This window comes from Gemmatimonas aurantiaca T-27 (genome assembly GCF_000010305.1).
Classification (GTDB): Bacteria; Gemmatimonadota; Gemmatimonadetes; order Gemmatimonadales; family Gemmatimonadaceae; genus Gemmatimonas; species Gemmatimonas aurantiaca.
Window position 1 is genome coordinate 1 of record NC_012489.1, and the last position, 115,343, is coordinate 115,343.

Sequence of the window (115,343 nt, forward strand, 5' to 3'; positions counted from 1 at the left end):
TTATCCACACCGCCCCCGGTACCTTCGCCCCCCCTCCGTCCGCGCGGCACACCGCCGCCGACCGGACTGGTCGCCTCCACCGCGCACTCTCCTCGCTGCCATGTCGCTTTCGCCTGCGGAAATCTGGGATCGCCTGCGCCAACGCGCGCGCCAGGTGCTCCCTGAGCAGGCCTATCGCGCCTGGCTCGAGCCCACGGAAGCCATCGGCCTCGACGACAATACGCTGCTCGTGGGCGCGTCCGATCAGTTTACCGCCGACTGGAACGAGTCCAAACACGCGGACCTGCTCGCCACATTCGCCCCGGTCGCACTCGGCCATCCCATCAAGATCCGCTTCAAGGTGCACCAGGAGCGCCTTGGACGGGTGCAGATGGACATGTTCGTCGCGCCGCCTCCAGTGGCTGTTAGCACGGCACCAATTGTACAGCAGCCGCGCATTTCAACGCCACTGAACCCCCGGTACACGTTCGACCAATTTGTCATCGGCAAATCGAACGACGTTGCCGCCGCCGCCGCCCAAGCGGCCGCGCAAGCCCCGGGTAAGGTCTACAATCCGCTCTTCATCTACGGCGAAACCGGACTCGGCAAAACGCACCTCATGCAAGGCATCGCCCATGAGCTGCTCCGCCGTACCCCCACGCTGCGCCTCGCCTACGTCGGCACCGAGCAGTTCACCAACGAATTCATCGGCGCCATCCAGGCCGGCGCCATGGGCGATTTCCGACGCCGGTTCCGCGAAATCGACCTGCTCCTGGTCGACGATGTGCAGTTCCTGAAGGGAAAGGAATCCACACAGGAAGAATTCTTCCATACCTTCAACGCCATCTATGAGGCCGGTCGACAGATCGTCCTCACCTCCGATCGGCCGCCCAAGGAGATCCCGGGACTCGAATCCCGCCTCGTCTCCCGCTTCGAATGGGGGATGGTCGCCAACATCGATTCCCCGGACCTCGAACACCGCATCGCCATCCTCAAGAAGAAGGCGAGCCTCGACCACCTCGAGCTCACCATTCCCGATGAGGTCATCGAGTTCATTGCCCAGCACGTGAAGTCCTCCGTGCGCGAACTCGAAGGGTCGATCATCAAGCTGCTGGCCTACGCCTCGCTCAAACACCGCGACATTTCCGTCGACCTGGCGCGCGAAGCCCTGCGCGACAAGCTACGCGCGGGCAGCTCCTCGGACTTCCCGGACGTCCCACCGACCACGATCACGGTGGCCACCATCCAGCAGGTCGTGGCCCGTGAATGGGGCGTGACCCCCGACGGCCTGCGCTCGAAGACCCGCACCAAGCAGCTCACCGTGCCGCGGCAGATTGCGATGTATCTCTGCCGAGAGTTGCTGGCGCTGCAGTTGGTGGAAATCGGCAACGCGTTTGGGGGTCGCGACCACTCCACCGTGATCCATTCGCTCGACAGAGTGGCCGACGAAATGAACGGCGACCCGGCATTTACCGAGCGGGTGCTCAAGATTCGGGGCATGTTGGAAAGCCTGAGGACAACTGGACAATTGGGGTCCTGAATCCCCACCCGTCCACACTTCCCCACACCAGCGACCCCGCTCGATGTGCGCAGCGGTGGAGAGAACCGCACTCCCCACAGCCAACCCACATCACCAGACATGGCGCAAATGCCCTACAGAACGTAGCTTGCGGCGTTTGTACACAAGTCCACATCCTCTGCTGCTACTACGGTTTTTATATCTAAAGACTGAATAACAGCAGCCAATCCACACGAACGGAAACCCGAACGGGCATGAAGTTCACGATCTCGCGTGAGAAGCTGCAGGAAGGCCTTCAGGCCGTAACTGCTGCCGTGCCGGCCAAGACCACCTTGCCCGTCCTGGCCAACCTGCTGGTCGAAACGACCGACCGTGGCATTCGCTTCTCTGCGACCGACCTCGATATCGCGGTCAGCACCGAAGTCAGCGCGGATGTCGAGACGCCCGGTGCCATCACCATTCCGGCCAAGAAGCTCGGCGAGATTGCGCGCGAGTTGCCGCCGTCGCCCGTGAAGATCTCGGCCAGTGGTGAGCAGCGCGTCACGCTCGAATGCGGTCGCTCCAAGTTCAAGCTGCTCGGATTGCCGCGCGACGAATTCCCGACCTTCCCCAGCGTCCGGTTCAACGACTCCTGGCGCGTGAAGTCCGGCGAGTTGCAGAAGCTCATCTCGCACACCGCCTTCGCGGTGAGCAACGAGGAGTCCCGTCCGATTCTCAACGGCGTGCTGTGGGAGCTGCGGGAAGAGCGGATGCGCATGGTGGCCACCAATGGTCACCGGCTGGCCAAGATGGAACTGCCTGTAGAGGCCAGCAGTGCCCCGCCAGGCGATTTGATCGTGCCCCCCAAGGCCCTGGAGCAGATCCGCCGTCTTTTCCCGGCAGAAGAGGAGCTGGAGATCGCACGCGGCGATAACCACCTGGGCTTCCGTTCGCCGTTCACTTCCGTCTTCACCCGCCTCGTCGAAGGGCCGTATCCCAACTACGAGCAAGTGATCCCGAAGGACAACGATCGGTACGCGTTGGCCGACAAGGCGGCACTCACCAGCGCGCTCAAGCGCATGAGTGTCATTGCGTCCGATCAGACGCACCGGATCAAGATGTCGTTCAATTCGGGCATGCTGAAATTCAGCGTGACCACACCGGATCTGGGCGAAGCCAGCGATGAACTGCCGATCAATTACACGGGTGATCAGCTCGATATCGGCTTCAACGCCACCTATCTGCTCGAGATCCTGCGTTTCATGCCCACCGAGCAGGTGCGCCTGACGTTCAAGGCACCGGAACGTGCGGCCACCATCGAGCCCGAAGGCTGGGATGACCCGGCCAAGTATCTCTGCCTGGTGATGCCGCTGCGCCTGATGGATTGAGATCGACTGCGCTGGACGCAGGGCAGAACACACAGCGAATACACGACGGGTCGTCCTAGCGGGCGACCCGTTCGGCTTTGAGCTCGATGCGTTGCACCACCTGCTGTACCCGTGGCACCCCTGCAGGAGAGCGTTCGCTCACCTGCAGCGTGAGCGTGCTGGTGCCTTCGAGTTTTTCGAGCACGCCGGTGGCGCGTCGCACATCAGCTCGCTGTGTGCCGGTCGATGTGCCACTGAGTTCGAGTGCACGAAACGCCGATCCGCCCTTCCCCTCGAGCGTCGCCGCCGATGTCCGAACGACGATGGCACGATTGTCGTCGAGGCGTTCAAGCTGATATTGGGTGGACGTGTGTACCGTGATCGGTACACCTGTACGGCAGACCAGCGACACCGTGCTGTCGCGCCAGCGATCACCGACGGCCACGCCATCGGGTATGCGAATGAGCAGATCCTTCGCCAAAGCCACCGCACCAAGTTCCGGCCGATCACACTCGTTGGCCAGCAGCGGTCGAGTCACCACCCGCGCGCTGACGCTGTCGAGCATCGCATCCAGCAGCAACAAGGCAAAGGCCGGCCGAGTCGGGGATTCTGGATTGTCGAGCGTCGAACGCACGGTGAAGGAGTCCACCTGACCCGTGGCCCGCAACGCGCCGATGGGTGTCCGGTCCATGCTCCACGAGACAAGTGCTCGCGACTCGATGCGCTGCTCGGCACGAAGATCCCCGCGGGATTCTCCTCGGGGATCCGTGCGCACCGTGACCGACGGTCGGCTGTCTGCCGGACGGGTTTCGGTCGCGGTGATACGTGCCACCGTATTCACCTGCCAGGTGCCGGCGATGCGCGAGGGAAGTGACACTCGCGCCACCACCCGCACCGGTGGTGCCGGCGCATCCGGGAGTGGCGTCGGTGTTGGCGCTGGCGACGGCGTCAGCGCAGGCCCTCCACAAGCTGCCGCCATCGCGAGCCCGATCAGACCGGTACACGCCGTCCAGCGATGGGTGACCACCGCGTGCACCACACGGGAAACACGAGCGCGTGTGGTCACGGAGTTCTGTGCAAGCGCATCAGCGCACAGGAAGGGAAACAGGAAACGCACGGAAAAAGCACGGATGTCACCGGCCTGTAAGCCGGGTTCTGTCGGTACACCGAGGTGCACCGGATGGTCATTCCTCTCGGCGTGTCGTCACCAACACGCTCCAGCAGCCTACCCGCGGCTCGATGCCCGAAAGCATCCTGTCGAGACGGGCCGTCTCTCACCGCCTATTTGGCCTTGCTCCGACCGGGGTTTACCGAGCCACGCCCGTTGCCGGACGCGCGGTGGGCTCTTACCCCACCCTTTCACCCTTACCGCCTTCTCGCGAAGACGGCGGTTTGCTTTCTGTTGCACTGTCCGTCGCATGCAGCTCACGCCGTATGCGCCCAGGCGTTACCTGGCGATCTGCCCTATGGAGCCCGGACTTTCCTCGGAACACGGGCGTGGCCATGAAGGCTCGTTCCCCTGTTTCGCGACCATCCGGCCGGTGACATCCGTACCCCGCAATATATCGCACGCCACCAACACAACGCCTAGCACCACACCAACGCAAAAGAATGACGACAGGCTGACGAAAGACCCTAGCATCGCCTCAGTGCCTCGCCAGCACAGTGCTCACACGAGGTGAGCACTTCGCGTCAGACATCGAGGGAGCCATGAGCAGCCTCGGCGGTCCATCATCCAAAGCGGTTCTCACCTTTCTCACACCCGCCGAACGATCACGCGTCGATGCGGCCGGGCAGGGTTGCTACACCACCATGCACCGCGAAGATCTCGAACAGGTGCTGGTCGATCTGCGCTCTCGACCCGTGTCAGCCATCATCGTCTCCGTGGCCCGCTATCAGCAACAACATGCGCCCCACATGGCTCGGCTCGTTCGCGAATTTCCCCGAGTGCCCGCCGTGGCACTGCTCACCGCCAACGAAGCGCGCACCACACAAGCACTGCTCTCCCTTGGCCATCAAGGGGTGCGTACCCTGGTCGATGCCCGTGACCCCGCAGGGTGGCGGGACCTTCGCCAATTTGTGGCCCGCGAGATTCCCGGCAGCATCGAAGCGGTCGCCATGCAACGCATGCGACAGGAACTCACCGCCGCGCGCCCCTCATGTCTCGCGTTTTTCGATGCGTTGTTCACGGTGCCCACCACACTCACGACAGTGCGCCAGCTCGCGCGCATGCTCGGGGTGATGCCCACAACATTCATGAGTCGCTTCTTCCGCAACGGCCTACCAGCACCCAAGAAGTACCTGGCACTCGCCCGGCTCGTACGCGCGGCCGCTTTGCTCGAAAATCCCGGCTACTCCATCACACAGGTCGCGCTGTTGCTCGAGTACTCCTCGCCGCAGAGTTTCTCCCGCCATGTGCAAGGCATGCTCGACTGCGGCGCCGCCACATTCCGGCGCCGCTATACCGGCGAATCCATGCTGCAGGACATGTGCGACCGCGTGATCATCCCTCATCGCCACGCGCTGCAGACGTTCGATCCGATCGATTCCCCACCGCCATGGCTCACTCGGCAGGACACACCGGTCTCCCTCGCCCTGCCGCACGCCGGCTGATACTGCCGCGTGCGGACAAGTCGCCGAATCGGCTACGGATCACTGTGCATCACCTGTGTTGCACGCACGTTGCCCAGATGTCACCACGTGGGTAGCTGTGTGCCAACTCACTCCACAATGCGCGACCGCTGCATGTGCTCCACATCGGCACGCATGAACGCATTGATGCGTCCGTCGGCGTCGAGGTATGCCTGCCGAACGTCCCGCAGGTGCTCGATCCCCAACTCACGCAACTGCGTCTGCAGTTCAGCACGCGACAACATCACCCGACGCAGATTCTGACGCAGCAGCCTGCCATCACGGACCAACATCAATGGTCCGCCATTCAGGAGCTGCCTCAGACGCGGTGACTGGTAGGACAACGCATCGAGACTGTACTCCCAGAGATACACCACCCCGACCATCACGGCGCCGCCGGTGAGCGCACCAAAATCCGATGCCAGCGCACCTTTCACGGCATCGGCAATCAGCACGACCGCCAGAAAGTCCGCACCAGTCAGCGTGCCTTTGGGACGGCGCAACAGACGCAGTACCACCACCACCGTCAGGTACATGAGCGTCGCATGGAGGAATAACTCCAACCAACTCACGCTCGGCGTGAACATCGCACGCCAGTCCGTGGCTGTGGCAGCTTGCATGGCCGTGGTGATCATGAGCACTCTCGCGGTGTGAGTGGAAACACTTCCGAGAGATCACTGCAACGGTTGCACCATACCAGACCCATCATGCCAAGCACGACACAGCGTGATTGACATCACATGAATCACACGATGTGATGCGCATTGACGCGCGCTACTGATGCGCGCTGTCATGCAGCGCGTGCAGCACGCGCTCAGGCCGCGTGTCGCCGCGCTACGGCACGCAGACGTGCGGTGGCATCGGCCAGATGCTGCGCGCTGCGAGAAAGGGCGTCATTGCCGACACGCTGCGCGGCCGATGCATCCACCGCCGAGCGTGCACTCGTGGCCGCACGTTGTGCGGACCCGTCGAGCGATTCGAACGCGGAAGCGGCGCCGGCGCTGAGACGGGCCTGCGTGTGGGCGAGCGTCGAGACTTCATCGCTCTGTCGGGCAATACGGGTGATGCCGTCCACCATGGAGGCCAGGGCCCGCGTGGCATCGCGCGCGATGGTACCAGCGCCTTCCACTTCCTGTGCGGTCGTATCCATCGCCGTCACCGCCACCGCGATGTCACCACGAACTCGCTGCACCGTACTGGCGATGCGCTTGGCCGCTTGAGCGCTTTCCACGGCCAACGCACGGATCTCATCCGCGACCACGGCAAACCCCAACCCGTCCTCGCCCGCCCGCGACGCCTCGATGGCCGCGTTCAGGGCGAGCAGATTGGTCTGCCGCGCGATGCGAGACACGGTCTCGACAAAATTGCCGACCTGCTCCGAGGCCGGGGCCAGCGCACGCACCTGCCTCGCGGCGTCGCCCACTTCGCGACCCACGTTCAGGAGCGCCTGCGCCGCCCGTTCGATCGCCTCCCGACTGGTGATCGCCGCGTCGTCGAGGGCGTGGGCATCGCTCGCCGTGGCCTCGGCTGTCCGTCGTGTGGTTTCTGCCGTCTGCCGGGCATCCTGACCCGTGCGGACACCGGTGGCGGCGCGTTCCCGCTGCTGACGCAACTCGTCGTTCAGCGCCTCTGACCCAGCGGCCACCTCCTGCGAACGGCGCTGCAGCGCATCGGATGCACTGGAGACCTCGGTCACGATGGTCGCCAGCTCTTCCGCTTCCCGTTGCACGGTTTCGATCAGCAGCGCGAGTTCATCGAGCATGCGATTGAATGAATGCTCGAGAAAACCCAGTTCGTCCGCATGACGGGCATCAGCCCGCGCCGTCAGATCACCGCGCTCCACCTGCGCCATACGCTCTCGCGTGCGCCGAATACGCCGGATGATGCGTGAGGGCATCGGGATCACCTGCTGCGCCACCACCAGCAACAGCACGGCCGCCAGCAGAACCTGGGGCCAGGGCGCCGCATCCTCAGGCCGCGCATGCGCGAATCCCGCGCTGGCCGCCAGAAATCCGGCCACGGAAGCCCCCGTGGCCACATAGCCCACCGTGGGGCCCCGATCGAACGAGTAGGGCACGATGGCCAGCACATACGCCAGTACGAACACCGGCTGGCCAAACATGTAGATCACCGAACTAATCAGCAGTGTATCGAACACTGCAAAAACATATTTGAGCCACCAACGATACAATTGATGCGATTTGCCGACATATGACAGAAGCCAGTTGAATCCGATCGCACCACAGAACATGGTCAGCACGACGGTCAGCGACTCGTGGGCGAGTCCCAGCCGCAGGCCGGTGAGCAGCACCCCGGCCACCACGATGATGCTCCAGAATCGACGGCGTGCGGCGACTGCGAACGTGGCCATGTCTTTGGCCCGTTCTTCGTCGAACAGCAAACGGCTATGCGGAGCGCCGCGGTCGAGGTCGTCCCGCCCGTCGCGGTCCGGTCCATGGCTGGACGGACCGGACGAGGCCGACGAGAGCATCAGCAGCGAAAGTGGGTCGTTGGGGACATGCGAGAGCATATCTCCACAGACGCACGAGTGGGGCCGGGGTCTCGCCGCGAAGGGCTGGTCGGGTTCCGGCCTTGTTCCGGCTCAGGCCGGCAATGGGGGGAGCAGGGGCAGCAACTGGGAGGCTGTGGCCAGTGCGCGCACCGTGAGGCCCGCGTTCTGGAGCGCCTCGCGTCCACCTTCTTCGCGGTCGACCAGCGCCAGAATCCCCAGGACTTCGCCGCCAGCCGCGCGGATGGCATCCACGGCTTTGAGCGCTGAGCCGCCGGTGGTGATCACGTCTTCCACCACCACGACGCGGTCGCCGGAGCGGAAGGGACCTTCGATGAGCTTCCCGGTGCCGTGTTGCTTGGCCTCTTTGCGAACCGTAAACGCCCGAACGAGTGCCCCGTCTCCACGCTCATGCGAGAGCGCGCTGGCGTGGGCGATGGCATAGGCGATCGGATCGGCACCCAGCGTCAGGCCGCCAACCGAATCCACGGACCAGCCGGATTCACGAAGATTGGCCAGACCGGCCCGCCCGATCAGCAGTTGCCCTTCCGGGCTCATCGCCGTCAGGCGGCAATCGATATAGAGCGAAGAGCGGCGGCCGGAGGCCAGCACAAAATCGCCCCGCTTGGCCGATCGATCGGCGAGCAGGGCGACGAGTTGCGACAGCGTAGAGTCAGTCACGGGACACAGAGCGGGTTCGGGAGCATCGATCGCACCCACGGGAGTGGGCGCGACGGCGGTGCCAGGCGATTACCCGCGGCGGAACAGCCCTCGCACCTTGCCGAGCAGTCCGGACTTGTCCTCGCTGGGCTCGGCGGCTGGGGCAGAGGCCGGTGACACCGCAGGGGTTGCCGCCTGGCGTGTTGATTGCGCGACCGGGGCCGACGGGTTGAGTGCGGCCTGCGTGAAGGCATCGGCAAAAGCTTTCACCGATGGATAGCGGTCGGCAGGCTGCTTGGACAACGCCTTCATCACCACCGACTCGATCGCTGCCGGAAAAGTGAGGTTGGGGCGTGCCTTGTTCAACGCCACGGGCGGCTGCGTGAGTAGCTGGGAGAACAGCTCACGCGGGGACTTTCCGGTATAGGGCAGTGTACCGGAGAGCAGGTAGTAGGCGATGGTGGCCAGCGAGTACTGGTCGGCGGCAGGTCCGACGAGTTCGCCGGACAGCGCTTCGGGGGCCACGTACATGAGCGTGCCCACGAAGAACCCGGCGCGGGTCAGTCGCTGGTCGGGAGCGGCATCGGTATCGGCAGCGATGCCAAAATCGAGCAGCTTCACCTGCTTGGTGGCCGGGTCGTACATCACATTCTCGGGCTTGAGATCGCGATGGACGATGTTGACATCGTGCGCGGCTTGCACGGCGCTGCAGATCTGGGACAGGACGCCGGCGACTTCGGGGGCCGGCAGTGGGCCCGCCTTCTCGGCGTACTTGTCGAGGATCTCGCCCGCAGCCCACTCGATCGCCAGGTAGTAGCGATCGGCGTCGGACTGCCCGTAGTCTAGGGTCCGCACGATGTTGGGGTGTTCCACTCGTGCGCCGAACTGCGCTTCACGCAGGAAACGCGCAACCGCCGTCTTGTCATGCTGCAGTTTTTCACGCAGCACCTTCAGGGCCACGGTGCCATGCTGCGCATGTTCCGCGCGGAAAACGGTGGAGGTTCCACCCTCACCCACTTTCCCGCGCACCGTATAACCGGCCAATGTCGTCCCGACTAGCGTCTCGATAGCCACGGGGCGAACGTAACGCCGACCTCCGATAGCAGCAAGTTGAATTTCTGATGATGATACCGGTCCGCAACATGTGCTCAGTGCTTGCTCACTCCACTTCACGTCGATCGGTGCGCCGATCGGTAACAGCACGCGTGACGACATCGGCGATGGCGTTGGCACTGCTGGTGGTGAATGCCTGCGCCAAACCACGTCCGACCGGTGATCCCGGCGGGGCCGCGCCAGTGGGTGCTGCTGCACCGGGTGGAGCGCCAGGCCTTCCGGGAGCAGCCGGCGCGCCTGCCACCACCGGTGACATGCAGCGGCTGTACCGCAACATGGGGCTTGTGGCCGGTGCGGCCACGCTGCCGTTTGTGGCCTCCGTGTCATTCCTGCCCTCGCCGACGCCGGACAGCACACTGGTGCTGTTGTCGCTGTCTCTGCCCTCGCGCGCACTCGGTTTCGGTCGGGAAGGAGAGCGCTACGTCGCCGGATACGTCGCCCGGGTGGAATTGCGCCGCGGCCCCACCGTGGTGCGCACCATCGAGGCCAATGAAACGGTGCGGGTGCCCACGTTCCGCGAAACGGCCCGCACCGACGAGAGCATCATCTGGCAGCAGTTCATCCGGGTGGCGCCGGGGCGGTATTCCATGAGCGTGGCCATCCGGGACGAAGGAGGCCTGCGCAACGCCGCGGAAGACGTCACGCTCGACGTGCCCCCCATGCGGATCGGGGCGTTGGCGTCCCCGGTTGCCGTGTACGAGGCCATTCCACGGCAAAGCGCGGACTCTCTGCCACGGCTGCTTGCCCGTCCCCGATCGACGGTGATCTTCGGCCAGGACTCGGTCCTGCCGATCTACATCGACGCCGTTGGCGCCAACGCGCCCGCTCGTGTCGATGTCCGGGTCGTGGGAGAGGGTGACCTGGTCAGTTGGACCAACAGCATCGAGCTGCAGCCGCGTGGCAATGCCCGCAGCACCACCATCACCATCCCGGTCACCCGGATGAGTGTGGGCCTGAACACGGTGCAGATGGCCATTCCGGGTACGCCAGACACCGTCCGCACCCGCGTACTCGTGACGCTGGGCGACGATCTGCCCATCGCCAATTTCGAAGAGATGCTGTCGTACCTGCGGTATTTCACCACGGCGGATCGCCTCAAGCCGCTTCGTGACGCCGCGCCCCTCCAGCGGGCCGAAGTGTGGGCCACGTTCCTCCGCGAAACCGATCCCGTGCCCGCCACGGCTGAACACGAGGGGCTCCGGGATTACTTTGGACGGATTCGCACCGCCAACACGCGCTTCAGGGATGATGCGCAAGTCGGCTGGCAGTCGGATCGTGGCATCGCCTTCGTGGCGCTCGGCGATCCCGACAACATCGTGGACACCGGCCTCATCGATCCAAATGCGCGCGTCCGCCAGCAGATCTGGGAATATCGTGAGCTGCGCGTGCAGCTCCTCTTCGTCGACCAGACCGGCTTCGGCCGCTGGCGTCTCGGCGCGCAGAGTCGCGCAGATCTCGACAACGCGATTCGTCGCAAGATGGCACAGCGCGAGCAGTAATCGCCTGATGCTGGTGGGTGACGTCGATGGCTGATGTCACCCGCCCCACGGCGCCGCGACTCTTTCTGATCGACGGCTATGCGCTGATTTACCGCGCATTTTTTGCCCTGCTGCAACGGCCGCTCTCCACGAGCCGCGGTGAGAACACCTCCATCGCCTGGGGCATCGCGAGTTTTCTCAAGCGTCTGCTGAACACACACCAGCCCGAATTGCTGGCGTGGGTGCATGACTCGGGCGCCACGTTTCGCGATGAACTGTATCCCGACTACAAGGCGACACGTGAGAAGCTGACCGACGACCTGCAGGCCGATTTTGATCAAGGGCTGCAGCGTGTGCTGCAACTGCTCGCTGCCTACGACATTCCGGTGCTGAGCGCGCCGGGCTTCGAAGCCGATGACGTGATCGGTACGATGGCGGCACGAGGTGTGGAGGCCGGTTACAACGTGGTGGTGGTGTCCGGCGACAAGGACTTCCAGCAGCTCGTGCGCCCCGGTGTGTGGCTGCTCAATCCTGGTCGTGGTGGCCCCGCCAGCGTGGACGAAAGCTGGGTGGGCGTGGAGAACGGCAGCGACCGCCTCGGCGTGCCCCCCGAACGCGTGATCGACTATCTCGCGATCGTGGGCGATACCTCCGACAACGTGCCGGGTGTGAAGGGCATCGGTGAGAAGGGGGCGATCGAGCTGATCACGCAGTATGGGCCACTCGAAAACATCCTGGCCAACGTCGAGAACATCACCAAGAAGCGTCCGCGTGAGGCCCTGCAGCAATACGCCGATTCGGCGCGTCTGTCGAAGCAGTTGGTGACCATTCACTGCGACGTACCGGTACCGTTCGAATCGGAGAAGCTGACGGTTGGCCAGCCCAATACCGACGCGCTGCGTGCGCTGTATCTCGAGCTCGAGTTCACGTCACTGCTCAAGGATGTCGGTGGTGCGGTCCCAGTAGCCACCTCTTCCGGCACCGGCGCCACGTCGACCGCCGCTGATGTGGCGCCCGCATTGCCCGTGCCCGGACGTCCGGCCGCACCAGCGGTGACGCTGGGTGAAAGTGGTGTTCCCGTGCTGGCCGATGCGCGCTATGTCACGGTCGACACGGTGGAGGCCCTCGCCACGTTGCTCACGCGGGTGCGCGAAGTGCCTTACATCGCGATCGACACCGAAACGGTGATCGAACCCGGCGCGCCGTTCGACGTGGATGCCTTGCGTTCCCGTCTGGTCGGTCTCTCCATTGCCGTGGCGCCCGGTGAAGCCTACTACCTGCCGTTTGCCCATCGCCGCGACGACGGCAGTGGCAATCTGGCGCTGCTGGCTGGCGATACGGGCACGGGTATCGTGGGCCGTCGCATCAATGCGGGTGCGCCCGAACCGGTGAACCTGCCCCCGTTCGACAGTGATGCGTGCGCCCCGTTACGCGCGATGCTGGAAGATCCGAGCGTCACGAAGATCGCGCAGAACGCGAAGTACGATCTGCTCGTCCTGCGCAGTTCCGGCGTGCGGGTGGCGGGTGTCGGCTTCGATACCATGCTCGCCAGCTACGTCCTCGATCCGGGACGTCGCTCTCATGGCCTCGACTTGCTGGCACTCGAGCAGCTCGGTCACACCATGACGGCGTACGACACGTTGGTGGGCAAAGGCAAGACGCAGCTACCGTTCGATGTGGCGCCGGTGGACACGGCTCGTGATTACTCGTGCGAAGACGTCGATATCACGATGCGTCTGCGCGCGAAGCTCGAGCCGATGCTGGCCGAGCATGCGCTGTTGTCGCTGTTTCAGGAGATCGAGGTGCCGCTGGTCTCGGTACTGGCCGAGATGGAGTGGGAAGGCATTGCCATCGACCTCGATTGGTTCGCGTCGCTCAAGGCGCGTTTTGCCGCGGAACGTGGACGCGTGGAGCAGGCGATCTACGCCGAGGCGGGCGAGGAGTTCAACATCAACTCCAACCCGAAGTTGCGCGCGATCCTGTTCGAGAAGTTGGGATTGCCGGTGAAGAAGAAGACGGCCACGGGTCCGAGTACCGATGCCAGCGTGCTGCAGGAGTTGGCCGAAGAAGGCCATGTGCTGCCGACGCTGCTCATGGAGTATCGCGAGATCTTCAAGCTCGAAGGCACGTACATCGATGCATTGCCGCGTCTCGTGCATCCGCGTGACCGTCGCCTGCATACGTCGTACAGTCAGACCGTGTCGGCCACCGGGCGGTTGTCGAGTCACGATCCGAACCTGCAGAACATCCCCATTCGCCGTGAGCTGGGGCGCGATATCCGCCGGGGTTTTGTGCCGCGCGAAGGATGGCGTTTGCTCAGCGCCGACTATTCGCAAATCGAGTTGCGTGTGCTCGCCCACCTCTCGGCCGACCCGGCCTTCGTGAGCGCGTTCAAGGCGGGTGGCGATATTCACCGGCAAACCGCGGCGATCATCTTCGGCGTACCACTCGAAGATGTCACGAGCGAGATGCGCGCACGGGCCAAGACGATCAACTTCGCGACCATCTATGGACAGGGCGCGCACGCGTTGTCACGGCAACTGCGCATCACGAACGCCGAAGCCAAGGCCTTCATCGAGACGTATTTCGAGCGCTTCGCGGGCGTGCGGGGCTTCCTCGATCAGTGTGTGGTGGATGCACGCGCCAGGGGATATGTGGAGACGTTGTTCAAGCGTCGTCGCTATATCCCCGAACTCAAGGAGCGCAACTTCAACATCCGCGCCTTCGGTGAGCGAGTGGCGCAGAACGCGCCCATTCAGGGTTCGGCGGCCGATCTGATCAAGATCGCCATGATCAACGTGCGCAACGCCATCGACGCCGAAGGCCTGGCGTCACGCATGCTGCTCCAGGTGCACGACGAACTGGTGTTCGAGCTGCCGGTGGAAGAAGCCGACACGCTGTCGGCTTTGGTGAAGCGCGAGATGGAGGGGGCGGCCGTACTGAACGTCCCCTTGCTGGTGGAAATGGGATTGGGCACCGACTGGGTATCGGCGAAGGCCTGATTTCCGGGCCGCCCAGACACCCGGAGACCGGAACCCCGGTCTTGCACTTTGCAGAATTCTGCGAGGCCTGCAAGACCGGGAACGGACCCTTCAACGGGGGCGATTTTTGTAAATCCTTGCCTTGAAACAGCTTATGTGTGCGCAAGTGCTCGGCACCATCGTTGCCCTAGGACGGGCCGCGGGAGCAACCGCTCCTGATCCATTCACCGCCTCCGGTGGGTGGATGAACCACGGTCGAGGACAACATCCATGGCATCCCGTCGCGCGTCCAAGGGCTTCACGCTCATCGAATTGCTGATCGTCGTCGTGATCATCGGCATCCTGGCCGCGATCGCGATCCCGAAGTTTCAGGACACGAAGTCGAAGGCGTATGCCACGTCGATCAAGAGTGATCTGAAGAACCTGACGTCGATGCAGGAGTCGTACTTTTATCACAACGAGACCTATGCCAACACCGCGGTCTCGACGGGCTTCGAGAGTTCGAAGGGTGTGAATATCGTGATTGCGGAATCGAACGGCAGCGGATGGTCTGCCTCTGCAACCCATCCGTCGTCGATCCCACTCACCTGCGCGGTATATTACGGAGCGGCCGCGCCCCTCGCGCCGGCCACGCGGGAAGGGGTGATCGAGTGCCAGTAATTGGGCCGGTTGTCACCTTCGTGACGACCACCCTGTGAGCAGGTCTGCATCCTGACGCCCATCGAACTGCCGGACATTGTGCATGACCCAGACTCCCGTCGACGCGCTGAGCGTTTGCGGGAGCTTGTCTATCGGTATCAATGCCGAGAGTTCGTTCGACGCCGCGACGGCATGATACACGCGATGGATGGTGGACTCTGGCTGCATCGCCATGTCTGGCTGGGCCGACAGTTGGTGCATCTCGTGAGCGTCGATCGAACGTTGCTCGAAGCGTTTGGACGCGATTGTGGTTTGCTGCTGGAGCGACTGCAGTACAAGCCGCTCAAAGATCCGCGTACCACCATTCGTCGCGAAGCTTGGCATTGGGACCTGGGTGGCCCCGTGTATCCGCCCCACGATCCCCGCATCATCGTGGGCGAGTCGGCGTCGTCCGACTGATTCCGCGGAAATCTGAGTGGAATTGCCGCTGCGGTGGTTCAGGCGCCGCTGACGGCCTGTTCGAGCAGGCCGGCGTCGTGGCGAATGGCATCACCTTCTGCGCGCAGCGTCTGCTGCAGCGCCGGATCGCGGCGGAACAGGCGATAGGCCCGGGCACGCCACCGCGCCCGTCGCAAACGATCCCCGTATCGCAGGTCGCTGCTCGCGGAAGGCACCAGTGTGAGCAGGAAGAGCAGGGCCCACCAGCCGCCAAACACCATCGCCACGATGGCGGTTTGTACGGCATAGGCCAGCAGCACCAGCACAAGCCCCATCACCAGCGTGCGCATGGCCGGTTCGTCCAGCGACTGTCCGGCACGCAGCGCCAGGCGCCTGGCAAGTTGCACCGGTACGACGTGTGTGAGGCGACCCCAGACCCCAACCGGAACGAGCAGCGCGGCCAGCATCATTTCCCGCACCGCAAACCGCACACCGGCCTTGGCACCGGCGTTGATCGCCAGATCCTGCACGTCGATCTGCAGCGTATCGAGGCGAGCCCGGAATGCGCGCACGCGGGCCTCGAACGCCGAGGCGCGAGCTTCCAGCACCGGATCCTGTCGGTCACGCAGCGCATCCGCCGCGCGATCGAGTCGACGCACCACCGCGAGCGTCTGACGCAGTGGCACCGCACTGTCGCCCAGTGGTGAAAGCGGCTCGAGCAAGGCGGCCACGGTCTTGCCTACCATCTGCAGACGTTCTGCGTCTTCGGGAGAATCGAAGTTGAGCGTGACGGATTCGAGTCGCTGGGTCACGATCTCGGTGAGCGTACTGACGCCCACCTGCGACGCACGCAGTGCATCGACATCGAGCGGTTCACCCACCTGCAGCAACACGCGCGAACGCGGGGCTTCCTTGCGCTCGAACAACAGCCCCACCGGCACGATACGGATGCCACGCACCCCATGGACCTCGGCCGCGTGCAGCGCCATGCGCGCCAGTCCGGTGCGCAGCGGTGCCAGATGGGGATCGTCGTGACTCTTGCCCTCGGGAAAGACCACGATGGCAGCCTGCTCCGAGAGCGCGGCGGCCACCGCATCAAACGCGGCCGCGTTGCGGGTGGGATCGACGGGCGCATCGGCGCCGTGACCGGTCTTTTCATCTGAGGCGCGGCGGAGCGGCACCACACCGACCGCAGTGAAAAAACGCGCGGCCAGCGGATTGGCGAAAATGGTGGCCTTGGCCGTGAAGCGCACACGACGCGGCATGGACCATCCTACGACCAGAGCATCCACCAGCGCATTGGGGTGATTCACCGCGAGAAACACGGGCCCTTCGCGTGGCACGCGCTCGATGCCCATCACCGTGATGCTGCGGTAGTACCAACGCAGTGCCACACCGGCGACGGGCTTGAGCACCGTGTACAGCAGCGAGGGTGACTCGCGTGGCTCGTTCATCGGGTCACGTGCACGAGATGATGCACGTCAGGTCACGCCGAGTGGGTGCGGGCGTTGGCTTCACGGGCCATCGCTTCGCCCTCCTTCGTATTCACCAGCATCAGCAGCGCGCCGCCCACCACGAAGAAGCCGATCACCCACAGAATGGCCCCTCGGCTGCTGCCCGTCTGACCGATGGCAATGCTGAACATGAGCGGCCCCAGAATGCCACCGAACTTTTCGAAGACGGAGTAGAAACCAAAGAACTCGCCGCTCTTGTGCTTCGGTACCATGCTCGCGAACAGGGAGCGGCTGAGGGCCTGTGTGCCGCCCTGCACCATGCCCACCAGAATGGCCAGGATGTAGAACTCCCGTGCCGTGCTGATGCCGTACGCAAAGATGCAGATGCCCGTGTACACCAGCAGGCCCAGCATGATGGACAGCTTGGCGCCCAACTTGCCGGCCAGCGTGCCAAAGGCAAACGCAAATGGGATCCCCACGAACTGCACGATCAGAATGGCGGTGATCAGATCGGACCGTTCAATGCCGATCTCCGTGCCGTACGCCGTGGCCATCTTGATGATGGTCTGAATGCCATCGTTGTAGATGGTGAAAGCCAACATGGTGAGAAACGCCTGCCGATAGTGCCGCAATTCACGCAGTGTTTCGCCGAGTCGCGTGAACGCCACGACAAAGGGATTGGCGGTACTGCCTTCGTCTGCTTCGAGTGCCCGTCGGGGTTCCGGGACACGCCGGAACACGGGAATGCTGAACAGCAGCCACCAGATGCCCACCGACACAAAAGCCAGACGGACCGGCAGCGTGGCCTGCGCCCGCGTGAGCCCTTCACCGCTGGGCAATCCGATGAGACCCGGATTGGTGATCCACGCCAGATTGATCGCGAGCAGCACACCCCCGCCCACGTAGCCCATCGCGTACGCCGCCGTCGACACCCGATCGATTTCCCGTTCGTCGGCGATGTGCGGCAGCAACGACTCGTAGAACGTCATGCTGCCCGTGGCGCCCGCCATCGCCAGAATGAACAGAGTGGACGCGAGCAGCAGATCGCCGTGCATGATGAAGTACATGCCCAGTGTGCTGAACACGCCGATCAGCATGAACACGGCGAGAAAGGGCTTCTTGGCCGCCTTGTAGTCGGCGATGGCCCCGAGAATCGGGCCCAGCACTGCGATCAGGATCGCGGCGATCGTATTGGCGTTGGCCAGCGCCTGCGTGGCTTCTTCGGGCGGGCGGCCATCGCCGGCCACCGAGATGAAATAGATCGGGAAGACGGCGGTCATGATCACCGTCTGCATGGCCGACACGGCCCAGTCGTACATCGCCCAGGCTCGCAGCTCCGGGCGATGGAGCCCGAGCGCGTTCAACACGCCGCGGGGCGACGATGGAGCGGGAGAAGCTGCTGCAGCCATGACACGATCCGGAGGTGGGGCGTTCGGCACGTTCGCCGCTGCCATTTCGCGCCCGTTGCGGCAGATTGAGATGACGGTCCGGAATTGTCAGGATCCGTATCGCGGCTGTCCAGTGCGGTCACCGCGTTCACTCCACCAGTTCGGTACCAGTCTACCAGGTTCGTGATGCGCACATGGCGTGCAACGCTCCCCGCGGCGTTGCTCCTGACACTGAGTTCGGCGGCGTTCGTGGCTTGCGACCGCTCCCGATCGGCATCCCCCGACGATTCGACGTCCACGTCATCGTCGGGCAGCGCAGGGTCGGATCGCACCGAGGCCATCGTCAACAGTGGATGGGACACGGCGGCGGGTGCGCTGCTGGTGCTGCCCACCGTAGACGGAGGCATGGTGGCCGGATCGCTGCTGCGTCCGGAAGCCACCGAACTCACCGTCGCCGACACGGTGGGAGTGGGCGCTGCCATGGGCGATCGCCGCGTCGAGCTCTTTGCCCGTAGTGGAAAAATCGGTTCGGCGTTGCTCAGTGTGGAAGCCGCACCGAAGACCGAAGCCGGTTGCACCGCCTGGCCCGTGGCCCGTCTGGCAATCGATGGCGGTTCGGTGGCCACACCCTGGACGGCCGCCTTCATGGCTGGCCGGGTCACGCCCGTACCGCTCGATTCCATTGAAGGGCTCGCTGTGCGCGATTCGGCCCGTCTGGCGGCCGATCTCACCCGGCTCGCGTCCGGTCTGCCCGACGACACCAGCCAGACGTTTCGCACGCTGCCGCTGGTGGTGCTGCGCGCGTGGCGTACGGCCAGCCTCGACAGCGGCTTCGTGGTGGCCACCCTCGTGCGGCGCGTGAACCAGGAAGACGCACCCAAAGAAGAACGGCTGGTGGTTGTGGTGAACACCGGTTCGGCAGATGCAAAGACCTGGAACGTCGCCTGGCATGAACGTGCGTCGGGTCACGAAGAGGAGCTGGTCGTGGCCGAGCCGTTGTTGGCGTTCCGCACGGCGCGTTCATCGGACCTGCATCTGCTGTTCGGTCGGGATGACGGAATCGCGCTCGGTGCGGCCGTTCTCACGCGTGTCGCGGGGACGTGGCGTGTGTTGTGGGAAAGTGCCGTCGCAGGGTGTGACTGACGGATTTTCAAGTCCTCCATTTCGTGTCGGTGCGGCTCTAGTTTGACCCCATGACAGTCCCCGCCGCATCGACCACCGACGCCACGCTTGTCGCGCGCGTCGCCACAGAACTCTCGCTGAATCCGCAACAGGTTCAGCGCACCCTCACGCTCTTTGCCGAGGGCGCCACACTCCCCTTCATCGCCCGATACCGCAAGGAAATCACGGGCGGTCTCGACGAAGTGCAGCTCCGCGATGTGCGTGAGCGCGCCGAGTATCTCACCGAGCTCGAGGACCGCCGCGCGGCCATCCTCAAGAGCATCGACGAACAGGGGAAGCTGGACGACGTGCTCAAGGCCGGCATTCTGGCCGCCGACACCAAGCAGGCGCTCGAAGATCTGTATCTCCCCTACAAGCCCAAGCGGCGCACGCGGGCCATGATCGCGCGCGAGCGTGGTCTGGCGCCCTTGGCCGAATCGTTGTGGGATGGTTCGCTCACCGACGCGACCGCTGCTGCCAAGGCTGCAGAGTTCGTGCTCCCCGAAGTGGATGGCAAGCCGTCGGAAGTGCCCACCGCCGATGCCGCGTTGCAAGGCGCGCGCGACATCATTTCCGAGCAGGTGGCGGAAGACGCGGTGGTGCGTGGCTGGGTGCGTGAAGTCACGCGCGCCAAGGGTGTGGTGAAGAGCACGGTGCTGGCGGAGAAGAAGAGCGACGAATCCAAGTTCAAGGACTACTTCGAGTTTTCCGAGTCGCTGGGCACCATTCCCAGTCATCGCATGCTGGCCATTCGCCGCGGTGAAACCGAAGGCGAGTTGTTGTGGCGTGTGGAAGCGCCGGTGGACGAGATCAATGCGCGTCTGGCCGGCGAGGTGATCGGCAGCCGCAAGGCCACGCAGCAGCTCACTCTCGTGGCTGCCGATGCGTACAAGCGCCTGCTCGCGCCGGCCATCGAAGTGGAATTGCGTGTGGAGCTCAAGACCCGCGCCGATGACGAAGCGATCACCATTTTCGGTCGCAATCTGGAGCAGTTGTTGTTGGCATCACCGGCCGGCGAGAAGCGGGTGATTGGTCTCGATCCGGGCTTCCGCACGGGTGTGAAGGTGGCGGTCGTGAGTGCCACCGGTGCGCTGGTGCACACCGACACGCTGTACCTGCACCAGGAAGATCGGTTTGCCGGCGCGGTGCGGGCGATGATCGAACGCTTCAAGCCCGAGCTCATTGCCATTGGCAATGGCACGGCGAGCCGCGAAACGGAGACGCTCACCAAGGCGGCGCTGCGCGAGATGGATGCACCACGTCCGCAGGTGGTGGTGGTGAATGAAGCCGGCGCCTCGGTGTATTCAGCCAGCGATCTGGCTCGTGCTGAATTCCCGGAGCTCGACGTGTCGTTGCGTGGTGCGGTGAGCATTGCGCGCCGCCTGCAGGATCCGCTGGCCGAGTTGGTGAAGATCGACCCCAAGAGCATCGGGGTGGGGCAGTACCAGCACGACGTGAATCAGTCGCGTCTCAAGCAGCGTCTCGATGACACGGTGGAAAGCGCCGTGAATCGTGTCGGGGTGGAAGTGAACACGGCGTCGGCGGCGTTGTTGGGTTATGTGGCCGGTATCGGGCCGTCGCTGGCGCAGGCCATCGTCACGCTGCGCGACAGCAAGGGCGGCTTCAAGTCACGCGGCGATCTCAAGGACGTTCCGCGCCTGGGCGCCAAGGCCTTTGAACAGTCGGCCGGCTTTCTTCGTGTGCGCGGTGGGGCCCATCCGCTCGACAGCAGCGCGGTGCACCCCGAGCGCTACGCCCTGGTGGAACGCATGGCGAAGGATCTCAGTGTGAACGTGACCGAATTCCTCGGCACCGATACGCTGGTCGATCGCATCGAACTGACGAAGTATGTGAGTGACGATGTGGGTATGCCCACCCTGCGCGATATCGTGGCCGAACTCAAGAAGCCCGGTCGTGACCCACGTGCCGCGTTTGAACCGCCCGCGTTCCGCGAAGACATCCAGAAGCCCAGCGATCTGCTGCCGGGCATGGTGCTGGAAGGCGTGGTCACCAACATCGTGGCGTTCGGGGCGTTCGTGGATATCGGCGTGCACCAGGACGGGCTCGTGCATGTGAGCCAGTTGTCCGATCGCTACATCAAGGACGCCAACGATGTCGTGAAGGTGGGCCAGAAGGTGAAGGTCACCGTGCAGAACGTCGACCTGCCGCGCAATCGCATTGCCCTCAGCATGCGCAGCGATGGCGGCACCAGCGGCGCACGAGCTGGCGCAGCAGGTGAAGGGGGCACGCGACGTGACGTGCAGGACAACAACCGCAACACGCGTGACGGCGGGCGCGATGGCGGACGTCCGGCCAATCGTGGCTCGACGCGTCCGGCGGCCCCGGCCGCCAAGCCGTTTGTGCCCACCAAGGGTTCGGTGGCGCCCAACGGGATTCGTTTCAAGTAGCCGTCAAGTCGCCATGACACCGCCGCGACGTCATGGGATCGCGGCGCGTGAAGTGGTCGTGTGAGACGATCGTGAGATACGCTCGCGCAAATCTCCGCAGCCATCCATTTTTTCGCTCCTATGGATACGCTGCGGAGATTCCTGTATGTGCTGGCCGCGATGGTCGCGGCCCTGGCGGGTGATGTCGTACGCGCGCAGTCGACGGCTCCGCCGCGCGCGCTGCTGCCCATCGAGTTCCCCAACTCCGCCGAATACGGCTGGATGGCCAAGCCGGTGCACGCGAGTCGTGTGCTGGATGACCTCACGCAGCCAGCCAACTGGAAGTTCTCGGGCGCCGGCACCATTTCGTTCCCTGAAACGCCACGCCTTGGCGACATGCGGGCGCTGCGGGTGGAGATGCAGTTGCACCGGCCGCCCAATCTGCCCGAGCGTATGCGTCTGCCCGCCGTGAACCTGCGGCGCGCGGTGGCCAATGAAGATTGGAGCGGATACAACCGCATCGTCATTTGGATCAAGCCGGACTTTGCCGGTGTGCCGGTGTTGCCGTTGCAGTTGGTCATGCACAATGCGGGCGCGGTGAAGGTGCCCGATCGGTATGGTCGCGAAGGCACACACTTTGTCACGTTGGCGCAGCAGGGGTGGCAGCAGATCATTTGGGAGATCGAGCCCCTCGCGCGCGATCGGGTCACCCTGTTCGAGATCGGCTATTTCGTGAATCGCATGATCGCGAACCCCGACGATCACGTGGCTTTTGAAGTGGGCCGCATCGAATTGCAGAAGGTGGACACCGATGTGCACACCGGCTGGAGCGTGGGAGCGGGCAAGTTTGCGTTCAGCCACAGTGGCTATCAGGTGGAGAGCCGCAAATCGGCCATCGCGAACGGTCTGGCTGGCACGCACTTCGATGTGGTGCGTGTGGGCGACATTGCGTTTGGCGAGACGATGCTGCGCAAGCCGATACAGCAGATCACCACAGCCACCGGCACCCATCAGCAGCTCGACTTCTCCGAACTCACCGCGGCAGGGCGCTATGTGCTGCGCGCCGGCGCCCACATCAGCAAGCCGTTCGTGGTGAGCGATACCGCGTGGCTGCCGTCCATCTACAAGTCGCTCAACTTCTACTATGGCAACCGCTGTGGTTTCGACGTGCCCGGTGTGCACGGTATCGATCATCTCGACTGGTTTGCCACACTGGGTGACAAGCGTCTCACCATGAGTGGGGGCTGGCATGACGCGGGCGATCTGTCGCAGGGGGTGATCAACACCGGCGAGGGATCGTATGCGATGTTCGCACTGGCCGAGCGTTTGGCGGCGCAGGGGCAACATCCGGTGCTGGTGGATCGCCTGATCGAAGAAGCGTCGTGGGGGCTCGACTGGGTGCTGCGCGTGCGCTTCGGCGGTGGATATCGTGTCGGCTTTGGCGCGCACAACTTCTGGTCGAACAACATCGCCGGTGACGGTGATGATCGTTTTGTCGAAGCGAAGAACAATCCCAATGCCAACTACATCGCGGCCGCTGCTGGTGCGATCGCGGCGCGGGTACTGCGCACGCGTGATCCGGCGCGCGCCACCGAGGCTCTACGCATTGCACGGGATGATTGGGCACATGCCATCGTCGGCATTGAAGGTCCGTCTACCTGGCACACGCCGGCGTTTGCGGCGTCGCGCATGGAACTGGCCGGCATTGGTATCACAGCGTCGATCGAGCTGTGGCATGCCACCCATGAAGCCCAGTATCGCGACAAGGCCGTGGAGCTCGCGCGCATCGTGATGGCGTCGCAGCAGGTGGCCCGTGTGGGCAGCACGATGCCGCTGTCCGGGTTCTTTTACACCGGCCCCGATCGTGACACGATCTTTCATCAGTTCCACCGTGCCGCCGATCAGGCGCCGGTGGTGGCGCTCACCCAACTCATCGACGCACTGCCCCATCACGTCGACTGGATGTCGTGGTATGCGACCGTGGTGCGTTACGCCGAGTACCAGAAGCAGTCGTCGCGCGTGACAGCGCCATACGAAGTGCTGCCCGCGTACGTGTATCGTTTGGCCGACAGCGTGCAGGTGCCCGATTCGGGCGGTCGCTATCTCGAGTCGCGCAAGGAATACGCCGAACAGGTACGGGCGGGCACTGCCATGGGCGATGGCTGGTATCTGCGCACCTTCCCGGTGTGGTTCCAGCGTCGTGGCAACTACGGCGTGTTGCTTTCGCAGGCGAAAGGTTTGTCGGCCGCGTCACGCATGCGCGGTGATCGCGAGGGGCTCGAACTCGCCACGCGCCAGGCCGAGTGGGTGGTGGGGCGCAATCCGTTCAGCCAGAGCACCATGTACGGCGAAGGGTATGACTGGGCGCAACAGTACAGCGTGTCATCGGGCGACATGGTGGGCACGTTGCCCGTGGGCATGCAGAGCCGCGGCACCAGCGACCTGCCGTACTACCCGTCGCAGAACATGTACGTGTACAAGGAAGTGTGGGTGCACTCCAACAACCGCTGGCTGTGGTTGATGGAAGACCTGTTGCCGCGCTACACGCTGGCGGCGGCGGCCAATACGTTTGCGTTCACGAGCAACACGGCGCCCAATGGTGATGTCACGCTGCGACTGACGCTGAGTGGCTCTGGGGTGCGTCGCATTTCCTTGCGCGTCGACAATCTCAAGTTGCGCGTCCCCAATCAGGCCACGCAGTCCATCACGTTGCGGACGAACGAGCCAATCACGCTCACCTGGACGGCGCGTCGTGAACGACCGGACGCACCATGGGTGGCTGTTGTGGCTGAGGAGGGGGGAGTTCGGCGGGCGGATCAGTACGGGCACTGATGGCGGGCTCCCGATCCGTACCCGGTTCGTCGAACTGCCGCGTCAGCCAGAACGCCAGCGCCGCCCAGAACCCCAGGGCGGCGGCGCTGAAGATCCAGTATCGAATCCCGGGGTGAAATGTCAGCGCCACCACGACGACCACGGCTGAAGCCGAGGCCAGGAATCCCGTGAGCGCCCGTCCAACCGCAGACCTCGTTCCGCGCTTGAATGCGGCCGCGCAGAACGCGGTGGTGATGGCGTGTGCTGCGGTGGTCCAAATGAGGGGCTGAAAGGCGCCCCCCGACCCGTCAAACACCACCAATGACGCCGCGCCGGCCGCTGCCATGGCGGACATCGCACCGAACGCGCGTGAAAGCGGAGCCTTCCATCGGTCGAGGACCATGCTTTCCCTACGCCGGGCCCGACCGCCGGATTCATGGTCCCCGCCGATAGCACCGACTGACGCGCAATTCTGCGAAGCCCGCTATCGGACGGGACGAACCGCTGAGGCCTCGCCTCGCCCCAGCGGTCTATCGAAACGGCGTCTTCGACCCTACCGTAGGATCCCTTGCTGTTTGCGCCGCCCATCCTTCCTCTGGCGGCGCCGTTCGATCCTGCCACCCCTCCCCAATGACTTCCCGACGCGATTTCCTCCGGCAGGGCGGCACCGCCCTCGGCGCGTCCATGGGTGCCTCGCTGTTGGCCGGCAGTGCGCTGGCTGGCATCCCGCGACTGCTCGCGGCCGCACCCGCGCCTGATCCCGCCGCGCTCGAGGCGTTCACCGACATCGCCAACGTCCGTGAACTCATGAACGCCGCGCTCAATGCCGCCAAGATGGCCGGCGCCACCTACGCCGATGTGCGTTGCAGCCGGCAGCGGCAAAACTTCGTCTTCACGCGCGAACAACAGATCCAGCAGGTGGTCGACACCGACACCGTGGGCATCGGTGTTCGCGCGCTGGTCGATGGCACCTGGGGCTTTGCCGCCACACGCCTGCTCACCACCGACGGTGCGGCTGCGGCCGCGCGCGAAGCCGTGGCCATCGCCAAGGCGTCACGTGTGGCGCGCGCGAATCCCATCGAGTGGTTGCCCGCGCCCGTGGTGGCCAACGGGGTGTGGAAGGGCGCCTACACGCAGGACCCGTTCGACATTCCGGTGGAGCAGAAAGCCGAACTGCTGCTCAAGGCCAATGCCAACGCGCTCAAGGCGAAGAACGTGAAGTACATCTTCTCGGGCTTCTTCTTCGTGAAGGACGAGCGCAACTACGCCAACACCGACGGCACGGTCACCAAGCAGGATGTGGTGCGCACCTGGCCCACCATGCAGATCACGGCCGTGAGTGCCGACTTCACCGACTTCCAGAACCGCAGCAACATGGTGGCTCCCATGGCGCGTGGCTGGGAATACGTGTTGCAGAATGATCTCGTGGGCAACGCGCAGAAGTGGGGCGAAGAAGCGGCCGCCAAACTCACCGGCAAGCCCGTGGAAGTGGGTCGCTACGACCTCGTGCTCGATCCGATGAATCTCTGGCTCACCATTCACGAGAGCATCGGGCATCCCACCGAACTCGATCGTGCGATGGGCTACGAAGCCAACTTTGCGGGCACCAGCTTCATTGCGCCGCCCGACAAGATGCTGGGCACGCTCAAGTACGGTCCGTCGATCATGAATGTGCAGGGTGATCGTTCGCAGGAAGGGGGCCTCTCCACCATCGGGTGGGACGACGATGGTGTGAAGCCCGACGAATTCCTGATCGTGAAGAACGGCATGTTCAACGACTACCAGACCACGCGCGAACAGGCCCCGTGGCTGCGGTGGTGGTACGAGAAGAACAAGCGCCCCGTGCGCTCACATGGCTGCGCCTATGCGCAGGGGTGGGACAACGTCCAGTTCCAGCGCATGCCCAATGTGTCGCTCATGCCGGGCGAGAAAGATCTCATGATGGACGATCTCATCGCCGCCACCGATCGTGGCATTCTCATTCAGGGCGATGGCTCGTTCTCCATCGATCAGCAGCGGTACAACGCGCAGTTCGGTGGCCAGCTCTATCACGAGATCAAGGGCGGCAAAGTGGTCGGTGTGCTGAAGGATGTGGCCTACCAGATCCGCACACCGGACTTCTGGAACAGCATGGACATGATCGGCGGCAAGCGCAGCTATCAGTTGGGTGGTTCGTTCTTCGACGGCAAGGGACAGCCTTCGCAGGTGAACGCCGTGAGTCACGGTTCACCGCCGGCTCGGTTCCGCAACGTCAACGTCATCAACACGGGGAGGAAAGGCTGATGCCGGTTCGTGCAGACAACGGCGCCATCCTCACGCGTGAGCAGGCGCAAGCCATCGTCGAGAAGGCGGTGAAGCTGTCCAAAGCCGATGCCGTCGACGTGCAGGTGAATACGTACACGCGCGGCAACATCCGCTTTGCCGACAACCAGGTGAGCACCGCAGGCTCCACCACCGATGCGCAGTTGGGTATTCAGAGCGCGTTCGGACCCAAGCACGCCGTGGTCACCACCAACGATCTCTCCGACGCGGCCATCGAACGGGCGGTGCGCGAGAGCGAGCGTCTCGCGAAGCTTGCCCCCGATGATCCGGAATCGATGCCGCAGCTTGGCACGCAGCAGTACACACCGGTCAACGCGTGGTTCGACAGCACGGCCAATCTCAGCGCGGATGATCGCGCCAAAGCCGCACTCACGGCGCTCGAACTCGCGCGCAAGGCGGGGGATCTCAAGGCGGCCGGATATCTCGTGACCACCGCCGGTGCGCTCGCCATCGGCAACAGCACGGGCATGTTCGCCTATCATCGCGGCACCAACGCGAACTACACGCTCACGGTGCGCACGGCCGATGGCACCGGCTCCGGCTGGGCCGCCGCTGATCACGCCGACTGGGCACAGCTCGACGCCGTGCGGGTGGCCAACACCGCCGTCGAAAAGGCACGCCTCTCCCGCAATCCCGTGGCCATCGAGCCGGGTCGCTACACGGTCATTCTCGAACCACAGGCGGTGGGTGATCTGGTGCAGCTCATCGGCAACTACGCCGACGCGCGCAGTGCCGACGAAGGCCGCAGCCCCTTCGTGAAGCAGGGTGGTGGCAACAAGGTGGGCGAGAAGATCGCCGACGAGCGGGTCACCATCTTCTCCGATCCGGCCGACTCTCAACTGCTCGGTCGTCCGTGGGACTTCGAAGGCATGCCACTCGGCCGGCAGACCTGGATCGAGAAAGGGGTGCTCAAACAACTCACCTATTCGCGCTTCTGGGCGAAGAAGCAGGGCAAACCCGCCACCGGTGGCTTCAGCACGTTCAAGATGGCCGGCGGCACCAAATCGGTGGACGATCTGATCAAGGAAACCACCCGCGGGGTGTTGGTCACACGCCTGTGGTATCTGCGTGAAGTGGACCCACGCACCATTCTCTACACGGGACTCACGCGCGACGGCACATTCCTCGTGGAAAACGGAAAGATCACCAAGGCCCTGCGCAATTTCCGCTTCAACGAGTCGCCGCTGTTCATGCTCAACAACCTCGAGGAGCTGGGACGCGCTGAACGCCTGGCGGGCACCGAACAGGGTGGGGATGTGGTGATGCCATCCATTCGCGCGCGTGACTTCAACTTCACGTCATTGAGCGAAGCGGTCTGAGTCTCGAGGAGAGAAAACAGAAAGCCCCCCAATCCAGCAGCAGAGGATTGGGGGGCTCGCGTTATTGATGTCTTCTGCGCTCAGCTCGCGCGTCGCCGCACGGCCACGCCCATCACACCGAGTCCGATGGCCAGCAGCACCACAGTGGCCGGTTCGGGCACCACATTCGTCGCGTACGTTACGCCAGGCGAATACTGATGGTGCTCTGGTGCACCAAAAATGGGCAGCCGAGAACCGATCGTATTGCTCGACACGTTGCTGCCATTCAACGTGTAGTGCAGCTCCATGCGATCCCAGGAAAATCCAGCGGGCAGATTCACCGTGTTTGTGCCCACATGAATGTACTCCGTGACCACGTTCGACTGTGTTTCGGTGAAGACCGTGCTGCCATTGAGAAACAGGTTCAACGTGTAGTCGCCAGTTCGTGTACCGTACTCGCTCACGTAGAAAGCCATGAACGTGTACTGTGAGACCGCTGCGGTGGTCGACCACTGTCCACCAATGGCCGAGATGCGCCAGAAGAAGCTGTCGCCTACCTGCAGATTGGTGCCGATCATGGGATCACTTCCCGGCGCCAGCACGGGGGTGTTTCCGCCCGTGTAGTCGACGAGGAAGTTGTACGGCTGCGCGTCGGCGACACGCGCGGTCAGGATGGCCACGCCCACGGCGGCGGACCGCATCCAGCGATTCATGAAAGCTCCGAAAGAAAAAGCCGTTGCGTGACCGGTGCGATCACGACAGAGGAACGAATAGTGCAAAGACCAGGCGACATACGGCGAATGGCTCTTGGTCCCATGTGACAGGCAACCTACGCCTGTTCGTCGCAGAAAAAACGAAGCCCCCAACCCGGTGCGTGGTGCACAGGGTTGGGGGCTCGGTCATGTCGCTGTTACACCGCGGGCATCACTTGCCGCCGTTCTTCGCCACCTTTTCCACCTGCTCCATCACACGCAGCAGATTGCCGCCCCAGATCTTGTCGATCTCGGCCTGCGTATAACCACGACGGACGAGCTCGGCGGTCACGTTCATCGTCTCGCTCGCGTTGCGCCAGCCATCCACGCCGCCACCGCCATCGAAGTCGGAGCTGATGCCCACGTGGTTGATGCCGATGCGCTTCACCACGTAGTCGATGTGATCGACGAAGTCCTTCACCGTGGCCGGCGGATCGCTCGGATAGCGGCGCGCGGTGATGTCTTCCTGCTTGGCCAGATAGTCGTTGCGCTTGTCGTTCGGCAGCGCCTGGATCTGCGCCTGCTGTTCCTGACGGCCCGTGGCGGTGATGCCGAATTCCTTGCGCAACTGCTCGGTGGCCGCTGCACGCGCCTGTTCACGCGGCACGTCACGCTTCGGGTCGCACTTCACGTAGCTGTTGAACGCCACGAGCTGGATCACGCCATTGTTCTTCTTCATGGCGTCGATCTGCTCGTCATCCATGTTGCGGCTGTGGTTGCAGATCGCGCGCACGCCCGAGTGTGACCCCATGATCGGCGCCTTGCTCAGCGCCACCGTCTGCATCATCGACGCCTTCGACGGGTGCGACACATCGACCATGATGCCCACACGGTTCATCTCGGCGATGACCTGCCGGCCCAACGGCGAGAGGCCGTTGTGCAGCCACACACCATCACGCTCACCGGTGTTGGAATCGGAGAGCTGGCTGTGACCATTGTGCGCCAGTGACATGTAGCGGCCACCGAGGTCGTAGAACTTCTTGACGTTGGCAATGTCACTGCCGATGGGGAACGCGTTCTCCACACCGATGAAGATCACGCGCTTGCCGGTCGCATGAATGCGACGGGCGTCAGCGGCCGTATATGCGATCTCGGCGCGTGTCGGCGCAATCTTCTCGGTGAGGCGATGGATGGCCTCGAACTTCTCGATCGCCTGCGCATTCGCCTTCGCGAAGCTGGCCGCGTCGAGCGTCGGCGCCTGGCCCACGTAGACCACGAGGAACGCGCCGGCCAGGCCGCCCTCTTCCATCTTCACGAGGTCCACCTGCGTACGCGGCAGCTTGGTCGCGTAGTTGGGACCCGATTCGGCGAAGTTGGTGGGCGAAATGTCCACGTGCGTGTCGATGGACAGCACCTTGGCCTGGATCGCCTTCGCCGTGGCCTGTACCACCGCTTCGTCGGTGACCGGCTTGCCAGACTGGGCGCCCAGCGTGGCCGCTGAGAGCAGGGTGAGCGGCGTCAACGCAAACGCGGGCCGGAACGCACGGAATGCCGTACGGGATGTCGTCATATTTCGGTGTTGGTGAGGGGTCACGCCTTCTGAAACGATACGCCCGATTGTCGTGCGCCGCTGACATCACCAGCCCCGAGATATTGGCATGGTGGCGCGGCGCGGCTTTTGTGATTTGTCCAACGACCCGCTGAGCTGCGTCAGCGTTGTCAGTCCCGCTTGCCGAGTGCGGCCGGTGCTGCGGTGCGGCCACTCGCGCCCGCCAGCACCAGCAGGGTCAGCACATAGGGCAGGGCCAGAAACAGTTGGTACGGTACACCGGCCCAGCCCATGGCCTGAAACAGCGTCTGCAGGGAGTTGGCTGCCCCGAACAACAGGGCCGCGGCGGCCACACCCAGCGGTTGCCAGCGCCCGAGCACCACGATGGCGATGGCGATGAACCCGCGCCCGGCGGACATCCCTTCCACAAATGTCCCGGCCTGGGCGAGCACCAATGTCGCGCCTGCGAGCCCGGCCATGGCGCCCGCGAACAACACGGCCAGGGCCTGCACACGCCGAGGCGCGATACCAGCCGCGACGGCGGCGTCGGGATATTCACCGGTGGCCCGCAACGCGAGTCCAGCGTGGGTGTGGCGCATCCACCAGCCCAGAACCACCGCGATGAGCATCGCGATATAGGTCATCGCGGGCTGCGAAAAGAACGCCTGACCGATCAGCGGAATCTGCGAGAGACCGGGCACGGCGAGTTCACCAGCCGTTGGCGTGGAGAGTGCCACCCCGGCGTCACCAAACACCGAACGGTATAGCGTGCCGGTGAGGCCGAGTGCAAAAAGCGTGATCGCGGTGCCAGTGATGATCTGGTCGGCGCGCATCCCCACGGCAAACCACGCGAACAGTGCGGCGATCGCCATACCGGCCAGGGCCCCCGCTACAAAGCCACCACCGACTCCCACCACACCTGCTGCCACGGTGCCGCCGAGGGCGCCGGCAATGATCGAGCCCTCGAGTCCGATGTTGATCACACCGGCGCGTTCGCTCACACACTCACCCAGTGCCGCGAGGGCGAGTGGGGTGGCGGTGCGCACCGTCGATTCCAGAAACGCGCCGCCGATGTCCATGACCTCTGTGGTGCTCATAGGCCGCTCCTGCCACTTGCCGTACGCGCACGCCAACGATCGAGGGCCACCACCAGCAGGATCAGCACGGCCTCGACCACCGAGACCACCACACTGGGCACTCCGGCGTCACGCTGCATGGCATTGGCGCCGGCCTCGAGCGCGCCAAACAACAAGGCCGTGCCCAACACCCCAACTGGATGCAATCGCGCCAGCAAGGCCACGGCGATGGCGGTGTAGCCGTAGCCCGGCGAAAAGTTCTCGTACAGCGCGTAGGTGATGCCCAGGTACTCCACGGCGCCGCCCATGCCAGCCAGCAGTCCGCTCAGCGCAAATGCGAGCAGTAAGGTGCGTCCCACCGGAATCTCTCCAGCGCTGTGGGCTGCCCGGGGATTGGCACCAACGGCGCGCACCCGAAACCCACTGGCGGTGTTGAACAACCACCACGCCAGCACCGCCGCCGTGACGAGCAACAGGGGCACACCGGCATGCAGACGCGTGCCGTCCAGCAACACCGGCAGTTGCAGCGACACCGGCAACGACGACGACTGCGGATTGATGTGCTGCGGTTCCTGCAGCGGGCCGCGCACCAGCCATCCGGTGAGATTGAGCGCCACGAAGTTGAGCATGATGGTGCTGATCACTTCCAGCACACCGAAACGCAGGCGCAGTACACCCGCGACCGAAGCCCATACACCACCGGCCAACGCCCCACCCACAATCATCCCGGGGATCGCCAGCCACGGTGACGTGTGTTGCAGCGGCAGCGCCAACGCCGTGGCGGCGGCGGCGCCCATCAACAGTTGCCCCTCGGCGCCCACGTTCAACACGCCGGCGCGAAACGCCAACGCCACGGCAAGGCCGGCAAATCCCAGCGGCACCATGCGCACCACGGTGGCTGATGTGATCGCATACCACGATCCGAACGCGCCGCGCACCAACGCCGTCAGTGCCGGTCCTACCGCATGTCCGGTAGCCGCGAGCAGGGCGGCCAGCAGCAGGAGCGCCACGACCAGCAACACGGCCACCTGTCCTGCCGCCAGGACGGCCGACCGCAACGGTGGCGTGCGATCCCGCATCGCGGGCGCAGCGACCGGTGACGGTGTGTCGCTACTTCCACCGGTCAGGTTTCCATTCGGATGTGCATTCATGCCGACGATCCGGCCGGCGTGCGGTCGGTATCACCCAGCGATTCCGGTGCGTCGTCGGCGAGAGTACCCAGCATGGCACGTCCCACGGCATCGCGGTCCGGGATCACTTCGTTCACCAATCCGGCATGCATGGCATACACCCGATCCGCCAGCATCAGCACCTCATCGAGGTCGCTGCTGTACATCACCACGGCGGTGCCACGATCGCGCGCCGCGCGCAATGCCTGTTGCACGGCCAGCGTGGCTTTGAAGTCGAGACCGCGCGAAGGATTCTCCACGACCAGTGCTGGCGGCTCACCGCTCAGTTCTCGCCCCAGCACGAACTTCTGCTGATTTCCACCGGAGAGCGCGCGCGCGGGCGCGGCAGCGCCGGTCGCACGGACATCGAAACGGGAAATCAACTCGTCCGCCGCCCGACGGAAGTACGCCCAGTCGAGCCGCCCGCCACGCAAGCCGGCGCCGCGCAAGGCGACGTTTTCGAACAGCGGGGCATCCAGCAACAGCGCATCACGATGACGGTCTTCCGGCACAAAGCCCACGTCGGCCGGACGCACCACGGTGCCCTGTTCCGGTGTCAGGCGCCCCGACAACAGTCGCAGCAGCTCGTGCTGGCCCGCACCTTCCACAGCCGCCACGCCGACGATCTCGCCCCGATACACCGACATGTTTGCGCGCTGCACACGCACCACGCCGCGGGCATCGCGCCACGTCACCTCGCGCAACGAGAGCACCGTCTCCGGAGCCTGCGTTGGTGCCACCGCGGTGTCGTCGAGTGCTGGTGCGGCATGCTCCGCCGCGACGACGGTCTCTGCATCCACGTCGCCAGGCGCAGCGATGGTTCTCTCACCCAACATGGCATTGGCCAGATGCGCTTCCGTGGTGTCCGCCGCACGCATCGTGAGCACCGAACGTCCGCGATGCAGTACGGTCACATCATCGGCTACTGCCAGGGCGTCGCGCAGTTTGTGCGTGATGAGCACCACCGCATTGCCCGCGTCGGCAAATCGACGCACCCACGCCAGCAGTTCGCGCGCCTCCGACGGCGCCAGCACGGCGGTGGGTTCGTCGAGAATGAGCAATTGTACATCACGCGCCAGCGCCTTCACGATTTCGCAGCGCTGCTGCGCGCCCACCGGCAAGGAGTCCACACGGGCCGATGGGTCGAGCGACAATCCGGCACGGGCGCCCACCTCACGCACCCGTGCCGCGGCGGCTTCCCGATCGAATCGCCCATGCCCACCCAGCGCCACGTTTTCAGCCACGGTCATGGCCGGTACCAACGTGAAGTGTTGGTGCACCATGCCAATGCCCATCGACAACGCGTGGGCCGGTGAACGCACACGAAGTGATGCACCACGCCAAAGCATCGTGCCACCATCGGGGGTCAGCAGACCGAAGACGAGGCGCATGAGGGTGGTCTTGCCTGCGCCATTCTCGCCCAGCAGCGCGTGCACGGTTCCGGCGCGGACCCGCAGGGAGGCGTCATCGAGTGCCTGCACATCGCCAAAGCGGCGTGAGAGCCTCTCGAGAGACAGCAGCGTTGTTTCACTCTGCGCGGTCTCGCCCCGCCCCATCATCACGAACCAGTGGGCAGATGCAGGAAAGACCAGGGGAGATTGAAACGGTCCATCAACCACGCACCAACGGCCTGCACACCCAGTGTCTCGGTGGCGTAGTGGCCGGCATACACCACACACAGGTCGTGCTCGATGGCTTCGACCGTCGTGTGGTGCGGACCTTCTCCCACGATCAGTGTGTCGATGCCCTTGGCACGCGCTTCCTGCAGGGTTTCCGATGATGCGCCGCCACCGGTGCAGATGGCCCAGCGCTTTGTCGTGCGTCCATCCACCGGCACGGATGTGCGGACGGTGCCGCCATAACCGGCCGCGTAGTGGCTGACTCGCGCCACGAGATCGGCCGTCGATTCATTGGCCGTCCCGGCGACACCGATGTCGATGGTCTTGTATCGCGCAAAGCCCGCATCGGGTGTGAGGGCGAGGGCGTGCGCGAGCCGCGCATTGTTGCCCAGCGTGGCGTGCAGGTCGAGTGGCAGATGCGATGCGTACACCGCGATGTCGCGTTCGAAGAGGGTGCGATACTTCGCATAGCGCACACCCACGAGGGGCTGCGCGCCGCTCCAGAACAATCCATGGTGCACGATCAACAGATCAGCACCCGTGGCGGCGGCCATATCGATGCTGGCTTTCGATGCATCCACCGCCGTCGCGATTCGATGCACACGTCCACGATTGGCCACCTGCAAACCGTTCACGGCGCCGCCGTAGTCGGGCACGTCGAACGTGCGCAGCTCACTGTCGAGGGCTGCGACAACTTCGTACAGCGATGCACCGGCGGTTTCCATGCTCACGGCTTGGACGGTGCTGCAGGCGCTGTGGCGGGCGTGGTGGCGCTGTCTCGGCCGATCATGTCGGCCAGCGCGCGGAAGGTGCCCGCCTTGAGTTCCGCACCCACCGAATCCACGGCCGCTCTGGTGGCAGCGGAGATACGGTCGGCGAGCGCGTCGTTCAATTCGAGACGCACCACATCGTCCTTGATACCGAGGTGGATCACGCGGCCCTGAAATGCACCGCTCTGCACTTCCCGTCCAATCAACATGAACGCCTTCGGCAAGTCGATCACCACGCTGCCGAGGATCACGTCAGGGGCGATGGCGTTCTGATTGGCGTTGGTGCCGAATGCCAAAGCCTTCTTTTCTTTCACCGCCTGAAAGACACCTAACCCGGCGGCGTCGGCGTTCTGGAAGATCACATCCACACCGCGGGCGAGCTGGGCGAGCGCCTGCTCCTTGCCGGCGCTGACGTCATCCCAGTTGCCGACGTAGCTCGTGATCACTTCGACTTTGGGGTTCACCGACTTTGCACCCCGCGTGAACGCCTCGAAGCTGGCCTTCACGGGCGGCAGCTCGGTGCCGGCGATGAGTCCGAGCTTGTTGGTGCGGGTCGCGGAGCCGGCGATCATGCCGGCCTGATACGACGCCTCTTCGAACAGGAAGGCCACCCCGGCGAGGTTCTGGCCGGTGACCCGCCCCGAGGTCACCACATAGATGGTGTTGGGATAGCTGGGCGCGACTCGGCTCGCCGCATCCTGAAATTCAAAGCCGTGGCCAAAAACCAGGCGATAGTTCTGTGCCCCGTACTGCCGGAAGTTCTCCTCGAACTCGGCAGGGGTCTTGGTCTGAATATGAGAGACTTCTGCGCCAAGGCTGTCGCGCAAACGGAGCAGCCCCTCGTAGGCACTGCCATTCCATGACTTGTCTGAGATCGGTCCCGGGGTGAGCAGTGCCACCCGCAGCTTCGGCGCAGCACCGTCGGCCGGGCGGTCCTTGTCACCACCACCACAGGCCACCAGCAGAGCGGTGGCGGCAACCACACCCGCCCGCGCGAATTGACGCGCGCTCCTATCGATCGACAAAAACATACTGTATGCCTCTATGATGGCTTGATGATGCTATTCGAGTGATACGCCCAACAGCCCGAGCACGCGCTCGAGATCATCATTGGAGAAAAACGCGATGCGCACTTCTCCCTTGTCCTTGGCCGTCAGATTCAGTGAGACGGTCGTTTGCAGTTTCCGGCGCAGCTTCTCTTCGATCTGACGGACGACGGCAGCCGAGGCCCCGGCTGGAACGGTTTTCCCGGCATCGGCGGCCGGCTTGCGCCCGGCGGCTGGCGGGGCGGGACGGCCAGCCTGGACGCGTCGCTCCACCTCGCGCACCGAGAGCTGGTTCGCTACCACATCACGCGCGAGATCGACGATGGCCCGCTCACTGGCCAGTGGAAGCAGGGCGCGGGCATGGCCTGCGGTGAGCTGCTTTTCCTGCAGCATGCGGCGGACGGATGCCGGCAGTTGGCGGAGGCGCAGGGCGTTGGCCACCGTCGAGCGGTCCTTGGCGACGATGTCGGCGACTTCCTGGTTGGTGAGCCCGAAGTCGTCGATGAGGCGCTGGTACCCGTCGGCCTCTTCGATGGGATCGAGATCGGCGCGCTGCAGGTTCTCGATCATGGCCAGGGTGAGCAGCGTCTTGTCGTCGACGTTGCGCACGAGGGCCGGGATCTCGGTCCAGCCCAGGCGTGTGGCGGCGCGGAAGCGGCGCTCGCCAGCGATGAGTTCGAAGCCCTGCCCGTTGGGAGCCGGCCGAACGGTGATGGGTTGGAGGAGGCCGTTCACCCGGAGACTGCCTTCCAGGTCGGCCAGTTCTTCGGGGCGAAATTCCTGACGTGGCTGGAACGGGTTGGCGCGAATCTGGGAGAGCGAGAGCTGCCGCAGTGTCCCGGCTTCGCCGACCGCCTCGGGCTCCGCATGCCCACCCGCTGTGCCACTGGCCACCGCGCTGCCGCCGGCGTTGTCCGGCGCGTCAGCAGCGCGAGCCGTCGCGGCGGCGTCTGCAGCGGCGGGCTTGGGATCACGACGAGCGAGTAGCGCGTCGAGACCGCGGCCGAGTCGGCGGGGAGGTTCGGGGGTCATGAATGCGTGTCAGTGACGGCAGCGGTGCCGTGTTCGTGGGAAGATGGAGCGTACGACTTTGGTCTTACAGTGCTGGTGTGCTTTTGCGGTCGATCATTTCGCGGGCGACGGCCATGTAGGCCTGAGCGCCAACGGAGGCGATGTCGTACACCACGATGGGTTTGCCGAAGCTGGGTGCTTCAGCGAGGCGGATATTTCGTGGGATGACGGTCTGGAAGACCTTGTCGCCGAAGTGTGCGCGGGCATCGGCGGCCACCTGTCTCGAAAGATTGAGGCGGGCGTCGTACATGGTGAGCAGGACCGCTTCGACATCGAGTGTGCTGTTTGCCGAGTCCTGCACGCGTTGCACGGTGCTCAGGAGCTGGCTGAGCCCTTCGAGGGCGTAGTACTCACACTGCAGGGGAATGAGCAGAGCGTCTGCCGCTACGAGCATGTTCAGTGTGATCAGCCCGAGCGATGGTGGGCAATCGATCAGGATGAAGTCGTAGCGATCGCGGATAGGGGCCAGCGCGTCGTGCATCCTCGAGATGCGGTCGTCGGCATCGACCAGTTCCACTTCCACGGCGGCCAGATCGGGCGTCGTGGGGAGTACATCGAGGTGTCGGAACTGGACGCCACGCACCAAGGCCTGATCGACGGAGGCCTCTCCGAGCAGGACGTCGTACGTATTGAGCGTGAAGTCTTCTCGACTGATGCCACAACCCGACGTGGCATTGCCTTGGGGATCGGCATCAATGAGCAGCGTGCGCTGCTCCGCGACGGCGAGGGAGGCGGCGAGATTGACGGCTGTCGTGGTTTTACCGACGCCGCCCTTCTGATTGGCAATAGCGAGGATGCGTCCCACAGAGGCTGGCTAGAGGGGGTTCGCGCGGACGCGAAGTATAGGAAGAACCCCTGCCAGTAACCATGGCGGCGGTCGATTTCCGGCTGAATCCGCTTCTATGGCAGCCATTCCAGGCGGAAAACTGCCTGTGTTTCACGTGAAACCAGGCCAATGTGGGAGAGCGTGGAGTCTTTTGCTCTTTCAACAAAGGGGCGTGAATAGCTGGAACACAGATAGCACAGATCGACCAACAGCATTGCACAGATACTGCTTCATGGAAGCTGAGGATCTTTGAAAGCGACCATTTCAATCATTTTGATCTGATCTAGAATGTGGCTGTTCGCTGTATCTGTGTGATCGCAGTTCCCATCTGCGCCATCTGTGTTCCAGCCGTTCACGATCTCTGTTGAACGCCCATGATTGTGAATCGCGCGCCCAAAGCACGGTCGATATCGGCCGATCTCCCATTCGAAGCCATCACGGCGTTTCACGTGAAACCGAATCCCACATCACGAGAGCGCCGAAAGCAAAAAGGGCCCGATCCAATGGACCGGGCCCCCTTCCCTGCCTGGTGACGACTAGCGCTTCTCGAAGCGCCAGCGCGTCATCACACTCACCGATACGGTGGTCGTGCCTTCCGCGACCGGCGTTGGCATCGAGGCGTCAAAGCCTTCGGCCTTCGCCATCGCCATCATGGGACGCGGCTCCGGGCGCTCGTACTCGTTGATCGACAGCTCGAGCAGTTCGGCCACACGGCCGCCAGCCGCCTGGGCGGCCACCTCCGCCTGCTTCTTGGCCGTCGCCACTGCCTGCGCCAGTGCGGTCTCCTGCGCCTTGGTACGGTCCTTCACCAGGAAATCGAGGCCGGCCACACGGTTCGCTCCATTCGTGAGACCCGCGTCGATGATCTGACCAGCCTGTTCGAGCTTGTCCGTCTCCACCTGCACGATGTTGCTCACCCGATAGCCATCAATCACCACTCGGCGTTCCTTCTCGTCGTACCGCTGCACCGGCGAGACACTGTAGTTCAGCGTCTGGATCTGGGCCGCCGGAATACCAAGCGCGCGGATGGCGCTCAGAATGGCCGACTGCTTCTTGTTGTTTTCCTGGGCCGCCGCAGCGGCGGTCTTCGACTGGGTCTCCACGCCCACCTGCACGCGCGCCCGGTCGGGCGTCACCTGCACCTCGCCACGCGCCGACACCATGATGGCCGGAGGCGGCTGCACGGGCTGGGCCTGTGCCACCACCAGGCGCGGAGAGACCATCGCAAAACCCGCGGCAGTCATGGACACCATCGAACGCTTCGACCAGATACGGCGCATATAGAAACCCTGTGATGAGGGATGAGAACTCGTTGGAACCTGAAAGAACCTGCCGCACATCCTACCCAACGACCACCAAGAATGTGTCACCAGCGTTCCGATGTCCCTTCGCTGTGGATGTAAGACGCCACACCGGCAAAATCTTGCACACTGTCGCGATGTGCGGCTTTATCAAGCCAGTAGAAGGACACTGATTGTGTGTCTCTGAATTCGCTCCACGGCCATCGCGCGCCGTTCGTGAGCGAAACATGCGAGAAGTACTCGATGGCATGCCCATTCCCGCCTCGAGGCCATAAAGAAACTCACGAGCGCCTTTTCGGCCGATTTTCGACGCAGAAGAATCAGGGACCAAACGGAAACGCGTATCACAAATATGTGTCATTTCTAAAACAGTATTCGGTCATAATAGCATCATTTAATGTCATTCTCAACAAAGAACAACAATTCTGTGATCATATGAACGTCAGAAAAAGAAGAACGGCAACGCCCCAGAGCGCTGCCGTTCGTTGCCATACTATATAGATGGAGCTGAGAGCTCTGCCTGTCACCTATCACTGAACCTCCCGCGACATCAGTGCTTCCGCAGCTCCAGCATCAGGTTCTGCAGGTCGGCAGGGCTGATTCCGGGAATCGCGCTCGCCTGCGCCAATGTCCCGGGTTTGAGTCGCTCAAACTTCTGTCGTGCCTCGATCGACAAAGTCCGCATCGCGGCATAGTCCAGGGTTGGCGGTAGCACGACGGCGCCCTGTGCCACCAGTCGATTCGCCTGGAGACGTTCCCGCTCGAAGTACCCGGCGTATTTGATCTCCAACTCAGCCCCCACAATGGCATCACGGGGCAGTTCGGCACCAACACCGGCTGCGTCAAACAGCACCTGCAGCGTGATCTCGCTGCGGCGCGCCAGCTCCACCGCGCGCACCGCGTGCGCCAGCGGTCGTGTTCCGGCGGCTTCGAGAATCGGGTCGGCAATGGCCGGCGACATGCTGGTGGCCTCCGCCAGGCGCAGCGCTTCACGCACGGCGCCAAGTCGCGCATGCAACACCTCGAGCTCTGCGTCCTGCCACAGTCCCGCAGCTTCAGACACCGGAGCCAGGCGTGACAGCGCATTGTCCTGGCGTACGGTCAAACGGAATTCGCTGCGTGACGTGAACAACCGATAGGGCTCATCCACCCCACGGGTGGTGAGGTCGTTGATCAGCACACCGATGTAGCTGGACTCGCGCCCCAGCACGATCGGCTCACGCTCCTGAGTGAATCGCGCGGCATTGAGTCCTGCCATCACACCCTGCCCGCCAGCCTCTTCATAGCCGGTGGTGCCGTTCACCTGTCCCGCGAAAAACAACCCATCGATCGCACGGGAGCCCAGCGATGGCCACAACTGCGTGGGCGGATAGTAGTCGTACTCGATGGCGTAACCGGCGCGTGTCATGCGCACGTCTTCGAGGCCATGCACACTGCGCAACACCGCCAGTTGTACTGGTGCCGGCAGCGATGTCGACAGGCCGTTCACATACAGCTCGCTCGTGTCGTGTCCTTCCGGCTCGAGAAAGAGCTGATGCCGCACCTTGTCGGGAAACTTCACAACTTTGTCTTCGACACTCGGACAGTAGCGTGGTCCACGTGATGCAATGGCCCCACCATACATCGCCGACTCATTGATGTGCTTCGCGATCAGCTCCGTGCCCGCTTCTTCCAACCAACCGACCCAGCATGGCATCTGCTCCGGACTGCGCATCGCGCCATCCGCCGTACGCCGCGGTGTCGTCCAGAAGTGTGACCACGAGTAGTCGAAGAGATCGATCTCGCTCTCCTGCCGATCGAAGCGTGTGTAGTCGACGCTGCGTCCATCGATACGGGGTGGTGTGCCGGTCTTGAATCGTTCCGTCGTGAGTCCCTCGGCATCGAGTTGTTGGCCGAGGTGCACGGAAGGCGCTTCACCGGCCCGTCCACCACTGATGCGGGTGTCGGTGCCGATGTGCATGGTGCCGCGTCCAAAGGTGCCCGTGGTGAGCACCACCGCGCGCGCGCCGAAGCGACGTCCTTCCATGGTTTCTACGCCGGCTACTCTGCGCGTCGCGCCACTCGCCAGACTTCCGGCATCGTCGAACAACAACCGGGCCACCATGCCTTGCATCGTCACCAGGTTTGGTTGTGCCTCCAGCAACTGCCGAACCGCGCGGCGATACAGCCCGCGATCGCATTGCGCACGTGGCGCCCACACCGCCGGTCCCTTGCCGCGATTGAGCATGCGGAATTGCACGGTGGCCATATCGGTCGCGCGGGCCATGATGCCACCCAGTGCGTCCACCTCCCGCACCACAGTGCCCTTCGCGATACCTCCAATCGCCGGATTGCAGGAGAGCTGGCCAAGCTGTTCGAGCGCGCCGGTGATGAGAGCCACCCGTGCGCCGGAACGCGCGGCGGCGACGGCGGCCTCTGTGCCCGCGTGGCCACCGCCGATCACGATCACATCGAACACGCTCTCGAACGAAGCCTGCGGCGAGGCCCCGATCGTATCCCGAGCACTCAAAACTCACCTCTCCCGACAGTAGTTTTCTGCATGCCACTGAATCTCTCGCACACCGGTCCGACGCTCATCCTTCGCAAGAGCGCCTTCGAACGTGTCGGTCTGACCCGCACCCAGATCGACGAAGCACTCAACCTCACCGCCGACGAGTTCCGGGTGGAAGGGGAGCTCATCGCGATCGGCCCGCTCGTTGGCGAAGACACCGCCACCGACCTCATTGCGCAGCTCGAAGACGCGGGACTCGCGTACTACGATGATTTCTTCGAGCTGAGCGGCAATTGGCCTGAATGGCTGCGGCTTTTTGCCATGGACTCCCGAGCCACCGGCTCAACGACCTGAGCGCGTCTGGTTTGATGACGGTGTTTGCAGGCGGGCACGCGCAGCGTCGGTGCGTGCGGTGTTCGCCTGTCGCCACGCGCGTCGGCGTTCCCGCTCCCGCGCGACCCAGGCATCGCTCCGTCGCAGCAGTCCTTCCCAGCCGCACGCCACACACCAGCTCCGGCGATTGCGTTCACCAAAACTGATCACGCGCCACCAGCCATTGCGCTCCACCGCATGGGTGTCGCCGTCACACACGGGACAGCGGTCACCTTCAGTGATCATCCCGAGAAACACGGTGGTCAACAACCAGAACATCGCGAGCTGAAGCGATGCGATGACCACGATGAAAATGATCGCGTCCGACCACGTCCAGCCCGGTGCTCCGGCCTGCAACATCAGAGGCGCCGTTCCACGGCGTCCCACGGTTCGGCATAGGCCACCCCCTCTTCCACCCGATCGATCACCACGTCGGTGCCGAGCGCCAGCGCGCTGTCGTCCATCGACTGCGCCGGCAGCAGATACTCGCGACCATCCAGTGCATACCGCAGTTGTCCGCGTCCGCCGCCGGCGACCGCCTGGGTGATATGCGCCAGGGTGCCCTGCAGCAGATAGCGTTCATCGACATGATCCGCGCGCGCACCGGGAATGGCCCACCGTGCGATCAGCAGCGACTGCAGCGCATACGTTGCACCGCCGGCACCCAGCGCCACCAGCAATTGCCAGTACCACGCCCATTCGTTGGCGCGGGTGAGCAGATAGCCGGTGAGGCCGAAGCCCACGGCAAATGCCGCGAGACTGGCCAGGTTCAGCGTGGGCGAAGGCTCGGCGGCAGGGTTGTGCTCACTGCGACGCTCGTGCGGGGCGACCGCGGGCTGCACCGAACGCTCGGTGCCGTACAACATCGCGTATACCCCGAGCACGAGCCCGGTCAGCAGAAATCCAAGGGCGACAACGGTCACGACAGGTTCCAGAGTGTTGCTGATCTAGCGGACGACGGGTGGTATGCCCTCAAAAGAAACACTGATTCGCCGTTTCATGGCACCCACGGACATTCAGAGGTCCACTTTACCGCACCCACCCCTCGAGCCCGGGCCGTAGAAACTCCGCTGCTCGCCACTCGGCATAGTACCATGGCGCCCATGGCCGGCCTCCCGCAGTGAAGCCCACATGCCCGCCACGCACCGGAAACTCCGCCTCCACGCAGGGCGTGGCGGCCACCGCCTCGCGCACCTCATCCAGCACATCTGCCGGCAGGAAGGGATCGTCGACCGCCGACAGCAGCAAGGTCGGCCGTGCGATGTGCGAGAGGTACGGCAGCGAACTGGATCGCGCGTAGTAGTCGGCCGCGTCGGCAAACCCATGCACCGGGGCCGTAAATGCGTCGTCGAAGTCCCAGAGCGTGCGAATGCGGGACACCGGCTGGAGATGCCGCAGCTCAGGGTGCCGGCGGACTTTTGCCTGAGCCTTGGGAATCAGGGATCGCAGAAATGCGTGCTCGTAGAGCACACCGAACCCCTGCCCGATTCGCCGCGACGCCCGGGCCAGATCAAACGGCACCGAGATCGCCACCGCGCCGGTCACCTGAGGGGACAAGCGACCTCGTTCCTCTCCCAGCAGCTTGCACAACACGTTGCCGCCAAGCGATACCCCCACCAGCCCGATGGGCGCCGAGGGATATCGACTGGTCAGTTGGTCCAGCACCCAACGCGCGTCACCGGTTTCCCCGGAATGGTAAGAGCGGGGGAGACGGTTCGGTTCGGAACCACAGCTACGGAACAGCAGCAGGTCGGCCGCCCAGCCGCGGCTCCGTGCCTCCCGGAATAGCGCCCGCACATAGTGCGAGTGCACTCCGCCCTCGAGTCCATGCAACAGCAGCAAACGGGGACTCTGGGCCCCACGCGCGCCGGCCAATCGCACCAGATCGACAAAATCGCCGTCTGGCGTGTCCCAGCGCTCTATGTGCGTGGGAGCTGGCGGTTCGCGGCGTCCCACGCGACCCCAGATGGTGGCCGAGTGTGGGTCGGGCAGCCACCAGGCCGCACGGTATGGCCGGGTTGGCGGGGGCGCCGCTCCCGGTACCGCGGACGTGGTGGATGCCGTGAGTGGAGTGGATGCAGGCATGGGCAACGCACAATATGTAGTCATGCCCGCGCTGCTTCAGAGTTCATCCGCCGTCGGTGCCGCCAGTGTCGTTGGCGCCACCACCATCATCAGCGCCAGCTTTGCCGCCGCGTTGGCGGGCGCGGTGATGGCGGCAGCGCTCAGCGCGATGGTCGGTCATGGCATCCTGCGTCCATTGCTCGAGGCCCGTGGCATTGTCCCGTGGACGGTGCGCGATTCACTGGGATCACTCCCCCTGGTGATCTTCGGGAGCGCACTGGCCGCCGGCAGCACGATCTACGGTGCGGCACGGTTCTTCAGCGCCGAGCCACTGGTTCGCGTGTTATGCTTGGCGCTGCTTTGCGCGGGGCTGCTCGCTGTGCGTCTCGGATTGCTTGCCCTGCGCAAGTTGACGTGATTGCCGGCTGACGCCCGAATCGTCTCGCCGAACCCCCCACCCTCCTCGTGTGCTCTCGCGTCTCGCCAGAAATCTGACGTTCCAGGTCCTCGTCGCCGTGACCATCGGCGTGTTGATCGGCGTAGTGGCACCCGATACCGGCAAGGCGCTCAAGCCTATCGGTGACACCTTCATCAATCTCGTGAAGATGGTGATCACGCCGATCATCTTCCTCACGATCGTGCATGGCATTGCCAGCATGGCGGACCTGCGGAAGTTGGGGCGTGTGGGTGGCAAGGCGTTGCTCTACTTCGAGATCGTCTCCACCCTGGCCCTCGCGATCGGCCTGGTCATTGTGAACGTGACCAAGCCCGGCGCCGGCCTCGATATCTCCGCGATGGCCACGGGGGATGTGAGCAAGTACACCACGGCCGGCCAAGAGCAGAGCATGTTGGAGTTTCTGCTGCATATCGTGCCCAGCAATGTGGTGGCGGCCTTTGCCAGTGGTGAGCTGCTGCCGGTGGTGTTCTTCTCGGTGCTGTTTGGCGTGGCGCTCACCGCCGTGGGCGACGCCGGGCGTGATCTCATCGACCTCCTCGTGCGCCTGCAGGCGGTGTTCTTCCGCATCGTGCACATCGTCATGAAGGTTGCGCCGCTTGGCGCATTGGGCGCGATGGCGTACACGGTTGGCGCGTTTGGTCTGAAGACGCTGCTGCCACTCGGCCGTCTGATGCTCGATGTGTACGCCACGATGGCGGTGTTCATTTTTGTGGTGCTCGCACTGATCTGTCGTGCGTTCGGATTTCGTCTGTGGCCCTTCCTGCGCTACATCCGCGAAGAGATTCTGCTGGTGCTCGGCACCTCCAGCAGTGAAGCCGCCCTGCCGCGCATGCTGGAAAAGCTCGAGCGGTATGGGTGCGCGCGACCGGTGGTGGGACTGGTCATTCCCACTGGGTATTCGTTCAATCTCGATGGCACGAGCATCTATCTGTCGATGGCGGCGATCTTCATCGCCCAGGTATACGGCATCGACCTGAGTGTTGGTGAGCAGCTCACCTTGCTGGGCATTCTCATGCTCACCAGCAAGGGCGCGGCGGGAGTGACTGGCTCGGGGTTCATCGTGCTGGCCAGCACATTGGCTGCCACACGCACGGTGCCCGTGGAAGGTGTGGCGCTGCTGCTCGGTGTGGATCGCTTCATGTCGGAAGCGCGCGCCATCACCAATCTGATCGGCAATGGTGTGGCCACGCTGGTGGTATCACGCAGCGAAGGCGCATTCGACGATACCAAGCGCGTGATCGCCGAGGAGGAAATGCGGCGCGGAGCCTCGGTGTGACCTCGGGATATTCGGGAACACCCCTCGCACAGAAGCTGGGCATCAAGCCCGGTCATCACATCGCGGCTCTTGGCGCGCCGGCGCACTATCTCGAGCTGCTCGATCCCATGCCCACCGGCGTGCGCATCGATGATGCGGTGTCGGCGGATGTGCGTCTCGTGCACCTGTTTGTCACCGAGCAGTTGGCACTGGAAGCGCAGTTGGCGAAGCTGCGTGCCACGGTGGCATCGGATGTGGTGGTGTGGGTCTCATGGCCCAAACGCACATCGAAAGTGCCCACCGATATCACGGAAGACACCATCCGCGACATCGCACTGCCCATGGGCTGGGTGGACGTGAAAGTGTGCGCGGTGGATCTGGTGTGGTCGGGACTCAAGCTGGTCGTGCGCACGGCGCTGCGCTGACGGCCTGCCATACCGTACGATGTCACCGTTACGTTTGACGCATGCCTCCCGCTGACCTGCAGGTTCAGATCTTCGGCACCAAGAAAAATGCCGATACACGCAAGGCGCTGCGCTTTTTCGCTGAGCGGCGTGTGAAGACACATTTTGTCGACCTGGCCGAACGTGCCGCCGCACTCGGGGAGCTCAAGCGGTTTGCACAGAAGTTCGGCGTGGACGCGATTCTGGATCGGGACTCGAAACGTTTTGCGGAGCTGGGGCTGCGCACTGCCATGTACGGCGAGGAGCGTTGGCTGAGCATCCTCGCCGATGAGCCGTATCTGTTGCGTCAGCCGCTCGTGCGCCTGCAGAACAAATTGTGCGTGGGCGTCGACGAGAAGCTGTTCAAGGAGTGGTTGGCGTAGCTCCGGTCCCCTACGGCGTGGTCACGTTTGGCGTGTACACCACACCGTCGGGTGTCTCGCCGGCCTTGATCTCGCCGAGCACTTTCCGCGCGGCCACATCGATGATGGCCACCGTCGCGTCCTGGCTGTACGACAGGAACACGTACTTGCCATCGGGCGAGAAGATGATGCCCTGCGGCGCCTTGCCGGTGAGTGTGAGGCGGCCGAGTTCCTTGCGCGACGCGCGATCGATGAAACGCAGTTCTTCCTTGCGCAGATCGGGCATGACCACGAGCCGGTTGTCGGGCGAATAGAGCACCCGATACGGCCAGCCAAAGCCTTCGGCCGCTGTGCTGACCGCACCGGTGCGGGTATCCACCACGCTCACGAATCCGGTGGCGTTGCTGCCCACCCAGACTTCACGGCCATCGGGTGTGACATTGATGGCTTCGGGCTGCGCCGGCACGGCGATGGTACGCAGCGACTTGCCGGCGACCAGGTCGAGTTCCGACACCGTGTGGCTGCCCATGTTGCCAGTCCAGCCACGTGTGCCGTCGGCCGTGATGCCCACCATATGCGAACCGTTCTGTTCGGTGGGGATGACCTTGGCGATTTCACCGGTGGCCACGCGCACCAGCAGCAGCGCGCGATTGGCTTCGGAGGTCACGGCCACGAGCGAATCGCCCGGTAGTAACACGAGGCCATGTGGACGACGGTATTCCCCCAGTGGTGCGGTGCGCGTGACCCGCTTGGATGGCACGTCGATGAAGGTCAGCGTGCTGCCGGGCTGCGGACCGGTGCCGTAGTCGGTGACAATGGCGGTGCGCCCATCGTGCGTGAGGACGATTTCATGCGGACCGTGGCCCGTTGGCAGCGTGGCCAGCGTGCGTCCCGAAGCCACGTCGATGATGGTAGCCGTACCCGGCGTCTTGTTGGTGACGACGAGCGTACCGCGCATGCCAGCCGGAGCCTGCGCCATGAGGGCCTGTGGCAGCAGCGCGCACAGGGATGCCGTCAGCGCGGCCATGGCCATGGTGACCGTAGCGCGGCGCGGGAGAGACTGGGACGGAGGCATGGGCGGTCTGGTGAGGTACATCACTTGAAATACAGGGGACCTCCTTCAGAATCGTAGGACAACCGAGTCCCCGCCACCCTGCATTTTTCCTCGGAGCCATCCGACGTGCCCATTAAGCATCGTGAAGTCTACGAGGCGGTGTATCTCTGTCTGCGCGACCACCTGTCATCAGTCGGCACGCGCGCCGTACAGGGGGCACCGCGGGTGTACCGCAGCGGAGATGCGGCGGATCAGGGACGGTTGGGGGCGGACAAGTACCGCACCGTCTTTCGCAGCAGCACCAATGACCACTATCGCTGGACCGGGCCCAGGCCCACACCGTGTGCCATTCCGGTGCCGCCGGGAAAACCTGCCGCCGGCGGGGTGTACACGTCGCTGGGCATGAACGATGCGCTGCTGGGTGAGCTGACGTTCTATGCCTTCAAGACCACACTCGATCTCGATGTGGAACGTCAGCTCAATGGGCAGGCCACCACACTGACGAGTGCCACATTCCCGGCCATGGTGGCCACCAAGCGCATCTTCGAATACACGTTCCCGGTGGCCACGCAGATCGCTGACCTGTCATTGAGCAGCAATGCTGGTCGTGCCTTGCTGCGCATTCTGGGCAACGATGCCAAGGTGAAGAAGGCGCTCAATGGGGCGCGCTTCACCACGGCCCGCGAAGCCTACCTGGCCAGTGATGACAACAGCCTGCCACGGGCGATGGGGCAGGTGGTGCGCGATTTTTTGCCGGGCTACCAGGCCATCTGGGTGTCGAGTGTGCGCGCCGGCGCGGCGGTGAGCATGCGCGAGGAAGATGGCGACAATCTCGTTTTCTTCGGTCCGGACGGTGCGCAGCTCAACCTGCTCACCCCGGTGCGCGAGATCGGCTTCACGCTGCAACCCAATGGCACGTATCGGCACAGCGCGCATGCCATTCCCTGAGTAGGGCAACACGAGACGGAGTGAGATAGTGGAGCTACGATCCGCTCACGTCAGGAAGCGTTGCGCAACTATGCGTTCTTCGTGCTCGAACGCGTCCGCAAAACTCTCGATTTCATGGGTTTCGAACCCGAGTAGCACAGCTTCCTCGCGCCAAAGAGCGACGGCGTGCTCCACCTCGCCAAGGATCTCGATCGCCCGAGTTGGCGCGAGATTGAAATACGGTGCCGTGCCCATGAGCGCCGCGATAGAAGCCTCGGGCCCCGCGTCTTCACTGATCCACGTCTTGAGTTCGCGGGCACGGTCGGGGAAAGGGTTTACGTCAAACGCCGGAGACAGGCGCCATAGAGCACCTTCCACATGCAGAAAGCCGTGGTTATGCAGATGGTCGTCTACATTCGTTATAAGGATGGAAAACGCCATGCGGCGCCACAACTCCTCGAGATCAGCCTTGGCATCAGCGCTGTGCTGGCGAATGACGTCCGCGACCTCTGTATATGCATGCTCGTCGGCGTCTCCCGGCGCTAGACTCATCAGAGTGGCTGCAGAGACATAGAGGAGGCGGCGCTCCTTCGCTATCGTGGCATCCCATACGCGGTCGAAACGCCGCACAAGCGCAACCGGTACTCCGTCGCTGTCGACGAGCCGTGCATCTGCAGCGTAGATGCCCGCCTGTCGCGCAAGCCGAAGGGCAAGCACTTCCCCCTTCGTATACGGTCGCTCGTCGGCGATGCTTGGGAATTTGCCGAGGCACAGCCCCCAGGTATCGTCGCGCACGCTGCATTTCGGCCGCATGCCGCCAAGTGACGTGCCGCGACCGCGGAGGTATTCGAGATCCGCGAGAGTCTCGGTCTGCTGCTCGACCGCTCGCGAGGCGCTGAGCAGGTCAGGGAGCTCAAGCAACGCCGGGGTGGTGCGATGGCTGGGGTCCAACATGCGCTGACACACGCCCTGTTCGTCACGAAAGCGCAATGCACCAATGCGGGCGTGATCATCCACGGCAAGGAGGAAGTCCAACCCAGTGACGATTGGGGGCAGAATCTCGCCGTCTGCCCTCGCCGCCTGGCGCCGCTTCGCGTGGTCTCGCAGGATCACGCGCCGTGCCCAGCCATCTGGTTCTGTATCGGCGATGACGCCGTGAAAACGCGAGGCACCGGGGACTCTGGTATGCGGCGGGAACTGGGGGCCGGAGACCAACGGGAGCGTCGGATCGATCTCATAGCGGTTTGCATCGGCAAGCCACGTGACCGCGTACTCAAAGGCGGCATGCTCGCGCCGGCCTTCGAGTGTGAAACGGAGGTGACCGACGAGCATTTCGCCGATGAGGACATCGAGCTGGCGTTGCACCGTTGGGGTGGTCACGGGCTTCACTATTTCGGCCGAGGTGTCCGCTTCGGACGTACAGTCTTGGGCAGGTCCGCCAAGTCGAGCGCTGTGCCCGTCTCGTCGGCCTGCGGATCGGCGCTGCGCTCAAGACCCCCCCATTCTAGGCCGAGCACAAAAAGCGCCATAAGGTATGTCCCCATCGCCACGTTGGGGTCCCCTTGCTCGACACGCTGGTAGGTTTGGCGGCCGACCCCAATGCGTTCAGCCATCATCGCTGCCGTGAGCTTGCGCCTCCGACGCGCGATACTGATCCCGCGGCCGAGCTGACGCATGGATTCACGGAGGCGAACGGGAAGGATCTCAGATGTCGCCATATGGATGATAAAACGTACATATGCGCTTGTAATGGATGATATATCATACTTATAGAGTGTCAATATATCCGTGTCTCTCTCTCCAAAGAAGATATTGAGAGGTCTACTATCACGTTTTCGAGCCAGGCGGTTCAGACCACTTTTGTTGTTCCTCAAACCGAGCTGGGCGACTTGCGAATAACACCGCTTTCTATAAGCAAGGCGGACCTGCTGGTATGTATACCAGCAGGTCCACCCCACTTCTAGAAATTCTTCTTTCATGAACGTGATGCTGGTATATATACCAGCATCACGCCGAAAAATTAAAGAGGTGACATGAGAGAGCGTGTCACATGGCATCGAGAAGCAATCCATGCTATCGCCGAGACGCGTCGCCGAGTCTTCACAGCCAACGATCTCGAACAAGTTCTTCGAACCCTTCAAGCCATTTCAGTAGTTCCGGACACAACCACGCCGAAGTACTTCATAAGTACTCTCGAGGCCCAAGCTGGACTTAGCGAGGAGCGAATATCGGCCGCCCAAACGATGGGTGAAAGCGGTCCTCGATACCGCTCGTTCCGTCGCTATCTCTTGAGTGCAGCCTCGCCGAGTGAAGTGGCTCTCTCACTTCGGCCGCGCAGCTACCTCTCGCACGCTTCCGCGCTACGCGCGCACGGCATGGTGGGAGCCGAGAAACTCCCAGTGTATGTCAACCAAGAGCAACGTCCGAAGCTGCCTTCGCGCGGAAGTCTGACACAGCAGTCCATCGATCGCGCATTCCAAAACCGCGCCCGGGAATCACGCTATGCCTTCAGTTACCAAGGCGCGCACTTGGTGTTGCTGGCCGGTAAGCATAGCGGCAACTATCGGGTCGAGGAGATGGAGCTAGCCGGAAGCGATATCAAGCTCCCAGTAACCGATCTCGTGCGAACGCTTGTCGATGTCACCGTTCGTCCATCATATGCCGCCGGCCCGATGGGAGTGCTGGAGGCATACCGTCACGCTCTACACAAAATCGACCCACAAACGCTCATCGCAGGTTTGGTCGAAGTGCTGGGAGCATTGGGGCACGTCTATCCCTATCACCAAGCCATCGGCTACTACCTCACCAAGGCAGGGCTACCGCCTGTGATGCTCAATGCGCTACTAGACATTGGTTCCACGTATGATTTCTACATCTGCCACCGTATCGAAGATCCCGTGTACGACAGCACGTGGCGACTACATGTCCCGCGAGCGCTCGCTGACAGCGAATAGCGACCCCACGGAGCGGCGCTGGGGAAAGCTATTGCGCAATGCCGATCACGCGCGCGATGGAGTCGGCGCGCAGCAACACCCGTTCGGCGCCCAACGAATCACCGCGCGCCAACTTGCTGTAGCCAATGAGCTGACCGATGACCGAATACGCATAGGGGATGCCCACCGACGGGGTATCGATCCACTGCCCCTGTGCGAGCACTGCGCCGGGGCCTTGGTACTGCGCCCACAATGAATCACTGACCGGCGTATCGACATAGGCACCGCCGATGGACAGGTAGGCTGGATACTCGGACGCTGGTCGCTCGAGCAGACGCTGCGTGAGTCCGTGATTCACCACGTAGTCCTGCAATCCGATACCACGCGGGTACCCGCCCACGGAAAAGTGTATGGGGCGCCGCGGGAAGTCGTTTTTGATGAGTTGCAGCACCACGAGCTGATCGCGCAGGTGCAGTCCGGGAGGAATCGTCGCGCGGATCTGCCCGTGTTCGAAGAGCGCCGGTTGTTGCAGTTCGACGTAGGGCGGAATCCGGTCCACATCGGACACCAGATGACGTGCGAACCAGTCGGCGTTGAGATAGGGTGTGATGGCAATGGTCACATCGGGACGCACACCTTCCACCAACTGTGCGTACCACACCGGAAACGAGTCGTTGTCCCCATTGGTGACGAGGATGCCGTTGGGGGAGACCGACTCGAGCAAATCACGCGCCCACGCGCTTGTGAAGTTCTGTCCATGTCGTGGAGCCGCACCGGCATTGCCGACCAGCGGAATCAGTGCCGCGAGCATGACGACCGACGTGACGAGCCAGCTTCGTTGCGGCGCGCGTGCATTGGCAAAACGCTCAGCCAGTGTCTGCCACAGCGCGCCGAGTCCGAGCGCCATCCACACGCTCCAGGTTGCGAAGCTCCACAGGAAGAAGTAGTCGCGGTCACGCACTTCCCGCTCGACGCTCTCTCCGAGGTCGGGTGCCTGGGTCGCACCATACCGGAAGTTGAGATAGACGATCAGCGCGGGGGTGAGCGTGAACACCAGCGGGCCGAAGAACGCGAACGACTCGCGATCACGTCGAAAGTGTGTCCAGCCACCGAATAGCCCGAGCGCGAGCGCCACGATAGCCAACGCGCGCTGCAGACCGGGCATCTGTTGCGCCGCGTCACGCAACATCTGCCATTCGAAGTACTGCCACCACATACCAAACTGCGCGGCGAGTGGCGCCTGGCGCTGTGCCACCTTGTGACCGCCGTACTGTTCCCGCTGCACGTTGGCCATCACCAGACGGTACGTCTCCTTGCTGAACGTGCAGGAGAATTCCGGTGCACTGACGCAAGCCGTGGGTTCACCCACATTGATGGCCGGATGATGGGCCGCGCGGATGGGCTGATACAGGAACAGCGTGAGACCGGCGCACAACATGCCACCGGCGGCGAGTAGCGTACGCCATTGCAGCAGCGTGGAAACACGACGCCAGAGCACATACACACCAAACGCCGGCAATGGCAGGAAACCCGCCGGGTGATTGGTGTAGCCGACGGCGCAGATATACACGAACAACAGCAACCAGCTTGTCGAGCGTCGACCATGTGCGGGGGTGTCATGCCACTGCAGGGCGCACCATGCCGATGCGGCAAGACCGAGCATGGCCACCGTGTACACCTTCTCGTTCACCACACTTTGGTTCCACACGGTGAAGCAGGTGGCGCCGAGTGTGGAGGCCGCGGCCGCGATGACGAGACGCGGGACTTTGGGCAACTGCCAGCCCCGCAACGTGCGGTGCGCGACGAGGAACCAGATCGCGGCACTGATGGCACTGGTGGTGGCGGCAAGCAGATTCACGCGCCCCGCGTATGTCAGCGGGAACGGGATCAGTGCGAAGGCATGGGCCACCAGCACGAACAGCGGATTGCCTGGCGGATGGGGAATGCCCAACACCTTGGCGGCGGCGATGTATTCGCTGGCATCCCACATGGCGGTGGTGGGTGCGAGCGTCACGACGTACAGCAACAGCACCACGGCACCAACCGAGGCGGCCACGGCATAGGGTGGAGCATCCTGGGTGCTCGCCGCTACGGGATCACTGTTTCCAAACCACCACAGCGCTGCTGGGACTGCGCCGATGTAGCCCACCGTCAGCAGGACAGAGGCGAGGTCGGTGCCGCCAGACCACAGGTTCGCGAAACCCGCGAGAATCAGTGTCAGGGCACACGCCGCTCCACCCAGCGGCGAGAGCACGGAACGCCGCAGGAAGGTCGTGCTTGAATTGTCGGTCATGTTCAGGGCAGAGGGGGCGTCACCGGGGTCGGTGCGAGGGCGACATTGTTGACGACCAGCGTCACGTCCACCGCATCACGCGGTACCAGCGTACGCGCGCGCCATTCCGTGGAAGAAATCCGGGCGAGGGCAACGGTACGGACATTGCCATGCGCATCGCCGGCCCGGCGCCAGACGACGTCCTGCAGTCCCACGCCACGCACCACCAGCTCCACCACCCGCAGCGTGTCGAGCAGACGGTCACCGATTCGGCTGTTGCCACGATCCGGTTTCGTCCGCGCGGATGCGTCATGGGTGTCATGGGAGACCGGCACGGCAGAATCGCCGAGCACGAGCGCGGCCGTGTGCACACGTGCGGCGAGGGAGAACCGTTCTCCTTCACGGACGGTGAGCATGAGCGCCAAGGCGGCCGTGAGCACCACACCACCCAAACCAGACAGGGTTCCCCGCCGACGCCAGCGGGCCATTGGCATGGGGGCCACGAGCCGGTGCGGCACAGGCAACGCCTGCACCCGCGCCATGATGCGTGTCCGCGCATCGATGCGTTCAGCGGCCGGAGCACGCAGCGCTTCTGTCATCCAGGCCGGAGGCGCCGGTTCACCCGCACGGGCATCACCGGAATCGGCAAACGGAAAACGGCTCATGACAGATGCTCCGACAACAGGGTCCTGAGACGGGCGCAGGCGCGTTGCACACGCATCTTGAGCGCTGAAACGCCGGCGCCGGTGACGGTGGCCATCTCGTCATACGAAAGTTCTTCCCCGAAGCGCAACACGATGGCTTCGCGCTGGTCGGGGGCGAGCTGGGCGAGGGCAACCGCCAATTCTTCGCGACGATCGGCGTGTGTGGCATCCGCGTCGTCGACCAGCAGCCCTTCATGCAAATGCGGCTCCAGTGCCGTGTAGCGTGCTTCACGCGTGGCTCGGCTCCGGCACTGGTTCACCACGATGCGCAGCAACCAGGCGACAAACCGATCACGTTCACTGTAGCGGCCGAGATGACGGTACGCCCGCACGAAGGCTTCCTGGACCACGTCATCGGCATCGTCGGCGTTCCCCAACAGGTGCGTCGCCACACGCAGGCAGTGCGCATGATGACGATCCACGAGGGTGGCAAACGCCTCCACATGGCCGCCCAGCACGTGCTGCACCAATACCGCATCCGGCAGCGCGGTTCCGGTGGACGCGTTGCCGTGCTCGGATGGCGTGGGGGAGGGATGCGGAGGCACGACCTATAACTCGACCAAATATCCGATCGTCACAAGCGTCATCACGAGATCCAAGGCTCTGAGGCGCACCAAAAGCCCGCGTCCGGCGATAAAATGGATCGGCGACCCCTCCCTACCAGAACCCCGGTCTCATGTTCCGCTCTCCGGCGACCCGCTCCCGTCCCCTGCGTGCGCTGCTTTCGGCGGCCGCGCCCTTCGTTTTTGCGTCCAGCCCGGCGCTCCTCACGGCTCAGGCAGCCACACCGGCCACGGCACCAACCCCGGTGCCCTCGTCCGAAGACCCGCGGATCCACGAGATGGTCTCGTCGGCCTCCGTGGCCCGCATTGAAAGTGATATCCGCACGCTGGTGGCGTTTGGCACGCGGCACACGTTGTCCGACACCATGTCCACCACCCGCGGTATCGGCGCCGCGCGGCGCTGGATCTACGCCGAGTTCCAGAAGATTGCCAAGGACTGCAATGGCTGTCTCGAGGTCCGGTACGTGGCGGAGATCTGGAAGGGCGATCCAAATGGCCGCATCAAGCAGGACGTGAACGTGGTCAACGTGGTGGCCATTCTGCGCGGGCGCACGGAGCCCAATCGCTACGTGGTGCACACGGGTGATATCGATTCCCGGGTGTCGGACGTCATGAATGCGACATCGGAATCGCCGGGTGCCAACGACAATGCGAGCGGCATCGCGGCCATTCTCGAAGCGGCGCGTCTGCTGTCGAAGCATCGTCCCAATGCCTCCGTGGCGTTTGTGGCGCTGTCGGCGGAAGAACAGGGGTTGTTTGGTGGCGAGATCGTGGCCAAGGTGGCCAAAGCCGAAGGCTGGCGCATCGACGCCGTGATCAACAACGACATGGTGGGCAACACGCGCGGTATCGATGGTGTACATGAAAACACCAAGGCGCGTGTGTTTGCGCCGGGATTGCCGGCCAACACGCCAGCCGCCGAACTGCGTCGCATTCTCACCAACGGTGGTGAACTCGATACCCCGTCGCGTCAGCTCGCACGTTACATCGACACGGTGGCCGATCGCTATTTCCCGAACCTCGATGTCGAGATCATCTACCGTCTCGACCGCTACGGACGTGGCGGGCATCACACGCCGTTCTTCAACATGGGTGCAGCGGCCGTGCGTCTGATGGAAGCACACGAAGACTACACCAGACAGCACCAGGACCTGCGCACCGACAAGGGCATCAAGTACGGTGATGTGCTGGAAGGTGTGGACTTCGACTACGCGGCGAAGATGACCGCGCTCGATGCGGCCACGCTGCTGTCACTGGCCTGGGCGCCTGCCGCGCCCGATTCGGCCACCATCACCGGCGCCGTACAGCCGTCAGCGCGCTTGCGCTGGAAGCCGTCGCCGTCGCCCGACGTGATCGGCTATCGTGTGTACTGGCGCAAGCCGAGCGAAGTGAACTGGACGCGTTCCCGCTTCGTTGGCAACGTGACGGACTTCACGGTGCAGAATGTCATCATCGACAACTACTTCTTCGGTGTGGCAGCGGTGGGTCGCAACGGACAGGAGAGTCTGGTGGCGTTTCCGCGCTGAGCGGGGAAAAGCGCACAGCGGGGGGAACACTGATCACCCAGAAACGAAGCAGATCGGCACAGATACAACAAAGAAAAATATCTGTGATTTCTGTTTTGTTTTTGTGTGATCAGTGTTCCCCCCGCTGTGCATACGAACGCTGCTATCGACCCAGAGCCTTGCGAATACCGGCCTCCACCAGCGGGGCCATCACGCGATAGCCGGCTTCATTGGGGTGCACGCCGTCACTGCCATACTCGGCACGCAATCCCTGTCGGGCATCGGCCATGGGGGTGTGATAATCCACGTAGGTGTGGCGGTGTGAAGCAGCGTACTGTTTGATCCAACGATTGAGTGCGACAATCTTCGGTGCCGGTTCGAGACCGGGCTTCCAGCGGTAGTCGAACACGGGTAGTACGGAGCACAACACCACGCGAATGCCGTTCGCGGATGCCAGTTCGGCCATGGACGCGATCTTGTCCTCGATCATCTCGAGCGTCGACGGGCCCGTATTGCCCGCGATGTCATTGGTGCCGGCCAGAATCACCACGGCCACCGGCTTGAGGGCGATCACATCCTGCCGGAAGCGCAGGAGCATTTGTGGTGTGGTCTGGCCGCTGATGCCGCGTCCGATGTAGGGCTTGCCGGGAAACATGGCCGGGAAGAACGGCACCCAGCCTTCGGTGATCGAATTGCCCATGAACACCACACGCCGTTCGCCGCGTGCCGGCGCACCGATGCGCGCATTGTCTGCCTGGTAGCGGGCAAGATTCGCAAAATCGATCGATGACACCGACTGGGCCTCGGTGTTCATGGGTAACAGGCCGAAGGCGAGGGTGAGCAGGGTGGTGCGCAGTCGCAGGAGTCGTCGCATCAGCGGAGGCATTCGTGTGAGCATTGGTACGGGCACTGGCATGTCGTGATTCTGCGATCGCGTTGTCAGCGCCGCTACCCGACGTTTTCTTACGCCGCCATGAGCGAGTTCCGGCCGCCGCGCGCGCCTGCGCCCACATCCCCTCTGGGTGCTCCGTCGGAAGGCCACCCCGCCATTCGCTGGCTGGTGCGCGCCCTGGCCCGTCGTTGCCTGCACTGGTCGTTCCGCGAGGTGCACCTGTTTGGTGCCGATCAGGTGCCCGCCGAGGGCCCGCTGCTGCTCATTGGTAACCACCCGAACGACCTGCCCGATGTGCTGCAGGGGTTCTTCGTGACCCGAAGACCGCTACGCTACATCGCGACCTTGTCCGCGGCCTCCAGTTGGCCGGCCCGGAAGGTATACGAAGGGCTCGGGGTGATTCCGGTCGTACGGGTGCGAGACGCTCGCGCTGAGCGGCGAAAAGGCACCGACATGAAGGCCGTGAATGCCGCCGCTGGAAATCTGGTGGGAGAGGCCCTGCTGGCCGGTCATGCGGTTGGCGTGTTCCCGGAAGGTGGTGTGCACAACGTGCCATACGTCGGCAAACCACGAGCCGGTGTTGTGAAAATGCTTTTTGAGTATTCCGATAGTGGCGCGAAAGATCTGACTATCGTGCCATTTGGCGTGCAGTACGAGGCGCCAAGCCGACCTGGGAGTGACTGCTGTGCCGTGATCGGACCTGGCTTTTCGCTGCGCGCCTGGCGTGAGGCGAAGTGCGTGGATGGCGATGGGTCACCGCGGCCGCCAAGTCTTTCGGCTGAGCTCGCCACTGCCTTGCATGACGCCTTACGCGCGGTCACCCGCAATGCACCCACCTGGCCGGCGGCAGAAGCACGTGATCGTGTGGTGGCCGCCGTCGCCGCTGGACTCGATACCAACGATCCGCTCCGCGCCGCCATCGGACTGGTCCGCCATGCCGAAACGCTGGCCGAGTGGTCCACGGAAAACGAACCGTCGGCCATGCTGGTTCGCATGCAAACGATAGCCGATGAGCTCGCTGCAGCGGTGGAGCGCGCCCGTGGTATCGGGACCTCGGCGCGCGATCATGCCGATCTGCGCGCGGCGCTCACCGGCGCTACCACTCCCGCCGGAACGGTCAGCGCGCTCGCCATCGGGGCACCGTTCGCCGCCGTGGGATGGTTGATCCACGGACCGGCGTTTGTCGCCGTCTGGAAGCTGGCCAGGCGACTGGCCAAGGCGCCGGTGGACCTGATCGCGCTCACGTATGTACCTGGGCTCTACCTGGTGCTGGTCTGGTACCTGATCTTCACCGCGTTCCTTGCGGCAGGACTGCACGTTGCCGGCATCGGTGCGTGGTGGGCGTTGCTGTTGCTCCCGGTTGCGCCGCGGCTCGGTGATGTGGCGGTCGCCTGGCGACATCGGTGGCGCCGATGGCGATTCATGGCACGGGTGCGTGGCTGGTCTGAGCCCGAGCGGCAGCGGCTCGCCACGGCTTATGTGTCGCTGGTGGCACAATGGGCGGAATCCGACCCGGATCCACATCCGGATTCGATTAAACTGCCTCATTCGCCGCGCAGTGCTCATTGTCGCAATTCCACAGCAGGTTCGCAGCAGGCATGACCCTCATTTCGATCGGGAACGCGGGCGTCGACTTTGGCGCCAGCGAGATCTTCCGGGACATCTCCTTCACCGTGGCTGCCGGCGACCGCTGGGCCGTGGTGGGACGCAACGGTACCGGAAAGTCCTCGCTCATTCGCCTGATCACGGGCGATCTGACGCCGACACGAGGGTCACTGGCCCGCATGCCGGGATTGCGGGTGGCGTTGATGGACCAGCACCGCCGCTTTCCCGAAGACCAGTCTTTGTGGGATATCGTCGCCGATGCGTTTGGCGACCTGCGTGCGCTGGAGCGGTCATTGGCCGAGCAGGCGGCGAATCTGGAGCACGACCACAGCGAATCCTCCATGGAACGCTATGGTCGCGATCTCGAACGATTCGAGCGCGACGGCGGCTATCAGATGGCGGCCAAGGTGGACAGCGTGTTGATGGGCGTGGGTTTTGATCCGGATGCCGCGCGACAGACGCGCATCGGCACACTGAGCGGTGGTGAACGTGGCCGTGTGGCGCTCGCCCGCCAGCTTGCCACACCCTCCGATCTGCTGCTGCTGGACGAACCCACAAATCACCTCGATCTCGAGACGACGGCGTGGCTGGAGCAACACCTCGCCGCCAGCGATCGCACGGTGATCTGCATCAGCCACGATCGCGCGTTTCTGGCTGCGATTGCCGATCATGTGCTGCATTTCGAGGGCGGCTCGGCGTTTCCCTATACAGGCAGCTATCAGTCGTTTGTGCAGCAACGCGAAGAACGCCGGCTCACGCAACTACGGCAGTTCGACAAGCAGCAGAAAGTGATTGCTGCCGAGAGTGACTACATCGCGCGCAACATTGCCGGACAGAACACGGCGCAGGCCAAGGGACGTCGCAAACGTCTCGAGCGCATGCCACGTCTGTCAGCCCCCATTGGCGCCGATGGTGTGATGGCACTGCGGCTCAGCGCGGGCAACCGCAGTGGAGACCGCGTGATCGAAGCGCAGCATGTCACGGTGGGCGTACCCACGCCCGACGGGCCGCGCACGCTGGTGAAGGACGTGAGCGTGGTCATGGAGCGCAATGAAGTGGTCGCGCTGGTGGGTCCCAACGGGGCCGGCAAGAGCACGCTCATCAAGACACTGTTGGGTGAGCACGAGCCATTGGATGGAGAAGTGAAGACGGGGCCCAGCACCACCGTGGCCTACTATCGCCAGGATCTCGCGCATCTGCCGCTTGATCTGACCATCTACGAAGCCATCGCCACGCAGCGCCCGCTCTGGGAGCGTCGCATGGTGCAGGGGCATCTCGGTCGGTTCGGCTACAGTGGCGACGAAGTGCAGCGCACCATCGGCACGCTATCAGGTGGTGAGCGCGCACGGGTGGCCATGGCGCTGCTGACGTTGTCCACGAACAACCTGCTCATTCTCGACGAGCCCACCAACCACCTCGACGTTGAAAGCATCGAAGTGCTCGAGGACGCGGTGGAGGAGTACGAGGGCAGTGTACTCATCGTGAGCCACGACCGTGCGGTGCTCCGTGGTCTGGCCACGCAGGTGTGGGAACTGCGCGATCAGGAACTCAAGGTATTCCCGGGCACCTTCGTGGAATGGGAGGAGCTGCGGGCCGAACGTCGCATGCGCGAGGACAAGGAAGCGCGCGCCGAGTCGCAAAGGGAATCGGAGCGTGCGGCGAAGCAGCGTGATCGCGAACGCGACGAACAGAAGGCGCGCGAAAAGAGTGGCAACGGATCGTCGGCATCGAACGGAGCGTCGACTACGCTGTCGCCGAGTGATCTGCGTCGGGAGCAACGCGCTGCCCAGAAGGCGTTGCACGATACGGAGCTGCTGGTGTCGGTGCTGGAGACCAAGATCGAAGACCTGAGCGGACAGTTGGACAACGCCACGCTGTACGACACGCCGGCCGGGATCCAGAAGGCCGCACAGTTGGGGAAGGAACTCGACGAAGCGCGCGAATCACTCGAGCAGGCCATGCATGACTGGGGCGTAGCCGCCGAACGCGTACAAAAATCGGGCGCGGTCTGATGATGTGGCGCGGCGTCGTGTTGGCGATGGTGATGTTGTTGATGCCGGCCACGCTCGCGGCGCAATCTGCCACGGTGCCATTGCGTCAACTGCTCGACGATGCCAGCCAGCGCAACCGGCTGCCGGACAGCCTGATTTCGTATCGTGCGCGGGTGGAGACGGAAATCTCCACGCTGCTGCGGCGTGAGGAAGGCACCGAAATGGTGGCGGCCATCGAACAGGTGGCCAGCTCCATGAAATGGAATCGTGCCGGTGGGTACGAACAGCGTATCGGCGGCTATCGCACGCAGCAGCTCAGTGTGAACATGTCGATGCTGTCGCTGTTGCAGTCGGGGTGGCTCAACCCGGTGCTGTATGGCAACCGCCTGCGCATCCGCCCGCAAGCCGCCAATGCGCGCCCGAGCCCGCGTGGGCGCACGCGCGTAGGACGTGGTGATGGCTCCGACACACTGCCGGCCATTCACCCACTCGCGACGGACCGCGAGCGGTACTACCGCTTTACGGGTGGGGATACGGTGGTCACCATGCGCGCCGGTGACCGGGTGATTCCCATTGTGCAGGTACGGGTGCAGCCGCGCACGGATCTCACGCAGGACGTCGTGCTGTTCGATGGCGATATTGCGCTCGACGCGTCGCGGGGAACGCTGGTGCGCATGCGCGGACACTTCGTGCGGCGCAATGGACCGCGTCGTTCGGTGGGGGCGACATTCGGTGATGCGGTGGCGTTTGTGGAGTACGAAAACGCCGAACGCATGGGCACGTACTGGTTACCAGCGCGTCAACGCATCGAATTGCAGGCCATGTTGCCACTCATTGGTGACGGACGCGCGGTCATTCGTATCGTGTCGCGTTTCTACGATCTCGAAGTGAATGACACGGCACTCAGTGCGGCCACACTGGCGGCGCAGGACTCGCTGCGTCTCGCATCGCGTCGTCGACTGTCCTACGCCCCCGACGATTCGCTCGCCAGCTACTCGGCTTGGCGTGCCTCCATCGGTCTGTTGTCCACCGGCATGCACGCCGACGACTTCGATGACATCGGCCCGGATCGTTGGCGCACCACCGGTCCGCCGCGTTTCGATTTCTCAGCCCCGCGGGCGTCGGACGTGATTCACTTCAATCGGGTGGAAGGACTATTCACTGGCGGTGGTGTGAAGTGGACGCTGCGTGATCGTGCTCCCGGTGTGGTGGTGCGCGCCAACGCTGGCTATGCATGGGCCGAGCAGACCGTGCGTGGCCGGGTGCAGGTGACGCGCAAGCGTGGTCCGTGGACATTGGAAGCCCGTGGGGGCCGGTCGCTGGACAACACCAATGACTTCCGCGTGCCACTCGATTCGGGGAACAGCTTCGGTGCGTTCTTCGCCTCGCTCGACCCATACGACTATGTGTCGCGCACCAGTGCCACGGCGGCTGTGGTGCGCACGTTGGGCGTGCGTCGTGCGATCATGCGGGCCGAAGTGGGGGTGGCCGACGATCGGTACAGCGCGTCCAACTATGTGCGGAGCCCGATCGGTGGTGATGCCTATCGTCCCAATCGGGGTGTGGATGCTGGCGGCTATGTGCGCAGCGCGATGCTGATCGAGTGGCATCCCGACGCGGCCGCGGAATTCGTGGCGCCCGGCATTGGTGCGCGCCTGAGTTATGAGCGTGGCGATGGCACGTTGTCATGGCAACGCATGGAAGCCCGGGTGAGTGGCCGCCGGCCGGTGGGGCCGTTCACGGCGGTGGCCCGTGCGGATGTGGGCCAGGTGATCGGTAACCGGATCCCGTCGCAGCAGCTCTTCGAGTTGGGTCGTTATCAGAGCCTGCCGGGGTACGAAGACAAGGAGTTTGCCGGATCGCGCGCGGCGGCGGTGCGGGCCGGCTTGTTGTACATCTCGCCGTTTTTGCGCTCGCCGATTCGTGTCACTCCGCGATTCTGGTTGCCGGCGTTGTCGCCGGGCCTGAGCGTGGGCGTGCAGAGTGGATGGACCGATGCTCCCACTCCTGCGGCGCGCGCGTCCATCGATCGACTGGCGGTCACCGACCCCACGTTGCTGGCGTCGTGGGCCCCGGTGGCGCGTCCCACCGAGCGGATCCGGGCCAGTGTGACTGCCGGCGTGCGCTTCTTTGGCGGTGGCGTCTTTGTGGGCGGCACACGGCCGGTGGATCATGCGGCGCCGTGGAAGATGCTGGTGAGTTTCGGGCAGGCCTGGTGACACTGCGGTGAAGCGGGCATGATCGCGGCGGGCGGGCGCACTATGTTTCAGTCATGCTCCCACATCTTCTGCCTTCACGTCGCGATTTCTCCGGCGACGACCTGATTTTCACGCTCAACGCCGCCGCTCAGCGACGTGCGGCCGGCGGTGCGAGTGTCATCAACGCGACGGTTGGTGCGCTGCTCGACGATGCCGGCAAGCTGGTGGTGCTGGAGAGTGTGATGCAGCAGTGGCGTCAGCTCACGCCCATGGAAGTGGCGCCGTACGCGCCCATTGCCGGCGATCCGGCATTTTTGCTGGCGCTCACTCAGCGCCACTGGCCGTCGCTCACGAGCTACGGGATCGGAGTGGCCACGCCGGGTGGTTCGGGCGCGCTGGCGCTCACGCTGCGCAATCTGCTGGAGCGTGGCAATACACTGGTGACGGCGGCCCCCTATTGGGGCCCCTACGCCACCATCGCTGCGGAAGGTGGTGTGCGCATCGCCACGGTGCCATACCCGGCGCCCGGTGAAGCGCTCGATGTGGGCGCCTGGGAGCAAGCCATGCGCGATGTGCTCGACGAACAGGGGCGTTTGCTGTTGTGGCTCAACGATCCATGCCACAATCCGACGGGCCGCAGTTTCACGCGCGCCGATCGTGAAACACTGCTGTCGGTGTTGCGCGATATCGCGTCGCAGGGGCCGGTGACGTTGCTGCTCGACCTGGCGTATCTCGACTATGCACGCGATCCGCAGGCGGTGACCGAGGCGCTCGAAGACTATGCGGCGTTTGGTGCCGAAGGCAGCGTCCTGGTGGGCGCGAGCCTGAGCCTCAGCAAGGCGTTCACATTGTACGGGTCACGCGCCGGCGCGTTGGTGTTCCCGTGGGCTGCCGACAAGGCGCTGCAATCGGCACTGGTCACGAGCTGCCGCGGCACCTGGAGCAATTGTGCGCGGGCGCCGATGAGTGTGTTGTCCCGCTTCTCCAAGGACGCCGATGCGCAGGCCGCACTTGCCGCCGAGCATGCGCAGTGGCGCACCGTGCTCACCGCACGTGCCGAAGCGCTCGATGCGGCATTGCGTGCCGAAGGATTGCCGGGCGCGGCGTGGGATGGTGGCTTTTTCGTGACACTCGCCGCCGCCGATCCGCAGGTGGTCACCGAGCGTTTGCAGGAACGCGATGTGTTCGTCGTCCCCATGCCGGAAGGCTTGCGTGTCGGCATTTGTGGCATGCGTGCGGCCGACGCTCCACGCTTTGCAGCGGCGTACAAGGCCTCGCTGTAACAACAGCGGGGGGAACACAGAGAGCACAAAAAAAGAGCAGAGGGCACAGATACGACAACCACTTTTTTTTGGCTGTATCTGTGTCCTCTGCCTTTTTTCTTGTGTGGTCTGTGTTCCCCCCCGCTGTGCGCTGTTGCGGTTAGAAACTCCCGCCAAGCAACACCGCGTTGGCAAACAAGGCTAGCGTTCCGCGCAATTGATCTCGGTACACCGGGTCATGCGCAAACAGGATCACACGACCTCGGCCCGCACGTTCAGTCCACAGATACGGTGAGCCGGCAATGCGCGCCGGCATTTCGGGCCAGTAGAAACCGGAGATGCGCACGCGGGGTGCGGCAGCGAACCGCACGATGGCTTCGCCCGCGCGCAGATCACGGGGCACTGTGAACACACGGTCGCTGTTGGCGAAGACCGGGATTTCCTTGTTGGTGATGCCGGCCATCAGCGGTGACAGCGTGTCGATCGATGCACGGGCCATCACACCCGGAAGGCTCGACGGTAGCGGCGCACCACCGGCGCTGTCGGCGCGGGCTGAGTCACGACGCACGCGCGTGCGCACCAGGCCCACACGCTCCTGAGCCAGCCATGCACTGGCGGCGTCGAGCGCGATCAGCGTACCGCCGTTGCGCACCCAGTTCACCAGGCGATCACGGCCACCGTCGCCCAGGGCGCGGTCGAGCGCGGCCGCTTGTACCGACGGCACCACGATCGTGGTGAACTGCGCCAGATCGCCACTGCCCACGAAGTTGGCGTCGATGATCGTGGAGGGATACTTGAGGCGCTGATCCATCGCGTACCAACTGAATCCGAACGATGTGCCGTTCACCGGTGCACCACCCAGCAGCGCTACCTTCGGACGCTGCACAGGAATGACCGAGTTGCTACCCAAATCTGTGCCTTCATCCACACCCGCCGACGGAATGGGCACGATGGTCGCCCGCGCTTCCGCCACACGACGCACGATGATGTCGTGCACCTCCGGGCGATTGAACGCCACACGAATGACAAACGCTCCGTTCGGGAACTTCTGTCCCTTCGATGTGAAGCTGTTCGGGGCATACCACACACGCACGGAATCCGACAGCAGCGACGCCAGCAGGCGGATGCTCGACTCACTGCCCGGTGCGAACGCGTAGCCATAGTTCGAACGTGGCACGCCCATGATGTTCATGCTCGGCACTTCTGCGGCCACCAGACCGGCCGGCATCGCGGGCACCGTCCAGGCTTCCACACGCCACGCCAACGGCAGCGACCACGCCGTCATGTCGTAGAAGCGGTTGCGCTGACCCGTGCGACGCAGCTCGAGCTCGAACTTGAGGAACGCCGAGTCGAGTGCCGCATCGGGCTCGAGCAGCGCCTTCGCCAGGTGACCCATCGGCTGCGCGAAATCCACCACATAGCCGCCGTCCTTGAGCGTGACCGCACTCGTGGTACCCTGGAAATACGACGTGGCCGACGGCAGCGTCGTGCTGCCACGCACCATCTGCACTTCCAGGCCATTCTCCAGCAGCTTCACCGCCAGCGAATCGGCACGGCCTTCGGCGTCGCGCGCGAACACCATGCCGCGCATCGGACCCTTGGCGTGCGTGGTGATCGCACCGGCACGCACCGCCGCGTAGTCACGCAACAACTCCGTGCGCCGGCTGGCCGACGTGCGCACCGTGGCCCATTCGGCCGTGAAGTGTTCCCATGCGGCCTGCTTGAGCGTGCGCAGCGTGCCGTCATTGCGCATCACCGAACCGCCGGCGCTGGATGCACTTTCGAACAACATGCCCACGGAGCCGGTGAGCATCGGCCAGCCTTCACCGTAGCCCGGATAAAACGAGTCGTAGCCTTCACGACGGAAATACGACCAGCCGTGCACATCGAATGCCGCGCCATGAGCCGCGGCAAAGATGTCGAACCACTTCGGCAGGTGCTTGGGATTGTTCTGGTTGTCCGGCTCACGTGGCGGGGCAAAGTAGAACGACGAACTCGAACCCTGCTCGTGCAGATCCACCGCCACATGTGGCATCCACTTCAGGAACTCACGTACACGGCCACGTGATTCCGGGTGCGACTGGGCGTACCAGTCGCGATTGAGATCGAAGTAGTAGTGCGAGGTGCGTGGACCAGGCCACGAACCGGCGTTGTTCATCGCACTGGCATCGCTGGCCAAACCCATCGGGCTCCACATGCGCTCGATATCGTGCGTATGGCGCTCGCGGCCGTCAGGATTCTGATTGGGATCGATCAGCACCACCGTGCTGTCGAGTGACATGCGTGTGTTGGCATCGGTGCCAGCGGCCAACTGATACAGCAGACCGAGACCCGCTTCCACGCCGGATGCTTCACCGCCGTGTACCGAGTGGGCGAGCCACACGATGCTCGGCAGGCGCTTGATGGCCGCGTCGATGTCACCTGCGCCGGCACCACGCGGATCGGCGATGCGCTGAGCGTCGCGCTTGATTTCGGCAACACGCGCGAGATTGGCTTCGCTGGAGATGGTGAGCAGCAGCATCTCGCGCCCCTCGAAGGAGCGACCGATGGTGTCCACCTTCACCCGCTTGCTGGTGGCCGCGATGCGCTCGATGTAGCGCATCATCTGCCGGTGCGTGGTGAAGCGGCTGCCGAGCTCATATCCCAGAATGGCCTGGGGGGTGGGCACTGCCGGGTCGAAGGTGGCGCCCGGGTCGGCGAAGGTGTGTTGCGCCTCAGCCGCTGGGGCGAGCGCGAGGGAAGCGCCGAGGCCCAGCAGGGCGGCGACGCGTGCGGTGAGCGTGGAAGCGAACGTGGAGCGAATCATCGAGAGCTGGAGAAGGATCGACGGCGCCAGGGCATCGGACGACAGAACGGTGCACCTCGGGATGCTGACACGCGTAAAGTCGCGTCTCCCGGGCCACTTGTCACGCTGTGCTTGCCGCTGGCGGGCCAGAGCGGATCATTGTGGGACGAGCACCGCCCTCTCGGTGCCCACCCCTCCGCACGCCACTACTCTCCCGCCCATGGCATCTCGACGCGCACTTCCGGTCGCCGCGGCCTTCTTTACGGCAACGCTCACTGCCACCTCGGCCCTGTCCGCCCAACCACGCGGTACCATCGTCGCCTCCAACATGGACGCGCACTCGGTGACCATCGTGGACGTGGCCAGCGCCAAGAACCTCGCCACGATTCCCGTGCGGGAAGGCCCGCACGAGGTGGCCATTTCTCCTGATGGCAAGCAGGCGGTGGTCGCCATCTACGGCAATCGCAATTCGGTGGGCAGCTCGCTGGCCGTGTTTGATCTGACCAAACCCACGGCGGAACCGCGCTACATCGAGCTGGGTGCGGGCAACCAGCGGCCGCATGGCCTGGCGTATTTGCCCGACGGCAAAAACCTGCTCATCACCGGCGAACGTGCGCAGCGTGTGTTGCTGATGAATCTCGACACACAGGCGATCGACTCGTCGATGAGCACCGGGCAGGCCACCACGCACATGGTGAGTCTCACCGCGAATGGCGGACATGCTTACACCACGAACATCGCCGCGATGAGTGTGAGTGCCATCGACGTGAAGACGCGCAAGGTGACCGGCACGTGGCCGGTGGGGGCGCGTATCGAAGGCGTGGCCGTCATGCCGGACGGCAAGGAAGTCTGGGTAGGGGGCAACGAATCGCACCTGGTGTATGCGCTCGATGCCGCCACCGGTGCCGTGACGCATCGCATCGAGGGCTTCGGCATGGCCTATCGTATCGGCATCACGCCCAACAACCGCACCGCGATCATCTCTGATCCGGGCAGCGAGAAGATTCACATTGCCGATGTGGCCACGCACACCATCCGGAAGACCATCGACATTCCAGCGCAGGCACCGGCCGGCGGTGCCGATGCGACCGCACGTCCTGCGTCCCCCCAGGGCGTGACGATCTCACGCGACGGCAACTATGCGTTTGTCACGCTGAAAGCCGTGGCCAAGGTGGCCGTGGTGGACATCGCGCGTGGTGAAGTCGTGAAGACGCTCACCGTCGGGGCTGGCTCAGACGGTGTGGGCTACTCGCCGTTCATTCCGTCGACGAAGTAGGCACGAACTCGGCTTCGTAGCGCACGCTGGTACGTGGAGATGCCATCATTGGCGCGACGGTATCGCGCCAGCGTGCGTAATGTGCGGTTTCCTTGTGGGCCACCGGCGCCTGCGCGTCCCGGTAAATCTCCATCAAGGAGAACCGGGTCGGATCATCGGCCTGGCGCAGCACGTCGAATCGGATGACTCCGGGCTCCTGCACGCTGTTGCGGGCATTGTCGAGTGTGGCGACCAGAAAGGCGTCGACATGCTCGGGGAGTACGTGAATGTGCACCTGGGTAATGATCATCCCTTTGTCTTCCATGCCTTGTAAGCCTCGGGCATGCAGACCGCGCAGGGGCGGTAGCCGGCCGCAATCGCGGCGGCCTCATCGGCAAAAAAGACCCGCTGTTGCTCATAGCCGCGGCCGGTGGCCAGCGCTCGGCGGGCAGCCTTGCAGTCGAGCCGGCCATATCGGCGTTCCTTGCGGTAGCCGCCGAGGGTACCCTTGTCAGGGCTGCTGTAGCGGGTGCCGTCGGGGCCGACCAGTTGGTACAGCTTTGGGGTGGGGTCTGGGCTCGTCATGCCCTCAGCATAGCCCGTCCCGCCCGGCATCGGGAGCCTGATCAACCTTCCGGGGCTGCCCGGGGTAATAAAAGAAGAGCCGTCCGCGGGCAGCGGGCGTGACCATGGCGGATATCACCGTGCGGTTCGAGCAGGCTCTTGAGAGCCTCAGGGAAACTCCCGCACCATGCCGCAATTCCCCGACAGACCGGGGTGGACGGCTCCTCGACATTCCGGCAGGTGCTGCGAAGCCGCGAGCCGCGAAGCGGCAACCGCCGGTGTTTCTGTACAGACTCTCAGGCGAGGACCTGACGATGACCAATACGATTCGGCTGGCCGTTGGGCTGGCAACGCTGACGCTGGGTGCCGCCAATATCGGCGCGCAGACCACTACTCCGCAGCCTCCGACGCGTTTGCCTGCCGCACGCGTGGTGGGTGAAGTGAAGAACATGCTGACCGTGCAGAACGACCGGAACGCGGCTGTGACGGTGTTCATGCAGACGGGTGGTGTCGACCGGAAGCTGGGGGTGGTGCCGGCGGGTGCGGTGACGTCGCTGGCTATTCCGGCTGCGGCCGCGCGCGGTCAGAACGCGCTGCATTTCTACGCTCGTACGCAGGGCAACGGCCCGGACCTTGTGGCCAGCGCCTTGCCGGCGGCCAGCACGCGTCAGCTTGGTCTGCTCATTCCACCGGCCGGTGGTGTGACGTGGACCGATAGCATCGCGGTGCCGTTGACGAGCGAAGAGCGCGCCGCGGCCACGGTGACCATCGACAATCGTCGCAACAAGGCGATGGCGGTGTACGCCGAGCAGGGCACGTACTCGGTGAAGATCGGTGAAGCGAGCGCCAGCGGCATGACCACGCTGCGCCTGCCGGTATCGATGCTGCGCAGCGGCGAAGGTGTGCGCGTGTTGATGCGCCCGGCCGGTGACGTGGGGCTGAGTACGCAGGTATTGAAGCTCAAGACCGGTGACCACGTCGCGGTCGAAGTGATGTAAGTCCGCTGATCCAACGCCAGATCCGTTGGACAGTACCAACGACGCCCTCGGCAGAGTATTGCCGGGGGCGTTGTGTATTAGGTCGAGGTGGTTGTGCGCAATTGAGGTTGTCGTTCTTGAGCTCGAGATCGAGCAACCAGCCTACACCGCTCCAGAGCACTCTTTCGCTGCCATCTAGACCCATCTCCCCATGTATGTGCAGGGTTCGTCCATCCCCTTTGAATTACAAAGTCAACAAATCCCAAGCAGAACTTCCGGGTGCTCTTGAGATCACTGGAGGTCAGGGTGTCGTTCAGGAACCATTTCAGATGGAGGTCACACTCCGACGCGATGATCGGTTTCCATGTCGTTACCAAGCGCCCCCTCGACCCTTTCTTAGAGCGCAACCAAGAAGTACCAGAACTTTCGTGGCATCTATCACGAATCGTTTCGATGAAATTCATGGTTACCAATGCATACGTATCGTAAATGGGAGCTTCTTTGGCTAGCTCTGGGTCTGACCAGGCATTTTTTTCGTCGCACTCTCCATTCTCTCGCTTGGCAAGCCAGTCGACGTACTTCGCAATTCTTGTGGGATCTCGAAGGTATGGCCGGTCGAGGGCTTGAAGAAGAATATCGGTGTAGTTGCGATCCAACTCTGAATAGTGAGCAGACCTATTGGTTCGCTCAAGATTCCTCACTTCTCGCCACAGGAGCACCAGAGTCCACAAACCTGATGATAGTGCGGCAACAACAAAGAATACGTCTCCCCATCCCAAATCTGCCTTGAAATTGCCCAATGCAAGAGTATCAAGTGCGGGTAGTGCGCTCATGTCAGATTCTCAGATTTTAGAGACGCTCAAGACCATAGTCGCGATTCGCCCATCATCGCGACTGCAGCCATAGACATCGACGTAGATGTGTTCAAGCCATTGCCGCACGAGTCCAGGAGACAGCACTTCCTCGTGTTCTTTCCAATACAGCAACAGATCCATTGTCGGAGGTTCCGCACTTCCGACCATCGGCATCCGATAGTCGAGATGCGGTATCTGCCGGCAACCATGCCTGAAGTAGAACTCCTTCCTGCGCACGCGGAGTGCTCGGTCGGGTGTGTCCTCCCGTTCCGAATCCACTTCGACCAGCATGGGCAATTCCCCTGCGAGCTCGGCGGCCTTCCGGAACAACTTCGAACCCAATCCCCCGTTGCGGGCCGAACTCGTCGTGGCCATGTACTCGAGCAGTCCGAGGGAATGGGCCGTCGACAGGAAGAGTATGAAAAACGCGACAATGTCGTTGTTCATCTCGAGCCCAACGATCCGGTAGTCCGCGCGCGTCACGAGCGCGGCGATGGCTTCACGAGACTTACGTTCGTATTCCGGTATCGACGCTTCGTATATCGCGAAAAACTGCGCGAAGGCGTCGCTTCCGGGATCAGTGATCAGCGTGAACGATGCTTCCGGATCGCCAGCAGACATTTGCGGCCTGACCATCGAGGGGTGCAGACGCGAACGATGTGACTCCCGCTCGGTTCTGCAGGGGCAGATAGCAACTTCGATGGCCCATACGTTGCGGCGCCCGGTGAAACGTGTCAACCAGCCGTGCTGGGCGTAACGACCGTGCGATCAGGTGGCGGTGGTGTTCTGTTTCGAAGCCTGCGCAAAGAGCACGGCGGCAAAGGCCAGTTCAATGCCGGCCCCGGTGAATGCCGCCCAGGATGGTCGCACAAGCAGCACGGCGAGCAACAGACCGGCGACACCGAGGGAGGCACCAAGCACCCAGTAGACGCGGAGCCCGTAGAGTGTGCGGAATGTGAGGTAGCGTCCGCCAATCAGGAGTAGCATGGTGGGAAAGAACCACTGCAGACGCACCACATGCATGCCCCATGCAATGGCAATGCCGGCCAACAGCCAGAACGTGCCTTCCATGGCCAATGTGCCGAGCGGATTGCCTTTGGTGTGAGCGCCCGGGCGTCTCAGCGTTTTGGTCAGCAACACGCTGAGTGGATGTATCAGCATACCGCCGACCAGCAGCGCATACACCGCCGCCGTGTCCGATCTGACCACGCCGATCAACGCCGCAGTGAGCCACACCAGACCGGACACCAGAACACCGGGAGCGCCGTGCAGGTAACCGTGGCGCATATCGGCTTGGGCAACGGCAAACGATGTATCGGACATGAGCGAGTGAGCTTGGGCGAATAGGCTGAGACTACCGAAGTGTATCGGCGATTCCGCTGCTCGTCAGGTGCAACCATGGGGCAGGTCAACCCGTGCCAACGGGCTCGCCGATCCGGCCGTCGAACAGTGAAATGGTGCGATGTGCACGACTCGCATAGCGGGCATCGTGAGTGACCATCACCAGCGTAGCGCCATCGGCGTGCAACTCCGATAGCAATGTCATGACGGCATCCCCACTGGCGCTGTCGAGATTGCCCGTGGGTTCGTCGGCCAATAGCAGCACCGGGTCACCCGCTACAGCCCGTGCCACCGCGGCACGTTGTTGCTGGCCGCCTGACAGTTGCGAGGGATAGTGATTCGCCCGGTGCGCCAGTCCGACGCGCTCCAGCGCATCGGCAACCCGCGCCTCCCGTTCTGCCGGGGCGATCCCACGATAGGTGAGTGGCAACGCTACGTTTTCACCCACCGTGAGATCGGTGATGAGGTTGAACTGCTGGAAAATGAAGCCGATCTGCTGGAGTCGTACGTCGGCGCGGGCGTCCACGCCCAGTGCACTCACTGGTGTGCCGGCCAGCAGGTAGTGGCCGCTGCTCGGCGTGTCGAGCAAGCCGAGTATGCTGAGCAAGGTGCTCTTGCCGCTGCCACTGGGTCCCTCGATACTCACCCAGTCTCCACGTTGTACCTCGAGAGATACATCCTGCAGTGCGTGAGTATCGATCTCGTCGGTAGCGAACACCTTGCCGATACCTTCGAGCTGCACGATGCACGGCAAAGACGTTGCCCCAAGGGTTTGAGATGTGGTCATCGTCATCAGCCCTCCCGTAGCGCACGCGCTGGTGGAATGTGGGCTGCGCGCATGGCCGGCACCCAGGCGGCAACAGCCGCGGCAACCAGCAAGGTGATGGCGGCGATGAGAATGGCTCGTACATCGCGGGCCGGTGTCTCGAACAGTTGTGACTGCAGGTATGGTGCAAGCAGAATGGTCAGTGCCACGCCAATGCCCACGCCCAGTACGCTGATGCGCATGGTGTCCATGAACACCAGTCGCACGATAGCCTGATTGCGCGCGCCCAATGCCAGACGCACCGCCAGCTCGTGCGCGCGGCGGGTCACGTCGTACGCGATGATTGCCGACAACCCGCCACAAGCCAATACCAGCGCCAGCACTCCCAGTGTGGTAAAGAGCAGCGCACTCACCCGCCAGGAGCGCAACAACGGGTCCACCACCTGCGCGAGCGGCAGTGGTGTGACATAGCTGTCAGCCGGCAACAGGGGCTGCAGCGCGCGGCGCACCTGCTCGGCGTTTGCCGCGGCATCTCCCGAGACACGTACCACGATGCCACCATCACCACGACGTGCCTGCGTGGCCGGGATGTAGTACTGATTGCCCGCATCTTCGAGCAGGCCATCACGACGGATGGCGGCGGCCACACCCACCACGCGGGCGCACGGCGCATCTGCGGAGCCGGCACGCAGACATTCGCCAATGGCATCACGTCCAGGCCACATGCGTGCTGCCAGAGAATCACTCACGACCACCACGGGCTCACTGCCCGTCTGATCACTCTCCAGGATGCCACGACCACGCAACAACGGGGTGCCCATGGCAGCGAAATACCCGGGGCTCGCGGCCTGTTGCACCACACGCCAGTCGCGTGGGAGCGAATCTCCACTACTGCGAAATACCCGCGGTGAGCGCGCATTCCAGAACGGCACGCTCGACATCCGCGACACCTGCATGACGCCGGGAATGGTGCGCGCGGCATCCATCAGGCGCGTGAGCAGCGCCTCCCGTTCATCGACAGAGAGCGATACCGCACGTTCCTGTGGGCGCAGATACAGCAAATGCGCGACATCGTAGCCCAGCGGCAAGGCCTGCACCCGTCGCATGCTGTGCACGAAGAGCAAGGCACCCACCAGCAGCATCACCGACAACGCAGCCTGCAGGCCCAGCAACACGCGTCGTGTGAACAACGACTCACGACTGCCTGCTCGGGCGCCGGCCTTGAGGCCCACCGCCACAGGACGCGTGAGCGCCGTCCATGCGGGATAACACCCCGCCAGCACTCCTGCTGCCAGCGCAAGTCCGCCGGCCGCCATCATCACACGCCAGTCGACCAACGGACCCGTGCCATCACGGGGCACACCAAGTACGAGACGACGCAGCAGGTTGCCGGACCACGCGGCCATCACGCTGCCCACCACACCACCGGCGAGCGACAATACGAGGCTCTCGGTGAGCAATTGCTGGGCGAGTCGCCAACGTGACACTCCCAGCGCACTGCGCACGGCAAATTCGTGCACTCGTCGATCGGCATGTACCACCAGCAGGTGCGCCACATTCGCGCAGGCAATGAGCAGGATGACCACACCGACGCCGGCCAACCACACCACGATGTTGCCATTGCGCGAGCGTTGTGGACCGCGCTCGGGCAGCATGTGCGCCGCGATGGCACGCGCTGGTACTTCATTGACAGCCGGCGTGCGCGACAGCTCCTGCATCGATTGTGCGCGGCTCTTGAAGTACGCCTGTGTCAAGTCGGAGGTAGCCTGCTCCGTGCTCACCGACGGCTTGCGACGCGCCACGATGGTCAACCATCCACCGCCATAGCTGCGGGCCCAGCGCCCCGGATCGTCAGGGCCCATCACGGTGGCGCCCACCGTACTGAGTGGCACAAACACCGCGGGCGCGGCGCCGCGAGACAGCGCGCGGAAAGAGGGCGGTGCCACGCCGATGATCTGATAGCTCGTGGTACCGACTTGCAGCATGGTGCCCAGCACATCGGAGCGGCCGCCATAATGTGTCTGCCAGAACGCATGAGACAGCACCACCACACGTTCGCCAGCGGGCGGTTGGTCTTCGTCGACGCGGAAGAAGCGGCCCAGCACCGGTCGCATGGTGAACATCGACCAGAATGCCGCACTGAACGCCGCGACGGGCTGCTCCTCGGCGTCAGCTCCGGTGCCGAGCACCGTGCCGCTGCTCGACCAGTACGTCGCCATCTGCGCAAAGCTGGAGGTGCCGTGCTCGAGATCGAGAAAGGTGCGGTAGTCGGTGCCCGGGTAGGGTTGCCCGTAGTCACCACCGGTAAACACCACGCGATGCATCTGATCGGCGTGCGCCAGCAGTGCTGGTGGCCGCAGCATGGTGCGATCCAGCAGATCGAAGATGGCGGTGGAGACACCGATCCCAATGGCAAATGTGCCGATCACGCCCGCAACGAGCATGGGAGCACGACGCAATTGTCGCAGGGTGAATTGCACGTCCTGCACGACCTGGCTCAGCGCATGCAGTGGCGCGAGCTGGCGTTGCGCGGCGGCATGTGTGCTGTGATTGCCGAATCGCCGGCGCGCTGCAGCACGAGCCTCGGGTGGTGCATGACCATCGGCCCGCTGATGCATCTCCTCGAGGGAGAGGTGGAATGCTCGTTCGCGGGCGAGCTCTTCATCGTAGGCCGAGCGGTTGAGCAGCACATGCAGTCGATGACGCCATCCGTCGAAAATGGACATGGTCAGGCCTGCAACAGCCGCTCGATGGCGAGCGATACCTGTTCATAGTCAGCCATCCGCGCCGCGAGCTGTTTGCGTCCGCTGGCGGTGATGGTGTAGATGCGGGCCTGTCGACCGGTGGAGGTCTGTGCCCACTTCGCCGTGGCATGTCCCTTGTTGAGCAGACGTTCGAGGGCCGGATAGAGCGAGCCCTGCTCCGCCGACAACACACCATCGGTGACCCGCTGGATGTGCTGGGCGATCCCATACCCGTGCATGGTGCCGACCGAGATGGTCTTGAGGATCAGCATCTCCAGCGTCCCGTTGGGCAACTCCCGCCGGGGCAGATCCTGCTTTGGCGTTTTCGGGGTGGGCATAGGTTGAATGACTATAGGTAGGAGGTCTACATATGAAGACGGACTTCCCTTCTGACAGCCCCACCTGCCGGAGGGTTTACATGTGGGCGTTGGCCGTTGTGCGATCCGCGCCGGAGGCCGGGTATTGTTGAGCATGTTGCCCCATGACCCTCAGGTGATCGAGACCGCCGCTGGCCCGGTCGAGTCTTTCGTGATCGAAGCGACGAGCGACGCCGGTGCCCTGCCGGTGCTGGCGCTGCACGGCGGTATGGGCGGTCACGATCAAGCCTTTCTGCTGGCCCAAGCCGCACTGCCCGACTGGCGACGGCATCGTGTCATCGCGCCCTCTCGCGCCGGATACTTCGGCACGCCGCTGGCCGGTGGCGCCACGCCAGAGGCGCAGGCCGAGCGTCATGTGGCTCTGTTGGACGTGTTGGGGGTGAAGCGTGCGCTGGTGATCGCGGTGTCGGCGGGCGGTCCCAGTGCATTGCATTTTGTGCTGCGCCATCCCGAGCGCTGTGCGGGGCTGGTGCTGGTGTCGGCGTGCACGGGCACACTGGAACCACCGGCGCGCATGCGGACGCGCTTGCCGCAGATGCAGCGCATGGCGCGATACCCGTGGCTCATGGCCCCGATGCGATGGCGCGCCACGATGAGCCCCGAGTCGGTGGCCAAACGATCCATTTCCGATGCGGCATTGCGTCGGGCGACGTTGGCCGATCCGATCGCAGGGTCACTGCTGCGGCAACTGCAGGTGGATACACTGACGCGCGTGGATCAGCGCATGGCTGGCACGATCAATGACATGGAGCAATGTGCGCGGCTTGGCGCCATTCCGGTGGATGGTCTCACCGTGCCCGTATTGGTGGTGCACGGTGTGGACGACCCGGTGGTGCCTTTTGCGCATGGCGAGCGCGTTGCACAGGACGCGCCGAGTGCGGATCTGGTGGCCCTGCATGGCGGGGGACATGTGTGTCTGTTCACTCATGTCCGAGTGGTGCGTGTTGCGGTGGCGGGATTGCTGGAGCGCGTGGGCAGTTGATATCCCGCACGCGCTCCGCATGGGCAACGTTGTTCAGCCCAATCGTTCGACGAGCATTCCCATGAGCGATTCCTGAGAACTGATCTCTCCAGCCGCCACTTTGTTGAGATTGTAGATCAGGACGGATTTACTGATGTGCGCAAAATCGATCATGATGATGTTCGGCATGTAGCGCTTGATCTGCACCGCGCCCATCACGGCTGCGCCCCCGAAACCCAGGGGAGAATGCGCACTGACCCCGACACCCATACCCGCATCCCACGCCTCGAGGAAGCCACGCAGATTGGGCGGCAGCCACATTTCCTTGTCGCGGTTCTGGATGCTTTCCCGCAGTCCGGTTGTGGTCCAGTACATCATGCGAATCACGTCAGGTGGTATGAGGGACGCGTCTGACATGTTCTGCACCTGCTTCTTGGTGTTCGTGGTCAACTTCTTGCTGCGCGTGGTTTTCATCGCCGTCGCACCAAAATTGCCGTAGTACTGCAATCCTCCATAAACCTGCTGGTAGCCAGCATTGGGCGAGCTGCTGTCACCCTTGGCGAGGTTGGCGAATGTCAGAATGCCGGGATGCGGAACGCCATGCATCGCCTGATGTTCCGCTTTACCCTTCGGCGAGAAGAGGACCACGACCTTGCCGGCCAGGTCATTGAGCGTCTTGCGATTGACGTTGCCGCCGTCCGTATACATGTGCGCGCCCAGAATGTGAATGCAGGCGTCGGCGATCAGCGTCCAGTTCGTGCACTTGTCGAACTTGAGAATCAGAAATTCGGAGTTCGTGGCGGGTGCAGATACAAAATCCCGTGCCTGTGTCAGCACATCCTGCAGTGTCTCGCCCCAATCACCTGCCCGCAGGTGGGTATGGGTGACCTTCTGCGACAGGCCAGTTCCGCCGACGGCCTGATCGACCACCCTATGTTTGGACGAGTTCTTCACGAACGCACCGTCGGCATGAAACGTGCGCATCTGGAGTTCCTTCACGCCATTGTTCGTGACCGTTTTGGCAGCCACACGAATGTCGAAGAAACGCACACCGACGGCGGCCTGGCCGGCAATGTCCAGATTTTGCGTCTGCACATTCTTGTCACCGGACGTGATGCCCGCGTCGTGAGTGCCGACCATGACGATGTCATTGAGTCGCTTCCCGCCGCCGAGGTCCATATACCGAATGGTCATGCCACATCTCCTGTCTGCACTTTATGTAAGCCACTCACCGACCTTCACCGCCTACGGATGATTGGCACTGAATTCCCATCTGGAAGTCCCCCAGCTTAGCACTCGGGAAAACTCCTCGCCATGCGCGAGATGGCCGTGTTACGGTGCGGGGCGGCGGAACAGGCCACTGTACACAGCCTTGCCCAGCACATGTCCCTGCATGGCCTGAAACACTTTCGTGCGCGACTCGAAGGCGTCGGCGCCGGGCGTCACGTCGAGCTTCACATCGAGCGCATAGATCTCGAAGATGTAGTGATGCTTGGGGCCCGTGGCCGCCGCACCCGGTCCACGATACACGAGCCCCGTGGCGCTGTGCTGATAACTGCCGTCAGGCAACTGCGCGCCCTTCGGCTGGCCCTCGGTCATGCCCTTCGAAGACGCGGGAATATTCCAGACCACCCAGTGCGCCTGGTCTTCGGTGGTGCGATTTCGGGCGACGTCGAGGTCACGCATGTTCAGCACAAATGACTGCGTGCCGGCCGGGACATTGGTCCAGTTGATCGCGGGGGACATGCCTTCACCGGGCGCCACGCCTGGAGCCGCCTGGCTGAATTTCACGGGAATGTCGGCGCCATCGGCAAAGCCCTGCACCGTGAGCACCATGGCCGGCGCTGGTGAAGCGGCCGCCGGTTGCTGCGCGGCCAATGGGGCGGCGGCAAACGGCATGGTCACCAGAAGTCCGCTGACGACGATCGATGCAATGGTTCTCACGTGAAATCTCCCCAAGTTTGATTGTGTCTACGCACCGGTCATATCGTGCGCGAGATCGTAGAGCATGACATCCACCAATGCGATGAACACCTGCAGGAACAGGGCGGCCGCAAACGCCACACCACCTGCAACCGCCACCAGCAGTGTACGTGCTCCCCCGCTGATACCGCTGACGTGGGCCGCTCCAAGCGCGGTGAACACTGCCAATGCGGGCAGAAGGATCAGTGCGGCGAACTGCGCCATCACCATGGTGGCAAAGGCGCGGCCTGGCATGGCGGTGGCCATCTGACGGAGACGTTCGGCGCTGCTGCGTGTACCACCGTGCCGATAGCGATCGACAAAGTGCAGCATGGTCTTGACGCCACCACCGCCCGATTCTCGGCTCGCGCGCATGTATGCACCCACGGCCGTGCGGAGCCAGCCACCGTACAGGGCCATGGCACTGCCACCCGAGCCGGCGCCCGATACACGCCGCGCCGCCTCACGCCAGGTGATGGTGTGAAATGGACGTTCGCGGATGTCGCTGAATACCGTGGCGATACTGGCCATCGCCAGCGGAGTACTCATCAGCAGTGCCACGTTGAACAACACGATCCATGGCATGATGTTGAGCGGGAATGGCAGCCAGGCGAGCGATAGTCCCATCAGCGCTGCGGCAACACCGGGGAGCGCAAAACACAGCCCCAGCGCGCTCAGCTCCGGCATGCGTTCGGCAAAGATGGCGAGCGCACGGCGCATGCTGTCACCGAATCCCATCGCATGCGCGCGCAGGGCGGCGGCGAACGACGCGGCCGACTGAAATCGCGCATCAGGATCTTTGTTGAGCGCGCGACGGAGCACCGCTTCCACCGACGCGGGCACCTGCGCAGACGACGGCAGCGCGGGTACTTCGGCGACGAAGTGTTGATGCAGCAGCGCCATCGTATCGCCGCGAAAGGGCAGCGTACCAGAGACCATCTGGTAGACGAGTACGCCAAGACTGTAGAGATCACTGCGCGCATCGACGGCATCACCCACACACTGTTCCGGAGACATGTAGGCCGGCGTGCCGATCGATTCGCCGACCTGGGTGGCCAGAGGATTCGATGCCGACGCCCCGTGATCCCCTACCGTGTCACCGGACGGGAGGCTGTGCCGGGCAAAGGTGTCGTCACGCAGCTTCGCGATGCCGAAGTCGAGCAGCGTGACGTGAAATCCGCCGCGTGCATCGGGTGTGAGAAAGATGTTGGCTGGCTTGAGATCGCGGTGCACCACACCACGCGCGTGTGCGGCCGTCAGCGCCGAAGCCACCTGGGTCACGATATCCACCACCTGCGGCAGTCGCAGCGAGCCCTGGCTGGCCAACACATCTTCGAGCGTCTCGCCGTGCAACGCTTCCATGACGAGGTACGCCACATCGTGACCGGCGATGGTGTCGACACCGAAGTCGGTCACGTTCACCACGTGGCGGTGTTGCAGTCCACCGGCCGCTCGTGCCTCGCGGGTGAAACGTTCCGCAGCGGTGGGGTCGGCCAGCAGCGCGGGGTGCACCACCTTCACCGCAACGCGTCGCCCGATGCCGATATGTTCGGCCAGGTACACGGCGCCCATGCCTCCCTCGCCCAGCGACCGCCCAATGCGGTACTTCCCGTGAATCACAGCGTCGGTGAGCCAATCCATGCCACACAGTCGCACCCAGCCGTGGCCACGCCAAGGTCGAAACTGAGTTCTTGACAGATCGTTCAATAATTGCCATGTTCATCCCATGGCTCGCCCGCGACAGTTCGACGAGGATCAGGTGATCGACCAGGTGACCCGCACCTTCTGGGAGCGTGGGTACGCCAACACGTCCATCGCCGACCTCGAGACGGCCACGGGCCTCGGCCGACAGAGCCTGTACTGCGCATTCGGCGACAAACACGCGCTGTTCGTCCGAGCGCTGGAACGCTACGCCACACTCGGTGAGCGGCACATGCCGGTCACCGCGTTCAGCAGTGCCGCTCCCCTGGAGCAGCTCCGCTGCATGCTGCGCGCGACCATCGACACCGCCACAGCGCCCGATGCGCCCGGCGCCTGTCTGATGGTGCAGGCCATGACGGAATTCGGCACCACTGATGCCGAGGTTCTCGCCCGTTGCCGTGCGAACAGTACGCGGATCGAGACGTGGGTTGGCCGGCTCATCGAACAGGCCGCCGCGGTAGGTGCACTCGCGCCCGGACTGACCCCGGCCACCGTGACCACGTTGGTCATGGCACAGCACTTCGGAATTCCCATTCTGGCACGTTCCGGTGTGCCGGCCGCACAACTGCAGTCGAGTGTAGACCTGCTGTTGCAACAAATCACGAGCTGATCACGCGGGGACCGTCCCCGCGTTTCTTTGGCTCTGTTTTTGACCGTTCGTTCAATAAGGAGCATATCATGTCGCAGTCCATCGCGGGTAGCGTTGCCTTTGTCACTGGTGCCAACCGGGGTCTCGGCGCCGCTCTGGTCCAGAGTCTTCTCTCACGCGGGGCCCAGAAGGTGTATGCCGCGGCCCGTTCGCTCGATTCACTCGAAACGCTGGTGGCCACGGGTGAGGGCAAGGTCGTCCCGGTTCAGCTCGACGTCACCGATACGGAAGCCATTCGCGCGGCTGCGGCGCTGGCCACGGATACCACATTGCTGATCAACAACGCCGGTATCGTGGCGGCCGCGTTCCGTCCGATCACCGAAGCGGCCACGGTAGACGATCTGCGTCGTGAGTTGGATGTGAATGCGATCGCGCCCCATGCGATCACGCAGGCCTTTGCCTCGACGCTCATTGCGTCGACGCAGACATCCCCTGTCAGCACACCGCGCCGGGCTGCCGTGGTGAACATCGCCTCGGTGGTGAGCTTCGTGAGCTTCCCGGCGGCGCCCACCTACAGTGCCAGCAAGGCCACCACACATTCATTGACCCAGGGCTGGCGTCATACGCTTGCGCCGCATGGCGTCGATGTACTCGGTGCATACCCGGGCCCGGTCGACACCGATATGGGACGTGATCTGCCGATCGACAAAACCCCCGCGCTCGATGTGGCGAATGCGATTCTCGACGGTATCGAGGCCGGCACGCAGGAAATTCTTCCCGATGTGGTCGCGCTGGCGCAGGGCGCGCAGTATCTCGCCAACCCGAAGGCCCTGGAGCAGCAGGTGTCACAGCAGATGTCGCAGGAAATGGCGACGGTGTAATCACACCGCCGCGCCACGTACTCCTACGCCATCATCAAGCCCTACTCGTACCAGATCTTCTCGACGGTCTTGTTGACCTTCTTCGCGACCGCACCGTCCACCGTGAAGCCTTCGTCTCCCAGGAATGTGACGACGGCTTCCGGCACGGCGTGAAACAGCGTCATGACCGCCTTGGCGTAATCCCGAAGATGTGCGAGTGCGAGCTCCGACGCTTCCGCATCGTTGAGTGCCTCGGCCGTGGTGTGCAACATGAGATAACCCACCGTCGCCAGTGACACGGCGGTATAGTCGTCGCGAAGGTTCTTCGGCAGCTTCTCGCTGCGCACAAAATCGATCGCCGCTGCACCCAAGCCCAGCACGGATGACGCCGCGCCCTTGATGGCTTCGGCAATGCCCTGGCCACCCTGCTTGCGTCGTTCTGCCAGATCGCGCAGGGCGACGAGATGTCGTTCGCTGATGCCGTTCAGGTCGCGAATGAGGGACGCGAATCGTTCGCCCTTCGCATCGGCCGCCTGTCCGGCAAATGCCTTCTGCATATGCTCTTCGAGTGCCAGCATGTCCGTGACGTAGCTGGCAATGGCTTCTTGTGCGTTCTGAGACACAGTGAGATCCCGGATTCGTGAATACGCGCGAGTCACGTGCCCCAGGCACGCTGCAACCGGAACGCGCGTCAGTGCATGTAGCATCATGCGTCCGGGAACCCGACTCAATGCGCTGAACGGGCGATCTTCCTGTTACCCTTTCGAGCGGTCGCTGACGTGGGTGGAGGGATCGTTCGTGCCCGCCGGGATCCGGAGGTCGAGACGGCGCCCTGGGGCAGGGGGAACAGGCGTTCCGCGATCCACGCTGTACATTCTTGGCCTTCCTCTCACTCCCTGACATGTCCACCGGCAACACGCCGCCATTCGGCACTGCGGACGCCGATCTCCCGTTCGACAAGGACGCGCTGGATGCCGCGCTGCCGTTCGTCTATGACGAGCTGCGCGCGCTGGCGCAGCAGTACCTGCACGCGGAGCGCCCCGACCACACGCTGCAGCCCACCGCGCTGGTCAATGAGGCCTACATCCGGTTGACCTCTCAACGACAGGTCAACTGGGGCAACCGCGCGCAGTTTCTGGGCATTGCCGCGCAGATGATGCGGCGCATCCTGGTCAATCACGCCGTGGCACGCAACGCGGAGAGACGCGGCGGCCAGCTCACCCATGTCACCCTCGATGAGGCGGTGTCCTGGTCCGGCGAGCGTGATCTTGATCTGCTCGAACTCGACGAAGCACTCGCCCGTCTCGCCCAACTCGATCCACGTCAGGCGCGCATGGTGGAACTGCGTTTCTTTGCCGGACTGTCCATCGAAGACACGGCCACGGTGCTGTCGCTGTCTCCGGCCACGATCAAGCGTGAGTGGACGGTGGCCAAGGCCTGGCTGCGTCGTGAGCTCACACGGCGCTGAGTCGCTGCACAAATGACTTCGACCTCATGGGACCGCGAGAAAGCACTCTTTCTCGAAGCGCTGGCGTATCCGACGGATGCACGACAGCAGTGGGTGGAGCGTCAGACCGTCGGCAACGCGGTGCTGCGCGATGCCGTGCTGTCGCTGCTCGCGGCGCATGATGATGCTGACGAATTTCTCGAAACACCGGCGGCCTCACTCCTGGGCGATGATCGCTTGGATGGTGCGCCTGATGCCTTGGCCATGCAACGTGTTGGCCCCTATCGGCTGCGGCGTGAAATCGGACGCGGCGGCATGGGCACGGTGTATCTCGCCACGCGGGATGATGGAGAGTTTCAGCATGAGGTAGCGGTCAAACTCGTCAAGCGTGGCATGGACACCGATGCCATTCTCGCGCGTTTCCGGCACGAGCGACAAATCCTTGCGGGACTCGATCATCCGAACATCGCCCGCCTGCTCGACGGCGGTACCACCGACGCCGGCTTGCCCTACTTCGTCATGGAGTATGTGGCCGGGCGTCCGGTGCGGGAGTTTGCTGAAGCACACGCACTCACCATCGACCAGCGACTGACGCTGTTCCGCACCATCTGCAGCGCCGTGGAGCACGCACATCGCAATCTGATCGTGCACCGGGATCTCAAGTCGGGGAACATCCTCGTCACGGCGGAGGGCGTTCCGAAGCTGCTCGACTTCGGCATTGCGAAGTTGCTCCTGCCCAGTGCCGCAGATGGTACACACGAGGGCTCTACCGTGGTCCCGACACTGGTGGCGCTCACACCAGAGTATGCGAGTCCGGAGCAGTTGCGCGGCGAGCGCGTGACGACGGCCACCGATGTGTATTCGCTGGGTGTACTGCTGTATGAGTTGCTCGCCGGACAGCGTCCGTTCCCGACGGTCGGTGGCCGTGTGGAGGATCTGTCGCAGCTCGTGCGCGACACCGATCCGCCAACGCCCAGTGAGGTGGTGCGCGCGAGAGATTGGCGTGACGCGCAGCGTTTGCGGGGCGATCTCGATACGATCGTGATGATGGCCATGCACATGGACATCGTGCGTCGGTACGAATCGGTGGCGCAGTTGTCGGAGGACATTCAACGGCATCAGCAGGGGCTCGCGGTGCGGGCCCATCGCGATTCGTTCGGCTATCGCGCCACCAAGTTCGTCCGCCGAAACCGGGGCAGCCTCACAGCGGCGGCGTTGTTGATGATCGCATTGGTCGGCGGGTTGGCCGCGAGTCTCTGGCAGGCACATCGCGCCGATACGGAACGCGCGCGCGCCGAACGCCAGTTCGCCGAAGTGCGCTCGTTGGCCACGGGATTTCTCTTCGATGTGCATGACGCTATCCGGTCACTACCGGGTGCCACGCCGGCACGCGCCATGCTCATTCAGCGTGGACTATTGGCATTGGATGGACTCGCGCGCGAGGCACAGGGCGATACGACGCTGCAGCGCGATCTGGCCATTGCCTATCAGCGCATCGGTGATGTGCAGGGCAACTCCTATGGTGCCAACCTCGGCGACACCGACGCGGCGCTGGCGAGCTACCGCAAGGCGGTGGATCTGCTGGAATCTCTTGGTGCGGTGCGTGCAGCCGATCCCGCCACACGTCTCGCTCTTGTGGAGAGCTATCGCGGGCTCGCGGCCATGCTGAACATCACGGGCGATCTCCCGGCGGCGGTGCAGTATCTCGAACGTGCCCTGGCATTGCATCGGCCGCTGGTGTCCGCAGATCCGTCAGCCGCCAGACGACCGCTGTTGGCGAATCTCCTGCAGGAGCTGGGTGACGTGCGGGGCGGCGCCGGTATTGCGAACATCGGTGATACCAAGGGCGCTATGGCGGCCTATCGTGAAGCACTCGTCATTCGCGAGGCACTGTTGCGCGAACGGCCCACAGATCTCGACGCCCGTGCCGGGTTGGCCACCCTGCAACTCAATGTGGGTTCACTGGCCCTGACGCTCAACGACACCACTGGCGCGAGCATGGTGCGCCGCGGCGTGGCGATGTTGGAGGCCATTGTGGCCGAACACCCCGATGATGCGGTGCGCCGCAACGAGCTGTTGTCTGGATATGGGCGGATGCGGGTGCCGATGGTGAACGCTGGCGACTATGCCGCCGCCATCGCAATCGACCACAAGGTGCTCGCGGCGCTGGAAGACATGGTGACCGCCGATCCCAGGAACACGTTGTTGCAGCGCAACCTGAGCGTGTCGTACAACAATCTCGCTCGTGATCTGCGGGCGAATGGACAGCCGATGCTCGCCCTCCCGCCGCATCGCACCGCGTTGGCCATCGCTGAACGGCTGTGGCGCGCTGATACGGCCAGCATGGAGCATCTGCAGGATGTGGCGTTTTCTGAAGACGTGTATGCCGAAGCGCTGGCGGATGCGCGCGCGTGGCCGGAAGCACTGGCCATGTATGCACGAGCCATCACGAGCAAGCAGCGGCTGCAACAGGCCGAACCCTCGAACCCGTGGCACGCCGATGATCTGGCGTTTCTGTATGCCGGACGAGGGGCGGCACTGGTCGCCACCAACGCGCTCGCCCCAGCGGACAGTGCGTACCGGCGTGCCGTACCGCTGGCCGAAGCCGCCGTGACCCGTCAGGAGGGCAATCCCAAAGCACGGGCGGTGTTGGCCATGGTGTATGCCGGCGCGGCCCGCATGCACCTGGCGCGATCGTCTTGTGGCGAGGCCACGGCCTGGCATGCCAAGGCGGAGCGGCACTGGTCGGAGCTTGCCACGCTGGGGGCTCTGACGGCAGCCGATGCGGCAAAACGGAAGGACGCGACCCGGGAAATGAATCGGTGCGCCGCCGAATGAGCTGATTTGGCCCGATTTCCTGCGAGAAGAGTGAGCGCTGCCACCAGCACCCTCCACACGGCGGCGACACGAACCCAGGAGAAGGGCATGAATCGTCGAAAGAAGCTGCTCCACTTTGCACGGATGCTCATCCTGGCCGGGTTGTCGGCCTGCGATGCGTGCCCCTCGGCCAACAACACCGAACCGGTCGAGCCTACGCTGGTCATGTCCGCGTCGCCGAAGGATCAGCGCGTTGCGCAGGGCGCCAGCACACTGTTCACGGTGACGGTGGGACGCAAAAACTTCGCCGGTCCGGTGACCCTCTCGGCACCACCGGGCGGACTTCCCTTGGGCGTGACGGTCGACTTCGATCCGCAAACCCTGCCTGAGGGCGTGTTGCAGTCGACGATGCGCGTGAGTGTGAGTGCCACGGCGCCCGTGCAGTACGTGGCCGAGCCACCACTACTCCCCGTTCCCATCTATGCCAAAGGCCCCAACGACCTCGCGGCCACTGCCACGCCGAACGTGCAGATCGTGCCCTCGTCGCTGGCTGGCATCACACTGAATGCCACACCGTCTGCGCTCACCGTGTCCGTCGGACAGAATGGTGAATCGCTTGTCACCATTGCGCGGCAGGGCAACTACAGCGCGCCCGTGACACTGGCATTGACCACATCGTTCGTGGGCATGAACGCCTCGCTGACGCCGGTGAATGGTGTGCCGGACACGTGGCGTCTGCAGTTTGTCGTCACCGATGCTGATGCGCTGCGCAAGGCGGCGGCTTCGGCAACTGCAGGGCTGGAACTGGCCTATGTCTTGCGCGCCTCGGGACAGGGGCTTCCGGACATCACGACCAATCTGAAGGTGTTGGTCGTCTTTGGATCCTTCCTCCCCACACCGGAGCGCGATGCGCGAGTGGTGGCGGGCGCACAGGACGTGGTTCGCGTGACGCTCGGACGATCGGCTGGTCTGACGGCGGCGATCGCGATGGCCATGGATGAGGCACCAGCGGGTATCACTGGCACCTTTGCGCCCAATCCGGCCACGGGCGACGCCACGTCATTGACCGTGCGCGCCGCTGCTTCCGTCGCGCCCGGTGAATACGAGATCAAGTTCAAGTCCACGCCGCCCACCGGTATGGGGTTGGTCGAGATGCTCACGCGCATGAAGGTCGTGGTGGTGGCACCGCCCCCCATCCAGCCGTCCTGTGTGCTGGCCGCACCGGCTTCGCTCAGCGTGGTGGCCGGCAACACCACCAGCGGCACGCTGGGTGTCACGCGTGCCTCCGATTTCAGCGGCGTGGTGAACGTGAGCGTGGGCGCGGCGTCAGGCAGCTCGATTCCCACGGGTATGAGCTTCGCGTTCGATCCGCCGCTCGAGCTGCGCGCGAGTACCACGTTGCGTGTGACCACGACCGCGGCCACACCGGCCGGTACGTACTCATTGGTGGTCAGTGGCAGCTCGGCCAATGGCGCATGCACCTCATCGCCCCTCAGCGTGGTCGTGACCCCGGTGGTGACACCTCCGCCTCCGCCGCCGCCAACCAGCGCCGTCACACGCATCGTGATCGAACCGACCAACGCCGAGATTACGGCACCGGCCACGCAGCAGTACTCGGCGCGGCTGTACAACGCGAGTGGTGCCGTGATCGCGGTGGAAACAGGTGGTTCGATCGAATACAGCGCATCGAACGGTACCCCCAGCAACAACGTCGCGACGATCAACCCCACCACTGGTCTCGCCACCGGCGTTTCGGCCGGTACCATCACCATCACCGCGCGCTACGTGCGCAACGGCGTGCAGGTGGTGCAGGTGTCCACACCGCTGCTTGTGTATGCGGCGGGTTCTTCGGGACACTACGGTTCGGCCACGATGTCCACCAACGGCAATGTGCGTACCATTGCCCGCGAGGATTCGGTGCTGTTCCAGATCATCGTGCGCAACACCGCCGGCACAGCGGTCACGAGCGGTGTGAATCCGGCACCGACGGTATCGTCGTCCAATCCTGGCGCGATCAGTGTCCGGTCCACGACGGGGCCTGTGCCGGGCTACTTCTTCTGGATGAAGGCCGCACCGGGAGCGACGCTGAACACGGAAGTGGGCATTCGGTACGACGTGAATGGCGCGGGTGGTGAACTGCTCATTCGTGTGGTGCCGTAGAAATTGTCACTGGCAGCAGGTACAGCTCGTGCGGCGGTGGAGATATCGCCGCACGAGCGCTGCCGCAGGCCGAATAGATCCTAGAGTGCCTTCAGTAACTGCGTGATCTGACGGCTCAACGCAGGGACATTGTCTTGAATGACGTCCCAAACCAAATCGAGGTCCACGCCGAAATAGTCATGGATCAAGCGATCCCGCATGCCAGCCATCTTGCGCCATGCCACGTCGGGATGGGCTGCGCGAAATTCCGTTGGCAATTTCTTGGTTGCCTCACCAATGATCTCGAAACTGCGCACGCAAGCACGCTGGAGCGTCGGGTTTCCAAGAAACTGCTCGCGACTTACATCGATCGTCGCCTGTTCCAGATAGGCGATTTCGTCCGCAATGTGCTGAAGGTATTCACGCGGCGCGAAGGACATCCTGAGCTTCGGCGAGGATATAAGGGCGCAGGTACGGAGAAAGCGACTCCGTCGTGACCAACTCTACTCGGCGTCCCAAAGTCTCTTCCAGGATCTCGCCCAACGCGATCAGATGATCGAACGTCTTCTTTCCTGGCACAAATTCCACGAGCACATCGACGTCGCTATCGCTCCGAGCCTCGTTCCTCTGCACAGAACCAAATAGTGCCAGCCTCTGTACGCCCAACCGGAATATCTCGCGTTGGGTCTCAGCGAGCCGGAGCAGTACATCGTTGCGGGTGAGGGGCGTGGCGTTCATGTGCACAAATCTACATCCGAACTGGTGATTTGGCAGCGTGGTGGGGGTTGAGTGTCCCGGGATCCCTTCGCTCGTTCTAGCAGGAAAACAGCCACTCAGCGGCTACCGTCGATCGTTGGCGATGAGATCCATCATCTCAGGGTAGTGATACGTCGCACTGCTCGCCGGGTGTTTCCTGGCCGTCGCGATCATGGCCTTTGCGATCTGGTCCACATGAATGGACTTGTACTTCGCCGGTGTGAGAAATCCAAACAATGGCAGTGTTATCCCCAGAATCCACGGCGTGTGCTGCGAACCCATGATCATCGCCGGACGGAACACGCTCACCACTGCCGGGCCACTCGCACGCACCGCCTGTTCGGATTCTCCCTTCACGCGATTGTAGCGCGCCATACCGGCGGCGCCGCTTCCACTGGTGGAAGCCGTTGCGTCTGCGGCCACGGCACTCATGAACGCCAGGTGCTGCACCTTGCCGGAATCCCGCAGGCCTCGCGCGAAGGCTTCGTTCAACGCCACATCCACCGCGCGGTGTTCATCGATGGTGAGCTTTGCGGTGCCAGCGCCGATGCCGAGCACGCTGAAGCCTTCCAGCTCACCCGGTGTTTCTCGCGCGGCTTCCAAGGTGGCTGCCGTGAGAGACTCCGGCTGCATATCGGGAACGAGCTTCTCCACCAGCGTACGGCCCGCCGCCCGGGCCATGGTGACCACTTCGGGCAGCGAGCGGCGTGACAGGGTGATGACGGTGCCAAAACCCTCGTCGTGCAACAACGCGCGTATCAATGCGGTTCCGACCGATCCGGAAGCCCCGAGGACAATCGCGGTGCGTGTGCTGGTCATCGCAGGTTCTCGAAGCGTATTGGTGGAGTCGCGCCATGCCCCACCCAAGCTTCGTCTTACATCGGCTTCCCCGCAACCTCGGCCAGGTTGTCATCCCGCTCCCGCTCGATCAGCCGGCGATACGGATCGATACCAGCACGGGTTGGCAGCTTGGGTACGGTGAGCACGATGGTCTGTTTGCCCGAGCGAATGCGATGTTGCTTGAGGTACAGCGCTTCGCCTGGCGCGTCATACTGCCCTGGGCCTGTGAATACACCCACCTCGATGAGGTCATCCATCGCCACCGGCGTTTGCACACCAATGCTGTCGGCCCGCGCCTTCGACGCTTCGACAAACAGCGACACCCGATAGCCACCGTCCATTGGTTCAGCCTTCACCGAATCGGCGGTCACGTTCCACAGCGTGATGTGTTCGAACAAGTCGGACAGCAGCGGCCTGAGCGAGTCGGGTGTCGCCGCCTGCAATTCTGCGTAGAGCGCGTGGGAGGTGGGTGGTGGCGCATCGGTGCCCGCAAACTTCTCGCGAAACCTCCGCAGGGCGCCGTTCACCGCGTCCGCACCAAGGCGTTCACGCAAGGTGTACATCGCCACCGCGCCTTTGAAGTAGAACACGTAACGCTGACTCACCACGTCCAGCAGCGGCGCCTCGCGGTTGGTATACACCCGCCGGCCGCGCAGGTACTCGGTCATGTTGTAGTCGTAGAACCGTCGCGCCATCTCTGTGCCGTATGTGTGCTCCAGCACCATCATGGAGCTGTACTGGGCGAGCGTCTCCGACACCATGGCCGCGCCTGCGGCCTGTGCGGGAATCACCTGACCGCCCCACCACTGGTGTGCGGTTTCGTGAGCGACGACAAAAAACGGCCGATCCACATCACCAGAATCCACGCGCGTGAGGAATGCGCTGCCCTCCGAGAACGTGATGGTGTGCGGATGCGCGCGGGCAAATGATGCATACCGTGGAAACTCCACCACGCGCAGTTCGCGGTACTGATACGGCCCAAACTGTTCGGTGTAGTACGCCAGTGATGCCTGCATGCTGCGCAGCATCCGGTCCACATTCACATCGTGCGTAGGATGGTGATACACTCGCAGCGGGATGCCCTGCCACTGCGCTTCGCGTACCGCGTATTCGGCAGACAGCACGCCGCCGCCGTAACGAAGGGGTTCTGCTGTGCGATAGTGAAAATAACGACGGCCTTTCTCCTCCCACTCACGCACCAGCACTCCCGGGGTGACGGCTGTCTGGCGCGCATCCGTACCAATGATCGTCTCCACGTTCACCAACTGCACGGTATTGGCCCCGCCGCGTGTTTCCACATCGCCCGCGCTGGGTGGCAGCGTGCGCGGGGGCAGGCCAAGTTCGCGGCGCAGTTGGTCATCGGTCACTTCGCGTCCGACCTTGTAACCCAGCGTCGGCAACCAGCCCCCTTCGATGTACGCCCCATTGGGTGCCACGTCGGTGGGAGCGCCGTCATTGCGAAACCCGCGCGGACGATGCGACAGCTCGAACGTCATGGCGATGGAATCGCCCGGCGCCAGTGACTGCTCCAGCGCATAAATGCGATAGAGCCGCACGGAATCATCCGTGACCATCCGCGTGGCGCGATCAAACGTCATGGCGCGTGTCTCCACATCGGCACTCGACAGCACATGCAACGAGTCGATGGTCCGGTCGGTGCGATTCACAAACCGGAACGTGCCGCGGATCTCGGCCGCGCGCGCCGAGGGGTAGAGTTCGACGCGCATCTGCACGTCTGACAAACTCGGTTCCGGTGCGTCCTGGAATCGTTTGTATCGGCGCTCGTACTCGGCGCGTTGCGCGGCCATCTCGCCCGGTGTGCGATACTTGTTCAGCACGTTCGTGTTGTAGAACACGAAGCCACCCAGTGCGACAATGAGCGTGGCCGCCACTGCCGCGGCGCGCCGTACGGGGCCATGAAAGCGCTGTCGCGCGAGCTGCCATCGCAGCCCCATACCGCGCTCGCGTCCGCGCACCCAGAACAGACTCGCCAGCACGGCCAGCATCAACGCCCACGCCGCCCAATACAGCTTGAACCACACCAGGCCCTGCAGGAACGGCGCGAGTCCGTTGAGATCGGACCAGGTCCACCCCGGATCCGACCCGTACACCAGCATGCGATGGCGCACGCCAACGTATTCGGCTGTCACGGTGAACGCGAAGTACAGCACCACCACCAAGTGCCCGAGATACTTGTTGTTCACGATCACGTGCACGGCCATGGCCAGCGCGGCCAGCAGCACGTAGTCCACCAGTTTCACACCAAACAGCAGCTCGAGATACACACCAAGCTCGTAGCGATAGTAGCCACGCAGCGACTGCAGCAACACGCCAGCGGCCATGAACACCGTCTGCAACGTGACCAGCATGGCTACCAGGGCCAGGAATCGTCCCAGCAATGCCACGCTGTTGGGCACCGGTGTCACGGCCGCGATATCACCCATGCCCACCTCGCGTTCGCGCCACACCAGCTCACCCGCAAAGATGGCAATGAGCAGGGCCATCACCGGGCCCAGCGCACTACTCAGCACCGTGCCCGCAATCAGGTGTGTCACCGGCCAGGTGGAGGTGCCGAAGATCTCCGTGCCCACGTCCCACCCGAACGCAAACACAAAACCCAGCGCGCCCACGAGAATCACCAGGAACGCCCGCGTCACGGCGATCTCGCGCCACGCTCGCGTGGTCACGGCCATCGTTTGCCGAATACGTGCTCCAAACGAGAACGAGCGACCGGTGGTGGGCGTATGTACCACCGCAATGGGGGCTACTCGCTCAGGCGCCGTGTCCACTACCGCGCGCCGGCGCCACCAGTTCCGCTTGGCCGCCCCTGCTGGATGTACAAACCGGAACCGTGATACCAGGATGGCAAACACGCCCACCGCGATGGCCAGCCACAGGGCGCGATTGAGCAGCAACAGCTTCGTCCATCCAATGAGCTGCACATTGGTTTCGGCCGGTGTCCAGAAGCGACTCGCCACCTCCACCGCGCGACTGCCAAACGGGTCGATGAGCACCGACAATGTCTGGTTGTCCAAGGCATCGGTGAACTCGCCAGCCGCTTTGCTGAGCACCCACAGCGCGATGCCACCGAAGTACGTCGCCAGCGACTGTCGCATGAGTGCTGCCGCCGCAAACATGCAGACGCCGATCAGGACCATGTTGGGCAGCAGAACCAGTAGATAGGTCTGCGCATACGCCGCCGGTTGTATCGGCCCGAATTTCCCGGCCTGCATGTACGGCATCACCGCAGCCAGCATGAGTCCCAGCGGCACGCCGAGCAGCAGCACCGCATTCACTACCACCCCACCAAGGAAACGTCCGGTCAGGTAGTGCGATTCGCGGAGTGGCGACGTGTAGAACAGGGAGTGCATGCGCGTCTGCACATCACGCGCTGCCGCGTCGCCAAAGACACCCGCGGTGACCAGCATGCCGATGCCGCCCACCACCGCGGCAATGTTCATGATCATCACCGGCGCATTGAGATACTGGCTGCTGCCATTGATGGCGTGCATCATGAGGAACGGCACGCCGAACAGTACGAGCGCATACACCCAGGTGGACGGCTGGCGCAGCCGATATTGCACTTCGAACCGGAACACCTCACGCAGGGTCATGACGCGGCCTGCGATGTGGCTGCCTCTGCGCCATCGTGCCCGGTCATGACGCTGAAGTACACGTCTTCGAGGTCTGGCTCCACCGCCTCGAACTCGGGTCCCGGCGACGACTCGGCGTGCACATGCACCAGCGTGCGCCCCGAGAGCAGCTTGGTGCAGATCACACGATGCCGGCGCTCCACGTCGGCCAGTTCCTGTCTTGCCACCACACGCTTCCAGATGTGCCCGCGGAGGGCCGCAATGGCCGCCAGGGGTTCGGCCTCGATGAGAATCTGCCCCTTGTTGATGACCGCCATGCGACTGCACAGCTCCGCCACATCTTCCACGATGTGCGTGGAGAGAATCACCACCGCCTGTTCACCGAGCTCGCTGAGCAGATTGAGAAAGCGGACCCGCTCGGCTGGGTCGAGCCCCGCGGTGGGCTCGTCCACGATGATGAGCGACGGACCACCGAGCAGTGCGACCGCAATGCCGAAGCGTTGCCGCATGCCACCGGAGTAACCGCCCAGACGCTCGCGGCGCACGTCCCAGAGATTGGTTTGCCGCAGCAGTGATTCCACCACACGACTGCGCTCGAGGTGCTGCGTGAACCCTTCGAGTACCGCGAAATGATCGAGCAATCGCTCGGCGCTCACATTGGGATACACGCCGAACTCCTGGGGCAGGTAGCCCAGTGTGCGGCGTACGCGGTCTTTCTCGCGCACCACGTCGATCAGATGTGGTGACGCAGCACCCTGTTCGTCGAGCGTGATGGAGCCCGTGTCGGGGTCCTGCAGCGTGGCGATGGTGCGCATGAGCGTGGACTTGCCGGCGCCGTTGGGACCGAGCAGGCCATACATGCCGCGCGGGATATCGAGCGTGACGCCGCGCAGTGCGCGTACGCCGTTGGAGTACGTCTTGGTGACGTCGCGGATGGCGAGGTGCATCGGTCCGGGGGGCGGGACGAACGGTGGGGGGCCTCGCGGGGGGCGCGATGCCTTGTGCCGTGCGTACGGCCCGGACCGGCTGGTGTGTCAGGGCGGGTGGTGTGTGTCATTTCGTCACGCCTTCCTGCCCGCCACCTCCATTCATCAATCTATGTCACAATTGACATATGTCGGATTGGACATATACATTGACCGATGGCTGAATCTCGGCGACCCTTGGTTTGGTTGCACGGTGAAATCAAGACACCGCCATTTAGCGCGACTGCGCGGATCGAGACAGGCCTTCTGCTACGGCGTTTGCAGCGCGGCGAAAAGATTGGGTTACCCCACGTTCGCCCGATGCCGGTCATTGGTGCTCGTTGTGCCGAACTTCGTATCGTGGACGAGAACGTCACATGGCGAATCCTGTATCGTGCGGACGTCGATGCCATTGTGATCGTCGCGGTGTTTGCGAAGAAGACCCAGGCCACTCCCGCGACAATCCTGGCGGCGGCCAAGGCACGTCTACGGCAGTACGATCGAGCAACTCGAGGAGAGGACTGATGCGAAAGATCAAGCAGAAAGCACTGGAAGCCAAAGGCTGGCGCGTCGGTTCTGCGGAGGAGTTCCTAGAGCTCGCGCCGGAAGAGATTGCATTCGTGGAACTGAAGCTGCGATTGAGTGATGCACTCAAGGCCCGTCGAGAGAAACTGAAGCTGTCACAGGGCGCTGTCGCGAAGCAGTTGCGGTCGAGCCAATCTCGTGTGGCGAAGATGGAGTCGGGTGAAGCGTCCGTTTCACTCGATCTTCTGGTGCGTGCACTGGTGAGTCTTGGCGCCACCACGAATGACCTGGCCAAGGCTATTCAATCCAAGAAAAAGCATGTAGCCGCTTGAGTGGATGGCCGTTCAGGAGAGCGAATCGGCGGCAGTCCAGCCTTCGTGCGTGAGTTCGAACACCTCACCTGCTGTGCCTCGGGCCACCACGAGCTGCGCACGCAGCAACTCTTCGAGTGCGGCCTCCCATCTGGCCATCTCGCGATTGCTGCCTTCGCCGAAGGTCTGCTCACCGGCCTGGAGAAACTCGCCGTTGGCAAACGAGAACTTCCAGATGTGGCCATCGTTCTGCGACGCACCGGCCTTGAGTAGTGTCTTGGCTTCTGCGCTCAGTTCGGCCGGTGCCGGGCGCGTGTGGGCGTCGTCATCCCGCGGTGTGCCGATGATGCCTTGCAGGTAACTGTTCTTGGCGAGGCAGAACGAGAGTTGCTTGGAGAGTTTGTGCCGCAGCTCCTCACTGTCGTCGAAGCCTTCCACGAGTCCCTGCTGCATCCACTTCGCCTTGGCCTCGCGCACGTTGGCGTATTGTGCGGGGTCGATGGAATCGGGGGCGACGGGACGTGAGGAGAAGTAGAGCATGGCGGGCTTGCCACTGGCCACGTGGGCTTCGATTTCTTCCACCGTACCGCTGGCGGCTTTGCCGGTGGGTGTGCCCAGGCGCGTCCAGAAGACGCCGATGAGCAGGTCGCAGTCGGAGAGGATGCGATCGTTGATGAGCTGTTGCGGCCGCGCGCCGAGTTCGGGGGAGGCGTGGGTGTCCCAGCCCACGGCGGAGAGCATGACGCGGGAGGCGCGGGCATTGATGTCATTCCAGTCGTGAATGACCGCGCGGATGATTTCGCGCTCTTCGTTCACGTCGCCAGGTGAGGCGATCATCACGGGGATGACGGTTGCTTGGTAGGCCATGGACAAGCGATGGTGGGATCGATGAGTGAGGTGCAGAGACGATGAGCCGATTCATCGCATTCGGCAATCCCGACCAGCGTACGGCTAGCGAATGGGAATGAATGACACGCCGGCCAGGTCGAGTATGAGTCCGACAACCATGACCACGAACAGCCCACAGAGCGCCCAGACGAATCCCGCGACGAACTGGCGGCTTCGCGATTCAGGCAGCGAGACCCGGAGTGTGCGCCGAGCAATCACGAATGTTGGAACCGCAAGGATGATGAGGGCTGTGACGATAAACAGCAGGTAGAAGCCGGGTTGGTGGATTCGGGTCATGTCCACGCCGATGCTGCGCTGTACGGCGAGACTGCGCAGTGTACCGAGGGCGCCGAGACCGATGCTGGTGGCAATCCAGAGCACGACCAGTCGTGCGTGGCCGAATCGCTGAACGATCGCATCGGCGGCGATCGCAAACACGCCTCCAACAACGCCGAGGAGCAGCAGGAATGAAACGAATGTGAGAGCGTACGTACCAGCCAAAGTCTCTCTCTCCAGGATCGGCGTAGTCATGCACCGACGGTGTGCTCACGGTTGAGACCGCAGACAGTGCTTCAATAGGCCGCCCGGGCAGCGTGTCGGCAACCAGACTGAGGATCTGAAACTTAGGTATTTACAGAAGTGTTTTCGTGTGGTAGGATCCAGTAGTCAAATCGGATCCCCGCCCTTTGGATGGTGCCAGCATGGTTCAGGCCGCAACCACCGACGCTGTCTTTCACGCCTTGTCCAACCCCACCAGGCGCCGAGTACTGGAGCGCCTCTCCATGGGCCCTGCCACGGTGAGTGAGTTGGCGGAGCCGTTCGACATGCAGTTGCCGTCGTTCGTGCAGCACCTCTCGGTGCTCGAGCGGAGCCGTCTGGTGAAGTCGAAGAAGAGTGGACGTGTGCGCACGTACGAAATCGCGCCCGAGCGGCTCAAGGTGGCCGAAGGTTGGCTGGCCGAGCGTCGTCAGTTGTGGGAAGCGCGTCTGGACCAGTTCGATCGGGTCATCAAACACCTCAAGCAGCGGGAGACCGAATCATGAGCCAGCAACAGAGTCAGCACTTTGCGTTCAATCCGGCATTCGACTTCGCGATCGAGCGCTTCATCGACGCGCCGCCGCGTCTCGTGTGGGAAGCGCTGACCAAGCCCGAGCACATCAAGGAGTGGTACATGCCCCGGCAGTGGGGGCGTGTGGTGCGCACGGAGCTGGAGCTGCGTCCGGGTGGTGCGTTCAGCATCGACATCGCCGTGGGCGAGGGGCAGGAAGTGCCCAACCTCGGCTGCGTGCTGGACGTGGTGCCGAATGAGCGCCTGGTGTGGACGTCGATGCTGTTCCCGGGCTACCGGCCAGCGGTGTTCGATGACATTCCGATCACCGCGGTGATGACGCTCAAGGCCGAAGGGAGCGGCACGCGGTATGTGTTCACGGCGCTACATCGGAGCGAGGCGGATCTGCAGACGAATCAGACGTCGGGGTTCTACGAGGGGACGAAGATTGCGGTGGAGCAGTTTGTGGAGCGTGTGGAGGCGATACGGTAAGACGCTAAGGCTAGACCTCGTACTCGTTGACCCGCGCCGCCACGATCAATTCGGCGAGGCCGTCATCCGGTCCGGCGCCTCGGAAGTCGTGCAACGCTTTGCGCGAGCGCCAGAGCTCGAAGATGTTCACCCTGTTTGCATCGAGCGGATCCGCGGCGACGACAAAGTCTTCGCACCCATTGGTGGTGCGGGCGAGCCGCATGGCATCGGCTGATCCGTCCAGGAAGCGTTGCCGCTGTCCGGGTTTCACCTCGATCTGGCCTGCAACGATAATGGTCATGGCGGGATGATATATCGGTTGGCGCGTCACATGGCCTGCTGCAGATGCTTCACGAGGTTGCGAGCGCCCGCCACCTTCGCTCCAGGATCACGATCGTGACCGCGTACACCGCCACGATCACGGCCGGAATCACGGTGAAGCGCTGCGTGGGCAACAGGAACCATGCGGCCGTTACGAGCACTGTGCGCGTGATGGCGTGAAAGAGGCCGACCCCATGCCGAATGATCCACGACAACGGCATCCACATGAGGCCGGCGAGGATGCCTACAGTGAGCGGCAGTGAGGTGTAGTCGAGCATGAAAAACGGGATCGCGATGGCGTACACCAGGAGCGACATCCCGACCGTGTACAGGAACAGCCTGTCGAAGGTGTTCTTCGGCCGCGTCCGTGACGTGAAGTTCTCGCCGGTGAATCGCGAGAGGACGAGTCCCAGGTATACGATCGAGCCTGTGGCGATGAACAACGCCCAGGTGGCCTGCACGGGTGGCAGCAAGGCACCCGCGATGCCTGCGACAATCCACGCGATGGTACCTGCGAGCGGCATGGCCAGAAAGCGTCGGGCGGCAAACTCGCGGCGCTGATCATCGAGCGAGCGTTCGGTGGTCATGGCTCAATCGTGTGGTACGGGGTGGGCGGTGGGGGGCGCCGTATGGGTCCGGACATACGTGACATGGCGTCGATTGTTCTTCTTTGTCAATCGCTGGCCAAGTCCGAGCCGTGGGGCCAGAAGTGCCCAACCTCGGGTGCTTGACGTGGTGCCGATGGAATACCTAATGTCGATGTCGATGCTGTCTCCGGACTACCGGCCCTGTGGTATGTGTTCATGCCACTACGTCGGAGTGAGGCCGATCTGTAGGCGAACCAGACGTCCGGGTCGAATCAGGGGACGAAGATTTCGGTGGAGCTGTTTGTGTCGTGTGTGGCGGTGATGATGTAGCTCGCGCGCTCTACTCTTTGGTTGACTTTAAATTGGCAGCAGAGGCAATCCCAGCTCCTTCAGAAACTTGTTGTGCTCAGCCGTCGCCAACCGAGCGGTGTCCTCGATCACCGCCAGCTCGGCGTGTGTGGCCGCAAGGTCGATCTCCTCCTCGGCCACCGCGGTGCTGATGTAGCGGGAGATGTTCAGGTTGAAATCGTTCTTTTCGATTTCGTCCATCTCCACCCGACGGGAGTAGCGCGGCGCTTCCGTACGGTGCTGGTACGTGTCGATGATCTTCCCAATGTGCTCGGGCTTGAGCTGGTTCTGGCGCTTGCCCTTCTCGAAATGCGCGGCGGCGTTGATGAACAGCACATCGTCCGGCTTCTTGCACTTCTTGAGCACCAGAATGCAGACTGGAATGCCGGTAGAGTAGAACAAATTCGCGGGCAGGCCGATCACGGTGTCGATGTGGCCGTCCTTGAGCAGCTTGGTGCGAATGCGCTCCTCGGCCCCGCCCCGGAACAGCACACCGTGCGGCAGGATGATGGCCATCACGCCTTCGTCCTTCAAGTAGTGAAAGCCGTGCAACAGAAACGCGAAGTCGGCGGCCGACTTGGGCGCCAGACCATGGCTCTTGAAGCGCACGTCGTCGCCGATGCTCTCGCCCGGGTCCCAACGGTAACTGAACGGTGGGTTGGCCACGATGGCGTCGAACAGCGGCTTCCTTGCCGGGTTCAGCTCGCGCAACATGTCCCACTCGTTCAGCAGCGTGTCGCCGTGGAAGATCTCGAACTCGGTATCCTTCACCCCGTGCAGCAGCATGTTCATGCGCGCCAGGTTGTAGGTCGTGATGTTCTTCTCCTGGCCGAAAATCCTGCCGATGGTGCCGTCCGCCTGGCTTACGCGCTTCCGCACGTTGAGCAGCAGCGAGCCGGAGCCACACGCGAAGTCCATCACGTTTTCCAGCCGCTTCTTCGTGCCTGTCTTCGGCTCCTGGCTGTCCAGCGTGACAATGGCCGAAAGGATGTCGGAAATCTGCTGCGGCGTGTAGAACTCGCCGGCCTTCTTGCCTGAACCAGCGGCAAACTGACCGATCAGATATTCATAAGCGTCACCCAGCGCGTCGACGTCGGCTGAAAAGTTGTTCAGTCCTTCGGCGATCTTCTGAATGACAGTGCAGAGCTTGGCATTCCGATCGGCGTAGGTCTTGCCGAGCTTGGGTGAACCCAGGTCGATCTCCGAGAACAGCCCCTGAAAGGTGCTCTCGAATGATTCCGTCTCGATGTATTTGAAGCCCTCCTGCAACGTTTTGAGCAGATCTTCGTTCTGGGTGCGCGCCATACTGGCAACGCTGTTCCAGAGATGCGCGGGCTTGATGACGTAGTGCACCTTGCGCCGCATCTGCTTTTCGAACTCCGGGATGTCGTCCCGGTTGTTCGCATACCACAACTCCAGCGGCACCTTGCGGGCATCGCCGCCGGTGTCGGGATAGTCCTTGCCCAGCTCCTTCCTGGCCGCCGCCTCGTAGTTGTCCGAGAGGTAGCGCAGGAACAGGAACGACAGCATGTAGTCGCGGAAGTCGTCCGCATCCATCGCCCCGCGCAGATCGTCGGCGATCTTCCAGAGGGTGTTGCCCAACTGCTTCTGGTTGGCTTCGGTCATGACTTCGCGCGTCGCTTGATGGTGTGCTCCAGTGCTTCGAGGTCGGCCGCCTCCTGCTGGTCGGCCGCCTCCGCCTCGCGCGTCTTGCGCTCATGGTCGAACGCGAGATACAGCTCGCCCGTGCGCGCCTCCATCTGGTCGTGACTGATGGAGCCCGCGTGGGTGAGCAGCGGGAATCCGTTGGAGCTGATGATCTGATCCACGTTCTGCTTCCAGAATGCCATGCGCGTTTGCTGTTTGCTCTTGGCGCGCAACTCGGCGGTTTCAAGAAAGATGACCACCAGTCGGTTCAGCGTATCGATCTCGTCTTCGGTCAGGTAGTTCTTCGCGACGATGATATCGGTCTTGCGCACCTTGTCGCCCTTCCAGGTAAGTAGACCAAAGTGCGGGTCGGCCGGATTCGCGCGGGCCGTGACCAGTTCGGCGGCGGTGCGCTGGGTCACGGCAAAGATGAGCAGGTTCTGCACGGTGGCGAAGAACAGCTGCGTGGCCGAGTCGGTCCTGTCGTAGTCGCTGGACAGCGCGAAGAGATCGCGCACCTTCTGGTAGAAGCGCTTTTCCGAGGCCCGTATGTCCCGGATGCGCTCCAGCATCTCATCGAAGAAATCTGGGCGGCCGTCCGGGTTCTTGAGGCGTTCGTCGTCCATGACGAAGCCCTTGACGAGGTACTCCTTGAGGATGACCGAAGCCCAGCGGCGGAACTGCACGCCGCGTGGTGAGCGCACGCGGTAGCCCACGGCGAGGATGGCGTCGAGATTGTAGAGCGTGACCGGGCGCTGCACCTCGCGGGTGCCTTCGACTTGAACTGTCAAGGATTCCTTGACAGTTGCCTCCGGGTCAAGCTCCCCCTCCCCGAAGATGTTCTTCAGGTGCAGGGAGATGTTCTGTTTGGTGGCGTCAAAGAGCTCCGCCATCTCCAACTGGGTGAGCCAGACAGTGTGTTGCTCCGCCCGCAGCTTGATCTGGCTGCGGCCATCGTCGGTGGTGTAGAGAATCAGGTCGTTCATACGGCAGCGTTCACAGGGGATGGGAAGAGCTGCTGCATGAGGCCGCGCTTGTGGTGCTTGAGAGCCTCCAGCTTATCTGATTCGGCGGTGATCAGGGCGTCAAGGCTGCTCAGGCATTCGGCAATGCGCTGCTGTTCCTGAGGCGAAGGAAACGGAATCTCGATCTTCTCCATCACCCCGTTCATCAACTTTGGATTGCCGACGTATGAGACGTGACTGCGCGTGACGCCGTTCAAGAGGGCAGCGACACAGGCATTTGCATAGCCTCGTGTGTTGACTAGTACGCCACAGACGTTCGTGCAGTAGAACGGTCCAGACCTGAAATTGACATCACCTGCATTCGCGCCGTCTGTCGTCCAGGTGATGGCGTCTCTGTAGAGATACTCCGAGTAGTAGCCGGCCAGTCCCTTGCTCTTGGTTTGGGACGAATAGACTGGGTATGGGGCGTCGCTCGACGCGTCTTCTTTGACCAAAGTCATCGCTAGCACTTTACCCCGCGTAACCTCGAACACATCGCCAACCGCTTTCAACTCCCACTCCCCACACTCCCGAAAATCAGGGAAACGCAGCCGCGGCTGTGTTTCCCCTTCGCGGGGGAACAGCTGCTGCATCAATCCCTTCTTGTGGGTCTTGAGCGCGTCCACTTTACGTGCCTGCGCCGCGATCAACTCGTCCGCGGAACTCAGGCACTCAGCGATCTTTTGTTGTTCGGCGGAGGTAGGAGTCGGGATTTCAACACCGAAGAATGTTTCCTTGCTGATATTCAGCAAGCCATTGCTCCGCGCACCGCTTGTGATGTGCCGCTTTAACTGCCTGCCATGTTGGTTTTGCTCAAAGCAGTTCTGAAAGAAACCGTTTGAGTAGCCATCCCTGAGGCGGAAACAGATGAAGACACTCGGCGCGGCAACTTGTCCCCACCCGTGCAGCAGGTACACACAACCCTGAGGAAACTTGAGCGAGTTACCTTTGTTGAAGACGAAGTCTCCGTCTCGGACCAAGGTGTAGCGCTGATACTGATTGCCAGAGATGTCCCGGCCAAACTTTTCGGCCTGCGGAACAAAGCCGATTCCAGCGGAGATGCTAACCGGAGTTAGCTTCCTATCCCCTACAATCTCGGTCACCTGCGTAGATACTTCTCCAAGGGTGACGGATTTCCAGCCTTCCGCACCCCGAAACTCCGGAAACCGCAGCCTCGGAACCAACGCAGCCTTGCCGTCGCTCTTCACAGCGGTGGCTTTCTTCTTACTGCTCATACGCACTCAACCCCGAGATCTCGCGCACCTGCGCACGTCTGGTAAGTAGCGGATACAGTTCCCCCATCAGGTCGAGTTCGGCGTCCTTGCGCGCCTTCCAGCCAAGGTCCAGCGGGGCAAACAAGTCGCCAAGTCGTTCGGCATCAAAAATCATTCGCTCCAACGTACCGTCGACAAATTTTTGCAGCTCGTCAGCGGTGAGCCCGTGCTTCTCTGCCAAAGCGGCAACCTCCGCCACGCTCTTCTCCACCTTGAAGCGGGTGTAACCCTCGCGGATGGCGGTTTCGTTCAACGCCTCCCCCGCCTTGAGTGTGCCGATGTACTCAGCAATGTCCTCACGCTCGTCCATGAACTTGGCATCCGAGCTGATGAGGCCTATCAACTGATCGCGCGTCATCTTTGACTTGCTTGGCCCTTGCGCCGTGTACCGGGCAATGAGGCCCATGATGTAGTCGTAGTCGATGACCGCCGAGGCGAAAAGCACGAACTCGAAATCGAGCTGGTCGGCGGCTTTGGAGTCGGCCATGTCATCGCCCCGGGTCTTGCCCTGCTGCTCGCGCAGACGCTGCGCCGTCTCCAGATACGCACCCTTGAAACCGCGATGCTGGGCATCGGGGAGCACCTGCTCGATGGCAACCTTGTCGCCGTCGGTGAGGTCGGTGTACTGGTCGAGCTGCGTCTTGAGTCGCTGCACTTCCTTGAAGCGCTCGATGAACACGGCCCGCGCGGCGTCGCCCTTGAGGTTCGGTACTGCCTCGGGCGCGGTCTCGAGGCCCTGTGACCTCATGAAACTATCCAGCTGCTGCACAGCGGCCTGCAGCTTCTGGATGACCACCGGCGCCTTGTCCACCAGCCAGATTTCCCGCGCCTGCTCGCCGGTCTGTTCGCCGGAAAACAGCGCAATGGCGGCGTCCACGGCGTCCTGCTGCTGGCGAAAGTCGAGAATATTGCCGTACGGCTTGCTGCCGTTCAGCACACGATTCGTGCGCGAAAAGGCTTGAATGAGTCCGTGGTGCTTCAGATTCTTGTCGACGTACAGGGTGTTGAGATACTTGGAGTCGAAGCCGGTCAGCAGCATGTCCACCACGATGGTGATATCGATCTTCTGCGCGTGCGAGAAGTCGCTATTCGGCCACTGCTGGTCCTTGATGCGCTTCTGCACGTCCTGGTAGTACAGATCGAATTCACCAATGGCGTGATTCGTGCCATACCGCGCGTTGTACTCGGCCAAAATGCCTTTCAGCGCGGCCTTCTTGCCCTCGGGGTCCTGCTCGTTGTCGAGCTTTTCCTGCGGCAGATCTTCCTGGATCTGCTGCACATCCCGGTCGCCGTCGGCGGGCGGCGAAAAGACGCAGGCAATGTTGAGCGGCGTCCGCTCGGGGTCTGCGGCCTGCCGCTCCGCCTGCATGGCCTTGAACAGGCCGTAGTACTCGATGGCATCGTTGATGGACGCCGTGGCGAGAATGGCATTGAAGCGGCGTCCGGCGGTGGCGGTGTCATGCTTGGCCAGGATGGCCTCGATGACCGCGCGCTTGGCGATGCCTTCGCCTGGCCTGGGCGCCTTCTTTCCTGCCTCTTCCCTGGGCTTGAAGTAGTCCACATGGAAGCGCAGGACGTTCCCATCCTCGATGGCGTTCGTGATGGTGTAGGCGTGCAGCCGCTTCTGGAACAGGTCCTCCGTGGTGCGCATGGAGGCCGTGGTGTCCTCGATCTTCTGCAGGCTGGCGTTTTCTTCGAAGATCGGCGTGCCGGTAAAGCCAAAGAGCTGGGCCCTGGGGAAAAACTCCTTGATCGCCTGGTGATTCTCGCCGAACTGCGAACGGTGGCATTCGTCGAAAATGAAGACGATGCGTTGGTCCTGCAGCGGCTCCAGGAGCTCCTTGAACGTGGGCTGATCGTTCCGCTTGCGCTGCCGATTGCGCTTGCTGTCGGCATCCAGCGCGAGACCGAGCTTCTGGATGGTGGTGACAATCACCTTGTCGGCGTAGTCCTCCGAGCGCAGACGACGCACGAGGGCAGCGGTGTTGGTGTTTTCTTCCACGCTGCCTTCCTGGAACCGGTTGAACTCCTCGCGCGTCTGGCGATCGAGGTCCTTGCGGTCCACCACGAACAGGCACTTGTGAATGTGCTCATTCTGCTTGAGCAGCGTGGACGCCTTGAATGAGGTCAGCGTCTTGCCACTGCCGGTGGTGTGCCAGATGAAACCGTTGCCGGCGTTGTCCTCGATGCACTGCATGATCTGCTGCACGGCATAGACCTGATACGGCCGCATGATCATGAGCTTCTGCTCACTCTGAATGAGCACCATATAGCGGCTGAGGGTCTTGCCCAGCGCGCACTTCTGGAGGAAACGGGCGGCGAAGTCGTCGAGGTGGGTGATCTTCGTGTTCGCCTCGTCGGCGAACTCATAGATGGGCAGGAAACGTTCGTCGGCGTTGAACGCGAAGTGGCGGGTGTTGTTGTTGGCGAAGTACCAGGTGCGGTGACGATTGCTGACGATGAAGAGCTGGAGGAAGCACAGCAGCGTCTTCGTGTAACCGTTGCCGGGATCGTTCTTGTACTCGACGATCTGCTCCATCGCGCGGCGCGGGTTGATGCCGAGCGTCTTGAGTTCGACCTGCACGCAGGGCACCCCGTTGATGAGCAGCAGAACGTCGTATCGGTGGTGGCTGTTGTCCGTATTGATGCGAAGCTGGTTGATGACCTCGAAGGAGTTCTTGCACCAGTCCTTGAGGTTCACCAGCGAGTAGTTTAGCGGCGTGCCGTCGTCGCGGGTAAACGCATTGATCTCCCGCAGGGTCTTCGCGGCGGTGAAGACATCGGCGGTGACGATCTCGTCGAGCAGGCGCGCGAACTCGCTATCGGTAAGACGAACGCGATTGAGGGTCTCGAACTTCTCTCGGAAATTGCGCTCCAGCGCAGCGCGGTCCCGGATATCCGGGCGGTATTCGTATTTCAGGCCTTCAAGCGTGCCGATGAATCCTTGTTCGATTGTGCCCTCACGGACTGCCTTGGGACTGGCGCCGTCGAGTGGGTAGTTCTTATCAGAGGAGGCGCGCACGGGTATCACCTGGAATGAAGCGCGTCGAGCGAGAACGAGGGGTAGACTATCAGGACGACCGTGTCGAAAATGCGTCGGTCTGCAGCTGGCAATGATGCGCTGAGCACCGTCAACCTAAATTGATCTGCAGGTCAGCGCTGTGAACTTCCGCGACCTCGCAAGCAAGGTCGATGATCTCCGCAATTGAGCGCTTGCTGTAGTTCGTGCCCATCCACCATCCTGCACCTAACTCGATGGCATGCTCCGCCGCGAGGTCCGGACGGCCAGGGTAAAGATCGGCGCGATTGATCGCAATATACCTTCGCTTTCTCCCGTGCTTTCGGGAGGCAAAGCGATCGAGGAACGTCGGATCCTTCTTGGCAAATGCTCCGAGAATTCCTTGAAGAACCTCGCGCGCAGATCCCGCTGCAAATCGCCTTCCATCCATGCTAAACCCAACGGAACCGTTTCCTGGCTTCACCACGGCCTGCGTGGCCGGCTCGATCCGAAGAACCGGTGCCGGTTCGACACTTCGACCGGTACTGAGAGGGACTTTCTGGGGCAAGGTTGCCGAAGAAATGGACGCGACAAATCGGGAGCAAGCCTCTAGGTCTGGCTTGTAGCCACAGATGTCTTCTACCTTCTCCGCGAGGAGATCAAGCAGGAGGCTGTCCTCCTCTTTGAGGAGTGCACTCCATGCTCGGGGCAGGGTTACTTCGATCTGCCGTAGCCGCGCAACGTCCTTGTAGTCAGCACGAGCTGAGGTGAGTGCTGAGCCATCCAGCACTCGATCGCGCTTAAGGTAGCGTACAAGACGATCTGTGGATTCTACAGATGTCCGTTCAAGCAAATCGAGCTTGTAGACCCGTCGCTCCGCGACATGCCCTTGCTCGCCCGGCAAATAGAAGGACCATTCTTGACCGTCCGTGAGAATAGCCAGTGGTACGCCGCGCATGAACGCGTACTCAAAGAGTTGGCGATCTCCACCGTCACTTTGGCCGACCCGCTTCACTTCGACGAATGCCGTAGGGCTGCCCGTTCGGTCGCAGAGCGCGAAGTCGACTCGTCTACCCTCCAATGCGTATTCCGGGGCTACGATCCTCGTATCAAACACGGGCCACCCGAGTTCGTGAAGAATCGGGAGCACGACCCCTTGGGAGACCGTTGCCTCATTGGGAAAGCGGCCGGCGCGGAGATCTCCCTGAATTTGGCCAAGGCGATCGACAAGGGTTGATTGGATAGCCACTGTGTTCATAAGCGGAGGTCTAGAATCGCTACGGATTTGATCGCTCAACGATCGTCGCAAGCTTGATATAGTCCAACGCCGGAAACCACTTCGCCAGATACGCGTTCCCCTGCCTGGCGATCCGCGCGAAGTTCGGCTCCTCCCCGTACTCCGCGTTCAGCCGCTCCACGACGTCCATCCCTTCCGTCACGCGGCCAATCGGCGCGAACAGCTTCTGATAATCCAACTTCCGCGTGTTGTCGCCGGTGCTGATGAACAGCTCCGTGCTCCGCGAATTCGGTCCGTTCGCCGCGAACGCGACGGTGCCTTTCTCATTGCTGATTCGCATGGGGTCGTCCGGAATGTTCGCGTTCACCCACGCGTCATTCACCGACACCGTGCCATGTTTGCCGAACTGCGCGACGAAGCCGGGCACGATGCGGTAGAACCGCACCTCGTCGAAAAAGCCAATCGTCACCAGCTCGTAGAACCGATCAGCACCGTGCGGGGCCAGCTTGCGCTCCACACTCACCACGAACGGGCCTTTGCTGGTCTCGAAGCGCACCTGGAACGTGTCTGGGCTGCGCATCGGAGTAGCCGCGGGGCCGGGCACCTGCCGCACCACCTTCGTGGCCGTATCGGCCGGCGCCGCTCGCTCGGTGCGTGCACTGCCGTCACCGCCGCACGCCGAGAGACCGCTGGCGGCCAGGCCGGTGATCATCAGCAACAGGGCGGGGGCGAGTCGGCGCGGGGTCGTCCGGCGTGAGGCGGCGAGGCGGGAGATCGGCATATCCATAGTATGTGCGCCGACATCGCGAAGTGCATATTGGGCGCGCCCGCTCTCGTCTCCTCCAGGCCAGGCCCACATGCGCGCTCGTTCGTTCGTCCCCCTCACGGTGTGCCTTCTGGTGTGCGGCGCAACCATCGCCGCCTGTGCGTCCGGTGCCGGCTCGGCGAGCGCAAACCCGGGCACGTCCGCACCACAGCAGGCCAGCACGTCGCCCTTCTGGGGCGCGCCCGCGGTGGGCCGCACGCACACGCTCATGCCCACGCCTACCACGGTGGTCAACGGCGGCTACGATCCGGCTGCGGCGCCGGTGGTGCGCATGGCATCGGGCGATCTGCTCGATGTGGGCACGGTGTCCACCTGCGGTGTGCGCTTGCTGCAGACGGGCAAGGACTCGGGACGCATCGAGCCGGCCATCCGCGCCATTCAGGCGGCTACCGCGGCGGGTACGCTCAAACGCGGGCCGGGCGGGCATGTGCTCACGGGGCCGGTGTATGTGGAAGGCGCCGAGTCGGGGGATGTGCTGGAAGTGCGCATCCGCGACATCCAGCTCGATGTGCCTTACGCGTGCAACAGCTTCAGCTCACGCAGCGGCTTCATTCCGGAAGACTTTCCCAACACCACGCGCTCGCGCATCGTGCCGCTCGATGCACGCCGCATGATCGGGCATTTCGACGACACGCTGGGCATCGAGATTCCGCTGCGTCCATTCTTTGGCAGCATCGGTGTGGCGCCGCCGGCGGCGAGTGGCCGCATTCACAGTGCGCCGCCGGGCATGCACGCGGGCAATCTCGACAACAAGGAACTCACCGCGGGCACCATTCTCTACATCCCGGTGAATGTGCGCGGCGCCCTGCTGCACATCGGCGATGGACACGCGGCCCAGGGCGATGGCGAAGTGGACATCACCGCCCTCGAGACGGCGCTGCGTGGTCAGTTGCAGCTCGTCGTGCGCAAGGACATGAAACTCACCTGGCCGCGCGGCGAGACACGCACACACTGGATTGCCATGGGTACCGACAGCAATCTCACTATCGCCACCAAGATTGCAGTGCGAGAGGCCATCAAACTGCTGGGTGATGTGTACAAGCTTCCTCGCGAAGACGCGTATCAGTTGGTGAGCACGGCGTGTGATGTGCGTATCACGCAGTTGGTGGACGGCACCATGGGCGCGCATGTGATGATTCCCAAAGCGCTGTTTACGCGGCGCCGTCCGACGCACTGACAGGCCATCGCTAGCGCACCGTCAGCACGAGTGTTTGCCACGTTCCCACGGCGAGTCCCATGCTATCAACGGGAGCGGCAACGCGTCCCGTGGGAGCGCAGCTCCAGCTACCCTTCCAAAGACTGTCCTCCGTGCGCACGCCCTTGATCACCCGGAGTGGTGTGGCGAATACCGGTCCGGCGCTCTCGGGCCAGAGTGTCAGCTCGATGCTGTCGGTGCCAAACACGCGGGCGCGGGCGGGCGCGTTCTGCAGATTGAATGCGGCGAGTTCCTGAAAGCCGCTGGCCCGTACGGAACGGCGATACACATCACCACTCGAATGGCCAAACCGAATCTGCTCGCGCGCGGAAACCGTGCGGGTGGAATCCCATTGCATGGACACCAGCATCGAACAGGCAATGCTGGTGCCATCATTCAGCGGATAGGTGGCTCCTCCGCTGAACGAGTTCTCCACCACCGTTCTGCCGCTCGGCAACGGATCCGGCTGAGAAACCTGCTCGGAACGACACGCGGAAACCAACGCCGTGAATGTCAGCACCACCCCGGGAACAATGCGCGTGATGTTCATGTTCATATCCATGAGTGCGGCACCAATGGGTGAGGAAAGAATGAGACGACAGGTTGCATCGGTCTTCGGCACGACCGGCGCCTCACGATGGGGCATTCATGAAGGCCCGTCGCGCCTGCTGTGATGGACGGGCGTGCGGTTGTGGCGTAGCGCGTGCGTTCGGTGACGATCGGGAGAGTTGCGGCCGGGGCCCGCTCCACCACGGCCGCTCTGCATGTCGTTGTGTCCCGCTGGGCACACCATCCGTCACATTCGCCTGTTCGGTGCCTCGCCACACACACACCGTGGACACAACGCGCCCGCCGTTCAGCGCGCCGCAGGTACGAGCCGCTCGGCCCGTTGTCCCTCACCATCCCTCCTGGCAATGCCCCTTTCCCTCCGCGCCCGACTGGCCACTTTCACGCTCGGTGCCCTGATCGCAGCGCCCGCTGTTCGCAGCAATGTGGTACAGGCACAATCCACGGCCGCCGCGGCACCAGCTCCGGCAGCTCGCGCCGCCAACCCGGCCGATGTCACGTCCATCGATGCCATCGTGAAGGCGCTCTACGAATCCATCTCCGGTCCCAAGGCGCAGCCGCGCGACTTCGATCGGCTCCGCACGCTGTTCGCGCCGGGCGCCCGCATGATCCCCACCGGCATTGCGGCCGACGGCAAAGCGCGTCTCCGCAACTGGAACGTGGAGGAGTACATCACCGCGGCCGGCCCGGGGCTGATGGCCAATGGTTTCTTCGAACGCGAGATCGGCCGCACCACCGAATCGTTCGGCAATGTGTGGCACATCATGAGTGTCTACGACTCGCGCTACACACCAACCGACAAACCGTTTGCGCGTGGCATCAACAGCATCCAGCTATTCAATGGTGGTGATCGCTGGTACATCGTGTCGGTGTTCTGGGACTCCGAGCGGCCTGGCAATCCAATTCCGGCCGAGCGTATCACGGTGAAGGACCAGGGCTGAGTCGGCCTTGGATCGCGACGCGCTACGCACACGCCTGACCGAACTCCTCGGTGTGCAGTACGCCCTGCACGAGGAGCTCGGCGGCGGTGGCATGTCGGTGGTGTATCGCGCCACCGAGCGGGCGTTCGAACGTGCCGTGGTCATCAAGGTGCTCGCACCGGAGCTGACCGCGGCGCTGAATGCCAAACGTTTCGTGCGCGAAATCAACATCGCGGCGCGACTGCAGCATCCGAATATCGTCCCTATGCTGGCCGCACAGGTGGACCACGGCATTCCGTACTACGTGATGCCGTACGTGAAAGGTCGCTCGCTACGTGACCGCATGACGGCGGGGGCGGTGCCGATGGCCGAGGCGTTGTCGATGCTGCGTGATATCGCCCGTGCGCTGGCCTATGCACACGGCGAAGGCGTGGTGCATCGAGACATCAAGCCGGAAAACGTGCTGCTGTCGGGGCGCGTGGCCATGGTGACGGACTTCGGTATCGCCAAAGCACTGGCAGTGGCGTCGGCACCCGAGTTTTCAGCGGAATCGTCCACCGCGTCCCACACTCTCACACAGTACGGTACGTCCATCGGCACACCGCGTTACATAGCACCCGAGCAGGCGGTGGCGGGTGATGTGGATCATCGCGCCGATCTGTATTCGTGGGGCGTGATGGCGTACGAGTTGTTTGCCGGTGTGCACATGTTCGCCGAACGTGGGTCACCGCGGCAGATGCTGGCCGCGCACATCGCCGAGACGCCGCGACCATTGCAGGAAGCGGCGCCCACCGTACCGCAGCCACTCGCGCATCTCATCATGCGCACGCTGGCCAAGGATCCCGAGCAGCGTCCGGCCAATGCCGAAGAGTTGCTGGCGCTGCTGGAAGCGTACGATGTGGCCGTGAGTGGAGAGCGATTCCCCTCGGGGCCACTGGCCTCTCCCCTGCCGGCCAAAGCTCGTGGTGTGACACGCTGGGTCACGGCGACGGTGCTGTTTGTCGTGGCGGCGATCGGGGCGGCGGTATGGATGAAAGGTTCACATCCAACGCTCGACGAGCGACTGCTCGTGGCGGCGCCGTTCCGTGTGTCGGCCGCCGATCCGGCATTGCAGTACCTGCGCGAAGGCATGATCGACCTGCTGTCGGCCAATCTCACCACCTCATCTCTGCGTGTGGCGCCGCCGCGCACCATGGTGGAAGCGTTCGCCGCTACGACAGGGGCGAACGAGCGTGATGCCACCGAAACACAAGCCATCGAGACCGCCCGGACGCTGGGCGCCGGTCGTTTGTTGCTCGGCGATATCGTGGCCACCCCCAAAGAGCTGACTTTCACGGTGCGTGTGCTCGATGTGGTGCGTGGCACATCGTCGGACGCCATTCGTGTGAACGGTTCGGTGGACAGTGTAGCACAACTCGTGGACAAGCTGTCGTTGGCCATTCTCTCAGAGCTTGCGCCCGACGACGTGAAGCGCGTGGGCTCGGTGGGCACGACATCGGTGGTGGCGCTGCGTTCGTATCTCGAAGGGCTGGCCATGTTGCGTCGAGCGCAGCACATCGAGTCCACCAAAGCGTTTCTGCGTGCCATCGAAGCCGATACCACGTTTGCACTGGCCGGCATCGGTCTGCGTCTGGCGGCCTCGTGGAATGGCAATCAGGAGATGACAACGCGAGGCACCGACATTGCCTGGCGCTATCGCACGCGCCTGAGCGGCGGTGACCAGGCATTGCTCACCGCGCTGGTGGGCTCACGTTATCCCGACATCACACCGACGGTGCAGAAGCTGGACGATGTGCGCCGCTATGTGGCGCTGGCACCGCAGCGCGCCGAGGCATGGTATCTGCTCGGCGATGCGCTGTTCCACTATGGGCATATCGCCGGTGTGAGCGAAGACTCTGTCGACGCCGAATCGCGCCGGGCTTTTGTGCGGGCGCTCGATCTCGATTCCACGTATCTGTCGGCCGCGGTGCATCTCACCGATCTGGCGGCGTGGCACAATGACAATGCATTGCTGGACCGTATTTCACGTTTGCGCAGCGCCGCCGATTCGAATCGGGTGTGGATGTGGGAAGTGCGATGGTATCAGGCCGCCCGCGCCAATGCACCAGACCAGCAGGTGTGGCGCGATTCGCTCGTGCGTCGGAACTATGGGCACTTCACACAGGTGGCCATGCACGAGGGCATTGGTGCCCGTGAAGGCGTGGCCGTGTACGACTCGGTTTATCGATTGGCGCGTGGTGGTGAACCGGAGCGCATGGTGACCGCCGGCTCCAACCTCGTGGACTGGCTGTTGTTGCTGGGCCGGCCTGCACAGGCGCAGCGTGTGATGGCGGCGATCGACTCGAGCCCCGATGGCAATGCACGGGCCAACAGCGCGGTGCGTCGGTTGCGTAGCGCGATGCTGGGTGAACACGACACCACCGGCACGGGGCTGGCGCTGCAGCGTCTGGCGACCGATGAATCGTTGGTGCCCACGGATTTCATGAGCCAGAGCTTTGTGCTGCGGGCGGTGCGATCCGCCGAGACGTGGCGTCTGGAGCATGGGGACAGCAGTCAGACGCGCCTATCCAAACAGCGTCTTGCGGCGGCGGTACGTGGCACGCCCGCCGAGCGTGATGTGGACTACGCGTTGTCCGTGGGACTCATCGAGGCGCTGCACGCAAGACTCGCACGTGACACCACCACACTGCGCGCGCGCCTGCAGCATCTCGACTCGCTATTGGCCAACCTCGACTACAGTCGTGCGCATGAAGCCCGCACGGCCTTCACCACGCTCGAAGTGGCGCGCCTGTGGGAATCGCTGAACGACCCCACGCGTGCGTTGGTGACCATCCGTCGCTCGGGTGATCGCTGGCAAGGTTCCGTGACGCCATACCTGGCCACGCGGCTCAGGCACCGTGCGCGGCTTGCGGCCGCTCTTGGCCAACACGCAGAAGCACGCTGGGCCAGCGAGCGATACCTCGCCTATCGATTCGAACCTGAACCGTCGCTGCGCGCGCAGGTGGATTCGGTGAGGCGCCTGTTGGTCACGCTCCCGTAAGACGAGCGCTACGACGCACGATCGGTTGGTGCATCGGCAGCGGCGCTGGAGTTCTGGTGCCGCTGCTGCATCTCGAGACTTTTCTCCACTCCTTTTTCCACGGCCAGTTTGCCGAGGCGCACGGATTCGTCGGCCATGCGCCGACCACTGTCGGCCACGCGCTTGGTGCCCTGCGCGAACATCTGCTTGAGGTGTTCGGCGTCTTCGTTGTGGAAATCGCGCATCTTCTCCAATGAGTCGGCGTTCTCCACGTCGAAATACGGCGCCGAATTGAAGCCCAGTTGCTTGGCGTAGAGACTGATCGGCAACTGACCGATGGACGAGTTGTACACGCGCACCATGGCGTTGTAGGCCTCGCGCTTCGACTGCAGGTCGGACTCGATCAGGTCGAGCTGCGCCATGAGCTGCTGGTACGCCGCGTTGGCCTTGAGTTCGGGATACTGCGTGGCCATGCGCATCACCTGCGTGAGCACACCCGACGCGGCCGCCGCCTCACCCATCGTGGCATCGGCACCGTTGTTGGCGATGGTCAGGTGAGTGAGCTTCTCGTGATCGGCGTATCCCTTGGCGATGTCGACCAGTTTGTTCACGAGGTCGAGACGTTTCTTCATGGATGCCATCACGTTCGCATGCGCCTCGCGAACACCGTGCGCCAAGGTCTGCAGCGCGTTGTAGCGTCGCACCGTGTAGACGGCGAGCGCCACGAACAGAATGAACAGGGTGAAGAGCATGGCCTGGCCGGGAGAAGGGCAGTGAGAGCCGCACAGGCGACTGTCACCGGACGGTGGCCAGGCCTGCCCTTCGCATTGCGCAGGAATGGCCCGGCGACCGTCATGGGCCCTTCGGCAGGATCAGAACCAGCGGCCGATGCGCACGAACCAGCGGTGATCCTGCCGGCTGTTCACGCCGTACTGCACCCGTAGCGGCCCAATGGGCGTGGCCGCGCCCAGGCCGAGGCGCGTGCCGGCAATCCACTCACCCGACAGCGGGCGATACTGGTCCTCCGACACCTGACCGCCCTGCACGGTGAGTTGCAACGCCAACGGGCCGAGCACCGGCCGCGAGATTTCGAAGGCGGTGGACAATTCGGCCATACCACGTTGCTCGAAGATGCGCAGGCCCGCGAAGCCCTCTTCGCCGCCCAGGGTGGTGGCGTCCATGAGTGGCAGCTCACGATCGGCCCAGACGATGCGTGACGACATGGCGATGTCGAACAGGCCCTTCGTGAACGTCGACGCCGTGACCGCCTGCAGGCGCGTG

The 115,343-nt window shown here is 63.2% G+C and carries 98 protein-coding genes and 1 other RNA gene (1 of these 99 running past the window's edge); 39 read left to right on the forward strand and 60 right to left on the reverse strand.

Annotation, left to right across the window (positions count from 1 at the left end; genetic code table 11):
- Positions 1-100 precede the first annotated feature (100 nt).
- Both dnaA and dnaN read left to right on the forward strand, forming a co-directional pair.
- Positions 101-1,519: a chromosomal replication initiator protein DnaA gene (gene dnaA / locus GAU_RS00005; protein WP_012681491.1), complete on the forward strand. Its 1,419-nt coding sequence runs from the start codon at positions 101-103 to the stop codon at positions 1,517-1,519.
- Between the two features lie 233 nt (positions 1,520-1,752).
- Complete coding sequence (gene dnaN / locus GAU_RS00010; protein WP_012681492.1) at positions 1,753-2,865, forward strand: DNA polymerase III subunit beta; 1,113 nt, start codon at positions 1,753-1,755, stop codon at positions 2,863-2,865.
- A 55-nt stretch (positions 2,866-2,920) separates the two neighbouring features.
- On the opposite strand, the gene GAU_RS22080 is transcribed toward dnaN, so the two are convergent.
- Entirely contained in the window at positions 2,921-3,910 is a 990-nt protein-coding gene (locus tag GAU_RS22080; protein ID WP_156798825.1) for a hypothetical protein, read from the reverse strand.
- 62 nt (positions 3,911-3,972) lie between these two features.
- Positions 3,973-4,390, reverse strand: an RNA gene (rnpB, locus tag GAU_RS21585) — RNase P RNA component class A.
- Positions 4,391-4,554: 164 nt separating this feature from the next.
- Between rnpB and GAU_RS00020 the strand changes: the two genes are divergently transcribed.
- Positions 4,555-5,457: a helix-turn-helix domain-containing protein gene (locus GAU_RS00020; RefSeq protein WP_041265087.1), complete on the forward strand. Its 903-nt coding sequence runs from the start codon at positions 4,555-4,557 to the stop codon at positions 5,455-5,457.
- 107 nt (positions 5,458-5,564) lie between these two features.
- On the opposite strand, the gene GAU_RS00025 is transcribed toward GAU_RS00020, so the two are convergent.
- The 4 genes from GAU_RS00025 to GAU_RS00040 all read right to left on the reverse strand — a co-directional run bounded on the left by GAU_RS00025 (position 5,565) and on the right by GAU_RS00040 (position 9,718).
- Positions 5,565-6,110: a DUF421 domain-containing protein gene (locus GAU_RS00025; protein WP_052574151.1), complete on the reverse strand. Its 546-nt coding sequence runs from the start codon at positions 6,108-6,110 to the stop codon at positions 5,565-5,567.
- A gap of 179 nt (positions 6,111-6,289) precedes the next feature.
- The gene (locus GAU_RS00030; protein WP_012681496.1) at positions 6,290-8,005 is read right to left on the reverse strand and encodes a methyl-accepting chemotaxis protein; all 1,716 of its coding nucleotides are present in this window, start codon (positions 8,003-8,005) and stop codon (positions 6,290-6,292) included.
- Between the two features lie 72 nt (positions 8,006-8,077).
- Positions 8,078-8,665 (reverse strand): orotate phosphoribosyltransferase, encoded by a 588-nt coding sequence (gene pyrE, locus GAU_RS00035; protein ID WP_012681497.1) that lies wholly within the window; start codon positions 8,663-8,665, stop codon positions 8,078-8,080.
- A 69-nt stretch (positions 8,666-8,734) separates the two neighbouring features.
- Positions 8,735-9,718, reverse strand: a complete 984-nt coding sequence (locus GAU_RS00040) for a serine/threonine-protein kinase (protein ID WP_169307542.1) — start codon at positions 9,716-9,718, stop codon at positions 8,735-8,737.
- Positions 9,719-9,849: 131 nt separating this feature from the next.
- Between GAU_RS00040 and GAU_RS20080 the strand changes: the two genes are divergently transcribed.
- From GAU_RS20080 to GAU_RS00065, 4 genes are all read left to right on the forward strand, one after another.
- On the forward strand, positions 9,850-11,256 hold the full coding sequence (locus GAU_RS20080) for a GWxTD domain-containing protein (protein WP_052574153.1): 1,407 nt from the start codon (positions 9,850-9,852) through the stop codon (positions 11,254-11,256).
- Positions 11,257-11,282: 26 nt separating this feature from the next.
- Complete coding sequence (polA, locus tag GAU_RS00055; RefSeq protein ID WP_012681500.1) at positions 11,283-14,237, forward strand: DNA polymerase I; 2,955 nt, start codon at positions 11,283-11,285, stop codon at positions 14,235-14,237.
- A gap of 249 nt (positions 14,238-14,486) precedes the next feature.
- Positions 14,487-14,876 carry a type IV pilin protein gene (locus GAU_RS22785; protein WP_012681501.1) on the forward strand — a complete coding sequence of 130 codons (390 nt, stop codon included), beginning with the start codon at positions 14,487-14,489 and terminating at the stop codon, positions 14,874-14,876.
- A 171-nt stretch (positions 14,877-15,047) separates the two neighbouring features.
- Positions 15,048-15,314 carry a hypothetical protein gene (locus tag GAU_RS00065; protein ID WP_156798826.1) on the forward strand — a complete coding sequence of 89 codons (267 nt, stop codon included), beginning with the start codon at positions 15,048-15,050 and terminating at the stop codon, positions 15,312-15,314.
- Positions 15,315-15,352: 38 nt separating this feature from the next.
- Here the strand turns inward: GAU_RS00065 and GAU_RS20085 are convergent, their stop codons facing one another.
- Together GAU_RS20085 and GAU_RS00075 are read right to left on the reverse strand one after the other, a co-directional pair.
- Positions 15,353-16,747: a lysophospholipid acyltransferase family protein gene (locus tag GAU_RS20085; protein ID WP_012681503.1), complete on the reverse strand. Its 1,395-nt coding sequence runs from the start codon at positions 16,745-16,747 to the stop codon at positions 15,353-15,355.
- A gap of 32 nt (positions 16,748-16,779) precedes the next feature.
- Positions 16,780-18,156: an MFS transporter gene (locus GAU_RS00075; RefSeq protein WP_012681504.1), complete on the reverse strand. Its 1,377-nt coding sequence runs from the start codon at positions 18,154-18,156 to the stop codon at positions 16,780-16,782.
- Positions 18,157-18,321: 165 nt separating this feature from the next.
- Here GAU_RS00075 and GAU_RS00080 point away from each other — a divergent pair, with 165 nt between their 5' ends.
- The 3 genes from GAU_RS00080 (at position 18,322) to GAU_RS00090 (ending at position 24,515) form a co-directional block, all read left to right on the forward strand.
- Positions 18,322-19,278, forward strand: coding sequence for a hypothetical protein (locus GAU_RS00080; protein WP_012681505.1), 957 nt, complete (start codon positions 18,322-18,324; stop codon positions 19,276-19,278).
- Positions 19,279-19,328: 50 nt separating this feature from the next.
- Positions 19,329-21,704, forward strand: coding sequence for a Tex family protein (locus tag GAU_RS00085; protein WP_012681506.1), 2,376 nt, complete (start codon positions 19,329-19,331; stop codon positions 21,702-21,704).
- Positions 21,705-21,824: 120 nt separating this feature from the next.
- Positions 21,825-24,515: a glycoside hydrolase family 9 protein gene (locus tag GAU_RS00090; RefSeq protein WP_041265091.1), complete on the forward strand. Its 2,691-nt coding sequence runs from the start codon at positions 21,825-21,827 to the stop codon at positions 24,513-24,515.
- On the opposite strand, the gene GAU_RS22360 is transcribed toward GAU_RS00090, so the two are convergent.
- The gene (locus GAU_RS22360) at positions 24,418-24,849 is read right to left on the reverse strand and encodes a hypothetical protein (protein WP_231847946.1); all 432 of its coding nucleotides are present in this window, start codon (positions 24,847-24,849) and stop codon (positions 24,418-24,420) included. The genes GAU_RS00090 and GAU_RS22360 overlap by 98 nt on opposite strands.
- Positions 24,850-25,124: 275 nt before the next feature.
- On the opposite strand from GAU_RS22360, the gene GAU_RS00095 reads away from it, so the two are divergent.
- On the forward strand, positions 25,125-26,777 hold the full coding sequence (locus GAU_RS00095) for a TldD/PmbA family protein (protein ID WP_012681508.1): 1,653 nt from the start codon (positions 25,125-25,127) through the stop codon (positions 26,775-26,777).
- Complete coding sequence (locus GAU_RS00100; RefSeq protein ID WP_012681509.1) at positions 26,777-28,135, forward strand: TldD/PmbA family protein; 1,359 nt, start codon at positions 26,777-26,779, stop codon at positions 28,133-28,135. Before GAU_RS00095 ends, GAU_RS00100 begins: the two co-directional genes overlap by 1 nt.
- 80 nt (positions 28,136-28,215) lie before the next feature.
- On the opposite strand, the gene GAU_RS00105 is transcribed toward GAU_RS00100, so the two are convergent.
- The 11 genes from GAU_RS00105 to mnmG all read right to left on the reverse strand — a co-directional run bounded on the left by GAU_RS00105 (position 28,216) and on the right by mnmG (position 41,742).
- Positions 28,216-28,827, reverse strand: coding sequence for a PEP-CTERM sorting domain-containing protein (locus tag GAU_RS00105; RefSeq protein ID WP_012681510.1), 612 nt, complete (start codon positions 28,825-28,827; stop codon positions 28,216-28,218).
- A 211-nt stretch (positions 28,828-29,038) separates the two neighbouring features.
- The gene (locus GAU_RS00110; protein ID WP_012681511.1) at positions 29,039-30,376 is read right to left on the reverse strand and encodes a dipeptidase; all 1,338 of its coding nucleotides are present in this window, start codon (positions 30,374-30,376) and stop codon (positions 29,039-29,041) included.
- A 149-nt stretch (positions 30,377-30,525) separates the two neighbouring features.
- Entirely contained in the window at positions 30,526-31,452 is a 927-nt protein-coding gene (locus GAU_RS00115) for an ABC transporter permease (protein WP_012681512.1), read from the reverse strand.
- The gene (locus GAU_RS00120) at positions 31,449-32,582 is read right to left on the reverse strand and encodes an ABC transporter permease (protein WP_052574154.1); all 1,134 of its coding nucleotides are present in this window, start codon (positions 32,580-32,582) and stop codon (positions 31,449-31,451) included. The genes GAU_RS00115 and GAU_RS00120 overlap by 4 nt, the downstream gene beginning before the upstream one ends.
- Positions 32,579-34,159, reverse strand: coding sequence for an ABC transporter ATP-binding protein (locus GAU_RS00125; RefSeq protein ID WP_012681514.1), 1,581 nt, complete (start codon positions 34,157-34,159; stop codon positions 32,579-32,581). The genes GAU_RS00120 and GAU_RS00125 overlap by 4 nt, the downstream gene beginning before the upstream one ends.
- Positions 34,159-34,944: a Nif3-like dinuclear metal center hexameric protein gene (locus GAU_RS00130; protein ID WP_012681515.1), complete on the reverse strand. Its 786-nt coding sequence runs from the start codon at positions 34,942-34,944 to the stop codon at positions 34,159-34,161. Before GAU_RS00130 ends, GAU_RS00125 begins: the two co-directional genes overlap by 1 nt.
- Positions 34,945-34,946: 2 nt before the next feature.
- Complete coding sequence (locus GAU_RS00135) at positions 34,947-36,020, reverse strand: BMP family protein (RefSeq protein WP_012681516.1); 1,074 nt, start codon at positions 36,018-36,020, stop codon at positions 34,947-34,949.
- A gap of 30 nt (positions 36,021-36,050) precedes the next feature.
- Positions 36,051-37,067 carry a ParB/RepB/Spo0J family partition protein gene (locus GAU_RS00140; protein WP_012681517.1) on the reverse strand — a complete coding sequence of 339 codons (1,017 nt, stop codon included), beginning with the start codon at positions 37,065-37,067 and terminating at the stop codon, positions 36,051-36,053.
- A gap of 64 nt (positions 37,068-37,131) precedes the next feature.
- Complete coding sequence (locus GAU_RS00145; protein ID WP_012681518.1) at positions 37,132-37,911, reverse strand: ParA family protein; 780 nt, start codon at positions 37,909-37,911, stop codon at positions 37,132-37,134.
- 557 nt (positions 37,912-38,468) lie between these two features.
- Positions 38,469-39,212: an SIMPL domain-containing protein gene (locus tag GAU_RS00150; RefSeq protein WP_012681519.1), complete on the reverse strand. Its 744-nt coding sequence runs from the start codon at positions 39,210-39,212 to the stop codon at positions 38,469-38,471.
- Between the two features lie 571 nt (positions 39,213-39,783).
- Positions 39,784-41,742, reverse strand: coding sequence for a tRNA uridine-5-carboxymethylaminomethyl(34) synthesis enzyme MnmG (mnmG, locus tag GAU_RS00155; RefSeq protein ID WP_197526022.1), 1,959 nt, complete (start codon positions 41,740-41,742; stop codon positions 39,784-39,786).
- A gap of 30 nt (positions 41,743-41,772) precedes the next feature.
- On the opposite strand from mnmG, the gene GAU_RS00160 reads away from it, so the two are divergent.
- Entirely contained in the window at positions 41,773-42,078 is a 306-nt protein-coding gene (locus tag GAU_RS00160) for a hypothetical protein (RefSeq protein ID WP_012681521.1), read from the forward strand.
- Here GAU_RS00160 and GAU_RS00165 read toward each other — a convergent pair.
- From GAU_RS00165 to GAU_RS00175, 3 genes are all read right to left on the reverse strand, one after another.
- Complete coding sequence (locus GAU_RS00165) at positions 42,067-42,456, reverse strand: hypothetical protein (protein WP_012681522.1); 390 nt, start codon at positions 42,454-42,456, stop codon at positions 42,067-42,069. The two genes, GAU_RS00160 and GAU_RS00165, sit on opposite strands and share 12 nt — an antisense overlap.
- Entirely contained in the window at positions 42,456-43,019 is a 564-nt protein-coding gene (locus GAU_RS00170; protein ID WP_012681523.1) for a hypothetical protein, read from the reverse strand. Before GAU_RS00170 ends, GAU_RS00165 begins: the two co-directional genes overlap by 1 nt.
- Before the next feature lie 106 nt (positions 43,020-43,125).
- Entirely contained in the window at positions 43,126-44,181 is a 1,056-nt protein-coding gene (locus tag GAU_RS00175; protein ID WP_169307544.1) for a YheT family hydrolase, read from the reverse strand.
- A 22-nt stretch (positions 44,182-44,203) separates the two neighbouring features.
- Here GAU_RS00175 and GAU_RS00180 point away from each other — a divergent pair, with 22 nt between their 5' ends.
- Genes GAU_RS00180 through GAU_RS00195 form a run of 4 tightly spaced genes read left to right on the forward strand, consistent with a single transcriptional unit; the run spans position 44,204 to position 46,698 of the window.
- The gene (locus GAU_RS00180; protein WP_012681525.1) at positions 44,204-44,578 is read left to right on the forward strand and encodes a hypothetical protein; all 375 of its coding nucleotides are present in this window, start codon (positions 44,204-44,206) and stop codon (positions 44,576-44,578) included.
- 49 nt (positions 44,579-44,627) lie between these two features.
- On the forward strand, positions 44,628-45,893 hold the full coding sequence (locus GAU_RS00185; RefSeq protein ID WP_012681526.1) for a dicarboxylate/amino acid:cation symporter: 1,266 nt from the start codon (positions 44,628-44,630) through the stop codon (positions 45,891-45,893).
- Positions 45,890-46,297, forward strand: a complete 408-nt coding sequence (locus GAU_RS00190; RefSeq protein WP_012681527.1) for a hypothetical protein — start codon at positions 45,890-45,892, stop codon at positions 46,295-46,297. The genes GAU_RS00185 and GAU_RS00190 overlap by 4 nt, the downstream gene beginning before the upstream one ends.
- A 41-nt stretch (positions 46,298-46,338) precedes the next feature.
- Positions 46,339-46,698, forward strand: coding sequence for an arsenate reductase family protein (locus GAU_RS00195; protein WP_012681528.1), 360 nt, complete (start codon positions 46,339-46,341; stop codon positions 46,696-46,698).
- A 10-nt stretch (positions 46,699-46,708) separates the two neighbouring features.
- Here GAU_RS00195 and GAU_RS00200 read toward each other — a convergent pair whose 3' ends face one another.
- Positions 46,709-47,752: a YncE family protein gene (locus GAU_RS00200; protein ID WP_012681529.1), complete on the reverse strand. Its 1,044-nt coding sequence runs from the start codon at positions 47,750-47,752 to the stop codon at positions 46,709-46,711.
- 105 nt (positions 47,753-47,857) lie between these two features.
- Between GAU_RS00200 and GAU_RS00205 the strand changes: the two genes are divergently transcribed.
- A complete protein-coding gene (locus GAU_RS00205) occupies positions 47,858-48,679 on the forward strand; it encodes a hypothetical protein (protein ID WP_012681530.1) in 822 nt (273 codons plus the stop codon).
- Between the two features lie 45 nt (positions 48,680-48,724).
- Here the strand turns inward: GAU_RS00205 and GAU_RS00210 are convergent, their stop codons facing one another.
- Together GAU_RS00210 and GAU_RS22565 are read right to left on the reverse strand one after the other, a co-directional pair.
- A complete protein-coding gene (locus tag GAU_RS00210; RefSeq protein ID WP_012681531.1) occupies positions 48,725-50,023 on the reverse strand; it encodes a type II toxin-antitoxin system HipA family toxin in 1,299 nt (432 codons plus the stop codon).
- Positions 50,024-50,046: 23 nt separating this feature from the next.
- Positions 50,047-50,730, reverse strand: coding sequence for a helix-turn-helix domain-containing protein (locus GAU_RS22565; protein WP_197526024.1), 684 nt, complete (start codon positions 50,728-50,730; stop codon positions 50,047-50,049).
- Between the two features lie 240 nt (positions 50,731-50,970).
- On the opposite strand from GAU_RS22565, the gene GAU_RS22085 reads away from it, so the two are divergent.
- Positions 50,971-51,612, forward strand: a complete 642-nt coding sequence (locus GAU_RS22085) for a hypothetical protein (protein ID WP_169307545.1) — start codon at positions 50,971-50,973, stop codon at positions 51,610-51,612.
- Positions 51,613-51,640: 28 nt separating this feature from the next.
- Here the strand turns inward: GAU_RS22085 and GAU_RS00225 are convergent, their stop codons facing one another.
- From GAU_RS00225 to GAU_RS00235, 3 genes are read right to left on the reverse strand one after another with little or no spacing between them, the layout of a single operon-like run.
- Entirely contained in the window at positions 51,641-53,884 is a 2,244-nt protein-coding gene (locus tag GAU_RS00225) for a glycosyltransferase family 117 protein (protein WP_041265096.1), read from the reverse strand.
- Between the two features lie 2 nt (positions 53,885-53,886).
- Positions 53,887-54,528, reverse strand: a complete 642-nt coding sequence (locus GAU_RS00230) for a hypothetical protein (RefSeq protein WP_012681534.1) — start codon at positions 54,526-54,528, stop codon at positions 53,887-53,889.
- Positions 54,525-55,112 (reverse strand): RNA polymerase sigma factor, encoded by a 588-nt coding sequence (locus GAU_RS00235; protein ID WP_012681535.1) that lies wholly within the window; start codon positions 55,110-55,112, stop codon positions 54,525-54,527. The genes GAU_RS00230 and GAU_RS00235 overlap by 4 nt, the downstream gene beginning before the upstream one ends.
- A 131-nt stretch (positions 55,113-55,243) precedes the next feature.
- Here GAU_RS00235 and GAU_RS00240 point away from each other — a divergent pair, with 131 nt between their 5' ends.
- The gene (locus GAU_RS00240) at positions 55,244-56,656 is read left to right on the forward strand and encodes a M20/M25/M40 family metallo-hydrolase (RefSeq protein WP_012681536.1); all 1,413 of its coding nucleotides are present in this window, start codon (positions 55,244-55,246) and stop codon (positions 56,654-56,656) included.
- Positions 56,657-56,798: 142 nt separating this feature from the next.
- On the opposite strand, the gene GAU_RS00245 is transcribed toward GAU_RS00240, so the two are convergent.
- Entirely contained in the window at positions 56,799-57,509 is a 711-nt protein-coding gene (locus GAU_RS00245) for an SGNH/GDSL hydrolase family protein (protein ID WP_012681537.1), read from the reverse strand.
- A gap of 99 nt (positions 57,510-57,608) precedes the next feature.
- Between GAU_RS00245 and GAU_RS00250 the strand changes: the two genes are divergently transcribed.
- Genes GAU_RS00250 through GAU_RS00265 form a run of 4 tightly spaced genes read left to right on the forward strand, consistent with a single transcriptional unit; the run spans position 57,609 to position 64,604 of the window.
- Positions 57,609-59,129 carry a lysophospholipid acyltransferase family protein gene (locus GAU_RS00250; RefSeq protein ID WP_041265097.1) on the forward strand — a complete coding sequence of 507 codons (1,521 nt, stop codon included), beginning with the start codon at positions 57,609-57,611 and terminating at the stop codon, positions 59,127-59,129.
- Positions 59,126-61,144: an ABC-F family ATP-binding cassette domain-containing protein gene (locus GAU_RS00255; protein WP_012681539.1), complete on the forward strand. Its 2,019-nt coding sequence runs from the start codon at positions 59,126-59,128 to the stop codon at positions 61,142-61,144. The genes GAU_RS00250 and GAU_RS00255 overlap by 4 nt, the downstream gene beginning before the upstream one ends.
- Positions 61,144-63,342, forward strand: a complete 2,199-nt coding sequence (locus GAU_RS00260) for a hypothetical protein (protein ID WP_012681540.1) — start codon at positions 61,144-61,146, stop codon at positions 63,340-63,342. Before GAU_RS00255 ends, GAU_RS00260 begins: the two co-directional genes overlap by 1 nt.
- 53 nt (positions 63,343-63,395) lie before the next feature.
- Entirely contained in the window at positions 63,396-64,604 is a 1,209-nt protein-coding gene (locus GAU_RS00265) for a pyridoxal phosphate-dependent aminotransferase (RefSeq protein WP_012681541.1), read from the forward strand.
- 139 nt (positions 64,605-64,743) lie between these two features.
- On the opposite strand, the gene GAU_RS00270 is transcribed toward GAU_RS00265, so the two are convergent.
- A complete protein-coding gene (locus GAU_RS00270; protein WP_012681542.1) occupies positions 64,744-67,389 on the reverse strand; it encodes a M14 family zinc carboxypeptidase in 2,646 nt (881 codons plus the stop codon).
- Positions 67,390-67,588: 199 nt separating this feature from the next.
- Between GAU_RS00270 and GAU_RS00275 the strand changes: the two genes are divergently transcribed.
- The gene (locus tag GAU_RS00275) at positions 67,589-68,644 is read left to right on the forward strand and encodes a YncE family protein (protein WP_156798829.1); all 1,056 of its coding nucleotides are present in this window, start codon (positions 67,589-67,591) and stop codon (positions 68,642-68,644) included.
- Here the strand turns inward: GAU_RS00275 and GAU_RS00280 are convergent.
- Together GAU_RS00280 and GAU_RS00285 are read right to left on the reverse strand one after the other, a co-directional pair.
- On the reverse strand, positions 68,625-68,933 hold the full coding sequence (locus GAU_RS00280) for a putative quinol monooxygenase (RefSeq protein WP_012681544.1): 309 nt from the start codon (positions 68,931-68,933) through the stop codon (positions 68,625-68,627). The two genes, GAU_RS00275 and GAU_RS00280, sit on opposite strands and share 20 nt — an antisense overlap.
- Entirely contained in the window at positions 68,930-69,208 is a 279-nt protein-coding gene (locus GAU_RS00285) for an Ada metal-binding domain-containing protein (RefSeq protein WP_012681545.1), read from the reverse strand. Before GAU_RS00285 ends, GAU_RS00280 begins: the two co-directional genes overlap by 4 nt.
- 293 nt (positions 69,209-69,501) lie before the next feature.
- Here GAU_RS00285 and GAU_RS00290 point away from each other — a divergent pair, with 293 nt between their 5' ends.
- Positions 69,502-70,185 carry a hypothetical protein gene (locus tag GAU_RS00290; RefSeq protein WP_012681546.1) on the forward strand — a complete coding sequence of 228 codons (684 nt, stop codon included), beginning with the start codon at positions 69,502-69,504 and terminating at the stop codon, positions 70,183-70,185.
- A gap of 821 nt (positions 70,186-71,006) precedes the next feature.
- Here the strand turns inward: GAU_RS00290 and GAU_RS00295 are convergent.
- The 5 genes from GAU_RS00295 to GAU_RS00315 all read right to left on the reverse strand — a co-directional run bounded on the left by GAU_RS00295 (position 71,007) and on the right by GAU_RS00315 (position 76,207).
- The gene (locus GAU_RS00295; protein WP_156798830.1) at positions 71,007-71,756 is read right to left on the reverse strand and encodes a GNAT family N-acetyltransferase; all 750 of its coding nucleotides are present in this window, start codon (positions 71,754-71,756) and stop codon (positions 71,007-71,009) included.
- A gap of 30 nt (positions 71,757-71,786) precedes the next feature.
- On the reverse strand, positions 71,787-72,341 hold the full coding sequence (locus tag GAU_RS00300) for a DUF7010 family protein (RefSeq protein ID WP_012681548.1): 555 nt from the start codon (positions 72,339-72,341) through the stop codon (positions 71,787-71,789).
- 85 nt (positions 72,342-72,426) lie between these two features.
- Positions 72,427-73,152 (reverse strand): ABC transporter ATP-binding protein, encoded by a 726-nt coding sequence (locus GAU_RS00305; RefSeq protein ID WP_012681549.1) that lies wholly within the window; start codon positions 73,150-73,152, stop codon positions 72,427-72,429.
- The gene (locus tag GAU_RS00310) at positions 73,152-75,851 is read right to left on the reverse strand and encodes an ADOP family duplicated permease (RefSeq protein WP_012681550.1); all 2,700 of its coding nucleotides are present in this window, start codon (positions 75,849-75,851) and stop codon (positions 73,152-73,154) included. The genes GAU_RS00305 and GAU_RS00310 overlap by 1 nt, the downstream gene beginning before the upstream one ends.
- A 2-nt stretch (positions 75,852-75,853) precedes the next feature.
- A complete protein-coding gene (locus tag GAU_RS00315; RefSeq protein ID WP_012681551.1) occupies positions 75,854-76,207 on the reverse strand; it encodes a PadR family transcriptional regulator in 354 nt (117 codons plus the stop codon).
- Between the two features lie 133 nt (positions 76,208-76,340).
- Between GAU_RS00315 and GAU_RS00320 the strand changes: the two genes are divergently transcribed.
- Complete coding sequence (locus GAU_RS00320; RefSeq protein WP_012681552.1) at positions 76,341-77,228, forward strand: alpha/beta fold hydrolase; 888 nt, start codon at positions 76,341-76,343, stop codon at positions 77,226-77,228.
- Positions 77,229-77,261: 33 nt separating this feature from the next.
- On the opposite strand, the gene GAU_RS00325 is transcribed toward GAU_RS00320, so the two are convergent.
- From GAU_RS00325 to GAU_RS20090, 3 genes are all read right to left on the reverse strand, one after another.
- The gene (locus GAU_RS00325; protein WP_012681553.1) at positions 77,262-78,401 is read right to left on the reverse strand and encodes a hypothetical protein; all 1,140 of its coding nucleotides are present in this window, start codon (positions 78,399-78,401) and stop codon (positions 77,262-77,264) included.
- Positions 78,402-78,539: 138 nt separating this feature from the next.
- Positions 78,540-79,151: a YbhB/YbcL family Raf kinase inhibitor-like protein gene (locus tag GAU_RS00330; protein ID WP_197526025.1), complete on the reverse strand. Its 612-nt coding sequence runs from the start codon at positions 79,149-79,151 to the stop codon at positions 78,540-78,542.
- A 27-nt stretch (positions 79,152-79,178) separates the two neighbouring features.
- Positions 79,179-80,810, reverse strand: coding sequence for a serine/threonine-protein kinase (locus tag GAU_RS20090; RefSeq protein ID WP_052574158.1), 1,632 nt, complete (start codon positions 80,808-80,810; stop codon positions 79,179-79,181).
- Between the two features lie 85 nt (positions 80,811-80,895).
- Here GAU_RS20090 and GAU_RS20095 point away from each other — a divergent pair, with 85 nt between their 5' ends.
- Complete coding sequence (locus GAU_RS20095; protein ID WP_012681556.1) at positions 80,896-81,480, forward strand: TetR/AcrR family transcriptional regulator; 585 nt, start codon at positions 80,896-80,898, stop codon at positions 81,478-81,480.
- A 68-nt stretch (positions 81,481-81,548) separates the two neighbouring features.
- Entirely contained in the window at positions 81,549-82,340 is a 792-nt protein-coding gene (locus GAU_RS00345) for an SDR family NAD(P)-dependent oxidoreductase (RefSeq protein WP_012681557.1), read from the forward strand.
- A gap of 41 nt (positions 82,341-82,381) precedes the next feature.
- Here the strand turns inward: GAU_RS00345 and GAU_RS00350 are convergent, their stop codons facing one another.
- Positions 82,382-82,942 carry a hypothetical protein gene (locus GAU_RS00350; RefSeq protein ID WP_041265100.1) on the reverse strand — a complete coding sequence of 187 codons (561 nt, stop codon included), beginning with the start codon at positions 82,940-82,942 and terminating at the stop codon, positions 82,382-82,384.
- Positions 82,943-83,220: 278 nt separating this feature from the next.
- On the opposite strand from GAU_RS00350, the gene GAU_RS00355 reads away from it, so the two are divergent.
- The 3 genes from GAU_RS00355 to GAU_RS00365 all read left to right on the forward strand — a co-directional run bounded on the left by GAU_RS00355 (position 83,221) and on the right by GAU_RS00365 (position 88,743).
- Positions 83,221-83,787, forward strand: coding sequence for an ECF-type sigma factor (locus GAU_RS00355; RefSeq protein ID WP_012681559.1), 567 nt, complete (start codon positions 83,221-83,223; stop codon positions 83,785-83,787).
- Positions 83,788-83,799: 12 nt separating this feature from the next.
- Positions 83,800-86,604 (forward strand): serine/threonine-protein kinase, encoded by a 2,805-nt coding sequence (locus GAU_RS20100; RefSeq protein ID WP_012681560.1) that lies wholly within the window; start codon positions 83,800-83,802, stop codon positions 86,602-86,604.
- Between the two features lie 87 nt (positions 86,605-86,691).
- Entirely contained in the window at positions 86,692-88,743 is a 2,052-nt protein-coding gene (locus tag GAU_RS00365) for a hypothetical protein (protein WP_012681561.1), read from the forward strand.
- An 80-nt stretch (positions 88,744-88,823) separates the two neighbouring features.
- Here GAU_RS00365 and GAU_RS00370 read toward each other — a convergent pair whose 3' ends face one another.
- From GAU_RS00370 to GAU_RS00390, 5 genes are all read right to left on the reverse strand, one after another.
- Complete coding sequence (locus GAU_RS00370; RefSeq protein ID WP_012681562.1) at positions 88,824-89,162, reverse strand: HepT-like ribonuclease domain-containing protein; 339 nt, start codon at positions 89,160-89,162, stop codon at positions 88,824-88,826.
- On the reverse strand, positions 89,143-89,460 hold the full coding sequence (locus GAU_RS00375) for a nucleotidyltransferase family protein (protein ID WP_041265102.1): 318 nt from the start codon (positions 89,458-89,460) through the stop codon (positions 89,143-89,145). The genes GAU_RS00370 and GAU_RS00375 overlap by 20 nt, the downstream gene beginning before the upstream one ends.
- 102 nt (positions 89,461-89,562) lie before the next feature.
- Positions 89,563-90,297, reverse strand: a complete 735-nt coding sequence (locus tag GAU_RS00380) for a hypothetical protein (protein WP_012681564.1) — start codon at positions 90,295-90,297, stop codon at positions 89,563-89,565.
- 56 nt (positions 90,298-90,353) lie between these two features.
- Entirely contained in the window at positions 90,354-93,932 is a 3,579-nt protein-coding gene (locus GAU_RS00385) for an ABC transporter permease/M1 family aminopeptidase (protein ID WP_012681565.1), read from the reverse strand.
- A complete protein-coding gene (locus tag GAU_RS00390) occupies positions 93,929-94,858 on the reverse strand; it encodes an ABC transporter ATP-binding protein (RefSeq protein WP_012681566.1) in 930 nt (309 codons plus the stop codon). Before GAU_RS00390 ends, GAU_RS00385 begins: the two co-directional genes overlap by 4 nt.
- Before the next feature lie 195 nt (positions 94,859-95,053).
- Between GAU_RS00390 and GAU_RS00395 the strand changes: the two genes are divergently transcribed.
- Both GAU_RS00395 and GAU_RS00400 read left to right on the forward strand, forming a co-directional pair.
- On the forward strand, positions 95,054-95,401 hold the full coding sequence (locus GAU_RS00395) for a type II toxin-antitoxin system RelE/ParE family toxin (protein WP_012681567.1): 348 nt from the start codon (positions 95,054-95,056) through the stop codon (positions 95,399-95,401).
- Positions 95,401-95,733 (forward strand): helix-turn-helix domain-containing protein, encoded by a 333-nt coding sequence (locus tag GAU_RS00400; RefSeq protein ID WP_012681568.1) that lies wholly within the window; start codon positions 95,401-95,403, stop codon positions 95,731-95,733. The genes GAU_RS00395 and GAU_RS00400 overlap by 1 nt, the downstream gene beginning before the upstream one ends.
- A gap of 12 nt (positions 95,734-95,745) precedes the next feature.
- On the opposite strand, the gene GAU_RS00405 is transcribed toward GAU_RS00400, so the two are convergent.
- Positions 95,746-96,579, reverse strand: coding sequence for a hypothetical protein (locus GAU_RS00405; protein WP_012681569.1), 834 nt, complete (start codon positions 96,577-96,579; stop codon positions 95,746-95,748).
- Positions 96,580-96,663: 84 nt separating this feature from the next.
- Positions 96,664-97,101: a hypothetical protein gene (locus tag GAU_RS00410; protein WP_041265103.1), complete on the reverse strand. Its 438-nt coding sequence runs from the start codon at positions 97,099-97,101 to the stop codon at positions 96,664-96,666.
- A gap of 200 nt (positions 97,102-97,301) precedes the next feature.
- Here GAU_RS00410 and GAU_RS00415 point away from each other — a divergent pair, with 200 nt between their 5' ends.
- Together GAU_RS00415 and GAU_RS00420 are read left to right on the forward strand one after the other, a co-directional pair.
- Positions 97,302-97,643: an ArsR/SmtB family transcription factor gene (locus GAU_RS00415; protein WP_012681571.1), complete on the forward strand. Its 342-nt coding sequence runs from the start codon at positions 97,302-97,304 to the stop codon at positions 97,641-97,643.
- Positions 97,640-98,140, forward strand: a complete 501-nt coding sequence (locus GAU_RS00420; RefSeq protein WP_012681572.1) for an SRPBCC family protein — start codon at positions 97,640-97,642, stop codon at positions 98,138-98,140. Before GAU_RS00415 ends, GAU_RS00420 begins: the two co-directional genes overlap by 4 nt.
- Positions 98,141-98,150: 10 nt before the next feature.
- Here the strand turns inward: GAU_RS00420 and GAU_RS00425 are convergent, their stop codons facing one another.
- The 8 genes from GAU_RS00425 to GAU_RS21675 form a co-directional block, all read right to left on the reverse strand.
- Positions 98,151-98,420 (reverse strand): putative quinol monooxygenase, encoded by a 270-nt coding sequence (locus GAU_RS00425; protein ID WP_041265104.1) that lies wholly within the window; start codon positions 98,418-98,420, stop codon positions 98,151-98,153.
- A gap of 49 nt (positions 98,421-98,469) precedes the next feature.
- Entirely contained in the window at positions 98,470-99,027 is a 558-nt protein-coding gene (locus GAU_RS00430) for a DUF7010 family protein (protein ID WP_012681574.1), read from the reverse strand.
- Between the two features lie 357 nt (positions 99,028-99,384).
- Positions 99,385-101,001, reverse strand: a complete 1,617-nt coding sequence (locus tag GAU_RS00435; protein ID WP_012681575.1) for a type I restriction-modification system subunit M — start codon at positions 100,999-101,001, stop codon at positions 99,385-99,387.
- Positions 100,998-102,008, reverse strand: coding sequence for a virulence RhuM family protein (locus GAU_RS00440; protein WP_012681576.1), 1,011 nt, complete (start codon positions 102,006-102,008; stop codon positions 100,998-101,000). The genes GAU_RS00435 and GAU_RS00440 overlap by 4 nt, the downstream gene beginning before the upstream one ends.
- Entirely contained in the window at positions 102,005-103,261 is a 1,257-nt protein-coding gene (locus GAU_RS00445) for a restriction endonuclease subunit S (RefSeq protein ID WP_041265105.1), read from the reverse strand. Before GAU_RS00445 ends, GAU_RS00440 begins: the two co-directional genes overlap by 4 nt.
- Positions 103,251-106,322 (reverse strand): type I restriction endonuclease subunit R, encoded by a 3,072-nt coding sequence (locus tag GAU_RS00450; protein ID WP_012681578.1) that lies wholly within the window; start codon positions 106,320-106,322, stop codon positions 103,251-103,253. Before GAU_RS00450 ends, GAU_RS00445 begins: the two co-directional genes overlap by 11 nt.
- Before the next feature lie 109 nt (positions 106,323-106,431).
- The gene (locus GAU_RS00455; protein WP_156798832.1) at positions 106,432-107,556 is read right to left on the reverse strand and encodes a hypothetical protein; all 1,125 of its coding nucleotides are present in this window, start codon (positions 107,554-107,556) and stop codon (positions 106,432-106,434) included.
- A 19-nt stretch (positions 107,557-107,575) separates the two neighbouring features.
- The gene (locus GAU_RS21675; protein WP_083765357.1) at positions 107,576-108,571 is read right to left on the reverse strand and encodes a peptidylprolyl isomerase; all 996 of its coding nucleotides are present in this window, start codon (positions 108,569-108,571) and stop codon (positions 107,576-107,578) included.
- Between GAU_RS21675 and GAU_RS00465 the strand changes: the two genes are divergently transcribed.
- Complete coding sequence (locus tag GAU_RS00465; protein ID WP_197526026.1) at positions 108,570-109,538, forward strand: acetamidase/formamidase family protein; 969 nt, start codon at positions 108,570-108,572, stop codon at positions 109,536-109,538. The genes GAU_RS21675 and GAU_RS00465 overlap by 2 nt on opposite strands.
- 10 nt (positions 109,539-109,548) lie before the next feature.
- On the opposite strand, the gene GAU_RS00470 is transcribed toward GAU_RS00465, so the two are convergent.
- Positions 109,549-110,178: a hypothetical protein gene (locus tag GAU_RS00470; RefSeq protein WP_169307547.1), complete on the reverse strand. Its 630-nt coding sequence runs from the start codon at positions 110,176-110,178 to the stop codon at positions 109,549-109,551.
- A gap of 292 nt (positions 110,179-110,470) precedes the next feature.
- On the opposite strand from GAU_RS00470, the gene GAU_RS00475 reads away from it, so the two are divergent.
- On the forward strand, positions 110,471-111,064 hold the full coding sequence (locus tag GAU_RS00475) for a hypothetical protein (protein ID WP_012681583.1): 594 nt from the start codon (positions 110,471-110,473) through the stop codon (positions 111,062-111,064).
- A 7-nt stretch (positions 111,065-111,071) separates the two neighbouring features.
- A complete protein-coding gene (locus tag GAU_RS20105) occupies positions 111,072-114,083 on the forward strand; it encodes a serine/threonine-protein kinase (protein WP_012681584.1) in 3,012 nt (1,003 codons plus the stop codon).
- A gap of 8 nt (positions 114,084-114,091) precedes the next feature.
- On the opposite strand, the gene GAU_RS00485 is transcribed toward GAU_RS20105, so the two are convergent.
- Positions 114,092-114,814: a LemA family protein gene (locus GAU_RS00485; RefSeq protein WP_012681585.1), complete on the reverse strand. Its 723-nt coding sequence runs from the start codon at positions 114,812-114,814 to the stop codon at positions 114,092-114,094.
- A gap of 120 nt (positions 114,815-114,934) precedes the next feature.
- On the reverse strand, positions 114,935-115,343 hold the end of the coding sequence (locus tag GAU_RS00490; protein WP_156798834.1) for a patatin-like phospholipase family protein. The gene runs 1,646 nt beyond the window's last position; the window shows 409 of its 2,055 coding nt (coding positions 1,647-2,055); its start codon lies off the right edge, out of view — the gene reads right to left on this strand; the stop codon is at positions 114,935-114,937.

Excerpts from the sequence above, each read along its gene's own strand:
- GAU_RS00225 (WP_041265096.1), bottom strand. The coding sequence starts at position 53,884 with ATGACCGACAATTCAAGCACGACCTTCCTGCGGCGTTCCGTGCTCTCG.
- GAU_RS00345 (WP_012681557.1), top strand. The coding sequence starts at position 81,549 with ATGTCGCAGTCCATCGCGGGTAGCGTTGCCTTTGTCACTGGTGCCAAC.
- GAU_RS00100 (WP_012681509.1), top strand. The coding sequence starts at position 26,777 with ATGCCGGTTCGTGCAGACAACGGCGCCATCCTCACGCGTGAGCAGGCG.
- dnaN (WP_012681492.1), top strand. The coding sequence starts at position 1,753 with ATGAAGTTCACGATCTCGCGTGAGAAGCTGCAGGAAGGCCTTCAGGCC.
- GAU_RS00425 (WP_041265104.1), bottom strand. The coding sequence starts at position 98,420 with ATGACCATTATCGTTGCAGGCCAGATCGAGGTGAAACCCGGACAGCGG.
- GAU_RS00485 (WP_012681585.1), bottom strand. The coding sequence starts at position 114,814 with ATGCTCTTCACCCTGTTCATTCTGTTCGTGGCGCTCGCCGTCTACACG.
- GAU_RS00285 (WP_012681545.1), bottom strand. The coding sequence starts at position 69,208 with ATGACGAGCCCAGACCCCACCCCAAAGCTGTACCAACTGGTCGGCCCC.
- GAU_RS00020 (WP_041265087.1), top strand. The coding sequence starts at position 4,555 with ATGAGCAGCCTCGGCGGTCCATCATCCAAAGCGGTTCTCACCTTTCTC.
- GAU_RS00280 (WP_012681544.1), bottom strand. The coding sequence starts at position 68,933 with ATGATCATTACCCAGGTGCACATTCACGTACTCCCCGAGCATGTCGAC.
- GAU_RS00110 (WP_012681511.1), bottom strand. The coding sequence starts at position 30,376 with ATGACGACATCCCGTACGGCATTCCGTGCGTTCCGGCCCGCGTTTGCG.
- GAU_RS00260 (WP_012681540.1), top strand. The coding sequence starts at position 61,144 with ATGATGTGGCGCGGCGTCGTGTTGGCGATGGTGATGTTGTTGATGCCG.
- GAU_RS00455 (WP_156798832.1), bottom strand. The coding sequence starts at position 107,556 with ATGAACACAGTGGCTATCCAATCAACCCTTGTCGATCGCCTTGGCCAA.
- GAU_RS00385 (WP_012681565.1), bottom strand. The coding sequence starts at position 93,932 with ATGACCCTGCGTGAGGTGTTCCGGTTCGAAGTGCAATATCGGCTGCGC.
- GAU_RS21675 (WP_083765357.1), bottom strand. The coding sequence starts at position 108,571 with ATGAGCGTGTGCGTGCGGCCCACCGCGGGCGCGCCCCAGAAGGGCGAC.
- GAU_RS00320 (WP_012681552.1), top strand. The coding sequence starts at position 76,341 with ATGTTGCCCCATGACCCTCAGGTGATCGAGACCGCCGCTGGCCCGGTC.
- GAU_RS00395 (WP_012681567.1), top strand. The coding sequence starts at position 95,054 with ATGGCTGAATCTCGGCGACCCTTGGTTTGGTTGCACGGTGAAATCAAG.
- GAU_RS00265 (WP_012681541.1), top strand. The coding sequence starts at position 63,396 with ATGCTCCCACATCTTCTGCCTTCACGTCGCGATTTCTCCGGCGACGAC.
- GAU_RS00245 (WP_012681537.1), bottom strand. The coding sequence starts at position 57,509 with ATGCGACGACTCCTGCGACTGCGCACCACCCTGCTCACCCTCGCCTTC.
- GAU_RS00200 (WP_012681529.1), bottom strand. The coding sequence starts at position 47,752 with ATGCCTCCGTCCCAGTCTCTCCCGCGCCGCGCTACGGTCACCATGGCC.
- GAU_RS00300 (WP_012681548.1), bottom strand. The coding sequence starts at position 72,341 with ATGTCCGATACATCGTTTGCCGTTGCCCAAGCCGATATGCGCCACGGT.
- GAU_RS00095 (WP_012681508.1), top strand. The coding sequence starts at position 25,125 with ATGACTTCCCGACGCGATTTCCTCCGGCAGGGCGGCACCGCCCTCGGC.
- GAU_RS00180 (WP_012681525.1), top strand. The coding sequence starts at position 44,204 with ATGCCCGCGCTGCTTCAGAGTTCATCCGCCGTCGGTGCCGCCAGTGTC.
- GAU_RS00085 (WP_012681506.1), top strand. The coding sequence starts at position 19,329 with ATGACAGTCCCCGCCGCATCGACCACCGACGCCACGCTTGTCGCGCGC.
- GAU_RS00305 (WP_012681549.1), bottom strand. The coding sequence starts at position 73,152 with ATGACGATGACCACATCTCAAACCCTTGGGGCAACGTCTTTGCCGTGC.
- GAU_RS00465 (WP_197526026.1), top strand. The coding sequence starts at position 108,570 with ATGCCCACGCCTACCACGGTGGTCAACGGCGGCTACGATCCGGCTGCG.
- GAU_RS00120 (WP_052574154.1), bottom strand. The coding sequence starts at position 32,582 with ATGAATGCACATCCGAATGGAAACCTGACCGGTGGAAGTAGCGACACA.
- GAU_RS00275 (WP_156798829.1), top strand. The coding sequence starts at position 67,589 with ATGGCATCTCGACGCGCACTTCCGGTCGCCGCGGCCTTCTTTACGGCA.
- GAU_RS00440 (WP_012681576.1), bottom strand. The coding sequence starts at position 102,008 with ATGAACGACCTGATTCTCTACACCACCGACGATGGCCGCAGCCAGATC.
- GAU_RS00125 (WP_012681514.1), bottom strand. The coding sequence starts at position 34,159 with ATGATGGGGCGGGGCGAGACCGCGCAGAGTGAAACAACGCTGCTGTCT.
- GAU_RS00075 (WP_012681504.1), bottom strand. The coding sequence starts at position 18,156 with ATGGCTGCAGCAGCTTCTCCCGCTCCATCGTCGCCCCGCGGCGTGTTG.
- GAU_RS00115 (WP_012681512.1), bottom strand. The coding sequence starts at position 31,452 with ATGAGCACCACAGAGGTCATGGACATCGGCGGCGCGTTTCTGGAATCG.
- GAU_RS00420 (WP_012681572.1), top strand. The coding sequence starts at position 97,640 with ATGAGCCAGCAACAGAGTCAGCACTTTGCGTTCAATCCGGCATTCGAC.
- GAU_RS00435 (WP_012681575.1), bottom strand. The coding sequence starts at position 101,001 with ATGACCGAAGCCAACCAGAAGCAGTTGGGCAACACCCTCTGGAAGATC.
- GAU_RS00270 (WP_012681542.1), bottom strand. The coding sequence starts at position 67,389 with ATGATTCGCTCCACGTTCGCTTCCACGCTCACCGCACGCGTCGCCGCC.
- GAU_RS22360 (WP_231847946.1), bottom strand. The coding sequence starts at position 24,849 with ATGTCCGCCATGGCAGCGGCCGGCGCGGCGTCATTGGTGGTGTTTGAC.
- dnaA (WP_012681491.1), top strand. The coding sequence starts at position 101 with ATGTCGCTTTCGCCTGCGGAAATCTGGGATCGCCTGCGCCAACGCGCG.
- GAU_RS00195 (WP_012681528.1), top strand. The coding sequence starts at position 46,339 with ATGCCTCCCGCTGACCTGCAGGTTCAGATCTTCGGCACCAAGAAAAAT.
- GAU_RS00175 (WP_169307544.1), bottom strand. The coding sequence starts at position 44,181 with ATGCCTGCATCCACTCCACTCACGGCATCCACCACGTCCGCGGTACCG.
- GAU_RS20090 (WP_052574158.1), bottom strand. The coding sequence starts at position 80,810 with ATGGATTGGCTCACCGACGCTGTGATTCACGGGAAGTACCGCATTGGG.
- GAU_RS00025 (WP_052574151.1), bottom strand. The coding sequence starts at position 6,110 with ATGATCACCACGGCCATGCAAGCTGCCACAGCCACGGACTGGCGTGCG.
- GAU_RS00365 (WP_012681561.1), top strand. The coding sequence starts at position 86,692 with ATGAATCGTCGAAAGAAGCTGCTCCACTTTGCACGGATGCTCATCCTG.
- GAU_RS00290 (WP_012681546.1), top strand. The coding sequence starts at position 69,502 with ATGACCAATACGATTCGGCTGGCCGTTGGGCTGGCAACGCTGACGCTG.
- GAU_RS00375 (WP_041265102.1), bottom strand. The coding sequence starts at position 89,460 with ATGAACGCCACGCCCCTCACCCGCAACGATGTACTGCTCCGGCTCGCT.
- GAU_RS00150 (WP_012681519.1), bottom strand. The coding sequence starts at position 39,212 with ATGCGCCGTATCTGGTCGAAGCGTTCGATGGTGTCCATGACTGCCGCG.
- GAU_RS00430 (WP_012681574.1), bottom strand. The coding sequence starts at position 99,027 with ATGACCACCGAACGCTCGCTCGATGATCAGCGCCGCGAGTTTGCCGCC.
- GAU_RS20085 (WP_012681503.1), bottom strand. The coding sequence starts at position 16,747 with ATGAACGAGCCACGCGAGTCACCCTCGCTGCTGTACACGGTGCTCAAG.
- GAU_RS00140 (WP_012681517.1), bottom strand. The coding sequence starts at position 37,067 with ATGACCCCCGAACCTCCCCGCCGACTCGGCCGCGGTCTCGACGCGCTA.
- GAU_RS00405 (WP_012681569.1), bottom strand. The coding sequence starts at position 96,579 with ATGGCCTACCAAGCAACCGTCATCCCCGTGATGATCGCCTCACCTGGC.
- GAU_RS00370 (WP_012681562.1), bottom strand. The coding sequence starts at position 89,162 with ATGTCCTTCGCGCCGCGTGAATACCTTCAGCACATTGCGGACGAAATC.
- GAU_RS00390 (WP_012681566.1), bottom strand. The coding sequence starts at position 94,858 with ATGCACCTCGCCATCCGCGACGTCACCAAGACGTACTCCAACGGCGTA.
- GAU_RS00415 (WP_012681571.1), top strand. The coding sequence starts at position 97,302 with ATGGTTCAGGCCGCAACCACCGACGCTGTCTTTCACGCCTTGTCCAAC.
- GAU_RS00090 (WP_041265091.1), top strand. The coding sequence starts at position 21,825 with ATGGATACGCTGCGGAGATTCCTGTATGTGCTGGCCGCGATGGTCGCG.
- GAU_RS00400 (WP_012681568.1), top strand. The coding sequence starts at position 95,401 with ATGCGAAAGATCAAGCAGAAAGCACTGGAAGCCAAAGGCTGGCGCGTC.
- polA (WP_012681500.1), top strand. The coding sequence starts at position 11,283 with ATGGCTGATGTCACCCGCCCCACGGCGCCGCGACTCTTTCTGATCGAC.
- GAU_RS00230 (WP_012681534.1), bottom strand. The coding sequence starts at position 54,528 with ATGAGCCGTTTTCCGTTTGCCGATTCCGGTGATGCCCGTGCGGGTGAA.
- GAU_RS00475 (WP_012681583.1), top strand. The coding sequence starts at position 110,471 with ATGCCCCTTTCCCTCCGCGCCCGACTGGCCACTTTCACGCTCGGTGCC.
- GAU_RS00240 (WP_012681536.1), top strand. The coding sequence starts at position 55,244 with ATGTTCCGCTCTCCGGCGACCCGCTCCCGTCCCCTGCGTGCGCTGCTT.
- GAU_RS00105 (WP_012681510.1), bottom strand. The coding sequence starts at position 28,827 with ATGAATCGCTGGATGCGGTCCGCCGCCGTGGGCGTGGCCATCCTGACC.
- GAU_RS00445 (WP_041265105.1), bottom strand. The coding sequence starts at position 103,261 with ATGAGCAGTAAGAAGAAAGCCACCGCTGTGAAGAGCGACGGCAAGGCT.
- GAU_RS00255 (WP_012681539.1), top strand. The coding sequence starts at position 59,126 with ATGACCCTCATTTCGATCGGGAACGCGGGCGTCGACTTTGGCGCCAGC.
- GAU_RS20095 (WP_012681556.1), top strand. The coding sequence starts at position 80,896 with ATGGCTCGCCCGCGACAGTTCGACGAGGATCAGGTGATCGACCAGGTG.
- GAU_RS00325 (WP_012681553.1), bottom strand. The coding sequence starts at position 78,401 with ATGACCATTCGGTATATGGACCTCGGCGGCGGGAAGCGACTCAATGAC.
- GAU_RS00355 (WP_012681559.1), top strand. The coding sequence starts at position 83,221 with ATGTCCACCGGCAACACGCCGCCATTCGGCACTGCGGACGCCGATCTC.
- GAU_RS00310 (WP_012681550.1), bottom strand. The coding sequence starts at position 75,851 with ATGTCCATTTTCGACGGATGGCGTCATCGACTGCATGTGCTGCTCAAC.
- GAU_RS00135 (WP_012681516.1), bottom strand. The coding sequence starts at position 36,020 with ATGTTTTTGTCGATCGATAGGAGCGCGCGTCAATTCGCGCGGGCGGGT.
- GAU_RS20100 (WP_012681560.1), top strand. The coding sequence starts at position 83,800 with ATGACTTCGACCTCATGGGACCGCGAGAAAGCACTCTTTCTCGAAGCG.
- GAU_RS00065 (WP_156798826.1), top strand. The coding sequence starts at position 15,048 with ATGATACACGCGATGGATGGTGGACTCTGGCTGCATCGCCATGTCTGG.
- GAU_RS22785 (WP_012681501.1), top strand. The coding sequence starts at position 14,487 with ATGGCATCCCGTCGCGCGTCCAAGGGCTTCACGCTCATCGAATTGCTG.
- GAU_RS00315 (WP_012681551.1), bottom strand. The coding sequence starts at position 76,207 with ATGCCCACCCCGAAAACGCCAAAGCAGGATCTGCCCCGGCGGGAGTTG.
- GAU_RS00250 (WP_041265097.1), top strand. The coding sequence starts at position 57,609 with ATGAGCGAGTTCCGGCCGCCGCGCGCGCCTGCGCCCACATCCCCTCTG.
- GAU_RS00160 (WP_012681521.1), top strand. The coding sequence starts at position 41,773 with ATGCCACTGAATCTCTCGCACACCGGTCCGACGCTCATCCTTCGCAAG.
- GAU_RS00165 (WP_012681522.1), bottom strand. The coding sequence starts at position 42,456 with ATGTTGCAGGCCGGAGCACCGGGCTGGACGTGGTCGGACGCGATCATT.
- GAU_RS00030 (WP_012681496.1), bottom strand. The coding sequence starts at position 8,005 with ATGCTCTCGCATGTCCCCAACGACCCACTTTCGCTGCTGATGCTCTCG.
- GAU_RS00380 (WP_012681564.1), bottom strand. The coding sequence starts at position 90,297 with ATGACCAGCACACGCACCGCGATTGTCCTCGGGGCTTCCGGATCGGTC.
- GAU_RS00130 (WP_012681515.1), bottom strand. The coding sequence starts at position 34,944 with ATGGAAACCGCCGGTGCATCGCTGTACGAAGTTGTCGCAGCCCTCGAC.
- GAU_RS00080 (WP_012681505.1), top strand. The coding sequence starts at position 18,322 with ATGCGCACATGGCGTGCAACGCTCCCCGCGGCGTTGCTCCTGACACTG.
- GAU_RS22565 (WP_197526024.1), bottom strand. The coding sequence starts at position 50,730 with ATGGATTGCTTCTCGATGCCATGTGACACGCTCTCTCATGTCACCTCT.